Source organism: Stieleria varia, assembly GCF_038443385.1.
Lineage (GTDB): Bacteria > Planctomycetota > Planctomycetia > Pirellulales > Pirellulaceae > Stieleria > Stieleria varia.
On the sequence record NZ_CP151726.1, the window covers coordinates 6,804,926 to 6,920,268 of the forward strand.

Annotated in this window: 99 protein-coding genes and 1 tRNA gene (2 of these 100 running past the window's edge); 44 read left to right on the forward strand and 56 right to left on the reverse strand. The window is 56.0% G+C overall.

The window, feature by feature from the left end; all coding sequences use genetic code 11:
* A protein-coding gene (locus tag Pla52nx_RS22710) for a sodium:calcium antiporter (protein ID WP_146523684.1) crosses the window boundary here: on the forward strand, nt 1–827 show its 3' portion. 229 nt of this gene lie to the left of the window's left edge; only the last 827 of its 1,056 coding nucleotides appear in the window; its start codon lies beyond the left edge, outside the window; the stop codon is at nt 825–827.
* 37 nt (nt 828–864) lie between these two features.
* Here Pla52nx_RS22710 and Pla52nx_RS22715 read toward each other — a convergent pair whose 3' ends face one another.
* Nucleotides 865–3,033: a sulfatase-like hydrolase/transferase gene (locus Pla52nx_RS22715; RefSeq protein ID WP_197455149.1), complete on the reverse strand. Its 2,169-nt coding sequence runs from the start codon at nt 3,031–3,033 to the stop codon at nt 865–867.
* A gap of 49 nt (nt 3,034–3,082) precedes the next feature.
* Here Pla52nx_RS22715 and Pla52nx_RS22720 point away from each other — a divergent pair, with 49 nt between their 5' ends.
* Complete coding sequence (locus tag Pla52nx_RS22720; protein ID WP_146523682.1) at nt 3,083–3,793, forward strand: orotidine 5'-phosphate decarboxylase / HUMPS family protein; 711 nt, start codon at nt 3,083–3,085, stop codon at nt 3,791–3,793.
* Nucleotides 3,794–3,843: 50 nt separating this feature from the next.
* Nucleotides 3,844–4,872 (forward strand): zinc-binding dehydrogenase, encoded by a 1,029-nt coding sequence (locus tag Pla52nx_RS22725; RefSeq protein WP_146523681.1) that lies wholly within the window; start codon nt 3,844–3,846, stop codon nt 4,870–4,872.
* Between the two features lie 66 nt (nt 4,873–4,938).
* Here Pla52nx_RS22725 and glgC read toward each other — a convergent pair whose 3' ends face one another.
* Together glgC and Pla52nx_RS22735 are read right to left on the reverse strand one after the other, a co-directional pair.
* Nucleotides 4,939–6,309, reverse strand: coding sequence for a glucose-1-phosphate adenylyltransferase (glgC, locus tag Pla52nx_RS22730; RefSeq protein WP_197455148.1), 1,371 nt, complete (start codon nt 6,307–6,309; stop codon nt 4,939–4,941).
* Between the two features lie 36 nt (nt 6,310–6,345).
* Nucleotides 6,346–6,684, reverse strand: a complete 339-nt coding sequence (locus tag Pla52nx_RS22735; protein ID WP_146523680.1) for a TraR/DksA family transcriptional regulator — start codon at nt 6,682–6,684, stop codon at nt 6,346–6,348.
* A gap of 333 nt (nt 6,685–7,017) precedes the next feature.
* Here Pla52nx_RS22735 and Pla52nx_RS22740 point away from each other — a divergent pair, with 333 nt between their 5' ends.
* Nucleotides 7,018–7,638, forward strand: coding sequence for an Hsp20/alpha crystallin family protein (locus Pla52nx_RS22740; RefSeq protein ID WP_197455147.1), 621 nt, complete (start codon nt 7,018–7,020; stop codon nt 7,636–7,638).
* Between the two features lie 309 nt (nt 7,639–7,947).
* On the opposite strand, the gene Pla52nx_RS22745 is transcribed toward Pla52nx_RS22740, so the two are convergent.
* Complete coding sequence (locus Pla52nx_RS22745) at nt 7,948–10,446, reverse strand: sulfatase-like hydrolase/transferase (protein ID WP_231742851.1); 2,499 nt, start codon at nt 10,444–10,446, stop codon at nt 7,948–7,950.
* A gap of 408 nt (nt 10,447–10,854) precedes the next feature.
* On the opposite strand from Pla52nx_RS22745, the gene Pla52nx_RS22750 reads away from it, so the two are divergent.
* Nucleotides 10,855–12,489: a TolC family protein gene (locus tag Pla52nx_RS22750; RefSeq protein ID WP_231742849.1), complete on the forward strand. Its 1,635-nt coding sequence runs from the start codon at nt 10,855–10,857 to the stop codon at nt 12,487–12,489.
* Nucleotides 12,490–13,276: 787 nt separating this feature from the next.
* Here Pla52nx_RS22750 and Pla52nx_RS22755 read toward each other — a convergent pair.
* Nucleotides 13,277–14,335, reverse strand: a complete 1,059-nt coding sequence (locus Pla52nx_RS22755; protein ID WP_231742847.1) for a DnaJ C-terminal domain-containing protein — start codon at nt 14,333–14,335, stop codon at nt 13,277–13,279.
* A 150-nt stretch (nt 14,336–14,485) separates the two neighbouring features.
* Between Pla52nx_RS22755 and Pla52nx_RS22760 the strand changes: the two genes are divergently transcribed.
* The 6 genes from Pla52nx_RS22760 to Pla52nx_RS22785 all read left to right on the forward strand — a co-directional run bounded on the left by Pla52nx_RS22760 (nt 14,486) and on the right by Pla52nx_RS22785 (nt 25,023).
* Nucleotides 14,486–16,156, forward strand: a complete 1,671-nt coding sequence (locus Pla52nx_RS22760; protein WP_342190218.1) for a hypothetical protein — start codon at nt 14,486–14,488, stop codon at nt 16,154–16,156.
* Between the two features lie 126 nt (nt 16,157–16,282).
* Nucleotides 16,283–18,523: an NADP-dependent isocitrate dehydrogenase gene (locus tag Pla52nx_RS22765; protein WP_146523676.1), complete on the forward strand. Its 2,241-nt coding sequence runs from the start codon at nt 16,283–16,285 to the stop codon at nt 18,521–18,523.
* Nucleotides 18,524–18,682: 159 nt separating this feature from the next.
* Nucleotides 18,683–20,260 (forward strand): ISKra4 family transposase, encoded by a 1,578-nt coding sequence (locus Pla52nx_RS22770; RefSeq protein WP_197455184.1) that lies wholly within the window; start codon nt 18,683–18,685, stop codon nt 20,258–20,260.
* Nucleotides 20,261–21,742: 1,482 nt separating this feature from the next.
* Nucleotides 21,743–21,913 (forward strand): hypothetical protein, encoded by a 171-nt coding sequence (locus Pla52nx_RS22775; RefSeq protein WP_197454191.1) that lies wholly within the window; start codon nt 21,743–21,745, stop codon nt 21,911–21,913.
* Between the two features lie 125 nt (nt 21,914–22,038).
* On the forward strand, nt 22,039–23,298 hold the full coding sequence (locus tag Pla52nx_RS22780) for a DUF1559 domain-containing protein (protein ID WP_146517956.1): 1,260 nt from the start codon (nt 22,039–22,041) through the stop codon (nt 23,296–23,298).
* Nucleotides 23,299–23,592: 294 nt separating this feature from the next.
* Nucleotides 23,593–25,023: a glycerate kinase type-2 family protein gene (locus tag Pla52nx_RS22785; RefSeq protein WP_146517955.1), complete on the forward strand. Its 1,431-nt coding sequence runs from the start codon at nt 23,593–23,595 to the stop codon at nt 25,021–25,023.
* 85 nt (nt 25,024–25,108) lie between these two features.
* Here Pla52nx_RS22785 and Pla52nx_RS22790 read toward each other — a convergent pair whose 3' ends face one another.
* Together Pla52nx_RS22790 and Pla52nx_RS22795 are read right to left on the reverse strand one after the other, a co-directional pair.
* A complete protein-coding gene (locus Pla52nx_RS22790; protein ID WP_146517954.1) occupies nt 25,109–25,435 on the reverse strand; it encodes a DUF6793 family protein in 327 nt (108 codons plus the stop codon).
* A 419-nt stretch (nt 25,436–25,854) separates the two neighbouring features.
* The gene (locus Pla52nx_RS22795; protein ID WP_146517953.1) at nt 25,855–26,037 is read right to left on the reverse strand and encodes a hypothetical protein; all 183 of its coding nucleotides are present in this window, start codon (nt 26,035–26,037) and stop codon (nt 25,855–25,857) included.
* A 344-nt stretch (nt 26,038–26,381) separates the two neighbouring features.
* Here Pla52nx_RS22795 and Pla52nx_RS22800 point away from each other — a divergent pair.
* Nucleotides 26,382–26,455: transfer RNA gene (locus Pla52nx_RS22800), tRNA-Asp, on the forward strand.
* A gap of 382 nt (nt 26,456–26,837) precedes the next feature.
* On the forward strand, nt 26,838–27,251 hold the full coding sequence (locus tag Pla52nx_RS22805) for a hypothetical protein (protein WP_146517952.1): 414 nt from the start codon (nt 26,838–26,840) through the stop codon (nt 27,249–27,251).
* A 520-nt stretch (nt 27,252–27,771) separates the two neighbouring features.
* Here the strand turns inward: Pla52nx_RS22805 and Pla52nx_RS22810 are convergent.
* The 4 genes from Pla52nx_RS22810 to Pla52nx_RS22825 form a co-directional block, all read right to left on the reverse strand.
* The gene (locus Pla52nx_RS22810; RefSeq protein WP_146517951.1) at nt 27,772–28,764 is read right to left on the reverse strand and encodes a nitrilase family protein; all 993 of its coding nucleotides are present in this window, start codon (nt 28,762–28,764) and stop codon (nt 27,772–27,774) included.
* Between the two features lie 76 nt (nt 28,765–28,840).
* Nucleotides 28,841–29,575, reverse strand: a complete 735-nt coding sequence (locus Pla52nx_RS22815; protein ID WP_146517950.1) for a hypothetical protein — start codon at nt 29,573–29,575, stop codon at nt 28,841–28,843.
* 806 nt (nt 29,576–30,381) lie between these two features.
* On the reverse strand, nt 30,382–31,032 hold the full coding sequence (locus tag Pla52nx_RS22820) for a DUF4272 domain-containing protein (protein WP_146517949.1): 651 nt from the start codon (nt 31,030–31,032) through the stop codon (nt 30,382–30,384).
* 86 nt (nt 31,033–31,118) lie between these two features.
* A complete protein-coding gene (locus Pla52nx_RS22825) occupies nt 31,119–31,586 on the reverse strand; it encodes a hypothetical protein (protein WP_146517948.1) in 468 nt (155 codons plus the stop codon).
* Between the two features lie 806 nt (nt 31,587–32,392).
* Between Pla52nx_RS22825 and Pla52nx_RS22830 the strand changes: the two genes are divergently transcribed.
* Complete coding sequence (locus Pla52nx_RS22830) at nt 32,393–32,605, forward strand: hypothetical protein (protein ID WP_146517946.1); 213 nt, start codon at nt 32,393–32,395, stop codon at nt 32,603–32,605.
* 31 nt (nt 32,606–32,636) lie between these two features.
* On the opposite strand, the gene Pla52nx_RS22835 is transcribed toward Pla52nx_RS22830, so the two are convergent.
* The 5 genes from Pla52nx_RS22835 to Pla52nx_RS22855 all read right to left on the reverse strand — a co-directional run bounded on the left by Pla52nx_RS22835 (nt 32,637) and on the right by Pla52nx_RS22855 (nt 36,597).
* Nucleotides 32,637–33,299 carry an SMI1/KNR4 family protein gene (locus Pla52nx_RS22835; protein WP_146517945.1) on the reverse strand — a complete coding sequence of 221 codons (663 nt, stop codon included), beginning with the start codon at nt 33,297–33,299 and terminating at the stop codon, nt 32,637–32,639.
* Nucleotides 33,300–33,396: 97 nt separating this feature from the next.
* A complete protein-coding gene (locus tag Pla52nx_RS22840; RefSeq protein ID WP_146517944.1) occupies nt 33,397–33,825 on the reverse strand; it encodes a hypothetical protein in 429 nt (142 codons plus the stop codon).
* Nucleotides 33,826–33,959: 134 nt separating this feature from the next.
* Complete coding sequence (locus Pla52nx_RS22845; RefSeq protein WP_146517943.1) at nt 33,960–34,277, reverse strand: hypothetical protein; 318 nt, start codon at nt 34,275–34,277, stop codon at nt 33,960–33,962.
* Between the two features lie 1,105 nt (nt 34,278–35,382).
* Nucleotides 35,383–35,799 (reverse strand): hypothetical protein, encoded by a 417-nt coding sequence (locus tag Pla52nx_RS22850; protein WP_231741613.1) that lies wholly within the window; start codon nt 35,797–35,799, stop codon nt 35,383–35,385.
* Nucleotides 35,800–35,907: 108 nt separating this feature from the next.
* Entirely contained in the window at nt 35,908–36,597 is a 690-nt protein-coding gene (locus tag Pla52nx_RS22855) for an acyl carrier protein (protein WP_146517941.1), read from the reverse strand.
* Nucleotides 36,598–37,934: 1,337 nt separating this feature from the next.
* Between Pla52nx_RS22855 and Pla52nx_RS22860 the strand changes: the two genes are divergently transcribed.
* Nucleotides 37,935–38,150: a hypothetical protein gene (locus Pla52nx_RS22860; protein WP_231741611.1), complete on the forward strand. Its 216-nt coding sequence runs from the start codon at nt 37,935–37,937 to the stop codon at nt 38,148–38,150.
* Nucleotides 38,113–38,559 (forward strand): reverse transcriptase domain-containing protein, encoded by a 447-nt coding sequence (locus Pla52nx_RS22865; RefSeq protein WP_261344229.1) that lies wholly within the window; start codon nt 38,113–38,115, stop codon nt 38,557–38,559. Before Pla52nx_RS22860 ends, Pla52nx_RS22865 begins: the two co-directional genes overlap by 38 nt.
* 136 nt (nt 38,560–38,695) lie before the next feature.
* On the opposite strand, the gene Pla52nx_RS22870 is transcribed toward Pla52nx_RS22865, so the two are convergent.
* Complete coding sequence (locus Pla52nx_RS22870; protein WP_146517940.1) at nt 38,696–39,352, reverse strand: hypothetical protein; 657 nt, start codon at nt 39,350–39,352, stop codon at nt 38,696–38,698.
* A 324-nt stretch (nt 39,353–39,676) separates the two neighbouring features.
* On the opposite strand from Pla52nx_RS22870, the gene Pla52nx_RS22875 reads away from it, so the two are divergent.
* Nucleotides 39,677–40,024 carry a hypothetical protein gene (locus Pla52nx_RS22875; RefSeq protein WP_146517939.1) on the forward strand — a complete coding sequence of 116 codons (348 nt, stop codon included), beginning with the start codon at nt 39,677–39,679 and terminating at the stop codon, nt 40,022–40,024.
* Nucleotides 40,025–40,057: 33 nt separating this feature from the next.
* Here the strand turns inward: Pla52nx_RS22875 and Pla52nx_RS22880 are convergent, their stop codons facing one another.
* The 12 genes from Pla52nx_RS22880 to Pla52nx_RS22935 form a co-directional block, all read right to left on the reverse strand.
* Entirely contained in the window at nt 40,058–40,597 is a 540-nt protein-coding gene (locus tag Pla52nx_RS22880; RefSeq protein WP_146517938.1) for a hypothetical protein, read from the reverse strand.
* A 100-nt stretch (nt 40,598–40,697) separates the two neighbouring features.
* A complete protein-coding gene (locus Pla52nx_RS22885; RefSeq protein WP_146517937.1) occupies nt 40,698–41,519 on the reverse strand; it encodes a DUF2310 family Zn-ribbon-containing protein in 822 nt (273 codons plus the stop codon).
* A 143-nt stretch (nt 41,520–41,662) separates the two neighbouring features.
* A complete protein-coding gene (locus tag Pla52nx_RS22890; RefSeq protein WP_425289834.1) occupies nt 41,663–43,060 on the reverse strand; it encodes an IS91 family transposase in 1,398 nt (465 codons plus the stop codon).
* Between the two features lie 14 nt (nt 43,061–43,074).
* Entirely contained in the window at nt 43,075–44,028 is a 954-nt protein-coding gene (locus tag Pla52nx_RS22895) for a site-specific integrase (RefSeq protein WP_342190220.1), read from the reverse strand.
* Between the two features lie 606 nt (nt 44,029–44,634).
* On the reverse strand, nt 44,635–45,384 hold the full coding sequence (locus Pla52nx_RS22900) for a hypothetical protein (protein ID WP_342190221.1): 750 nt from the start codon (nt 45,382–45,384) through the stop codon (nt 44,635–44,637).
* 28 nt (nt 45,385–45,412) lie between these two features.
* Nucleotides 45,413–45,670: a hypothetical protein gene (locus Pla52nx_RS22905; protein ID WP_342190222.1), complete on the reverse strand. Its 258-nt coding sequence runs from the start codon at nt 45,668–45,670 to the stop codon at nt 45,413–45,415.
* A gap of 759 nt (nt 45,671–46,429) precedes the next feature.
* The gene (locus Pla52nx_RS22910; protein ID WP_197454920.1) at nt 46,430–46,597 is read right to left on the reverse strand and encodes a hypothetical protein; all 168 of its coding nucleotides are present in this window, start codon (nt 46,595–46,597) and stop codon (nt 46,430–46,432) included.
* 367 nt (nt 46,598–46,964) lie between these two features.
* Entirely contained in the window at nt 46,965–47,408 is a 444-nt protein-coding gene (locus tag Pla52nx_RS22915) for a hypothetical protein (protein WP_146522265.1), read from the reverse strand.
* 66 nt (nt 47,409–47,474) lie between these two features.
* A complete protein-coding gene (locus Pla52nx_RS22920; protein ID WP_342190223.1) occupies nt 47,475–48,530 on the reverse strand; it encodes a hypothetical protein in 1,056 nt (351 codons plus the stop codon).
* Between the two features lie 354 nt (nt 48,531–48,884).
* Entirely contained in the window at nt 48,885–49,298 is a 414-nt protein-coding gene (locus Pla52nx_RS22925) for a hypothetical protein (protein WP_146521561.1), read from the reverse strand.
* Between the two features lie 131 nt (nt 49,299–49,429).
* A complete protein-coding gene (locus Pla52nx_RS22930; protein WP_146523846.1) occupies nt 49,430–50,338 on the reverse strand; it encodes an STM4504/CBY_0614 family protein in 909 nt (302 codons plus the stop codon).
* 312 nt (nt 50,339–50,650) lie between these two features.
* Nucleotides 50,651–50,935, reverse strand: coding sequence for a hypothetical protein (locus Pla52nx_RS22935; RefSeq protein ID WP_342190224.1), 285 nt, complete (start codon nt 50,933–50,935; stop codon nt 50,651–50,653).
* Nucleotides 50,936–51,040: 105 nt separating this feature from the next.
* On the opposite strand from Pla52nx_RS22935, the gene Pla52nx_RS22940 reads away from it, so the two are divergent.
* Nucleotides 51,041–51,208, forward strand: coding sequence for a hypothetical protein (locus Pla52nx_RS22940; protein ID WP_342190225.1), 168 nt, complete (start codon nt 51,041–51,043; stop codon nt 51,206–51,208).
* A gap of 105 nt (nt 51,209–51,313) precedes the next feature.
* Here the strand turns inward: Pla52nx_RS22940 and Pla52nx_RS22945 are convergent, their stop codons facing one another.
* The 3 genes from Pla52nx_RS22945 to Pla52nx_RS22955 form a co-directional block, all read right to left on the reverse strand.
* Nucleotides 51,314–51,778, reverse strand: coding sequence for a hypothetical protein (locus Pla52nx_RS22945; RefSeq protein WP_146523844.1), 465 nt, complete (start codon nt 51,776–51,778; stop codon nt 51,314–51,316).
* 25 nt (nt 51,779–51,803) lie between these two features.
* Nucleotides 51,804–52,274 (reverse strand): hypothetical protein, encoded by a 471-nt coding sequence (locus Pla52nx_RS22950; protein ID WP_146523843.1) that lies wholly within the window; start codon nt 52,272–52,274, stop codon nt 51,804–51,806.
* Between the two features lie 144 nt (nt 52,275–52,418).
* Nucleotides 52,419–53,003 carry a DUF6985 domain-containing protein gene (locus Pla52nx_RS22955; RefSeq protein ID WP_146523842.1) on the reverse strand — a complete coding sequence of 195 codons (585 nt, stop codon included), beginning with the start codon at nt 53,001–53,003 and terminating at the stop codon, nt 52,419–52,421.
* Between the two features lie 639 nt (nt 53,004–53,642).
* Here Pla52nx_RS22955 and Pla52nx_RS22960 point away from each other — a divergent pair.
* A complete protein-coding gene (locus Pla52nx_RS22960) occupies nt 53,643–55,370 on the forward strand; it encodes an integron integrase (RefSeq protein WP_342190226.1) in 1,728 nt (575 codons plus the stop codon).
* 389 nt (nt 55,371–55,759) lie between these two features.
* Complete coding sequence (locus tag Pla52nx_RS22965; RefSeq protein WP_146517923.1) at nt 55,760–56,059, forward strand: hypothetical protein; 300 nt, start codon at nt 55,760–55,762, stop codon at nt 56,057–56,059.
* A 654-nt stretch (nt 56,060–56,713) separates the two neighbouring features.
* On the opposite strand, the gene Pla52nx_RS22970 is transcribed toward Pla52nx_RS22965, so the two are convergent.
* The gene (locus Pla52nx_RS22970) at nt 56,714–59,866 is read right to left on the reverse strand and encodes a caspase family protein (protein ID WP_146523320.1); all 3,153 of its coding nucleotides are present in this window, start codon (nt 59,864–59,866) and stop codon (nt 56,714–56,716) included.
* 115 nt (nt 59,867–59,981) lie between these two features.
* On the reverse strand, nt 59,982–60,401 hold the full coding sequence (locus Pla52nx_RS22975) for an acyl-CoA thioesterase (protein WP_146523319.1): 420 nt from the start codon (nt 60,399–60,401) through the stop codon (nt 59,982–59,984).
* 394 nt (nt 60,402–60,795) lie between these two features.
* Between Pla52nx_RS22975 and Pla52nx_RS22980 the strand changes: the two genes are divergently transcribed.
* The gene (locus Pla52nx_RS22980) at nt 60,796–61,314 is read left to right on the forward strand and encodes an acetolactate synthase (RefSeq protein ID WP_146523318.1); all 519 of its coding nucleotides are present in this window, start codon (nt 60,796–60,798) and stop codon (nt 61,312–61,314) included.
* A gap of 35 nt (nt 61,315–61,349) precedes the next feature.
* Here Pla52nx_RS22980 and csrA read toward each other — a convergent pair whose 3' ends face one another.
* Nucleotides 61,350–61,577 carry a carbon storage regulator CsrA gene (csrA, locus tag Pla52nx_RS22985; protein ID WP_146523317.1) on the reverse strand — a complete coding sequence of 76 codons (228 nt, stop codon included), beginning with the start codon at nt 61,575–61,577 and terminating at the stop codon, nt 61,350–61,352.
* A gap of 291 nt (nt 61,578–61,868) precedes the next feature.
* On the opposite strand from csrA, the gene Pla52nx_RS22990 reads away from it, so the two are divergent.
* The gene (locus Pla52nx_RS22990; protein ID WP_146523316.1) at nt 61,869–62,087 is read left to right on the forward strand and encodes a hypothetical protein; all 219 of its coding nucleotides are present in this window, start codon (nt 61,869–61,871) and stop codon (nt 62,085–62,087) included.
* Between the two features lie 731 nt (nt 62,088–62,818).
* Here the strand turns inward: Pla52nx_RS22990 and fliW are convergent.
* Entirely contained in the window at nt 62,819–63,307 is a 489-nt protein-coding gene (gene fliW, locus Pla52nx_RS22995; RefSeq protein ID WP_146523315.1) for a flagellar assembly protein FliW, read from the reverse strand.
* Nucleotides 63,308–63,448: 141 nt separating this feature from the next.
* Here fliW and Pla52nx_RS23000 point away from each other — a divergent pair, with 141 nt between their 5' ends.
* The 3 genes from Pla52nx_RS23000 (at nt 63,449) to Pla52nx_RS23010 (ending at nt 65,619) form a co-directional block, all read left to right on the forward strand.
* Entirely contained in the window at nt 63,449–64,066 is a 618-nt protein-coding gene (locus Pla52nx_RS23000) for a TerB family tellurite resistance protein (protein WP_146523314.1), read from the forward strand.
* A complete protein-coding gene (locus Pla52nx_RS23005; RefSeq protein ID WP_146523313.1) occupies nt 64,063–64,833 on the forward strand; it encodes a methyltransferase in 771 nt (256 codons plus the stop codon). Before Pla52nx_RS23000 ends, Pla52nx_RS23005 begins: the two co-directional genes overlap by 4 nt.
* 483 nt (nt 64,834–65,316) lie before the next feature.
* On the forward strand, nt 65,317–65,619 hold the full coding sequence (locus Pla52nx_RS23010; protein ID WP_146523312.1) for a hypothetical protein: 303 nt from the start codon (nt 65,317–65,319) through the stop codon (nt 65,617–65,619).
* An 18-nt stretch (nt 65,620–65,637) separates the two neighbouring features.
* Here the strand turns inward: Pla52nx_RS23010 and Pla52nx_RS23015 are convergent, their stop codons facing one another.
* The 5 genes from Pla52nx_RS23015 to Pla52nx_RS23035 all read right to left on the reverse strand — a co-directional run bounded on the left by Pla52nx_RS23015 (nt 65,638) and on the right by Pla52nx_RS23035 (nt 70,942).
* A complete protein-coding gene (locus tag Pla52nx_RS23015; RefSeq protein WP_146523311.1) occupies nt 65,638–66,732 on the reverse strand; it encodes a hypothetical protein in 1,095 nt (364 codons plus the stop codon).
* A gap of 395 nt (nt 66,733–67,127) precedes the next feature.
* The gene (locus tag Pla52nx_RS23020; RefSeq protein ID WP_146523310.1) at nt 67,128–67,709 is read right to left on the reverse strand and encodes a tRNA-(ms[2]io[6]A)-hydroxylase; all 582 of its coding nucleotides are present in this window, start codon (nt 67,707–67,709) and stop codon (nt 67,128–67,130) included.
* A 162-nt stretch (nt 67,710–67,871) separates the two neighbouring features.
* Complete coding sequence (locus tag Pla52nx_RS23025) at nt 67,872–69,206, reverse strand: porin (RefSeq protein WP_231742763.1); 1,335 nt, start codon at nt 69,204–69,206, stop codon at nt 67,872–67,874.
* Nucleotides 69,207–69,296: 90 nt separating this feature from the next.
* Entirely contained in the window at nt 69,297–69,503 is a 207-nt protein-coding gene (locus Pla52nx_RS23030; RefSeq protein ID WP_342190227.1) for a hypothetical protein, read from the reverse strand.
* A gap of 140 nt (nt 69,504–69,643) precedes the next feature.
* Entirely contained in the window at nt 69,644–70,942 is a 1,299-nt protein-coding gene (locus tag Pla52nx_RS23035) for a porin (RefSeq protein WP_146523308.1), read from the reverse strand.
* Between the two features lie 531 nt (nt 70,943–71,473).
* On the opposite strand from Pla52nx_RS23035, the gene ftsY reads away from it, so the two are divergent.
* Together ftsY and Pla52nx_RS23045 are read left to right on the forward strand one after the other, a co-directional pair.
* Entirely contained in the window at nt 71,474–72,478 is a 1,005-nt protein-coding gene (gene ftsY, locus Pla52nx_RS23040) for a signal recognition particle-docking protein FtsY (protein WP_146523307.1), read from the forward strand.
* 56 nt (nt 72,479–72,534) lie between these two features.
* Nucleotides 72,535–74,382: an amidohydrolase family protein gene (locus Pla52nx_RS23045; protein WP_197455082.1), complete on the forward strand. Its 1,848-nt coding sequence runs from the start codon at nt 72,535–72,537 to the stop codon at nt 74,380–74,382.
* A 150-nt stretch (nt 74,383–74,532) separates the two neighbouring features.
* Here Pla52nx_RS23045 and Pla52nx_RS23050 read toward each other — a convergent pair whose 3' ends face one another.
* The 3 genes from Pla52nx_RS23050 to Pla52nx_RS23060 are packed head-to-tail and all read right to left on the reverse strand — an operon-like array spanning nt 74,533 to nt 76,591.
* On the reverse strand, nt 74,533–74,973 hold the full coding sequence (locus Pla52nx_RS23050; protein WP_146523305.1) for a TadE/TadG family type IV pilus assembly protein: 441 nt from the start codon (nt 74,971–74,973) through the stop codon (nt 74,533–74,535).
* Nucleotides 74,974–74,979: 6 nt separating this feature from the next.
* Nucleotides 74,980–76,119 (reverse strand): vWA domain-containing protein, encoded by a 1,140-nt coding sequence (locus Pla52nx_RS23055; protein WP_146523304.1) that lies wholly within the window; start codon nt 76,117–76,119, stop codon nt 74,980–74,982.
* Between the two features lie 49 nt (nt 76,120–76,168).
* The gene (locus Pla52nx_RS23060) at nt 76,169–76,591 is read right to left on the reverse strand and encodes a TadE/TadG family type IV pilus assembly protein (RefSeq protein WP_146523303.1); all 423 of its coding nucleotides are present in this window, start codon (nt 76,589–76,591) and stop codon (nt 76,169–76,171) included.
* 249 nt (nt 76,592–76,840) lie between these two features.
* Here Pla52nx_RS23060 and Pla52nx_RS23065 point away from each other — a divergent pair, with 249 nt between their 5' ends.
* On the forward strand, nt 76,841–78,370 hold the full coding sequence (locus Pla52nx_RS23065) for a Gfo/Idh/MocA family protein (protein WP_146523302.1): 1,530 nt from the start codon (nt 76,841–76,843) through the stop codon (nt 78,368–78,370).
* A gap of 350 nt (nt 78,371–78,720) precedes the next feature.
* Here the strand turns inward: Pla52nx_RS23065 and Pla52nx_RS23070 are convergent, their stop codons facing one another.
* From Pla52nx_RS23070 to Pla52nx_RS23085, 4 genes are all read right to left on the reverse strand, one after another.
* Entirely contained in the window at nt 78,721–79,587 is an 867-nt protein-coding gene (locus Pla52nx_RS23070; RefSeq protein WP_146523301.1) for a dihydroorotate dehydrogenase electron transfer subunit, read from the reverse strand.
* Between the two features lie 48 nt (nt 79,588–79,635).
* Entirely contained in the window at nt 79,636–81,033 is a 1,398-nt protein-coding gene (locus tag Pla52nx_RS23075; RefSeq protein ID WP_146523300.1) for a pseudouridine synthase, read from the reverse strand.
* Between the two features lie 262 nt (nt 81,034–81,295).
* The gene (locus Pla52nx_RS23080) at nt 81,296–83,686 is read right to left on the reverse strand and encodes a CehA/McbA family metallohydrolase (protein WP_197455081.1); all 2,391 of its coding nucleotides are present in this window, start codon (nt 83,684–83,686) and stop codon (nt 81,296–81,298) included.
* A gap of 62 nt (nt 83,687–83,748) precedes the next feature.
* Nucleotides 83,749–84,456: a hypothetical protein gene (locus tag Pla52nx_RS23085; RefSeq protein WP_146523299.1), complete on the reverse strand. Its 708-nt coding sequence runs from the start codon at nt 84,454–84,456 to the stop codon at nt 83,749–83,751.
* A gap of 834 nt (nt 84,457–85,290) precedes the next feature.
* Here Pla52nx_RS23085 and Pla52nx_RS23090 point away from each other — a divergent pair.
* The 3 genes from Pla52nx_RS23090 to Pla52nx_RS23100 are packed head-to-tail and all read left to right on the forward strand — an operon-like array spanning nt 85,291 to nt 89,021.
* The gene (locus Pla52nx_RS23090; protein ID WP_231742762.1) at nt 85,291–86,064 is read left to right on the forward strand and encodes a methionine-R-sulfoxide reductase; all 774 of its coding nucleotides are present in this window, start codon (nt 85,291–85,293) and stop codon (nt 86,062–86,064) included.
* A gap of 45 nt (nt 86,065–86,109) precedes the next feature.
* Nucleotides 86,110–88,626 carry a dockerin type I domain-containing protein gene (locus Pla52nx_RS23095; RefSeq protein WP_146523298.1) on the forward strand — a complete coding sequence of 839 codons (2,517 nt, stop codon included), beginning with the start codon at nt 86,110–86,112 and terminating at the stop codon, nt 88,624–88,626.
* A 47-nt stretch (nt 88,627–88,673) separates the two neighbouring features.
* Nucleotides 88,674–89,021 (forward strand): translation initiation factor, encoded by a 348-nt coding sequence (locus Pla52nx_RS23100; protein WP_146523297.1) that lies wholly within the window; start codon nt 88,674–88,676, stop codon nt 89,019–89,021.
* A gap of 14 nt (nt 89,022–89,035) precedes the next feature.
* Here the strand turns inward: Pla52nx_RS23100 and Pla52nx_RS23105 are convergent, their stop codons facing one another.
* The 3 genes from Pla52nx_RS23105 to Pla52nx_RS23115 are packed head-to-tail and all read right to left on the reverse strand — an operon-like array spanning nt 89,036 to nt 91,852.
* Nucleotides 89,036–89,479, reverse strand: coding sequence for a hypothetical protein (locus Pla52nx_RS23105; protein WP_146523296.1), 444 nt, complete (start codon nt 89,477–89,479; stop codon nt 89,036–89,038).
* 43 nt (nt 89,480–89,522) lie between these two features.
* Nucleotides 89,523–90,317 (reverse strand): 4'-phosphopantetheinyl transferase family protein, encoded by a 795-nt coding sequence (locus Pla52nx_RS23110; protein ID WP_146523295.1) that lies wholly within the window; start codon nt 90,315–90,317, stop codon nt 89,523–89,525.
* Nucleotides 90,314–91,852 (reverse strand): bifunctional folylpolyglutamate synthase/dihydrofolate synthase, encoded by a 1,539-nt coding sequence (locus tag Pla52nx_RS23115; protein WP_146523294.1) that lies wholly within the window; start codon nt 91,850–91,852, stop codon nt 90,314–90,316. Before Pla52nx_RS23115 ends, Pla52nx_RS23110 begins: the two co-directional genes overlap by 4 nt.
* A 460-nt stretch (nt 91,853–92,312) precedes the next feature.
* On the opposite strand from Pla52nx_RS23115, the gene Pla52nx_RS23120 reads away from it, so the two are divergent.
* Genes Pla52nx_RS23120 through Pla52nx_RS23135 form a run of 4 tightly spaced genes read left to right on the forward strand, consistent with a single transcriptional unit; the run spans nt 92,313 to nt 97,682 of the window.
* Entirely contained in the window at nt 92,313–93,320 is a 1,008-nt protein-coding gene (locus Pla52nx_RS23120) for an ABC transporter ATP-binding protein (protein ID WP_146523293.1), read from the forward strand.
* Entirely contained in the window at nt 93,320–95,272 is a 1,953-nt protein-coding gene (locus tag Pla52nx_RS23125) for an ABC transporter permease (protein ID WP_146523292.1), read from the forward strand. The genes Pla52nx_RS23120 and Pla52nx_RS23125 overlap by 1 nt, the downstream gene beginning before the upstream one ends.
* Nucleotides 95,269–97,224 (forward strand): IRE (iron responsive element), encoded by a 1,956-nt coding sequence (locus Pla52nx_RS23130; RefSeq protein ID WP_231742760.1) that lies wholly within the window; start codon nt 95,269–95,271, stop codon nt 97,222–97,224. The genes Pla52nx_RS23125 and Pla52nx_RS23130 overlap by 4 nt, the downstream gene beginning before the upstream one ends.
* A gap of 47 nt (nt 97,225–97,271) precedes the next feature.
* A complete protein-coding gene (locus Pla52nx_RS23135) occupies nt 97,272–97,682 on the forward strand; it encodes a hypothetical protein (protein ID WP_146523291.1) in 411 nt (136 codons plus the stop codon).
* A gap of 508 nt (nt 97,683–98,190) precedes the next feature.
* Here Pla52nx_RS23135 and Pla52nx_RS23140 read toward each other — a convergent pair.
* The 3 genes from Pla52nx_RS23140 to Pla52nx_RS33010 form a co-directional block, all read right to left on the reverse strand.
* Nucleotides 98,191–99,642 (reverse strand): IS1380 family transposase, encoded by a 1,452-nt coding sequence (locus tag Pla52nx_RS23140; protein WP_342190172.1) that lies wholly within the window; start codon nt 99,640–99,642, stop codon nt 98,191–98,193.
* A gap of 283 nt (nt 99,643–99,925) precedes the next feature.
* Entirely contained in the window at nt 99,926–100,408 is a 483-nt protein-coding gene (locus Pla52nx_RS23145) for a YaiI/YqxD family protein (protein ID WP_146523273.1), read from the reverse strand.
* Nucleotides 100,409–100,450: 42 nt separating this feature from the next.
* Entirely contained in the window at nt 100,451–102,016 is a 1,566-nt protein-coding gene (locus tag Pla52nx_RS33010) for a trypsin-like peptidase domain-containing protein (protein WP_390620420.1), read from the reverse strand.
* Nucleotides 102,017–102,058: 42 nt separating this feature from the next.
* On the opposite strand from Pla52nx_RS33010, the gene Pla52nx_RS23150 reads away from it, so the two are divergent.
* The 6 genes from Pla52nx_RS23150 to Pla52nx_RS23175 all read left to right on the forward strand — a co-directional run bounded on the left by Pla52nx_RS23150 (nt 102,059) and on the right by Pla52nx_RS23175 (nt 108,918).
* The gene (locus Pla52nx_RS23150) at nt 102,059–102,241 is read left to right on the forward strand and encodes a hypothetical protein (RefSeq protein WP_197455077.1); all 183 of its coding nucleotides are present in this window, start codon (nt 102,059–102,061) and stop codon (nt 102,239–102,241) included.
* 564 nt (nt 102,242–102,805) lie between these two features.
* Entirely contained in the window at nt 102,806–104,092 is a 1,287-nt protein-coding gene (locus Pla52nx_RS23155) for a M48 family metalloprotease (RefSeq protein WP_146523275.1), read from the forward strand.
* Nucleotides 104,093–104,410: 318 nt separating this feature from the next.
* Nucleotides 104,411–104,911 carry a hypothetical protein gene (locus Pla52nx_RS23160; RefSeq protein ID WP_390620419.1) on the forward strand — a complete coding sequence of 167 codons (501 nt, stop codon included), beginning with the start codon at nt 104,411–104,413 and terminating at the stop codon, nt 104,909–104,911.
* Between the two features lie 167 nt (nt 104,912–105,078).
* Nucleotides 105,079–105,465, forward strand: a complete 387-nt coding sequence (locus Pla52nx_RS23165; RefSeq protein WP_146523276.1) for a hypothetical protein — start codon at nt 105,079–105,081, stop codon at nt 105,463–105,465.
* A gap of 160 nt (nt 105,466–105,625) precedes the next feature.
* The gene (locus tag Pla52nx_RS23170; RefSeq protein WP_146523277.1) at nt 105,626–106,357 is read left to right on the forward strand and encodes a hypothetical protein; all 732 of its coding nucleotides are present in this window, start codon (nt 105,626–105,628) and stop codon (nt 106,355–106,357) included.
* 512 nt (nt 106,358–106,869) lie between these two features.
* Nucleotides 106,870–108,918 carry a GxGYxYP domain-containing protein gene (locus Pla52nx_RS23175; protein ID WP_146523278.1) on the forward strand — a complete coding sequence of 683 codons (2,049 nt, stop codon included), beginning with the start codon at nt 106,870–106,872 and terminating at the stop codon, nt 108,916–108,918.
* Nucleotides 108,919–109,288: 370 nt separating this feature from the next.
* On the opposite strand, the gene Pla52nx_RS23180 is transcribed toward Pla52nx_RS23175, so the two are convergent.
* Complete coding sequence (locus tag Pla52nx_RS23180) at nt 109,289–110,455, reverse strand: BON domain-containing protein (RefSeq protein WP_146523279.1); 1,167 nt, start codon at nt 110,453–110,455, stop codon at nt 109,289–109,291.
* 334 nt (nt 110,456–110,789) lie between these two features.
* Nucleotides 110,790–112,874, reverse strand: coding sequence for an elongation factor G (gene fusA, locus Pla52nx_RS23185; RefSeq protein WP_146523280.1), 2,085 nt, complete (start codon nt 112,872–112,874; stop codon nt 110,790–110,792).
* Nucleotides 112,875–113,517: 643 nt separating this feature from the next.
* On the opposite strand from fusA, the gene rpsR reads away from it, so the two are divergent.
* The 3 genes from rpsR to Pla52nx_RS23200 all read left to right on the forward strand — a co-directional run.
* Nucleotides 113,518–113,796: a 30S ribosomal protein S18 gene (gene rpsR / locus Pla52nx_RS23190; protein WP_231742751.1), complete on the forward strand. Its 279-nt coding sequence runs from the start codon at nt 113,518–113,520 to the stop codon at nt 113,794–113,796.
* 224 nt (nt 113,797–114,020) lie between these two features.
* Nucleotides 114,021–114,434 carry an acyl-CoA thioesterase gene (locus tag Pla52nx_RS23195; RefSeq protein WP_146523281.1) on the forward strand — a complete coding sequence of 138 codons (414 nt, stop codon included), beginning with the start codon at nt 114,021–114,023 and terminating at the stop codon, nt 114,432–114,434.
* Between the two features lie 554 nt (nt 114,435–114,988).
* Nucleotides 114,989–115,343 carry the 5' portion of an ABC transporter permease gene (locus tag Pla52nx_RS23200; protein ID WP_231742754.1) on the forward strand. The gene runs 1,439 nt beyond the window's last position, so the window shows 355 of its 1,794 coding nt (coding positions 1–355); its start codon is at nt 114,989–114,991; its stop codon lies off the right edge, out of view.

Consider the following 115,343-nt stretch of genomic DNA (forward strand, 5'->3'; position numbering starts at 1 on the left):
CGACGAATTTGTTGGGCGGTGTCGTGATGCAGATTGCGGTTCTCGCTTTGATCGACGCCTTCGTATTGCGTGGCCGACCGTTGACTCTTTTCTCGCCCAAGTCTTCGCTGCTGATGGCGGGTATCATGCTGATCGGACTCATCGCCCTCGCCTCCGCTGCCGTCGCCAGTGGTGAACTGCTCGCTTGGTCAGGAGTTGGAATCTGGCCGGTCGCACTGTTCGCAGCCTACTTGCTTTCGATGGGAGTGATCTACCGATACGAAGGCGATCCACGATGGGAACCACGTGGCGAGATCGCTCAGCCACCTGAGTCGGCTCGGGACTTGAAAGACGCCCACAGACACGCCTTCCAGGAGACCTCCACTGCTCAGCTGGTTGGCTACTTTCTGGTGGCGTCCGTCGTGGTCTTGGTGGGAGGAGTCCTGGTCGCCAAGACCGGCGAAGCGATCGCTGAACAAACGGGCGTTGGCCAAAGTATCATTGGCGCGACCTTGGTTGCGTTCGCAACCAGCTTGCCGGAAGTCAGCACGACGTACTCGGCAGTGCGTTTCGGTGCATACAGCATGGCCGCGGCGAACATCTTGGGCACCAACAGCTTGGAGATCGCGCTCTTCCTGCCCGCAGAGCTCGCCTATCGAGGTGGAGCCATTTTCGATGCGATGCAGCCGTCTGCCTCATTCCTGGCTGCAATTGGAATCGTCGTGACAAGCCTCTATCTATGGGGAATCCTAGAGCGCCGAGACCGCACTGTGTTGGGCATGGGAGTAGACTCACTGGCTGTGTTGATAGTTTACATCGGTGGAATGGCGATCTATTGGATGCTGTGACTCAGGCATCCCATGCAATCCGCAAATGACAAGTGGCTCATGGTGTCACTCCCCAAGCCTCTTTCACAACCCTGGCACCCTCTGGGTCCGTTTCCAGCAATTCTGTTCGGTCAAAGGGAAAGAAATCGTTCTTCGAGAAATACGCTTCGCTCAACTCCGCAAAGTACTCTTTGTGATTGCTCAATGCGTACGCCCGATCGGGCCTGCGATTCCCGTTGGCATCCTGTCTCAACACGGATTCGTACTTGCCACTGGCCACCGCCCGGTCGAACACCTTGCGGATCTCGGCATGGTCAAACCCCAACACGCGATCATGAAAGGCATGGGCCAATTCGTGCAGCGCAAAGTTGGGCATGCGACGCGACTCTGCTTCAAAAATCTCGACGTTGGAAAACTCCACGCCCCGGGCCATGATTTCGCTACGTCCGTTCTCCCGCAGCCATTGAGGGCTCGGATGGTATTCCGCGCGTGCGCCGGTGTTGGGATACTTCGGCGAAAACCAAAGATCCACTTTCTGCAATTCTGCGACCGCGTCCTTGGGCAACTTCTGTTTGATCTCTTTCAGTTGAACCGTCAGCAATTCCATTGCACGCCCTAGCTTCTTTCGCGAAGCGTCGTCCTTTGTCAGTCTTGGGTTCACGTGCACACGCCACCCCACCACCTTGCGTTGAAGCCATTCGGGCTCCGCGGTGTCATTTGTCTTCGCGAGGACGACATGTTCGGATGCCGCTTCGCGTAGCTTGATCAGCTCTGAACGGTGTTTGGGAACAACTGCCAGATTGTGCCATTCATTGGGGTCAGCGATGACGTCATAAAGTTCCTCGTCACCGTTGTCGTATCGAATGTATCGCCAGCGATTGGTCCTCAAAGTAACGTTGCCTTCGTCGAACAGAGTAACAACGGCGCGATTCGTCTCAAGTCCTGGGTTCTTGAGCAGCGGCAGCAGCGACTGACCGTGCAAATCCTTGGGCGAATTGATACCACACGCATCCGTGAGCGTCGGAAACAGATCCAGCAAACTGACGGGTTGGTCGCATCGGCTGCCTGCTTCGGCAAACTGAGCGGCGATCGCCGATGGTGGCACGATGATCAGGGGCACACGCGTGGATCGTTCCCAAGGCGTCCATTTCCCCCAGTGTTCTTTCTCGCCAAGATGCCAACCGTGATCGGTCCACAACACGATCCAGGTGTTCTCGCTTTGCCGGGATCGTTTCAGAGAACTGACCAGTCGTCCGACCTGTTCATCGACGAAAGTCGTGCATGCCAAGTAGGACTTCACTGCCTGACGCCACTGATTGCTACGGACCACCGTCGCGTGGCTGCCTGCCGTGACGGCTTCGATTGCCCACCGACGCCCGGTCGGGCTCAAGTCATCAAGATCACCATCCAAGGTGGGAGGCAGTTGTATGTCGACGTTTTCGAATCGTTCAAAGTACTTTGCAGGTGCCCACAAGGGGATGTGGGGTCGATAGTAACCGACGCCCATGAAGAACGGCTTGTCATGCTGCTTGCTCAGTTGTTCGATGGCCCAGTCGGTGATCTTGACGTCACCCATTTCAGAATCGGCAACCGCCATCGGTCCCCAATCGAACGACTCTCCTTCTTTGGTATCCGGATTGCGATCCGATGGCACGCTATTGAGTGGCAGCGTGACGGTTCTGCCATCACTGAGAGTCGCAACATGCTTCGGCGCATCCGTTTTCTTTGTCGGCAACTCGTCGGCGGTGTACCGGACAGCTTCGCGCGTCAGAGGGCTCCAACGCTGTTCGGTGTTGTAGAACTTCTCGAACAGTTTTGCATTGTCCCCGGTGCCGTGATTGATCTTTCCGGTGCCCAGGGTCGCGTATCCGGCGTCGCGAAAAACGCCAGGCAGGTGATCGATCTGCGGTTTGGCTTGCAACAATCGGGGACTGTCGTTGGACCACACACCGGTGCTTGCAGGACGACGTCCGCTCAGCAAGGCGGCACGGGATGGATTGCATGCAGGGGAGACACAGTGGGCATTGGTGAACAGAATCCCGGCCTCTGCCAAAGCGTCGATGTTGGGAGTCAAGGCCTGAGGGTGCCCGTTCAAGCAGCCGATCCAATCGTTCAGGTCGTCAATCGCAATGAACAGAACGTTGGGTTTTTCTGCTGCCGATGAGGCAGCAGGCAAGCCAACGGGAAACAAAAGCAGTATGATCGCAGCCGCAATCCGAGACTTCATGGATAACTCACCGGGTTGATAGAAACCAAGAGACAGGAGCACCATTCTAGTGAAACCGATCGTACAGATCTCGTTGGACTTGACGAATATTGATGAAGCCTTGCAAACGGCTGAGATGGCACTGCGAGCCGGTGTCGATTGGCTCGAAGCGGGAACGCCCCTGATTTTGGCGGAAGGGCTACACGGAGTCCGGAAGCTCAGGGAAGCGTTTCCGACGACTCCCATCGTCGCTGACCTCAAGACCATGGACGGGGGCTATCTGGAAGCCGAGATGATGGCGGGCGCTGGTGCCACGCATGTGGTCGTCATGGCTGCGGCGCACGATGAAACGATCAAGTGTGTGGTCAAGGCGGGTAAGGATTTCGGCTGCCAAGTGATGGGCGACAACATGGTGTGCCCCGACATGGTCCAAGGGGCGCGACGCCTGGAGTCATTGGGATGCGATTTCATCATTCACCACATCGGATACGACGAACGTCGCGGCATCGCAGCGGCCGGATTGCGGATGCCAAGCCCGCTGGATCAACTACGTGATGTCGTCGCCGCCGTCTCGATTCCCGTCCAAGCCGTCGGCGGTCTGTCACTGGAACAGGCCATCGAGTGCCCCAGTCACGGCGCCCCGCTGGTTGTCTTGGGGGCCCCCCTGACGATCGACGCCGATGCATTCAAGACGGCCGACGGTGACCTGGAGTCATCACTACGCCTGATTTGCGACGCGGTGCATGCACAGCAAGTCGCTAAAATCGGTCGCCAAGATTGATCGACCTACGATTTGCTCCATCACCCTCCCACCTGAAATGATCTGTCGCCATGAAAACGCCCGCCGTTGTTAACTTTGCCCCCGAACCCCACAGCGTCGAACTACGCGAAATCGAGATTCCTGAAATCGGTGCCGACGATGTGCTGATCGAAGTCGCCAATGTTGGTGTGTGCGGCAGCGACCTGCACCAATGGACGGCAAACCATTCTTGGCCGGTCAACTATCCCGTGGTACTGGGGCATGAATTTGGCGGAACGATTACCCAATGCGGCGAGAACGTCACCCAATGGTCGGTCGGTAGCCGAGTGGTCAGCGAAACCGCCGCCATCATCAACCCCGATGATCCGATGACGCGTCGCGGCTTGTACAACTTGGACCGCTCTCGCAAAGGATTCGGGTACGGCACTGACGGCGCGATGACGCGGTATGTTCGCGTCCCGTCACGAATTTTGCATCACGTCCCCGACAACCTGCCGATGCATCATGCCTGTCTGACCGAACCCTGTTGCGTCGCGTATAACGCCGTCGTCAAGAATGGCGGGATCGAACCTGGAGATCGCATCCTGGTACTCGGCCCCGGCACGATCGGTATCCTCTGTGCCGCCATGGCCAAACTATGCGGAGCACAGGTCGCCATTGTGGGCTTACCCAACGACAAGCCACGTCTGGACATCGCAAAGCAATATGGATGCGAGACGATCGTCGGCAATCCGGTGGATTGGGCGTGCCAGCGTGACGGCCTGGGCTGCGATGGCGTCGTCGACGCCGCCGGCAGTAGTGCCACGCTCCGCATCGCCATCGACTGTGTTCGTCCCGCGGGCTGGATCAGCAAAGTCGGCTGGGGGCCCGAGCCGCTCGGGTTCAGCATCGATCCGCTGGTCCAAAAAAATGTTCGTTTGCAAGGTAGCTTCAGCCACAACTGGCCGATCTGGGAGCGCGTGATCGAACTGCTCAGCAGCGGACAACTCGACGTCGAACCGATCGTGGGCGGCGTTTGGCCCATCGAACAATGGCAGACCGCGTTCGAGAAAATGCACCACGGCGAGATCGTCAAAGCCGTCTTGCAACCATCTGTTTGAACGGAGATTTGCTCGGCCTACGTTGAGTCGTGTCCTGGATTGTTCATCAGCCGCTGCCGCAAACGGTTATTGAGTTTCAGAATCAACCACCACCGGTTTGAGCTTCAAATGGCTTTGACCAATTGCCCGCGAAGTACTGTGAACATATCGCCGCGCGGTCCCGACCGAATTGGTCATACGCTCCGCAAAGACATAGCCACTGGGAACAACGACAATCCCCGCAGGTGAGACATAAAACCTCCTGGCGTCACGATCGGGATCAACGCCGATGGTTTCCCCAGCGGGGATCTGAACGCGTTTGTCCACGATACAGTTCCTCAAGATCGCGTTCTGGCCCACCGTGACATCGTGAAATAAGACGGAGTCGTGAACGTTTGCCCCGCGTTCGAATTGGACGTTGGGCGAGATCACACAGTGCTCGACGTTCGCGCCACAGACTCGCACACCATTGCTCAGCAACGTCTGGCTCACGACACCGGGTCTACCCGATGGATCGTCACAGATCATGGCGGGCGGGGCAGCGACATCGTATTTTCGAACCGGCCAATCTTGGCAGTAGAGATCCAGTGGCGGATGCGTCTTCAACAAATCCATGTTGGCGATGTAGTACGAGTCGATCGTGCCGACATCACGCCAGTAGGGCTGCACAGTACTCTGACAGGCATCGCTCTGACAGGCATCTTGGCCGTGACAAGCATCTTGCATTGGATGGCCGATGACACGGTAGTTGTCGATCATCCGAGGGATCAGGTCCTTTCCAAAATCATGGGAGGAACTCGCGTCGGCGTGATCACGGATCAACTCCCGAAAAAGTGTCTCCGCACTGAAGACGTAAACTCCCATCGACACCAACGCTTGATCAGGTCTGTCGACGGATGGTTGCGGTTCCGTCGGCTTTTCGTTGAACTCGTAGACTCGATGATGTCGATCGATCGACATCACACCGAATGCACGAGCATCATCAATGCCGACCTCCATGCACGCGATTGTCACATCAGCACCTCTTGAGAGATGTTCATGGATCATCTGCGTGTAATCCATGCGGTAAATATGGTCACCCGACAGGACGACGACCATCTTGGCTCCGCTGTTTCGGATCAAGTCATGGTTCTGATAGATCGCATCGGCCGTTCCCGCGTACCAGGAATCTCCGGTTCGCATCTGCGGTGGGACATCCATGATGTACTCCCCCAGGTCAGGATTGTAGATTCCCCAGCCATCACGCAAGTGTTTCTGCATCGACAGCGATTTGTACTGAGTCAGCACCAGGACTTGACGCAAACCCGAATGCAAACAATTGCTGAGTGTGAAATCGATGATGCGATACTGGCCGCCGAAAGGAACCGCCGGCTTGGCCCGGTGCATCGTCAATGGCGCAAGCCGCGAGCCCACGCCACCCGCCATGATGAAGGTGAGCGTGTTGGAAAGCACAGTCATGGTCAGTCGCTCCGGTAGCGAGTTTCATTTGCCAAGTCAAGCTTGCGAACATCGCATGCAGGATGTTGCGTAGGGCAATAACTCCAGCCGACCGGGATCGATCTCCGCGTTGCAATGTGTACAGATGCCGTATGTCCCCAATTCGATTTGACGCAGCGCGCGATGAATTTGCTGGATCTCGGCCAAGTTCGCGTTGCCGATCGACGATAAGACTTCGTCGTCCTCCAACTCCACGGCGCGTTCCTCCCAATCGTCGTTGGTCTTGCGGGAGAGATCCGAATCGATTCTCTCTGTTCGCGCCACCAGCTCCTGAAGCTTGGACTCCAATTGCTGCCGGGTTCTGTCGAGCGATGCAGCGTCAGCTTGAGTTTTCATGGATCATTTTTGGGGTTGGAGAGAGAGGCAAAGTCTATAAGCCGGTGATAGGCGTGTGGGCAATTCTTATGCCGTGCCTTCATGATTCAGGAAAACGGCTGATTCACTCATCTCCCTCGGAGTTTTTCACATCACCCACGTGCCATCGCGTACCAAGACGTGCCATGACGCACAGTGCGTACCAATGTGAGACCGAGAGTGCGCTTGGGTGTCATGGCCGCAAACACTGCAACATGACACACAGTCTGCCATGCAGTGCAAAAAAACGCATGGTTTCGCGGCGTCTCAGTGACGCGGCGCTCCGCAATGATCATCCGCCTTGATCCGGTCCTCATGTCAAAGAAGGATTGGCACGACGATTGCGGCGTCTGGACCACGACGATTGCGGCGTCTGGACGACGAATGGTTGATGACGCCTTGGGGCAGGATCATGGAGCTTCAAGCGGTCCACCGAAAACTTCGTTTCGTATTCACGTTAAGGGAAAAAAGATGGGCATGCTCTCACGTCAGCTTCACTCCGCTCCCAGTGCCATTGATCGTATGCGTGAGGAGTTCGATCGGGCGCTTCAGAATCTCTGGAACGGCAACGGAGAGTGGGAAGGAGCAACAAGCGTCGGCAAATGGGAACCGAGTGTCGACATTTCAGAAACCGACTCGACACTGGAGGTCAAAGTGGACTTGCCGGGTATCAAACCGGAGGACATCGACATCAGTGTCACCGACGACATGTTGACGATCAAAGGACAGCGACAAGAAGAAAAGAAGACGGAAGACAAGGAACGCAAGGTCCACCGGGTAGAACGTCACTACGGATCGTTCTATCGCAGCATTCCACTACCACCGGGCACCAAGCCCGACGATGTGGTAGCGGAATCAGATCACGGAGTGGTCACGATCACGTTGCCAAAGACGGAGCCGACCAAGGCCAAAAAGGTGTCGGTAAAACCCAAATAGACGCGAGCGTCGTTGTTCAAGCGGGGCTCCCCAAACCGTTGGCTGCGTATCAAGGAGCCCCGCTTGCACGGTTTAGCCGTAGTGGATCTTGTTAAAGATCCCACCGCTACAGGATCTTCAACTACCCTAAAGATAAGCGGGACACTATCGCGTGGCGGCTGATACGCGAATCCTGTTTTCGCACGCACCCCAGCGTTTCTTTCACTCGCGTCGAACCTGAATCTCTAAACGCATCGTCAAGACAGTTGAGAAAAGCTGGCTTGATTCTCAAACAATTCGTTGACGCAGGTGCTTGCTGACGTCAACCCCTTACTGCGTCAAACTTTGAAACGCACTGAAATACCTTCGCCCAAACTCCTTGAGTGATGCGGTATTGAAGTGCACCAAATCGGAGTTGGCGGTGAGGCCGTCCGAGGGGACGTAACCGGTATGGGGCATCTCCTGAGCCAACTCACGGTGGGCTGCGTCGATCTTCTTGCGTGCTTCATTCCATGGTCGCTCGGCAAACTGCCCCAGTCCTCCAATCAAGATCGGAACGTCGCCACCGGACAGTGTTCGTAAACGCTCCAGAGTGTCTTGCAGCTTTGGCTTGTAGATCTTTGCCGCATCGTCGTTGGAATCGGATTCACCCTGATGCCACAGGATTCCTTTAACGGCCCCCGATTGCTTAGCCAACTCAATGCGTTTCGCCGCGTCGTCGTAAGGATGCGTTTTGGTGCTGGAGTGGTATCCGCCTGGTTGCCAAGCGGAGATCGGAGAACCGCCCACGGCACAAGGAATCAACCCGACCGTGACATCCGGGTTCGCCTTGGCGTACTGGATGGCAAAGGTGCGTCCCAAACCGACGCCGGCAACGGACTTGTCAAAGTGGACCGGGGCGATCGCGGGCACCCACTGGCCTGCCTTATTGAGCATCATGACGTTGGGAAACGGCTGGCGGTCTTCGTCACCCATTTTCCCTCGTCCAGCCATGTTGGACTGACCGGCCAGCACAAACAGATGCATGGGTTTGGCGGACTCCGATTCCGTGCGGACCAAGGTCACGCCGCCGAGATCGAGGTGAAACGTCGACTCGGCATCCGCCGTCAGCTTCAGCGTCTTGACCTGTGATGTGTCGGCGACTTCGATCGTCCCCAAGGACTTGCGGTCAAACTCCATCATCAGCCGAGGCTGGGAATCGGTATCCAAGTCCGGCCGAACGACGCGTTGGTGAGAAGTCAGAGCAAGTGCACCCGTTGTGGATCGATCGTCGATCGACGCCGTGACCTGAGTCCCTGCGACGCTTGCATTGGCGTGCACGATGATTTCGTAGTTTCCCGGTTGATGGAATTGCACGTCAAAGGAAACTGAGTCGGTCGGCCGAGTCCAGTTGCTGAGCCAATCGTGCGCCCATCCGTTGCCGTTGGCAAAGCCGATTTCGCCAGATGAGTGTGCTTCGACCGCCGGCAGAAACACACTCGGTACTTCCTCGTATCCCACCGGGATCGGACGCGGAGCGGTGATGATGGGCTGAACTTGCCGGTGGTGCCGATCGATGGCTGCAGAGAGTCGGTCCACGATCTCGGGGTGCTGTTTCGAAATGTCAGTCGCTTGCCCAGGGTCGGTTTGCATGTCAAACAGTTGCGTTTTGCCCTTTTCGATTGTCAATCGAAACCGCTGGTCGCGCGCGGCGGCGCGTCCAAGTTGATCGAGGTTCGCTTTGTCGGGGCGAGAAGTGATCAGCACGCGATCGGCAAAACTCTCGTCGCTGCCGTCTTTCAACAGTCGCACCAAACTACGGCCATCCAAGGGGTGGGCCGGTTTCCAATCGATCCCGGCGAGTTCGGCAAGCGTTGGCAGCAAGTCGATGTGAGCAGCGATCTGCTGGCAGTCCTTTGCCTGAAGCTGCCCCGGCCATCGGATGAAACACGGCACGCGAACCCCGCCTTCGTGGACACTTCCTTTGGCGCCCCTCATCCCGCCGTTGTAACGCGGTCCGTTCGGGCCGTTGTCGGTCAAGAAAACGACGATCGTGTCGTCACTGAGTTGCCGCTGTTGCAACTTGCTGAGCAAACGACCAATGTTGGCATCGATGTTTTCGACCATCGCATACACGGCAGCCGTTTTTGCGGACAGTATTCCGTCGCTGTATTTGCTGAACCACTGCTGAGAGATTTGAAAAGGTCCGTGCGGTGCGTTGTACGGGACGTAACACAGAAAAGGTCGCTCGCCTGCTTCGTCGATGAAACTCAACGCAGCGTCGGTGATCAAGTCCGTGATGTATCCCTTTGTTTCAATGGCCTTGCCGTTGAACTCCAAAATCGGATCGTCGTAAAGATTCCAGTGACCACCGCAGAATCCATAAAACTCCTCGAAGCCTTGACCGAGTGGATGGTTGGGATACTGGGCACCGTTATGCCACTTTCCAAAACAGCCCGTGCGATAGCCTGCGTTGGCGAAAACCTCCGCCATGGTTTCTTCGTCGCCTCGCATCACCTCCAATCTTTCCGAGACACCCGCCACGCCACAACGTCCTGGATAGCGCCCCGTCAAGAGAGCGGCACGGGTCGGTGCACAGACAGGAGAAACAAAGAAACGCTGCAAACGAACGCTTTCGTGACTCAACTGATCCAAGACGGGTGTGTTGATCGAGTCGTTCGCATGGCAATGCAAATCACCCCATCCTTGATCGTCCGTCATGATCAAGAGCACGTTCGGAGGCTTGCTGGCATTGGAGGAATCGGCTGCCACGAGGGAAAACGGCAGGATCGCGGAAACCAATCCAAGCAGCATGCCGAGTCGTCCGGCAAGAATGAGCGTTGATGTCATGTTGAGTTCTTTCTCTGGCGAATCCCGCTACGGGGCGCTAAGTACGTCAGTCTTTCCAGACTGACATTCAGGGGAGTACGTCAGTCTTTCCAGACTGACATTCAGGGGTACGTCAGCCTGGAAAGGCTGACGTACTTGTTACGGGGTGCGGATAAGTTTAACGGTTGTATCAGAAGTGAACTGAGGAATGTTTCGATTCGACCAGCCGAGCCGATCGAGTCGATCCTCACTGCACAAGGCATTCACACACCGCCAAACACCGCACGGACGCGAGCTTTGGCGCCCCCCCCATTGTATCTGGACAAACACGTTGAATGAGCCGCGTTTGCGGTGAGACGATTCGCGTGAAATATCCAGAATCTGGGTGCTGTCCAATACTTCATGAAACTCTCGCTGCGCATGGATGCCATGAGAATCAAACGTAAACGCCTGTCTCTATCGTGTTTCATCGCCTCCGGTCTGCTGGTTGCGGGTGGATGCACGAGTGTTGGTCAATATTCTCACGGCCATGCCAAGACGGCGGCGGTAAGCCCACCTGCTGGATCCCTAGCGGTCGCTTCCTCCGAATCGACGGAGACATCGGATTCCTCATCGGATCTCGACTCGTCCTTGATCAACACTGTTGCGTACCATCTTGATGGTGACGGCGACTCGACGAAAGGCACCGCCAGTGATTCCATTCCCTCAGTTTCAGATTCTGGGGTGGAGAAACTACCGAAAGCGGTTGCTGCAGGACAAGAAGCAGCGAGAGGCAGCCTTTCCTTGGATTTCTCAACCGAATCCGAAATGAACCTTGGGTCGTTGATCCCGATCCGCATCGCGCCGGACGTCAGCTACACGCTTGCAGACTTGGAGCAACTGGCGCTCAACAACAATCCATCGCTCACCGCGGCATCGTCGTTGACGAACAAGTCCGCGGGACTTCGTCAACAAGTCGGAGTGCGTCCCAACCCGACCCTGGGTTACTTTGGTCAACAGATTGCCGATCGCAACACCGATCAGCACGGCGTGTTCGTGGAACAGGAATTCGTCCGCGGAAATAAACTCGCACTGAATCGACAAGTGCTCGCGCACACCACGAGTGCACAACGTTGGGAGATGCAGTCACAGCGATATCGCGTACTGACGGACGTCCGCACGCGGTTCTATGAAGCCGTTGCGGCACAGCGACAATTCGAGGCCACGGTGGAGTTCAGCCAAGTGGCTCGACGGGGCGTACAAGTCGCCGAGGATCGTCGCGAAGCTGAGGAAGGAAGCTTGGTGGAATTGCTGCAGTCGCAAACGTTGTTGAGCGAGATCACGCTGGCCGCAGAGCAGGCCGAAGTGGCGTATCGCGGTGCTTGGCAAGATTTGGCTGCCATCGCCGGATTGGATGATCCGATGCCGGCAAACCTTGTCACCGAGTTGCCATCGACCTCGATCACACCGAGCTGGGACGATCGTTACGCCCAGATCCTGGCTGAGAGCCCAGAGCTTTCTGTGGCCAATGCACTCGTCTGCGAAAAGCGAGCGTTGCTGAGTCGCCAGCAAGTGCAAATGGTCCCCAATGTGACGGCACAGTTGGGCGCTGGCTACGACCGCGGTACGGACAACGGCATGCTCAACGTGCAAGTCTCCGCACCGATTCCGGTTTGGAACAAGAATTCGGGAAACATTTCCGCCGCTTACGCGGATTATGTCCAAGCGATCGAGAACGTCAAGCGAATCGAACAAGCCATCAAGTCGCGATTGGCAAGAGCTGCGCAAGACTACGACTCGGCATTGGCCGCGGTCCGCAAGTACGAGCAAGAAATCATTCCACAAGCAAAGAAGAGTCTTGAGCTGAGCGAAGAAGCGTACCGTGCCGGAGAACTGGAGTTCCTGCAAGTCCTGATCGTCCGCCGCAGTTTCTACGAGTCGACGATCCGGCAAATCGCCGCACAGGGTCAGCTGGCCCAAGCCGGAGCGAGGGTGGACGGTTTGCTGCTGACCGGCGGATTGGACTCGCCAACGGACTATACCGACGGCGACGGAATCCGCGGTGCGTCCTTCGGCGGACAGTAAAAAAGTTTTAGTCGCAACACCGTTCAATGAGTTGCGTATTCCAATTAGTCGCAGGCCTGTCCGCGCAAGTCAACGATTGGAAGTGGCATAACGCTTGGCGGGGCACGCTATCGACTTGGAAAGTCGAGCGACGATTGTCGTTCGACTTTCCAAGTCGAAAACGAACACCAACAGACGGCCAAACAAAAATCATACGCGATCCAGTTGCGTTTGACCCGTAGCCGAAGGCGTAGGCGGAAGCGGCGTCTGAGTTTGCGGTGCAATCCGGTTGGTTGCGGCGATGACGCCTGCGGCTAGTCGTTAAACGACGTCCACTGACACCTCCCCCAAGGAACGAGACTGCTGATTTAGTGAGCCGCAAGGCGCTAGCCGCGGGCCTAATGGTGTTGACGGAACCCTTCGAAGCCCGTGGCTAGCGCCATCGGCTCACAGACACAATGCAACACGATTAAATCAGCAGTCTCGGAACATGGGGGAGGTCGAGCAGAGCCGTCCAGGCGAATGCGAGGGAGGGGGCAATGCGCACCGTTTGGGCATTTGAACTCGTTTTTCCCAGCGTAGGCCCCCTCCCGGATCTTGCTTCGCTCGATCCGACCTCCACCAGCTGCGCCGGGAGAGGTGACAGAAACTTGCGCAAGCGTCACAGTGCCACAACGCCAAATTTTGAACAGCCCAGCACTCGCCTAGCCCGGATTATGAAAAACAATCTGCATTTCCCAACGATGTCACAACTCATTGTCAAGAATCTGTTTGCGCTAAAATCTAACATCCTCATGAATAATCCGGCCTAGAAATGCAGGCCTTCACGAAGCGCCACCTGGTTGGCTTCGTCAAACTGCTTGATCAACTCGGCGGATGCTTCGTCGATCGAATCGGGCAGTTGGATTTGTAGCGTGACGATCAGGTCGCCGGCGGTGCCGTCTGACTGTTTGACACCCTGACCCTTCAATCGCAATTTCTTTCCGCTGCTGGATGCCGCCGGTATGTTCAGTGTGACGGTCCCCGAAGGCGTGGGAACGTCGATCGACGCACCCAAGACGGCTTCGGCAACCGAGATCGGCAACGTCAGTTCGAGATTCTTGCCGATACGACGGAAATGCGGATGCGGCGAGACTTTGATCAAGAGAATCAAGTCGCCCGCCTCGCCGCCGTTGAGCGACGGTCCGCCTTGATTGCGAAGTCGAATCTTGGCACCGTTCTCGATTCCCGGCGGGATCGTCACAGCGATCTTTTCTTGACTGCCGCTACCGCGACTGATGTAGAACTCCGTCTTGCCGCCTCGAACGGCCGTCTCCAGAGGCAGCTCCAGTTCGTGCCTCAAGTTGCCGCCTTTGGCCGGTGGTGCGGGGCGTCGAGCTCTGCCCGCGCCTGCTCCACCGCGTTGTTGTCCCAGAATCTGTTCAAAGAAATCGCTGAATCCGCCTTCGAATCCTCCGCCAGCTCCGCCGCCTGAGCGACCACCGAAAATCTGCTCCAGGTCCAAACCGTCAAAACTTGCCCCACCAGCACCGGGATGAAATCCGCCCCCGCGAATCTTTTCAAAATCGGCACCGTAACGATCATAGGCGGCGCGTTTTTCCTCGTCACTCAGGACATCGTAGGCTTCCTGAATCCGCTTGAATTTGTCGTGCGCTTTATCATTCGGGTTCTTGTCTGGGTGATACTTGATCGCCAGCTTGCGATGAGCCTTTTTGATTTCGTCCAGCGTTGCGTCTCGGCCCACGCCAAGGGTTTGATACAGGTCTTCAGCCACGGAGTCGTCTGCTATGGGATGTTCTTGAGTCAAAAAGCCTTGAGCCGAGTACTCGGCATCTTTCGTCGGCACATACGGAGTGCGAATTGCCAAATTGGCATATCGGTGATTGTCACGCCATGGGTAGCAAATGTCGATCCAACTGGCAATATTCTAATGTTCATCGGCAAAACCCTGTGAACAATGCTGCCGAGCGCCCGATTCAGCGAACGAATCAATGTCCCACGATCGAGGAAGTGGTCGATGCGGAAACTTATGTTTTGCGAAGAATTTGACTCGAATCCGTCCCTCGCTGCTCCAGCATCTGCGTCGATGAAGTCGGCTGGAAGACCGTGGTTTAGCTTGGTTGCCAAAGCCTGGAGTGGCGTCGCGTGCCGGTGCGGCGTCGTTTGCCTCGTCGCGACGACATGGGTAAGTTCCGCCTGTGGCGCCAATGGAACGCTGACGTTCACGGCGGACGACAAAGCCACCGGGGCATCGACCATCACGCGGATGGAGCTTTGGCGGGGCACACCGACCGGCAAGACCACTCCGGTGCGTCGCACCGTGCCGGCCGGCATTGGAGTCGTCTTGGATCGTAGCGTTGAATTGACGATGCCAGACGGCCCGTACCATTTTCGACTCATCCGCGGCCCCGAGTATCGTATCGTCACCGGCACGTTCACGTTGGAACCGACGAGCTTGGATGAAAAGAACGTACAACTGCCACGCATGGTCGACATGTTGTCCGAGGGCTGGACAAGTGGCGACTGCATGGTGGTGGCCTCGGAGAACAGTTTGCCGCTGCGGATGGCTTCGGAGGACTTGCACGTTGCTTCGGTGATGGGGCATCAAGACGCCAAACCGATCCCCTATCGCGACGCGGACTATGACATCGGTGGCGAACCGAAGTGGATCCGCGAGGACGTGTCGCACCACGACGGACTCGCGTTTTATGGCCTCGGTCCCGAGACCTGGAATTCCATCAGTGCCGCTGACACGATCAGCACACGACGACTTGTGATCGCATCGGAACGTAGCAATGAGGAGAACACTATTCAGATCGGCGTCGAGAATCCCTTTGCTTGGGAGCTACCCGTCTGGCTTGCCAGTTCACGTATCAACGGTTTCTTTCTGATGGGTGACTGGTTGCGATTGGATCGAAAAATCCTCAAAGTCGCTGAAGGTCGCGGGCCGCAAAACGTTGGGTTCGGTGATGGTCAGCAGTTGGGACGCTATGCCGAAGAAATCTATCGCAACATCTTGGATGCAGGTATCCGAATGCCTCCTTTGGCCGGTGGCGGTTCCGCATCCAACGGCACACCGGTCGGCTACAACCGTTTGTACGTGACCTTGCCGAGCGACGCACCGAGCGATCATGACGTCAGTGATCCCTTGGCGGTCACCGACGCACAGCAATGGTGGTCAGGCGTCTGGCGAGGCAACAGCGTCGCTACGAATGGCCCGATGCTGCGTCCAAAACTCGCCGGCAAGCTGCCCGGCCATGTGTTCACCGGCTCTGCCGGCACCACTTTGCAGCTACAGCCGGAACTGGAGCTGGCGGTTCGTGACCCGGTCGAGTATTTGGAGGTGATTCATAACGGACGTGTTCATTACAGCGCACGCCTGAAAGAGTTTGCCGAAGCCGGCGGACGCATTCCGATGATCGAGACCGATCAGAGCGGGTGGGTGTTCATCCGCGTCGTGACGTTGCACGAAGACCATTATCGCGCGGCCGTCAGCGCCCCGTGGTACGTCGAGATCAACGGCCGCCCACGTGTTTCCAAACGGAGCGTGGAGTTCTTTCAAAAATGGCTGGCCGATTACGAAGCCAAGTTGGTTGCCCTGCCACCTGAACGTTTGGCCGAGCACGCACCCTTTATTCGGGCTGCACGGACTTTCTGGCAAGCCAAAGCGGAAGTCGCAGTGGAGTGACGCCGGATGCCTCCCGGTGACAGACGCGGTGGATCTTGGTAACGTTTTGGCTGTATTTTCGCCGCGTTGACACGGTGCCAGCATAGTGCCAGCACGGTCGGCCTCTCCAGCAAAGCGTTGCCACTGATGACCAAGAACGAATCCGCCCCCGGCATTGTTTACACCCACACAGATGAAGCCCCCGCATTGGCGACTTATTCATGGTTGCCGATCGTGGAAGCCTTTCTGAGCACGGCCGGCGTTTGCGTTCAAACCAAAGACATTTCGCTTGCCAGTCGCATCCTGGCCAGCTTCCCAGAGGTCCTAGCGGAAAACCAGCGTCGTGAAGACGCCTTGGCACAACTGGGCGAGCTAGCGAACACTCCGGCCGCGAACATCATCAAACTGCCGAACATCAGCGCGTCGATTCCACAGTTGACCGAAGCCATCGCGGAATTGCAGGCCGATGGATTCCCCGTGCCTGATTTTCCGGCGGACCCAAAGACTGATGCAGAGAAAGCGGTTCGGGCCAAGTACGCCAAAGTGCTCGGCAGTGCGGTCAACCCTGTCCTGCGTGAAGGCAACTCGGATCGCCGCGTCGCCGCACCGGTCAAGAACTACGCCAAGGCTCACCCGCACTCGATGGGCGTGTGGTCCGCGGACTCTCCATCGCATGTCGCCAGCATGACCGAAGGAGACTTCTATGGCAGCGAGAAGTCCGCGATCCTGGACGATGCAGGTTCCTTGACGATCACGCTCAACGCTGCCGACGGGTCCACGACCGTGCTGCGTGAATCGGTGCCGGTGGAAAGGGGGGATGTTGTCGACGCATCAGTCATGAGCGTTCAATCGCTGCGAGCTTATCTAAAAAAAGAAATCGAAGACGCGCGGCAGTCGGGCATCTTGTTATCACTGCACCTCAAAGCCACCATGATGAAGGTGTCCGATCCGATTCTGTTCGGTCACGCCGTCAGCGTTTACTTCGCCGACCTGTTTGAGAAACATGCCGACACGTTTGCTTCACTGGGCGTGAATCCGAACAACGGCTTGGGCGGCTTGGAAGCAAAACTGGAAAGCCTGCCGAGCGACAAAGCTGCCGAGATCCGAGCAGAGATCCAAGCCACCTACGATGCCGGGCCCAAACTAGCGATGGTCGACTCCGATCGCGGCATCACGAATCTGCACGTCCCCAGTGACGTCATCATCGACGCCTCCATGCCCGCTGCCATTCGCAGTTCCGGAATGATGTGGGGACCAGACGGAAAACTTCATCCCACCAAAGCACTGATCCCCGACCGATGCTACGCCGGTGTCTACCAAGCGACCATTGATTTCTGTAAAGAACACGGTGCCTTTGACGTCACGACGATGGGCAGCGTCAGCAATGTCGGCTTGATGGCAAAGAAAGCGGAAGAATACGGATCGCACGACAAAACGTTCCAGATCCCGGCCGACGGAACGGTCACGGTAACCGACAACACGGGCAAAGTCATCTTTGAGCATCCTGTGGCGTCAGGCGATGTTTGGCGGATGTGCCAGACAAAGGACATCGCGATTCGCGACTGGGTGCGTCTTGGCGTCCAGCGCGCCCGACTGACCGGCGCGGCCGCCGTGTTTTGGCTCGACGAAAACCGTGCCCACGACGCAAACCTGATCGGCAAGGTCAACGAGTACCTCCAGGATCACGACACGTCTGGTTTGGAAATCCAAGTGCTCGCGCCCGTCGATGCCACATTGCATGCTTGCGGTCGTGCTCGTGACGGCATGGACACCATTTCGATCACCGGCAATGTCTTGCGAGACTACCTGACTGACTTGTTCCCCATCTTGGAACTCGGCACCAGCGCCAAAATGCTCTCGATCGTTCCCCTGCTCGCCGGTGGCGGAATGTTCGAAACCGGTGCCGGTGGCTCAGCGCCCAAACACGTCCAACAGTTTGTCGCCGAAGGACACTTGCGTTGGGACTCCCTGGGCGAGTTCCTTGCCCTGGCGGTCTCCTTGGAAGACCTCGGTCGCAAGAGTGAAAGTGCTGATATCACCGTGATGGCAAACACACTCGATTCGGCAACGGAAGTCTTTTTGCAAAACGACAAGTCTCCGAAACGGGGTGTCGGTGATCTGGATACCCGCGGCAGCCACTTTTACATGGCGATGTATTGGGCGCAAGCGTTGGCGGAGCAAACCGAGTCCCCCGAGCTGGCGGCAAAGTTTGCACCGGTCGCCGATGCGATGAAACAAAACGAAGCCACCATTGTGGGTGAGCTCGCCAGCGCGCAAGGCAGCCCGGTCGACCTCGGCGGCTACTATTCCCCCGACTGCGCCAAAGCAGCCTCAGCACTGCGTCCCAGCAGCACGCTCAACGGGATTGTTGAATCGATCGCTGAGTAGTCGACGCTTTGACGGAGCACCTGGGCTGTTCAAAATGAGTGTGACCGGCAACCCGCGAGGCTTCTGCGGAGCATTGCGGAATCTGGGTAAACAAAAAGCGGCCAACCTGCCATGATTTGGGTTCTAACTTCCAGGTATCAAAGGCAGGAGGCCGCTGAAATGAGCGTCGAACATTCAAGCGATATTGACAACCCCACTTCGTCTTCTTTTCCGCAGTCGCCCGAGCAAATCGCCGAGAAACTGCAGCAGTGCGGCGACACCATCCGAGAACACGTCGTCAATGCTTCTAAATGCGGCCAGTCTTTCGATGAAACCGAGCGTGCCGTGTGGAATCTTGTCTTGAAAACCGGCTTTCTGGCGATGGAGCTCTTCACCAAACTCCAAGGCAAGGGGGACCTTGGTGATCAAGCGGTCAGCGAATCAGGCAAAACACTGCGACGCAGCGAGAAACCGACCGACACGGTGGTTCGGTCGATTTTCGGTGAACACGCCTTTCAACAGTACACCTACAGCCCGGGAAAGAACAAGAGAATCGAACTGCATCCGATCAGCGCCCGCATGCAACTGCCGGAGCACCGCTGGTCGTACCTGCTCCAAGAGTTCTCCCAAATGTTCTGCGTCGAATCCGCATTCAACCAGGCCGCTGATAATCTCGAACTCGTTTTCGGAGCGAAATTCTCGATCGACACGCTCGAACAGACCAGCCAGAGAATGGGGGTCCAGGCCGATGCCTTTCTGGACGACTTGCCCACGCCCAAAAAGAAGGATGAAGCCGAGCTTCTCGTCGCTTCGGCCGACTGCAAGGGCGTTCCCTTGATCAAAGACGATGCCGCCAAAGTGGCTGCTTTTGAGACAGCAAAGAAACGGCCCGGAAACCGTCGCATGGCAACGGTCACGAGTGCTTACACCGTCGATCCCTATGTTCGCACAGCCGAGCAAATTGTCGCTGCCTTGTTCCGTGATGACAAAGAACCCGGCACGCAATCACGCAAGAGCAAAAAGAAACGACCGCGGCCAAAGCACAAGCATACATCGGCTCACTTTCCCGCGACCTTCGTGGACGACGATACGGAGGTTCCCATCAGCGGTATCCACGAGGGGATCGCATGGCTCGCAGATCAAGTCAGTGTCCGCCGAAAGAAACTCCAAGTGATCATTCTGTTAATGGACGGTCAGCAGAGCCTCTGGGAAGTCGCGCAGTTACACTTAGGCGACGATCCATTAGTGGTGCCAATCTTGGACATCATTCACGTAGCGACTTACGTGTGGGAGGCTTCGTCATTGTTCGAGAAATCCAGCGAAAAGCGAGCAGCGTTTACGCGGGAGCGATTGCTGAAAATCCTGCGTGGTGAGGTCAACGGGGTGATCCGAGGGCTACGTCGAATGGGTTCGCTTGGGAAACTCAAGGGCGATAAACTCAAAGACCTTCGACGCATCTGTGGTTACTTCGAGAAACACAAGGATCGGATGCGTTACGACGAATATCTTGCTGCAGGCTACCCGATTGCCTCGGGTGTGATCGAAGGCGCGTGCGGGCACTTGGTAAAGGACCGCATGGAACGAAGCGGGATGCGTTGGACGCTGGAAGCTGCACGGAGCATGCTCAACGTGCGGGCGGTATTTCAGAGTGACTACTGGGATAAATTCTGCAAACAGCGAGTCACGGAGTTGAGCGAGAGCACCCATCCAAACCGTAACATGGTCTGCCACTACACTCCGCTTACCATGGCATGTTAACCGGCGGGTTGCCGGTCACACTCGTTCAAAATATGGGGTTGACATTGTTTTTTCAGTCCATGTTTTTGTCCCATGCATCGCAATCAGAGTGAGCCTCAGGCGCTAGCCGTGGGCCGGCACCACAATCCGCCTCAGGCCCACGGCTAGCGCCTGAGGCTCACTGGGGGCCACCAGCTGGACTGCTCAAAGCTTGGGGTAGACATTGTTTTTTCAGTCCATGTTTTTGTCCCATGCATCGCAATCAGAGTGAGCCTCAGGCGCTAGCCGTGGGCCGGCACCACAATCCGCCTCAGGCCCACGGCTAGCGCCTGAGGCTCACTGGGGGCCACCAGCTGGACTGCTCAAAGCTTGGGGTTGACATTGTTGTTTCAGTCCATGTTTTTGTCCCATGCATCGCAATCAGAGTGAGCCTCAGGCGCTAGCCGTGGGCCGGCACCACAATCCGCCTCACGCCCACGGCTAGCGCCTGAGGCTCACTGGGGCTACCGGCTGCGCCGGGAGAGCCTCAGGCGCTAGCCGTGGGCCAGCACCACAATCCGCCTCAGGCCCACGGCTAGCGCCTGAGGCTCACTGGGGGCCACCAGCTGGACTGCTCAAAGCTTGGGGTTGACATTGTTGTTTCAGTCCATGTTTTTGTCCCATGCATCGCAATCAAAGTGAGCCTCAGGCGCTAGCCGTGGGCCGGCACCACAATCCGCCTCAGGCCCACGGCTAGCGCCTGAGGCTCACTGGGGGCCACCAGCTGGACTGCTCAAAGCTTGGGGTTGACATTGTTGTTTCAGTCCATGTTTTTGTCCCATGCATCGCAATCAGAGTGAGCCTCAGGCGCTAGCCGTGGGCTGGCACCACAATCCGCCTCAGGCCCACGGCTAGCGCCTGAGGCTCACTGGGGGCCACCAGCTGCGCCGGGAGAGGTGACAGAAACTTGCGGAACGCCACAGTGCCACAACGCCCAATTTTGAACAGCCAAATTATGATGAGACATCCGATTGTCCCGAATCGGCTTCTCCGGCGACTCCCATTGAGGGGCCCAGGGACTACACAACGCGTCCGCCGCTTCGCTAAGAATATTTTAAATTGATTGCGCGGAACATCGCTGTTTGATGAGCGTTTAATCTCACGTGGATTCCGTAGCTTCCGTGGACCGGCTTGTCCTCGCCGCCGTGGAACCAACCCGCCTGATTCCACTCTCAACCCTTCACCCCGAGTGCCCGCGTGTTGGCACCGAGTTGCATCAAAGGAACCGCCTCGACTGATCGAACCGCTATTCGATTTTGGCAATCGGCAACCGATGCCCTGAGCTGACGTTGACGCGTTGATGTTCCTGTCTTGATGCCTCCACTTTGAGTGAATCGTCACTCACTGCCGGGATGAAGTTGTGCGCCCGCAGCAGTCCCGCAGTGCGATGGCCTCAGAATCTGATCGCTTATTTACGTCCCAACGACCGCTTTTTGTTTCCCATCTGCTACCAGGTAATTTCTCGTGACCTTTCGATCTCTGATCCCTCTGCTGTTGTTTGTGTTGGTGCTGGCTGGTTGTGGTGGAGCAGAGCTGAAAAGCCCTAGCCAAGACCAGTTGCAGCAATATGTTTCCGAAAACCCCAGCGAGCTTTCAAGCGACGCGGATGTTGACGGAGGGCAGACGGCAAATTGACTGATCCGCTTTGATGGATAACCACTCCTGGATGCGATCGCATTCAGGTAACCCGCTCTCTACGTGTCCATGTCATCGCGACTGGATTTCTTTCGATTCATGTTCTCTTTTCAGTAGGCATTTCAGTGAAAAACCCAAAACACCCCGCGGGGTTCACGCTTGTGGAATTGCTGGTGGTGATCGCCATCATCGGCATCTTGGTCGGCCTGCTCCTGCCAGCCGTACAAGCGGCTCGTGAAGCCGCGCGACGCATGAGCTGCAGCAACAACTTCAAACAAGTCGGCTTGGCCATCCAAAACTACCATTCGACTTACAAACGTCTGCCTGCGCACTCAAAAGGCACGACCAACAAAGTCAACTCGGGGACTCCCAACCCATCGCTTCGGATCGGTGCACACAATCGAAACGAATTGAGCTGGTTGCCCGGACTGACTCCCTTCATGGAGCAACAAGCTCTTTGGGAACAAATCAGCAACCCGATGGACTCTGACGGCGATGGAACGATCGACTTTCAAAGCATGGGCCCTGACCCACGCATGAACTTGGCGGACCACGCGGCAGCCGGCAACGAGTACAGACCATGGCTGACCGACATCCCAACGCTTCGCTGCCCCAGTGATCCCGGACAAGGTTTGCCGGCACAAGGACGCACCAACTACGGCGCCTGCTTGGGTGACTCGCCTCACCACATGCACGTCGGACAAGAAGACGACCGCGGTGTGATGCCCAACACGAACTGGGCGCTTGCAGAACAAGCCGCTTGCCGAGGCTTCTTTGTCGCAAGTCGAGCGACACGTTTCCGCGACATTTTGGATGGATTGTCCAACACCATCGCCGCCGGAGAAATCGTCACAGACTTGGGCGACCGGGATGTGCGCACAGAACCCGCTGATGGCATCACCAGCATCATGGCGAGCTCGGGAAACCCCAGCGGACCCGACAATGCACTGGCTTGCCGCGGAATGCTGGATCCACTTCGTCCCACGCACTGGGTGGTCGGTGCGCCGTTCGTTGCTGCCGCAGCCGCAACCGGCCCTGCCGCTGAGATGACACGTGGCTCCAAATGGGCGTACGGACGTCCTCTGTTTTCCGCCGTGAATACCATTCTGCCCCCGAACGCGGAAATCTGTATGGAATCCAACCGGCATAACGAAGGCATCCTGCCTCCCGGCAGCCGTCACCAAGGTGGTGCACACATCCTGATGGGCGATGGTGCCGTGATCTTCATCTCAGATTCCATCGAAGCCGGCAACTCTTATGCTCCTCCCGTCCGCTGGGACACCTGGGCCATCAACACAGCAGGCTCGCAGAGCCCCTACGGTGTTTGGGGAGCAATGGGAACGCGTGCCGCGAGCGAAGTGATTCAAGAACAATTGAATCAGTAGCTTAAGTCTGCGGCTCGCATCAAAGCGGTGCCGCCAACGCATCCTTGATTCGGAGGATTGCAGGCAAGACGCCTCACTCCTCCGAACAAGATGCCTTCTTCGACGTCGCTGACAATTGGGATTCTCTCGTTGCGAATCATGTCATCCCGGATCTTCCATCAGCCGGAGTGCGTTTGCAGCGTGGTGAATCATCCAGCACTAGGATTTCGTGTTAGGATGTCCAACGGATGAAACGCGTCGGCGTTCTTCTAAATGACAACCTCTTGCTCGAAAACCTCCTGCCAGACCAACTCGATGGACGCTACTCAGCCAGATCAATATCCATCGTCGGACGTTCACCCTGCGATTCGGATTTGGAACACTGGCGTTCTGGCCGTGAATCCGCGAACACAAGTAATGAATGCGTGTCAAATTGACCCGTCCTCCATCAACATCGCGGGCCACGAATTCTCACGCGAACAAATCAAACGTGTCATCGTCGTGGGCGGCGGCAAAGCAACGGCGGCAATGACCCAGGGCTTCGTTGACGCGGTCCAGGGACAGATCCCGACTTGCGGTTGGGTCAATGTTCCTCAAGACAAACCAGAACGCTCAATTGGAAAAACCGACTCGGCAGAATACTTGAGCGGCATCCGCGTGTTCCCGGCGCGCCCCATGGGCTTGAACGAACCAACGGCTGCTGCGGTCCAGGGTACACTCGAGATCATTCGGTTGACCCAACAAGCCGATGCTTCCGATCTCTGCGTCGCGTTGATTTCGGGAGGTGGCAGTGCACTGCTGACACTGCCCGCGGATGGCATCACATTGCAAGACAAGCTGCAAGTCATCCGGCGGCTCAGCGAGAGCGGTGCTGACATCGTACAGCTAAATACCGTGCGCAAGCATCTCAGCGAGGTCAAAGGCGGCGGGCTATTGGCCGCCTGCAACGGACCACTTGTGACGCTCGTGCTGTCCGACGTGCTGGGTGATCCGCTCGATCTGATCGCATCGGGACCAACGGTTCCCGATACGTCGTTGCCAAGCGACGCGATGAACATTTTGCAACATTTTGATCCACAACGTTCGCTGCCCGCAAACGTCTATCGAGTGCTGGAGCGTGCGGTCGCATCTACCAATGACGAAACTCAGAACCGCTTGCAAGATTTCACTCCACCGGTTGTGATCGGAAACAATGAGACCGCAGTGAATGCATCGGCTGAACTTGCCAGAGAACTGATGTTTGAAACGGAATCCAAGTCGGCTCAGACTTGTGAGGGGTGCGCCGAAACGATCGGGATCCAGATCGCCCAGTGGATTTTGACACGCTTGGATCAGTCCGTTGCAACGTGTCTCGTCTGGGGTGGTGAACCGACGGTTTCTCTCGCGCCGCCGGACCTACGCGGACTGGGCGGACGCAACCAACAACTCGTATTGGCTGCCTATCAACGACTGCTCCAAGCGAACCTGAGCGACGAAGAGTGGTCTCGCATCAGCTTGGTATCAGGAGGAACTGACGGAGAAGACGGTCCGACGGATGCAGCCGGCGCGGTGCTGACCGGCTCCGTTCATCAAAAGGCGCAACAACTCGACTTGGACGTCGAAAGCTCGCTAAGCCGAAACGATGCCTACCACTTCTTTCAGCAATGTGGCGGGTTGTTGAAGTCCGGCCCGACTGGAACCAACGTGTGTGATGTCCGTGTCGCAATCGTCACGGGACGCCAGCATCCAGCAGGAAATGCTCCGTAATTGGATTCGCCAGAATTCCCCATGCCCCGCACTGGGATTCGCCATCACTTCCACCCAACGCCAGCCCCAAAACTCCGGCAGCCTGCTACCAGCCCATCACCATGTTGGACTCGATCACTTTTCGAGCCTGTTCCAGATCGCTGCCGGTCTCCATTCGGTACAACCGGATCGCATTGACCTTGTCTCCCGCCGATCGGCTCAAACAGTCCCGAGCGATGTGGCAGGGGTCGAATGTTCGGTTGGTCAAGCCCAATGCACCTTTGCTGATCACCCAAGTGTCCCGAGGACGCTTGGTCAGCCGGGCGACGGTATCTGTTGGAAATGCATCGGCTACCAATTCGCGCGCCGCATCGTCGTTCTCCGCCCAAGTGATGATGATGTGGGAATCGGTTTCGATTTCAAATAGCGGCATGGATAAATCCTCGGTGAGGGCGACTCGAACGCATGAGAAAGATAGGAAAAACTGGCGTATCGCCCAAGGTGTATTTGTGGGGCAACGACTCAAACCATCCCGAATTCGACCGTTTTTGGGTGCGTTGACCTAGCCCGAATTATTCATGCGGATGATTGATTTTAGCGCAAGCAGATTCTCGACAATGAGTTACGTCACCGCTGGGAAATGCAGATTGCTTTTCATAACCCGTGCTAGTGCATCATCCGGTCTTGATTTTGGGGTTAGCCGTTTTGGCGTTAGCCACGGTTGTGTCACGAAAACCGTGGCTAACGCCAAAACGGCTCATCTACCGAACCCACGTTCTAAGACTGGACGATTCAGTAGTACTGTACGCAACTGCATGCCCGTTGGGTTCGGAGTAGTTGATCATTCGCCCCTTAACGGTTGATGTTGGAGCCTTTAAGGCACAGGAACCCAAAAACCACAGCGGCTGAGGCAATCACCGCCCAGTGGGTGGTGCTCATTTTGTTGAAGTACGACGTCATTTCACGTCCCACCTCGTACAGCCACATCGTCACCGAGTTGGCCAAAATCATCGCATTGGTCGTCGTACTGATCATGGCGAATTTCCTCGTTTCATTGACTCAACAGAGTTTTTCTACCTGCCCCCGGAAAAGCGATCGCCGTCGGGGGTGCCCGACCGAGCAGACGGGCTGGTCGAACGGAATTTTTCCAAGGAAAGTTAGGTCTTGGCTTACAGAAAAGAGCCAAATTCGTACTCTTCGCCCCCTGAACTGGCCGCTCCCGAGCCTGCGAAACGACTAATCCGCACAAAAGATTCAACCGGCGAAACAAAATTGCCGATCGGGAGGAAGCAAAGACTTCAACGGACTTGCAGGCGGATCTTCTGTCGATATAATCTGCCACTCACGTCAGGTGAAACGACTTCAGTGTCGTCGATCCAGGCGCGGTAGCTCAATTGGTTAGAGCCCCGGACTGTCGATCCGGAGGTTGCGGGTTCGAGTCCCGTCCGCGTCGCTCCCCACAAACCTCGTTGCACAAATTGCGACGAGGTTTTTTTGTGCTTGAGGCCAAGCAAGAAAGAGCAAGAATACGGAAGCTGGCTGATCCCGCTGGCGCCGACTGCATTGCGACTCGTCGCCGAGGACATGCTCGCCCCCCTCCACTGGCCGCTGGTCGGATTCAAAGCACCGTGCCCTGGGTGTCGGTCTACCATCCAGACGATGCAACCACTCACGGCTAGCCCGGATATTGCATCAGCCGGAGTGCGCTAGCCCGGATGATTCATGCGGATGATTGATTGTTTTTCATAACCCATGCAATCTCCGGGCTAGTGCAAATTCCTCGGAGAGAGGGGAAACGTCGGTTCTGCCACTCGCGCTGTAGGATGAGATCTGCCATGAAACAACTTGACGACTTTCGAAGTTATCTGATGGACAATGGCGTCACGCTGCTGGAGCTTTCACGCAAAGAATCATTCGCGATCGCAAAACGCTGGACGTCAGTATTCGCAGTGCGATCAAGCCGTCTACGAGAAACGGTGGGACTCAAAGCGATCGACAAATGGATGTGCACGACCGATGACCAATTGATCTTGCTCTTTCTATCGGCGCGAGTGACTGCATTCCCGATCTCTGACAACAGCAGACCATGTACCGCAAACCGATACATCGGGCCAATCATTGACCTTTCAGCGTACAACGAACTCGAGTTCGCCGTGTTTCCAGAGTCATACGAATGGACGTTGGTTCATACGCACGAGGATGGCGCATTGGGTGGCCCATACTTCATCCGCAATGACGGTCCCCAGTAGAGACTTTAGGAAGTCCTCCAGCAAAGCACCACGAGTCTCTTGGCTCCCTTTCGGCCTCGTGCCACGGGAAAGATGGAATCTGGATCAAACGCAAGACTCGCCAGGGTCGGCCTGCCCCCGACGACAGCCCTACCCGTCATTGCGGCAAACGGACCTGCCCCCAAAATCCCCTTTGAGATTTGGTAAAAGATTGTCAGCAGAGACTGCACCACAAAATCGCTTTCTTCAAAATCTTCTACCCGAAATCTTCTGCTGAAGTGGACCCTGTCGAGGACTGCAGTGACGTGCTCACTGAGGACAGCACAGACGGGGTTGATGCTCCAAGAGGTTTCGTCGCAGTACACGACGGCAGAATTGGCCAGGGATCTTACGCAGCGATTCGTGTTCGGTTTCCCACGCTTTGGAATGCTGGTTGAGCACCCGTTGCATCGACATTCATTGGCCAACCATTCTATTGCCCTTCCCTCACACCTGATTCGTTTCAGGCCAGCACGCCACAAACACTGGGCTTTTGTGTGCGTTAGGTTGCCTTGCCGCGGGATGCTGTTTCAGCCTCGACCTTTTCGAATCGGACGATGCGGGTGTCGCGTTCGATTCCAGTGGGCTTTGTCAACATCTCATACAGTTCAGGCCGACGGGATTGCAGCCATCGTCGACCGGTGCTGGATGCTTGCAGGCTTGGGTCGAGATGGGCAACGACAATCTCGTCTCGGGCTTTCCAAGTCTCCGCGAGCGTCGCACCGTACGGATCGAGTACCATTGAGTTACCCGTACGGACTTCGTTATCGTCGATTCCGACTCCGTTGCTGAAAACCAGGAATAATCCGTTATCGTGGGCTCGAGCCGGCAGCCATCGCATCAACCACTCCCGCCCTTTGGGGCCACGAAACTCCGCTTCGATTGCCTCAGGATTTTCGTCCCTTTGCTCCCACAATCTCGGTTCGATCACGCCCATGCATCGGGGGCTCGGAGAATTGCATCCGCCGGTTTGGTGAGGCGCCAGTAGAACCTCCGCCCCCATCAAGGCGTTCATGCGGACGTTTTCGCCGATATTGTTGTCATAGCAAATCAGCACGCCGACCCGGGCACCCTGAGGAATATCGAACACGGTGTACGTATCCCCCGAAGACATGTGAGGGCTGATGAAGCAATGCAGCTTGCGATGGACGGCGTGACGACCATCGGGCATCGCAACGACGTAGCTGTTGTAAAGCCGTCCATCGGCGGCGGACTCGATCAGCCCGGCGCCGATGGTCATGTCGTTCTTACGCGCGATCTCCAACAAGGCTCCCGTCAGGAACCCACCTTCAATCGGTTCAGCAAGCTCCCTGACCTGTTCTTCATCCAAATGGCGAACGTGCCAGTAACCCGTCAAGCACATCTCTGGAAAAGCCGCCAATTGAACGCCGCGTTCGGCCGCCTCGGCTGACAATGCTTGGACGCGTCCCAAGTTGAAGTGCTTTGCCCCAGGACGATGGTTGAACTGTATGGCCGCGACTGTGATCGGATTCATGACTTGATTCTCAGGGGAACACTTTCAAGGGAGCCGGACATCGCTTTCAGTTTATAGCCCGAAATGGTGCGATAGATCAGTCATTCGGTGTCTTATCGACTTGGGTGACCGATGCAGGCGAATTTGCCCTAGTCGCCGGATCTCGGACATGTGATTGTTCGACACGGAGCCCCTTGGCATACAGTCGCACTTGACTGGGGCAGGCGGCACGATCGACATCGTCATAGAAAAAACCGTTCGATGTTTCGGTTTCGCGTTCGACCTTCCAGACGCTCGTATTGGTCAGATAATCAGGCTTTTCCTTCCATGGGGTGACGAAGGCTGGACAAAACCACTGAATCCGGTTGTTCGGTTGAGCCGCAAAATTTCCGTCATCCAGTGCAATCACGTGCGCACACTTGTGTCCGCCATCACCAGCCTCCTCAGAATCCTCATTGCCGAACCAGTCCAGCGTAAACATGTATTGCCCGCCTTCGGACGAACCATCGCGGAAGCGAATTCGGACACGGCTATTTGCAAGTCGATCAAACGCGATGCACGACACTTCGTATGAAAAGCAATCCCAGAACTGAAGCCAATCCAACGGCCGTGCGGGCGCATCCTCTCGATGGCAGAGCGAGTGGATAGGCAGTCGCCAGATGACGGCACCGTTTTCCGTCAGGACATGAAATCCTAATGCTCGACCGTAAACGGATGCTGCGCCGAAGACGCACACTTTAACAAACTCGCCATGGTGGGCCGTGCCGTCATAAAGAAACTCCTTCCGAAGCAAGCAATAGAATCGCGGAATGTCGACGTTCAACGTTGCCAATTCTTGAATCTCTCATGTGTGGCCGGACGAAATGCGATCAATGGAGGCACAGGACGTGCATGCATCCATCGTGCGTTCAACTTTGTCAGAGCTTGGCAGGCCAGATTGACTTGGCCCGCAGGACTTGGATCGGAGCCTCCCATCCGCCCCGAAAAGATTCTATCCCAAACGACCCTCCAAGTGTCGAACGCGACCGGTACAGCATCCCGTAGTGGACGAAGTCATGAGTTCCAACTCAACGGACTCCTGACATCGTCCCCTACAGATTGCGCCCTTGAGCTTCGTCTTCTGAACAGACTCCATCCGCCCTTGAGGTTTGTGCAGGGGGCGAATCGACTGACCGGCTACCACGTAGGAGCGTCTCTCCGAGACGCTAACCAGGCGAGCGTAAGCGAGGAGTCACTTTACTCTTGCTGAGCGCCAATACCGTTCAACGAAGCATCCCGCTGAGGCGTGCCCGCTTAGCCGGTAGCCGCAGGCGACGCTACCATTTCTCCCGACCGCGAAGCCGGCCACAGAAGCAATCGTAGGTCATGCCGTGCATCACGAAATCCGGTACGCCCCGCCAAACGCTTGGCCGCCCGGATTCGGGATAACTCCCGCTGAGCTCCAGCACGACCGCGTTGCAGTAGACGGATGGTGTCATGTCCAGCATGACCCACCCAAACCTCTCTGTGGCAAGGAGCGGTGGTATGCATTGCCATAGCGGACACTGTCGGGTAACGGTGGTCGACACCGAGGACAGTGATTTTCCACTTCACAAACCGCGCAAGCCGTCTTTTGGTGCACGGCATGGTTATCGCAACTCAAGTGTTCATCGATACGGAGCCCCAAGTCAAGCCCGGCGACAGTAGCCACTCAAGCGCCCTTCGACGTTCGATGAATCGCGACAGGTCGAATGTTCCACGCTCGTCACGCAGTTGATTCTGAAAGGCATACCAATGCAATCGATAATGCAGGTCGAGTGATCGGTAAATCTCGTCAAATGATCGAATTGCCATTCTGTCCGCGAATTTTGTGGGGCCATCGTCATCACGAACATGCGGACACATCTCGTACATTTCATCAGGAATCGGCCGAGTGAAGTCCAGATGTTCGAACAAATTACCTGCCCACATCAATGCCCAAAGCGCGTCAAGTGACCACGCAAGATTGTTTCTGTCTTGCTCGTTGATGCGCTCTGGTCCGCGATCCAAGAGCGAAACCTCGTGGTCGGTCAAGTATGTAGCGACGCCATGCTGTTCGAGCCATCGCCTGACAACGACATCAGGCACATTGAAGTTCAGGTCAATAATTGCGTTTAACGCTAAGGATCGGCCTATCAAATCCGATTCAGGTCGAATGCCCGCTCTATCGAGAAATGGAAGCGAGGCGAGAACGCTTCCTCCGTGTGAGATGATTGTCGCTTCAGATTCAGCAGCGACTTCGAGTGCGTATTCGACGGTAACACGATCCATGGCTCTCGAATATGATAACGGTGGCCGTCACCAAAGACGGACGATTGATTAAACCTCGCAAACCGGCGTTCGCGTGCACGGCACGGTTACTCCGAATCCTTGATCACTATCGAACGCGGTGGAAGCTCCCTCGCGATTGCTATTCGTGCGTGTAGTGTGTCCGCACGAGCAACAAGCAAGTCGGCCTCAGAACCTGTTGCTTGATCAAAGGCGGTAGCTCGATATTCCTCAATGCGATTTCGATTCTTGAAGATACGCCCAAGCAACTCTCTCCGTTCGGACTGGGTCACACAGCATTGTAGCTGTGCGTTCAGGAAGTCGTACTCGGCGTTCAGCAAGGCATCCAGTGACGTATCGCCGTGTCTGTGGCTGTCCGTAAGAACCTCGAACCGCCTTTTGAGTACTTCACTCCTCTCAGACTGAAGTTCGCATTTATACGCCTCGACTTTCACTTTCGTGGGTTGATTGGTTGCATCGTCAGCTAACAGAGCGATTGTGGTGGAAACGGTGAAGAATGAGAGCAAAGCTACAGTCAGTTTTTGTCGCGATGCCATTTTGCATGTCCAGTGAGAGGGGCAATTTGCAGGAGCAACGGATTGTCGTTGTGAGCAATTCAGTCGGGTAACGGCACGGAACGCCCGGTCGCCGCGAGCGATCCTCCACTTCAGAAACCACGACTTGGCGACTCGTCGTGCATCCGATCGTTCCTCGCATTCTATCACTATCAATCGATCTTGATGCCTCGCACCCAGGGAAACAGAGCAAATCGGACAGCCGCGAGCATTAGGAATACGATCGCAGTCGTCACAAAACCGAATACAGTCGTCGCACTACTGCGTGACAGCGTTAGATATGATCCAGTCCACAATGGCCACGGAGCACGGTAGCGTCTGCGGTATTTACGTCGCTCATCCTCCGGGAGGTCGAGGTACCAGTTTGTCCAGTCAGTCAGGTGTGATTCGGGAATTCCCATCCGCCAACTGATGCTGAATCGTGGGAGTTTAGGAAAAGCACGCCAAGGAGGAAGCAAGTCGCCATACTCGTCGCGCAGTTCAACCGTCTCACGCTTATCATTCATGGCGACGTCAATTAAAGCGGCAGGTTGCGATCGGTTTGTCGGGGAACGACCGCGATGCGCGGGCGCCGGGCTTCCATGTCTAATTGCTGACCACCGACGCTCCGTACCATCGCATGATTCTGGCGTCTTCCGTCGCGGAACCAATCCGCAGGAATCGACACCGGATTGTATCGTCCGCTGAGACCTTGGTGCAAATCGAGTCGTGGATTCCGCTCCTGATCTTGTCCCGTCGACGATCTGGCCGAAGTCGAATGCCGAAGCCGGACCGTCACACGCGATCCAATGGCAACAAATGGTTGGAACATGGAATCGATCACGCACGTTTCGCCACCCGTCCTATCAGCAACAGATCAGATTGTCATCATCAACATCCTGCTGTCGGACTCAACATCATCCGACGCATGCGTTTTGTCGATCACAACATCGCGACCGAACCATCGTGCACTGCGACGCCAGTACAACCGCGGCAACCGGGCCGCCGCCGAGGCACTATGATCTCAAAAAACGCGAGTTCGGCGGATCCGGTTCACCGCTTGGTTCTGTCCGTCTTCGCTCTGGGAAGTTTGGCGACTGCTTGTTGTAGCCAGTCATTGTACCATTTGAAGAAAGTGACTCGCGTCTTGCGTTTCAGTTGTGTGGGTTTGAGTCCCTCTTGATCGGTCCGTAGGTCTTCCCAAATGTGTCCGGCCTCGGGGCCCGTAACAATCAGCCAGTTGCGGTAGGCACAACCTTGGTGGCAAATCGGTATTGCGCCGTTCACGTTCTCGGTGTTCCAGTAAATCTCGTAAAAACGTTCCATTTCAGCATCGTAAAGCGATTCATCATCCTGTTCTTCGGGAAATGGCGGTACATCATTCCATGCCCTTGTGTGCGGGAACGGTTTGCTTAGTGTTCCTACGAAGCCATCGTTTTCCTTCCAGCGTTGGAACGAATGGCAGTCATCCATCTCCCGAAACTTGAAAACTCCGTAATACGGTCCGGCACCTCCGTTTCCAAGCTCAGTGATGAAGCGACGATAGTCTTCCGGGAGCTTGATTCCGTGCCTTGCTTCAAATTTGACTACGACCGATTTCCGAACCACTGGATTTAGCTTGAAGCCATGTGCTTCGGCGCCAAAGACTTTGAGCGGCCGCTTGGCAGTTCGGCACCGTTCAAGATCTTCGCGAATCGATTCAATGATTGCGGCCATCAGGTTACATGCCAGAACGTTACGCGTCACCGGGAACGCGAGGAAAGGTTTCTAACGGCCAAGACGCTCGGCTCGCGTTCTCCGGTGCACGCGATGGTTACCCGCCGTTTGGGAATACAGAGCAGCGTCGGAATAGATAGACTCCGAGTTCTGTGAAGCACCCAGCGAGAAATCCCACTATAGCAGCGCCACCACCGTACATGACAGTGAAAATGACGACGGCCGTCGGAGTGTCAATGTATACCTCATCGGGATCGGGCCACGTATCGGTCACCGAAGTGTATGCGTAGCCGACGGCGATTGTCGCTCCGCCAAAGATCATCATCCAAATGAACGACACTGCTGCTCCCATCCAGATCAATCGTCCATCACGAGTTGTATCCCGCATCAGACGTTGAGCAAGAGTGAACGTCAGCATCAGGAATGTAGCAAGCGAAAGCGCCCAGACGGGGTGTGTCCGAATCAGCGACATTTGAATTGCCGACGCGGTCAGCACAGCAATCGCGAAGGGAAGGCCGAATCGCATGCAAACGCTTCAATCGGGTAACGAATAACGAATTGCGATCTATGCAGGCACAGGACGTGCATGCATAGATAGTGCGTTGAGCTTTGTCGGAGGTTGACGTCCCGCAGGACTTGGATCGGAGCGTCCAATCCGCCTCAAAAAGATTCTATCTCAAACGACACTCCTGGTGTCAAACCGAAGAGGTACATCTGGATCGCTTTTGCCGGTTCCGGCCCCATTTCCTTTGCGACTTCTACCTGCGTTTCCAGGTACCAGTCGTAATCATCCGAAAAGTAGTGTGCCGTCCAGAACTCGCGGTGCGACTCCCGCTGACGCTCCGCGTACCACTCCGGACACGTCTCACTCTCCCGCCAAAACAACTCCTTCCATGTCGGTTTGGGCGTCTCACACACCAAGCTTAGCTCGATGCTGCCGCAGTGCGCACACTCGGGCAACGATGGAGCAAACTCCATCCGGCCTTGTGCCGGTGGTGAATCGACTGACCGGCTACCACGTAGCAGCGTCTCTCCGAGACGCTACCCCAACGAGCGCAGCGAGCAGTCACGCCGCCATACACAATCTCGTTTAACGCCAAGCCGCAGGCGTAATCGAATCCGCCGACACAACCAAAAACCATCGCCCAACCCACCAACCTCGTTTAACGCCGAGCCGCAGGCGCAATCGAATCCGCCGACAAAACCGAACCCCATCGCCCATACCACCAATCTCGTTTAACGCACAGCCGCAGGCGTAGGCGAATCCGCCGACACAACCGAAAACCATCGCCCAACCCACCAATCTCGTTTAACGCACAGCCGCAGGCGCAATCGAATCCGCCGACAAAACCGAACCCCATCGCCCAACCCACCAACCTCGTTTAACGCCAATACCGTTCAATGTTCGTAGGAGACACGTGGGGCAGGTTTGCAACCTGCCGACGCTCCAGGAACGAATGCCCGCATTTTCATAGTTTCTGCTGCACCTTCGGCAGGTTACAAACCTGCCCCACTTGGAACATTGAACGGTATTGCGTTTAACGCACAGCCGCAGGCGCAATCGAATCCGCCGACACAACCGAGCCCCATCGCCCAAACCACCAATCTCGTTTAACGCACAGCCGCAGGCGTAGGCGAATCCGCCGACACAACCGAAAACCATCGCCCAACCCATCAGCATCAGCACAGCAAAGTCGCCGTTCATGCAACACGACGCCCTAGACCGCGAAGTCGGTCACAGCAGGCAGCCACCGATTGCGCCCAAGCGGCGGGCGAAAGAAGGTGCGGTGTGCGAATGCAAGAAGAAGCACAATCAACGCTTGAAGTTGGTTGGCAAGGATGCCAATGCCTCCTTCCCCGCAAGGATGCGTACTCCTGACTTGCCCCAACGGACGATCAGTAACCCGCTGCCAGACTCTTCACGAATTCAACCAACAGAGACCCGATTAAGTTCAACGGTTGCGATGACCGGGCGGCGGCGATCGATCATCCACTTCAAAAAACACGACTCCGCGGCTCCGTGTCCATCGCGTGGCTCCCCGCATTCGCCAAGCGACGCTTACCAGTGGCAAGGTCTGTCGCTTCATTTTATCATCACAATGTCCACGTCGCTTGCCCAGTATGCGTCAAGCAAATTGGGGTGCAGCAACGAGAGGTCACTCTTGATCTCAACGCGATCGCCAACCGAGATCGAAGACAATTCGTCGCAGTTCGGCTCCGAGCCATCCAGCGCGATGCGAATGGCTGAATGGCCGTTAGTCAATTCTATTCCGTCGTACCAAACATCGTACATCCCATCCTCGCCGTCCGTGTACATGATGTTGCCCAAGTTGACGGCCGTTTCCTGCACGGTGTAGATGCTCTCCGAGGTTCGCGAGCATCCCGCAAGTGAAAACAACAAGAGGATCGGGACGGATAGGACCACGCAAATGACGCAAGACCGCGAAGCTAGAAAGGTATGTTTCGCGTCGGATTCGACTTTGCACGTGCGAGGGGGCATGACTCTGTCAGTCGGGGAGCGGCACGCGTCACCGGGTACGTGCGAAAGATTCTCAATTCCAAAACCGGCCGACTCGCGGACTCCGGTGCACGCGATGGTTCCCCGCAGTCACCCCATGCCGAGGTCTTCGATAAACCTTGCCGTCAGGACAACCTCGGAACCGTCTACACCAAGTGTGTCCACGACAATGGGGCGCAGTTCGTCGAGTATCGCATGATCCGAATCAAGATGCAATTGTTTTGTCGCCGCAGTGATGCCTGTCATGCGTCTGGCGACTGCACCAAAGGTCGTGAGCGTGTCTGGCGGATAGGTGCGAAAACGCACGGTAGCGAGATGTAGTATCAACGTCGCGACCGCCGCAAGAACAAGTGTGAGCGGTAGTATTTCGATGTCAACTGCGGCGGCAACGGTCACCGCCAACACGATCGCGGTACAAACGAGGACGACGAGCACCTTTCGTAGTGTTGGATGACGGCGTAGCGATGGCGGAGCAGAGCCCAGAATATCGGTCAAACGCTTCCAAAGGCGTCGACGCTGTGTTGGATTCAGCACATCAACGACGCGTGTTCGACTGCGTATGCGAAGGGTTTGGTTTGTTGCGAGTTCGCGAACGCAGGATCGAAGCTGCAGGAAAGACTTCAAAGTCGGGCACGACGCAAGGTGAGCGGCCTGAATCCGAGATCGAATTAACGAAACCAGATCGCCAACGGTGCGAACATGCTCCGCTTCCGTGTTTTGGATCGCAATGCCGAAGTGGTCTTCGACATCCATTACGAGTTCAACAGCGTCGAGTCCCATGATTCAATCGAGGAACGCCTGCCGTAACCGGGCACAAACGGAAGGCTTTGTTTTCAGTTGCCGCTTGAATGAGTGCTCCGGTTCACGGCTTCGTTATGTGCCCCTGCGCCGAGAATCGACGCCAACGCGGTTAGTGAAGTTCGAGGTTTGTAATTACGGACTCACTGTAGGACGCAATCACGCCTATGTCCAGTGCCGTGACGTCTTGGTCCCGAAAGCCATCGGAATCGCCAACGGCCACGGTTTTGCTGCCGAGTAACCTTAGTTATTCAGCTAGCTGCTCTGGTGCGAGAGTGTTAACGTGAATGGTGTCGAGCGTGATCTGAAGGGAGTCAGGATCGGCAGTTACGGAAATGAGACCAAGTTCAGGAGTTATCAATAGCTCGTAGTCAGCGTACTCAAGAATCTGGCGGGATACCGGGTGCGTTGGTGTGTCACCGATCGTGGACTCGCGGGTGGGTCTACCGAGCGCCGCCACAATGTCATCTTTCGATGTGCCAAATGGAAGGCGGGGGAGTCCTTTGTTGATGATGAGGTCTATAGTCGGCATACGCGAAACATTGGCGGAGAGAGTCTGCGCCCGGAGCCTTGGCACATAACGACAGCCGTCACCGAGCCGCCGGAGAAACGCTCTCCATTGGCAAACCGCGCGATCGGCGGCTTCGTGTGCAGTACGCCCAACATGGGCGTGATCTTGTGGGGTGAAAGTCCCCTGTACTGAGTTCCGGTAACTTCCAGTAGGAGACAGGATACCAAATGTAAATCCGAAAGAAGAGAGTACGAGGCCCTGTCTCCAAGATGCCCGGCAACTGCGCACAAGGTGACAAACCGTGGGGAGGAAGCCTGCGGATGTGCTCTTAAAGATGGCTCTGACCTGAGGAACGTGCGGTTCGACGAGAACTGAATCGGACAGAATTCCCACGGCTACTCGTGCCGTCCACATCCACGCCAAGACCCGTCAGGTTCGCGCGCAGCATGCAGCAACGTGGTACAGAAATCACATTGAGGCCGATGACCCTAGGTGAGCTGGCTGCTGACAGCGAAACCGAACCGGAAAAGCAGGGCACAGGTAGATGTGGCCCAACAAGCAATGAATACAGTGACGGAAACAGATCACGTGTCCGTGAAAAACCGATGCCCCCCATCGACCAAACGGACGTCCCTTATTTGGGGAGGGCTTCATCCTGTGCCCGCTAGTAGAGCTTGCTCCAACGCGGGGTGGGCCGTGGTAACACGAACCCAAGATCGAAGTCGGCAGCAGAAGGCATAGGAGTGATCCGCCGAGTCCAACGGCGACACAAAGGCCTGAACGTCACAAGACAAGGAACGAACCACCGATGAACTCTGATGTTTCCTCGCTCTCCATCCGGGCTTGGCCCGGTGGAAGCAAGACTGATGAGCTACAAAGAAGCGGTCGATTCTCTTGGCTCCCCTCCGGCCTCGTGCCGGTGGAAGCAAGCACGATCACTGGGCATCTCAAGTCGCGTTGGCCCCTTTGCCACTGGCACGAGGCCAGTGGGGAGATGGGGTTCGATTGGCCTGCGGTGCCGTAGCCAGTCAGTCGGATTCACCACCGGCACGAGGCCGGTTGGAGTCTGGTCAAATCGAACGAATGGTAACAGCTATGCAGACGACTTCGTGATTTTCACGAAGACGGAAGCGGCGGCGCAACGTGTGTACGCGAGCACCGAACGCTTCTTGACCGACCGATTGAAGTTGACCGTCAACCACGACAAGAGCAACATCCGCAAAACGGATGGGCTTGACTACGTGGGCTACGAGTTTCGTGGTTTTGGCGGCCAAACTCGCGTGAGCGAGAAGAAGCTCTTGGCATTCAAGAAACGTGTCTGCGGAATGCAACAAAGCCCCCCTTCCCTTTTTCTCGTCCGATCTCACGCACAACAGTTCGGCGAGAGGACGCATTGCCGAAGTCAACAACATGCTGTCGGCCCCAAAATCTGAAAACTCATTCGATTAGTCGATCGCTACATCGACACGCAACAATCCAGCACTGTGACGACAGAACGTCAGACATCACGGGGCACGGAGAGTAAACTATCCATTGCAAGAAACGCCGCAAGCCGTCCTCCCGTGCATGTCATTGTTCTGCCTCGCGTTCAAGGACGTTGATCTTCTGTCCGCACCTAGTGTGCATCCCATCGACGAAGGAAAACAGATCTGCCGGTGAAAATCGGTTGCCGCAATTTGGGCACTGGATAAAGCCACCCTTGTTCTTGCGTGCGTCAAGTACGGGTATGGAATCATCAATGCGTTGCAACCACGCAGCTTCCGCGTCGAAGCAACCTTTGCATGATATCAGAATGGTCTCTGTGGCAGGAATGCCTGACCAGGGAAATGAGACTCGTGATTCATGGAGCCATGCGTCAACGTCACGGTCGCGATATGCATCGAACATAGAATGGCGTTTGCGGTCGTGTTCGGCGACCGGAACGTCATGTAGCACGCAATGCGCCGGATAGGGAGATAGCGCAAGATCAGAGTTGTTAATCCGAAACGGGAAGTGAAGCCAAGGAAGAACTCGTACTCCGTCATCAGAGACACTCCACTGTGCTTCAAGATACCGAACCGGTGCTCGAACGATGGCCGACCATGTGACAGAAGGAAACGTGAGTACGTCCCCGTGTTCAGGGTCAACCGCAGCAAAACATTCGAGCTTGGGAATCCAGCAGAACAAGCCTTCAGGGTCGTAGTCAGAGGATTCAGCAACCAGATCAACGACGTCGATGTGGTACATGCCGTCAAACAGCTGAAACGGGTCGTCAAGAATGGATTGGCAGCCAGGAAACGTCGTAATAGTCGTCAGCGCAAGTTGGCCAGCCGTTTTGAGCGTGATCTTACCGATCGAAGATCGACGCAGTCGCCAAAACGAGAACTGGAATCCACTGCGGAGTGCGTCCAGGCAATCTTGAGGAACGTTTTCCATGCGTTGACGATCGAACTCACATCAGTGGCAGAACGCTAGTGATCACGGGGCCGGAACCAGTGATCTAACCATTTCGAAACGCACGCAAGTCCGGCTCCCGTGCATCACCTTGTTCTACGCTTCCGAGGTTCGAGGATGTGCGATTGCTATTGGGACAACCCGCCGACGTTTTACGAGTGCCGAACGGTCAAAGGCCGCAAGGAACACAAGTGCAGCGAGTGTCTGCGTGTGATTGAAAAAGGCGAGCATCACGAATATGCAAAGGGACTGTGGGAAGGCGACTTCTCGGATTTCAGGACGTGTAAAACGTGTTGCGATATGCGAGACGAGATCAAGTTGACGTGCTACTGTCACGGACAAATGATGGATGAACTGGACGAACGAGACTATCCAGGCGTGGTATCGGTTGCGGCGTTTTTGGAGCGTCGGCGTCAAAACTGGGATCGGTTGTACGGCAAGAATCGCCAATTGGCGAATGCGTAGAACGACAGCGATCACCTAGTCGCCGCGAAAAATCTATGATTCAAATTCGCGGCCGACCGGCGACTTAGGTGCATCGCTTGGTTCGTCCAATTCGTCGCCCTCCGGTGTGAAATCAGCAGACCAACGCTCCGCATCTGCCCAACCTGCACTGACCTCGTTCACAAGTTCGCCCGTTTTAGGATGCCGAAACTCCTTGCCACCAGACAGAGCAACGATACCAAAACTGCCACATTCTAAGCAGCGTGGCGGATTCGATCTAGTGTTTCTCCACTCGATTCTTTTTTCAATCTCAGCAATTCTAATCGCAATGGGTTGGCCATTTGAGACGAAATTCCAAATCTGAATCGTCTCTGAGTCACCGGATTTCGTTTTCTCTAGCTCGCTTCTCAACGAAGCGATTGAAGGTATTTCTTCTGCAACAACAAACCTGTCGCATTTGTGGCACCAAGCTGCAACTTGCAGGATATGCAGTTTGCTACCATCAGCAAAACGGTAGTCAATGAAGGCGGAAAACAGCACCCATTCTTCGCGTCCGGACACCTGAAGCTTGTATTGAGTGTATCCACGTCCCATCAAGCAATTCTCATGGACGAACGGCAGCGGTAACGGGGCCGCCGCCAAAAGACCATGATTTCAAAACCCGCGTCATCGGCGGCTCCCGTTCACCGCATGGTTATTTTGCTTTCTTGAATTCACCGATTCGTGCGTGCCGTTGGTCATCATATGAGTCACCGCAGTGGGAGACAAGACGACAACGTTTGCAGCGAAAATGAAAAACATGGAACGGATGCCGATCGGTCGAAGTATCGGACAAGTGCCATTTGCCACCGCAAACAGGACAGGGGCGCAGCGCCTCGCCATCGGTGCGCCCCCAGTAACGATGTACGAAATAATATGTTGGTGTTTTGGTGGCGAGTTCGATGCCCGCGCACAGTCGACGACCGGTCACTGACAAGTCACTTGTAGGATCGGCGAGTTGTTTGTACGCAGGGATTTCAAGGGCCGCGGAACCCAACCAGATGTTGTCGTGATAGTTGTACGAGCGAGACCAAAAGTAGATATCTTCGCGGATTTGTTGCGGGAGCGGAAAGAGATACAGCGGAATCGGGCGGCCAGTATCGCCACAGCAAATCGGCGACACGTCATCAAATGCATGCGTGAAGAGATAGAAGGAAGTTGACCGCTTCCATGATGGGAATCGCTTGGGGACATCATCATCAATGATTTCGCACTGCGGCGGTTGCCCAAACCCCTCGACGACAGAGTCGAGCGCCGATCTGGCCCATTCGGAATGGTGACGTGCGGCGAGGGCATCAGGTCGCGCGACATGCGTGTATGCAACGAGTGTCGCGTCGCACCACGCGAACAGATACTCGCCGTAGATTTGTCCGTTCTTGAGTAGCGCAGCGAGATACCATTCGGCAGCGTCCTTCAACGCGTCGCGTCCGCGCGGCTTATCACCGTCGAAGCCAAATGTGAGTCGAGCGAGAAACATTGCATATCACGTGGTGACGCGAGTGGCAAAATAAAACGAATTGCGATCTATGCAGGCACAGGACGTGCATGCATAGATCGGGCGTTGAGCTTTGTCGGAGGTTGACGTCCCGTAGGACTTGGATCGGAGCGTCCAATCCACCCTCAAAAAGATTCTATCTCGAACGACACTCCCGGTGTCAAACCAGGCAGGTACATCTGGATCGCTTTTGCCGGTTCCGGCCCCATTTCCTTTGCGACTTCTACCTGCGTTTCCAGGTACCAGTCGTAATAATCCGAACCGTAGTGGGCCGTCCAGAACTCGCGGTGCGACTCCCGCTGGCGCTCCGCGTACCACTCCGGACACGTCTCACTCTCTCGCCAGAACAACTCCTTCCACGTCGGCTTGGGCGTTTCACACACCAAACTTAGCTCGATGCTCCCGCAGTGCGCACACTCGGGCAACGATGGAGGCTCCCACTGCGAGTCCATCGAATCGACCGCTTCGGTCGGCGTTTCCGAGACATCCGGCTCTGTCCCCAGCAACTCCTGACAACGAGCCATGTAGCTTGCCAGTCGGTTGTTGCTCCAACCGCCGAAGTACCGTGACTTGGTCAACTGGTCCGGTTGGATGTGCAGACACCAGCGGCGGGTGAACTCGAGCACTGATAGCTTGATCGGGACTTGTTCCCGCTCACCGCCCACACGTTTTCCTTCACGGGCCATGAAGACCACCTCGTCGCTGTCCGCAGCAGTGATGCGGTGGTTGCTGATCGGACCGCCGGTCAAGTAACGCGTCAGGTAGTTGACCACTTCGCCGCCACCGCTGGTCTCTTTGGGCGGCGGTTGGATGTAGGCAACCCATTGGGTCGACTCAAGATTCTTGACGAACACCTCCCAGTTCTCATCGCTTTGCAGGTACTCGAACTTTCCGCCCAGCTTCAGTTTGCCGTCGCGTCGCAAGCGACGAAGCTTCGCGATCGCCCGCTTACGGAAGTCTTCCTTCAACTTCTCGGAGTCGACCAGATAGTAACCATCCGAATTGCGAACCCCCGGCGGCGTCTTGGCTTCTTTCCAGTCATCGCCACTCAAGCTCGGCCCGGCACCGGGCACCAGCATGTGAACATGCCAGTGCGCCTCCAGTTTTTGGTTCCAAGTGTGCAATACGCTGATCGCTGCCGGATCGTAGTCTTGCTCGGACTTGATGTTCTTGGAAAGGCTCTTCCAACCCGTACTGACCAACAAGTCCGCCAGCTCGTTTCGGTTGGCCAGTGCCAACTCGGAGAGATCGCTCGGCAGAGTGAAGACGACTTGATAGTACGCCACGCCGGAGAGGATCAGCTTGGACGCCTTGTCATTGAAGTCCACTCGCTTGCTGCCACTGCATTGGGGACAGTGGCGGTCGCCGCACAAGTTGTACCGTGAGCTGCTCTTACCGCAGTCGTTGCACAGATACTCGCGACCGCCAAGCACATGCGTGCGGCAAAGCGACAGCTTCGCCAGCACGCTCTGGACTTGGCCGCAAGTCGATGCGTCGACCATCGACGCCGCACCGACCCGCAAAATCTCCGCGACGGTTAGCTTTTCTTGTTCGGCTGCGAATCGTCGTCTTTCTTTGGTTTCCCGTTCTCCTCCGGCGGCCCTTCTTCGGGTATTACGTACGTCGGCAGTTGTTTCACTGGCAGCCAGTCCAGCGGGCTCGGTGCGCTGCTGAGGTGCTCGCGACGACAGTGCAGATAAATCATCGTCGTCAGGAAACTCGCGTGACCCAGCAGCCGACTGATGGTCAGAATGTCCACTCCGGCTTCCAAAAGTCCGGTCGCGTAGCTGTGACGCAGAGCGTGCGGAAAGATCCTCTTTTTGATCCCCGCTCGCTTGCCTGCTTCCTTCATCGCCTTGCGGATTGTCGTGTCGGCGTAGGTCTTGTTGGCCGAGTTGCCCGGGAACAGCAGGCCCTCCGGACGATACTTCAGCCAGTAGATTCTGAGCTCTTTCAAGAGCCTCGGTGAAAGCGGAACGCTTCTCTCCTTGCGTCCTTTGCCGCAGGCGATCTTGACCATCATCCGGTCCGAGTCGATGTCCGCGATGGTCAAGTTGGCGGCTTCTGAGTACCTCATCCCGCAAGCGTAGAGGGTCATCAGGAAGGTTCGATGTTTCAGATTGGGAGTGCACTGGAGCAGCCTGTCGACTTCGTTCCGGCTCAGCACGGTGGGCAGTTTCTTTTCACGTCTGCCGAAGGGCAGCATGGTGACTGGCCAGGAAACGGGGATGGAATGTTTGTAGAGGAACCGTAAGGCGCAGACTGCTTGGTTGAAGCTGCTGTAGGAACCCTTTACCTCTTCGATCAGATAAAGCTGGAACAATCGAACGTCTTCCGGGGTTACGCGGTCTAAAGGCTTTTTAATGAAGTCGGCGAACCGCTTGGTGTGGTAGGTGTACGCGTCGATGGTGGCCTGAGCGTAATTGCGAATCTTCAAGTCTTCCGCGAGACGTTTGGTGAGTTCGCAGGAACGTTTTTGATAGGGAGTCATGTTGTGAATCCTGAGTGGAAAGGGAAACAAAAAAGGTTGTCCAACCTACGAATGAGATTGGTGTTTCCGAGGCTGCTTACGGTTAGCAAAAGCGCAAGTAAAAACTGGAAATAAAGTCAAAAAGAATCAAAACGTTCAACGATTAACCCGGCTATTTACGGGTCGCATGCGAAGAAAAAAAGAATGAAAGAAAGACTGTCGCGAAGCGAATCAAAGACCTTTGAAAGACACGTCAGCATGCGTGTGCACTGGGGTCAGCCCAGCCCAAGCGGCGGGCGAAAGAAGGTGCGGTGTGCGAATGCAAGAAGAAGCACAATCAACGCTTGAAGTTGGTTGGCAAGGATGCCAACGCCTCCTTCCCCGCAAGGATGCGTACTCCTGACTTGCCCCAAAGAACGATCAGCAATCCACTGCCAGATTCTTCACAAACTCAACCAACAGAGACCCGATTAAGTTCAACGACTGCCGTAACCGGGCACGAACGGAAGGCTTTGATTTCAGTTGCCGCGTGAATGAGTGCTCCGGTTCACGGCTTTGTTATTTGGCTGTGCTGAGGGTGACGGCGATGGTGTTGCGCCGCTCAATAGTCATAGGACTTCGCGTGCCTCAGGGATATGCGATGTCGCGATTAACTGTGCAACTTGGCAGTGCTGACTGAATATCGGCAGCGCCCTTTGAGGTGATTGTCGTTCTTTTAAGGTGAAGATAACGCAATTGCGTCAATTTTGCAAAATGCGGTACGGCACCATCACTGATAGGAGTGCCATCGAGCGTGACGTGTGTCAGTGAAGGAAGCTTTGCCAGATGTCGAATCCCTTGATCCGTCACCTGAAGTCGCCCGAGATAAAGACCTTCGAGCTTACCAAGCTTGTGAAGGTGTGCGAGTCCGGAATCTGAAACGAGGGGGCTCGAAATTGAAAGCCTCTGCAACTGGGCAAAAACGGACAGAAACTCCAGATCACTATCGTCAATAGCGATATCCACGAGGTCGAGCATGCGTAGCTGACTCATGTCCGCGAGGCTGCGCAATCCATGGCCCGTGATCGCGGTCGAACTGATGTTCAGTCGTTCTATCTCGTTAAGGCCTTTGAGATGCTTTAGCCCTGCATCGGTAATTGCTGTTCCAGCAATGTCCAACCGCTCGAGTTCGGGAAAAGGTTCCAGCAATCGGAGGTCGGAGTCTATGAGTTTGCGTGGCGCAAATCCCCTGTCAGACAGCCCAACCGGATCGTAGAACGACACGCCAAAAAGGCGACCGGACGAGTCCATATCAACCAGTGCCAGGTCACGAACTGTACGGAGGCTGGTCTCGCGGGACAGTAGCGACGACGGGCGTTGCTTGGCAGTACGAGCCAATTCGGCGGTGGGTTGGAGACTGGCTGGTTCACGCGATCGGTGCCAGATGCTCGCGGCAAGCACAACGGCAGCGATTGGTGCCGCAACGAGAATCCAAATCGACCAAGGGCGGTTCATTTGTCGTCCGATCGAGCACGTTGCCAAATAACGGCGGCGTTGACCGAGCGACGCCATTGTGGTTTCCATGTTCATCCGCCCGATGCGTCGCTTCGGTCCAACGCATGGTTCTGTCGTCTTCCTTGGCGGCACTGTACCGCTCGGATGCGACCATTGGATTGTATCGCATGCTCGGACCGCACTGCAATTCGAGTCCTGGTTTCGTTTCTGAATATGTCCCGCCGACGATGTGGCCGAAGTCGAATGCTGAGGCCGGACCGTCACACGTGTTCCAATGGCAACAAGTGGTTCGAGCATCCGGTCGACCACACTCCATTTCACTCGCAACAGTTCGGCGAGAGGACGCATTGCCGAAGCCAACAACATGCTGTCGGCCCCAATATCTGCCAACTCATTCGACTGGTAGATCACTACATCGACACGCGACGCTCGAGCACCGTAACGACAGAACGGTAGACATCACGGGGGACGGACGAAAGACTTTCCACTCCAGAAACCGCGCAAGCCGTCCTCCCGTGCATGTCATGGTTCTCTCATAAAACGAACGGACCATACCGTTTCCAGCTCATCCAAGGAGGAGTCGTCGATGATCGCTTCATTGTACAGAAAAGAAGCAACATAAAAACCAAATCGTTCGCACTCCGACGGGGTTTCTACAGTAGCATCGTCGAAACGAACCACGACATCCAAGAATGGGACAGGCTCCAGCTTGCGGAAGCTCGTCGATTCGGAACTACCTAGCGTAGCTACAACGTTCGCACCAACGGCACACCTAGCGATCGCATCAAACCCGACGAGCGACTCGCAACCAATGACAGCGTTGATCGCATCTGAAGCATCAGATCGCCACAACCTGGCCTTCGCGACACCCGGCAACAATCGCAGAAGCTCACTTATGCGTTGGATGCTTTTGGGATCAGTCATTGCCTTACAGGCTTCTAGCCAAGACGTGAGAGAACGGCGGCGTTGACCGAGCGACGCCATTGTGGTTTCCATGTTCATCCGCCTGATGCGTCGCTTCGGTCCAACGCATGGTTCTGTCGTCTTCCCAGGCGGCACAGTACCGCTGGGATGCGACCATTGGATTGTATCGCATGCTCGGACCGTACTGCAATTCGAGCCCTGATATCGCTCCTGATTTTGTCCCGCCGTAGACGCGGCCGAAGTCGAATGCCCAGGCCGGACCGTCACACGTGTTCCAATGGCAACGAATGTTTCGAGCACTTGGTCGTCCGCGCACCGTTTCACGCGCACCATTTCACGCGCAACTGATTGGCGAGAGGACGCTTCACCGAAGTCATCCTACTGTTGTCGGCCCCAAGATCATCCAACTCTTTCGAGGCGTAGATCTCAACATTGCGACGCGACGATCGAGCGTTACGACGACAGAACGGTAGACATCACGGGGGACGGACGAAAGACTCTCCACTTCGAAAACCTCGCAAGCCGTCCTCCCGTGCATGTCATGGTTCGCTCACTTCTTCTGTTTCGGGCGACGTGTAGTCTACCATTTCGTGAGACCATCGCGGGTCACCATCTGAATGTTCGACAGGAGCGTCCGAGATTGAGTGGATGTATCGGTCTACGAGGACATCATAATCGTCGCGTGTTTCGTACGTCGGACGAAAATCGTCACGCAGTACCCGCAACTCGGTGAGGACGTCGTCGACCTTATCGTTCTCAAGTTCAATGATCGTGTTTTGAATCAGGTCTTTTGTTGCTTCGGAGAAGTAAATGTTGGATTGCATGCGATCAAGTGATCCGACGATCCACGCAACGCCGAACGACATCGCGATCGCACAAACGCCCAACGTGATTCGTGCCGCGCGGTTGTCGTAGAACTCAGCGATCAGCCACGCGATGGGAAATGCGACGACAAGCAGTAGTATCAATTCAAGCACAAGCATGCACCGACTTTGCAGTCACAATCTGGTTGGGCGAACGCCTGCGGTAACGGGGCCGCCGCCAAAATACTATGATTTCAAAACCCGCGTCACCGGCGGCTCCCGTTCACCGCATGGTTCTGCGACGTTTGACGCGCTCCGACCAACAGCGGAGCACACCAAGCCTACCAATGGCATTATGGCAAAGAGGACAATCGGATACCACAAGGTCACCATCAAAGTCCAAATTGTGGAATCGGACGATTTGAAGTACCGATAGTAAATGCCCCATGAATCGCCAAATGCCTCTTCGCGTTCAAGCGGCGGATAAACGTTTCCGTCTGCGTCAACCAGTCCGATGATGCTGCCACGATACGGACCGTATTCAGCGTCGTTAAAGAAGACGAGTCGAGAATCAAGTCCGCGCGTCCATACACCGACGTGGGAATCATCGCTGAACGAAAAATGGTAATCCCATGGGCTGACGATGTAACCCACGATAAACAGTAAGATTGATATCGCGAGCATCAATGTCGAAAACACGGTCGCGATCTTGAATGTTCGATGTGCCACTGGATCAGTCGCAGAACGGCGGCGTTGACCGAGCGACGCCATTGTGGTTTCCATGTTCATCCGCCCGATGCGTCGCTTCGGTCCAACGCATGGTTCTGTCGTCTTCCGAGGCGGCACCGTACCGCCGGGATGCGACCATTGGATTGTACCGCCTTTTTCGACCGCTCTGCAATTCGAGCTCTGGATTCGTTCCTGCTTTCGACCCGCCGACGATGTGGCCGAAGTCGAATGCCGAAACCGGACCGTCACACGTGTTCCAATGGCAACAGATGACTCAAGCATCCGGTCGACCGCACTCCATTTCGCGCGCAACAGTTCGGCGAGAGGACGCATTGCCGAAGCCAACAACATGCTGTCGGCCCCAAGATCCGCCAACTCATTCAACTGGTCGATCACTACATCGACACGCCACAATGGAGCACTGTAACGACAGAACGGCGGCGTTGACCGAGCGACGCCATTGTGGTTTCCATGTTCAACCGCCCGATGCGTCGCTTCGGTCCAACGCATGGTTCTGTCGTCTTCCGTGGCGGCACTGTACCGCTCGGATGCGACCATTGGATTGTATCGCATGCTCGGACCGCACTGCAATTCGAGTCCTGGTTTCGTTTCTGAATATGTCCCGCCGACGATGTGGCCGAAGTCGAATGCTGAGGCCGGACCGTCACACGTGTTCCAATGGCAACAAGTGGTTCGAGCATCCGGTCGACCGCACTCCATTTCGCGCGCAACAGTTCGGCGAGAGGACGCATTACCGAAGCCAACAACATGCTGTCGGCCCCAATATCTGCCAACTCATTCGACTGGTCGATCACTACATCGACACGCGACGATCGAGCACCGTAACGACCGGCATCACCGGGCGGGGAGAGTAAAGTTGTCCATTTCAAATTCGGCCGCAAGCCCCGCTCCGTGTGAATGCCATGGTTATGCACCGTTGTACTGCTTCAGGAACCATCTCTCAAGGAAGATGAATCCGTCAACAGTCATCAACGGATATTCGGCGGTATCTCTTTTCGTGGCATGTCGCACCAACTCGTCGCAGCGCCAGAGTTCGTTGGCGACAATGCGAAAAGTGAGATTGCCATCGTCAGAAGATGTTTCTCCAGCGGAAACTACATTCCAGCCTCTTTTCGCGAATCCAGTACATGCAGTCCATCGCGGGCGATGGATGCCAGTTGTAGGAGCAAGCTGTTCGTACGATGGTGCAAATCCGCGAAACTCCAATTGCATGACGTCACGAAAATGCTTGGAGACGTGAACGACTCGGACATAGGCAAAAGTATCGTCGACGGGAATCTGAATCACATCACCGTGTACTGCTTTTGAGCGTCGAATCATGAACAGTACCTGAGAGCCGATGGTGCATAACGACCGCCGTCACCGGGCACGGAGAGACGACTTTCCACTTGTGAAAACGCGCAAGCCGTGCTCCGTGTGCACGGCATTGTTATTTGCAAGAGATTGTAGAATCAAACGGACTCGACGAATAGCAAAATGTTTGCCGCGGTGGAATGGAGCGCAAAACGCGCTGTCGATTCCGATACAGTAGTTACAGTTGCGCCCTGTCCGTGTCCGCCAAGTTTGTTTCGTACGGTTGGAACGCCACTCTCTAGGATCGCCCGAAGGTTTCCAATGTGGGATTGCATAAACGTCGGAAAAAGCCCGTTTGTCATGCATGTATCAATCAGCGTTTTCGCCGTGTCACGTGGTTGATATTGCCAACCCTTTAGGTCGCAGATCGTCTTCATCGTACTCTCGAATGCCTTCAGGCATTCGGCTAGACATTCTTTATGACGGCCATGCCGGTAGTGTTCATGTGCCTTGAGGAATTCATCGTTAGCGCCTTTGTACTTCGGATCAGAAAGCAGCTTAAGTGCGGGTTTAACGACATCATCATGAATCAACTGGGAGTCGATTCGTATTACTTCTCCTGATACGTATTCAAAACCAACTCCGTGTTCTTTGAATCGAGAATTTGCTTCCGCGATCGTGGCATCTGGGCTTGAAGAACAGCCAATGTACTGCCAATTGCGTTCACGAATAACAGTATCAACGGCGCGCAGGCAGAGTTCAACAATGTCAATTATGTGTTCGACGTCGTCCGTTTGCAGTAGATAATTTGCAACCGACTCCCAATCTGATGAACGATGTTCTTTTGTTAACGAGAAAACACCATATTCACGACAAAGCGTCTTGTGAATGTGGGCGTAAAGCTGCAGAGGCACGTCCTGAAATTGCTCATCACGGCCAATTCCGTCTTGCAGTATCTGGACCAACTGAACGCGAAGTGGCGACGGGACGTCGTCGTACACGTAGACTTCGGGCACATCGCCGCGTAATCGTTTTTGGCGTTTAGAAAACAGGTCGAAAACGGCCATCCGTGATTTCTCTCAGTTGCAAATAACGGCGGCGTTGACCGAGCGACGCCATTGTGGTGTCCATGTTCATCCGGCCGATGCGTCGCTTCGGTCCAACGCATGGTTCTGTCGTCTTCCCAGGCGGCACTGTACCGCTCGGATGCGACCATTGGATTGTATCGCATGCTCGGACCGCACTGCAATTCGAGCCCTGGTTTCGCTCCTGATTTCGTCCCGCCGACGGTGTGGCCGAAGTCGAATGCCGAGGCCGGACCGTCACACGCGATCCAATGGCAACGAATGTTTCGAGCACTTGGTCGTCCGCGCACCGTTTCACGCGCACCATTTCACGCGCAACTGATTGGCGAGAGGACGCTTCACCGAAGTCATCCTACTGTTGTCGGCCCCAAGATCATCCAACTCTTTCGAGGCGTAGATCTCAACATTGCGACGCGACGATCGAGCGCTACGACGACAGAACGGCGGCGTTGACCGAGCGACGCCATTGTGGTTTCCATGTTCATCCGCCCGATGCGTCGCTTCGGTCCAACGCATGGCTCTGTCGTCTTCCGTGGCGGCACTGTACCGCTCGGATGCGACCATTGGATTGTATCGCATGCTCGGACCGCTCTGCAATTCGAGTCCTGGTTTCGTTTCTGAATATGTCCCGCCGACGATGTGGCCGAAGTCGAATGCCGAGGCCGGACCGTCACACGTGTCCCAATGGCAACAGATGACTCGAGCATCCGGTCGACCGCACTCCATTTCGCGCGCAACAGTTCGGCGAGAGGACGCATTGCCGAAGCCAACAACATGCTGTCGGCCCCAAGATCTGCCAACTCATTCGACTGGTCGATCACTACATCGAGACGCGACGATCGAGCACTGTAACGACAGAACGGTGACGATCAGCCGGCGGCGACGGAAGATCAACCATTTCAAAACGCCCGACTTCGCCGCTCGGTTGCATCGTTTGGTTCATCGCATCTCTGTTCATTAGCCGCCGCTAAGCGCCTTACGGTAACGAACAAGTAGAAGGACCCAAACGGTTATTGTAACCATCCCCATCGCGATGAGCATCCAGCCGAACCACTCGTCATTGGAAATCGGAACGCGCAACGCAGCGACCTGCACGTAGGAATGGTCATCCGAAAAACCGTTGATTTCACCGAAAACGAAACGATGCTGTACATGCACGTCATGTATGTGGCCTGTAGCATCGGATTCGGTGATCAGTTGCTTGTATCGGCTCGGAACCGCAGATTCTGCGAGAAGCCTTGCATTTACGATCGAGGCGGCACCTACGAACGAAAAGGACGCGATAACAAAGGCGACAACGATAATGATGATCCAAAAACGCGTCACGCGTTCACTTTGTCGATGAACGGCGGCGATCAGCGGGCCGGGAGAGTTGACTTTCCATCTGTGAAACCCTGCAAGCCCGGCTCCGTTGCATCGCATGGTTCGCCGCGACTGTCTGTTGCGTTCAGTCGCCGCCTTCAGCGTAGTAGCGTAGCTGTTTTGCGTATTCGCCGTCAAACGATCCGTGTGGTCGTTCGCCGTCACGGAAGTAGCGCTCGAGCGTCGTCTTGGGGTGAATCCAATGTTGTTCGATGCCTTGTATCGGTGTGATCACGTCGGCAGGCAAGTCCGGTATGTCCTCGTTTGCGAACGCCACGAGCGATTCAAAGTCAACGGAAATGTGTTGTGCCGCCGCGTCCATTGTCCTCGGATCGGGGAGGTACTTAGTGTGGTACTCGTAGCCAACTAAATCATCCCATTTAGCCGGAGGCGAACCGTCGTGGTCCTCGGCGTATGACGCGATGATGCAGGTAACGCCCCACTCGTAGTACGCCGACTTGATGCCGCGTTGAAGATTGATGGCAGTCCATCCAAGACACGCGACTATCAGAGTCGGCAGTGCGATCCAAAGCAGCGTTTTGGTGCGTTGTCGCATCGGCATACTTCAGTGCAAGGTGACAACGGATTGATGATAGCCATTTCCAGTCGGCGAACGACAGCCGTAACCGGGCGGCCGCCAAAAGACTCTGATTTCAATATCCGCGTTGTCGGCCGCTCCGGTTCACGGCATGGTTATGCCTCATTCTGCAATGTCGCTGCGCCACAGCGAAATGTCCAAGCCGTGTTCGGTGTCCCAACTGGAGTGAAAATGAAATCTTGCGATCGCGCAGTCATCACGCACTTCCGGACCCAGCGTAATTGATGTGAGTGTGTATAGTTTGTCAATTGCGGATTCTGATTCCCAGTCGACAAGATCTTGGACATCTTCCCAACCTTCGACATCGTCGTCTCTGTCTCGTTGGAATCCACTCCATCCTAGCTTGTGATGCCTCATTAGTTCAGCACGCAACACCTGCTCAATTCTTTCACGATTGGCAATTAGATGATCCCATGCAGCTTCATGATGCATGGACACGGCTCCATTTCCAAGCGATTGCACGAAGAGTTCAAAGGTAGATTCGCCGTCTTCCTCATCTTCTTCCCAGCAGCCGTAAACTGACAGGTCGAACCGTGCACGCGATTCTTGCAGAACTGGCCGTTCTGTGATGGAGCGCCAGTACCCGTGGGACTCCTGCTGAAAGCTGTCTGCGAATGTGCTCATACGGAATCCGAAGGCATAACGGCAGCGTTGACCGAGCGACGCCATTGTGGTTTCCATGTTCATCCGCCCGATGCGTCGCTTCGGTCCAACGCATGGTTCTGTCGTATTCCGTGGCGGCACTGTACCGCTCGGATGCGACCATTGGATTGTACCGCATGCTCGAACCGCACTGCAATTCGAGTCCTGGATTCCGCTCCTGATTTTGCCCCGCCGACGATGTGGCCGAAGTCGAATGCCGATGCCGGACCGTCACACGTGTGCCAATGGGAACAAGTGGTTCGAGCATCCGGTCGACCACACTCCATTTGACGCGCAACGGTTCAGCGAGAGAACTCGCGGCCGAAGCCGACGTGCTGCTGTCGGCCCCATGATCTGCCAACTCATTCGATTGGTCGATCGCTACATCGACACGCGACGATCGAGCACTGTAACGACAGAACTTGTAATTAAGGGGAGTCAGGACTTGGCGGTTGGTTATTTGACGCCTTATTGGCGGTTGGCCCTCGCGTTATCCCGGTCTTATTGGCAGTTGACTGATTTTGGCCAAGCTTTTCAGCAATTTGCCAATAAGAACGCCACGCATTATAGGCAGTTGCCGCTTTGCGTGCAATCCCAGGTGGGGTTGACACCGCCTGGCAGGGTCTGCATTTTGACGGCACGGACATTTTGTGCATTTGGATTTCCGATTTGAGGGGGCATGCAATGACAAGATCTGAGAGCAGGCGTGAGAGTGGGTACGGTGGGGGTCATGAGAGCGTTGTCGCTTCGGGAAAGCCGGATTGGCCAGCGATCTGGTATGCGAAGTTGCGACGGCATCACCAAATTGCCCAGCGTGAACGATGGCAGTTCGATGGCGAGCATGTTGTTGCCTATTTGATTCGCATCAAAGCCGACGGCATGCCCATTTGGAAACGCTTGAAAGTGGCAGAAGCGCTACTGGAGTTTCGCCGACGCAAACGATGGGAAGAGTGCCCGCGTTTGGATGAGGTGTGTGAGACGCTGCGCAATATGAAACGAGCCCAGCACCAACGTGAGCTTGGAAAGGAAGCGTTTGGGAGCAATCTCAGGACATCCGAATCGGACCTTGAGGAGCGTGGACACATTGACCCCAGAGAACCGATCGTGTTGCAAGAGTTTCGAAGTGTGATCCGAGCGAATCAACTTGCGTACAGCACTGAGGAAGCCTATGTCGCTCAGGTCAGAAAATTTCTCAGAGCAGTCAAACGCTTGGATGCGTTTGAACGCGTGGGGGCGGAAGATGGTTATGGGCTGAGTGACTTGACCGCCCGAGATGTGGAGTCCCATCTGACGAATTTAGCAGTGAAAGAGAACCTTGCTGAGAACTCTCAGGATCAGGCGTTCTATGCGATCCTTTATCTTTTCACTCACGTCTTGAAGAGAGAACTGAAAGAAGTCAACGCGATCCGGTCGACCAAGCCGAAGCGAGTTCCCGTGGTGATGAGTCGACCAGAGGTCCGGTCCGTGCTGTCGCACTTGAGCGGCGTCTACTTTTTGATGGCTCAGTTGATGTATGGAACGGGGATGCGTCTGGGGGAGTGTTTGCGTTTACGCGTGAAAGACATCGACTTTGACAACCGCATGATTTATGTGCGTCGTTCTAAGGGCAAGAAGGACCGTCGTGTTCCTTTGCCCGAGACGGTGGTTGAATCATTGCAAAAGAAGCTTCAGTGGCGCAGGAAGCTTCACGACCAAGATTTAGCCGAAGGCGTTGCTTCCGTGTTTCTGCCGAAAGCGTTGGATCGAAAATACCCCAATGCCCACCGGGAGTTTCGTTGGCAGTTCATTTTCGCGTCTCATCGTTTGTCACGAAATCCGCGAGACAGGCGGATGCATCGTCATCATTTGCACAAGAAAACGTTTCCTGATCATTTGAAGCGAGCGGTGGAGAAAGCAGGAATTGAGAAGCAGATCACGTCTCATGTTTTTCGCCACAGTTTTGCAACTCACTTACTGGCCAGCGGTACGGACATCCGGACAATCCAAGAGTTGTTGGGGCATGCGGATGTAAAGACGACCATGATTTACTTGCACTGTTTGAGCGATCCGTCGGAGACGGTTAAGAGTCCGCTGGATCGGTTGAACGAGGGCATTGTTGATCGAAACAATGCGTCGGAGCATGTCCGAGCACAGGCGAAGGAACTGGAGCTTCATGCCTCTGACGGTGGCGTGGCGAAGCCTAGGAACGGTGGCGAATCGGTGCAAGAAAGTTCGAGAATGCAAACGCATATTCCGGATCAACCGGTCATTGACCGTGGATGCGTTGAAAGCACCCCGCCATTACCTACTTCTGAAGGAGGTTCGTCGCGTGTCGGTTTGATGAGGGATGCGAGTCGACGGATTGGGACGTGGGTCGCGGTACACCTACGTGGATTTGGCAAAAGGCAGGATCGCGGGGTGGCGAGTGGGTAGTGTCGTATGGGAATGCTGATCGTGAGATGTTGCCGTGTGAGTCACTGAAGAAGCTGTGTTGTTTAGATGGTGGTTGCTCGAGAACATTCGGGTCTGTGATATCTTCCTGCATTCGGTTTTCTTCTCTGCAAATTCGAAACTTGGCGACGCGGCACGGTTGGTCACCTCGCTTCGCTCGCTGGGGTGAGCGTCTCGGAGAGACGCTTCTACGTGATGTGGTGTATTGGGATTTGTGCATGCTCATCCCCAAGCCTTTCTCCGCCAGATCCTGACTCGCTGGAAACTCGCCAGGATTCGGGGGAGAAGAAAGTGGTCAGTCCGCTGGATCGACTCAATGAGCGGAACGCGATGCAGAGTGAAGTCAAGCGAGTGTTCCGGAGCGGATGGTAATGCCGGAAGGCAATCTCAGGACATCCGAATCGGACTTGGAGGAGCGTGGACACATTGACCCCAAAGAACCGCTTGTGCTGCAAGAGTATCGAAGTGTGATCCGAGCGAATCAATTTGCGTACAGCACAGAGGAAGCCTATGTCGCTCAGGTCAGAAAGTTTCTCAGAGCAGTCAAACGCTTGGATGCGTTTGAACGCGTGGGGGCGGAAGATGGCTATGGGCTGAGTGACTTGACCGCCCGAGATGTGGAGTCCCATCCTACGAATTTAGCAGTATCTGTCGCTGCATCCGCAGCTTGATGGGGTGATTATCGGTTGGACGTGGGGCTGACGCCCCACGCTTTATGCTGTCGCTGCCTCCGCAGCTAGAAGCGGTCACACGCAGAAGATGTTTTCATGTTCCATGGCCAACATCCATCGACACGTTTGACCAACGCAGCAAAGTGCTGTGTCCCCCGGATCGTGTTCGTGTCCCCCGGATCGTGTCTGAAAGTCCAGGGCGGAACGCAGTACCGCCTTGAGTAATCGAACACCCGACTACTTTTACCTTGCCAGAAATGGCAAAACACCTTTGTCCATCCCGGACGTACCATTCGTTGAAATCATTATTGCGTCGAACAAAGAGTGTGACGCCCACTTCGGGGCTTTGTGGGAACGACGCACATCAACCCAGGGCGACGCTGCGCTCTGCCCTGGGCTATCTTGTCATGTCCCTTCAGGACGGTATCGATATCGTCCCTCTGAAACGAAAATAGCGTCTACCGTCCCGAGAGACGTTGCTATGTGGGGTGGCATATGGGTTTTCGTGCATCCCTCATCTTCAAGGCATTCTCCCACAGATCCGGCCTCGTCTGGGTTCGCTGGGATTTGAGGGAGATCGGGGCATTGGTTTGGGGGCGTGCAGTGCTGAGCGGCTGAAGCCTGGACACCAGCGCGGGCTGCTAGATGCGCTTGCTAGGGGGTGCTGATCGACAGGACGTTGAAGTCGCTGACGGTGGGTGGTTGCAGGATGACGGGATGCTGGGCGTCGTTGGTCAATTTCTTGACCCTGCGGCTGAGATTGAATTGAATCTCCGACAGGGTCAGCAGTCCGTCGCCCGGTTTGTCCAAATCGGAATCCCGGTCGGCAGCGGCATCCAAGATGGCTTTGGTGAATGCGCCGTGCCCCCAGTCGGGACGTTCCAGACTTTCCTCTCGAGGGAGCGAAGAGCAAAACACCACCGCACCGACTTCTTCTTGCGCCAGGCTTCGCAGTGGATCACGAATCGAGCCTTGCCCGCCGCTGACTCCGCCGCTGTGACAGGTATCCGCGAACAGTAGGAACTTGCATGGCAGGTCTTCGATCAACGCTTGGACTTCACTCCAACGCAACCCGGTGCTTCGCATCCGCTCAACGTCCAAGTCGTGAGGCGCGAAATAGTAGTTGTCGCGAGCATCACGCACGCCGTGGGAGGAAACGAACATGACAGCGACGTCAGTGGGTTGGCAATTCTCGACCAGCCAATCCATCGCGTCCAAAATGCCTTGGCGAGTGGCGTCTTGGTTGACCAGCAACTTGGACTGGACGTCACGATACAGACCAGACTGTCGCTCCGCGAAGAGCTTGGCAAACTCGGTTGCGTCGTTATCGGCAAAGTTCAAGTTGTATTCTTCATGCTGGAATTGCGAGACGCCCACCGAAAGCACAAAGAGTTTGGATTTGAGAATCGTCGGCTCAGGTACATTCTGCTCAAGCTCCACGATGACTTCGTTGGAAACGCTGCGAGCGGCTGGCGTCAGCGCGACGGCGGTCAAAACGTTCCTGCCAGGAGTCAACGTGACGGTTTGTTTCAAGGGAGCCTGTAGTGATTCTGCTGATGGAAGAATCGGTTTGCCCACGGCGATGCCATTGACCAGCACGCGGACTTCACGTATCGGCATGCCGGTGGATGCGCATTGGACTTCAACAATGACCGTTTCATCTTGGACGAGCGAACCTGTTTGAGGAGAAACGATCTGGATACTGGGTGGCTGAACTTCGTTCATTTGCTGTTTGTCCCGGAGGTCCATCGGTTTGGGCGGCCGGGCTTGTTGGGCATTGGCCGCCGCGATGGCTTCGCTGGTATTGCCAAGAACCAGGACTTGGTCAATGACATCAGGTCGATAGAAGTTTTCTTGAAACAGGCGTGCGGGATAATAGTCCGCTGCCTGATCCCATCCTCGATTGACGTGCCAGCCGATCAAGGAGTCGCCGCGTGGCGAGGCGTCGTAGTAGCCCTCGGGCGTCCACAATACCCATTCGTTGTCACGTGAAATAAACAGGCTCAACAGCAAGCGGGCGCGGAGCATGGGATCGCGGATCAGTTCGACATCGGCTTGGTAGTTCTCCTCTCCGCGTCGCAAGGTAAGAGTGACTTTGTCGCCCGGCATGTATGGAAAACGATTGTCGGCAGACAACTGGCCGATTTCCGAGACATCGACGTCACCAATCTTGAGCAGATAATCTCCCGGTTTCACACCTGCTTTTTCAGAAGCTCCGCCGGCAGCGACTTGGTGAATCAATCCGTTTTCAAACGAGATATCCAAGTCCACCGTTCCGGATTGCCCAAACCGTTCCAGGTTCCAAATCCGAATGGTGCCATCCATCCCGGAGGTCGCCAAGAAGCGTCCATCGCTAGATTCGCTCATCGCGGTCACGCTTTCCTCGTGCCCCATCATCATCGCATGGTTGACCAGAACCCCCTGAGTCGGAAAACCGAGAAAGACGATATTGCGATCCGCAAATGCAAAGGACCCCGGCTGAGCTTGGCCAAGTGACCGCAACAGGGAATACGTCCAGATGTAGCTGTCGTAGACTTTGCCCTTGGCGATCGGGCTGCTTGTTTGGTCCTGCATCTCCAGTTGGAAATTCAGCGTCTCAATCGTCTTGTCTTTGGTGGACTTGATCCAGCGCTGACCATCATTGATGAGTTCTTGGCGAAAAGTCTCTCCTGATGCGGGGACGATCCGCCGTTTGACAAGATCGAAGACTTGGTCCAGCTCGGACCAATGGTTCGTCCTCCACTCTTTGCCTTGATTGGGCCGAATGCCGAAGCCGATCTTGGTTCCGGTTTCATCGAACCCGACATCCCAGATCGGTCGCGTGCCGCTTTTGAATACGCGGACCGGGTTCCCCGTTGCTGCTTCCCACACATGAATTTCGCCCAGCGTGTCACCAGCCGCGATCAGCTTGCCGTCGGGACTGACAGCCGGCCGTGACGGCAGGTACCTGTGTTTTTCGTAGACACCGACCGGCTTGCCATCGCTCATGTTGCATGTCGCAACGATGTATTTGGGTGCACCGTTGGATTCTCCGATCGCGGAGACGACGATCATTTGCTGCTCTATCATCGGCTCAAAGAAAGCGGGTTTGGCTTCGTAGGGCAACGAATCGACAATCAGTCGATTGGCCGCTTGAATCGCCGGCAGATGGCCACCATTTTCAACGGTTTGACCAGTGACGGCATCAAAGGCAAAGGCACCTCGATCGGTAAAGCCGTAGAGATGCGAATCGCTCGTGGGAAAACCGAGGTAGGTGATGAATTCGCAATCAAGCCGAATCGTCATGCGGTTGGCTTGGGTATCGAATGAAAAGATACTTCGTTTGGGCTGGTCGCCTTTCAAGTCCACGCCGTGAAAAGCGATGTGTCGTCCATCGGCGGATCGAACCACACGATTGATGGCGACGTTCTTCATTCCCTGAGTTCGCAGGAACGTTGGAGGCAGTGTTTGATAGTCGTAGTCGCGAAAGGTTTCGCCCAGTCCCTGGATGCCGACAGTCAGCGTGTCGTTTGTTACACACAGATCGCCGACGTTGCCCAGTGAAGCCGTCCCCCGCTGACCGCGCAACGTCCACCTCAGGTCACCCGATGCGATGTCCCAACAGCGGACCAATTTTTCTCCGCCGACGATGATTTCGCGACCGTCCGGCGAAAACCGGAGCCCGTTGACTTCGCCGGAAAAGCCGCCGGCATCAAGCACCAACTGGGTCGAACCGTCTGAGCCTTGCAGGGCGGGGCGTTGTTGAGCTGACACCAAAGAAACAAATGTCAGTGCGCATCCAATCGTCATCGCTACACGGCTTTTCACTCAACTAGCTCCGATCTGAGGTCATGAAACGGTGACTTCGCCAGCGTACATGTTTCCGTGACGAGGTCGGTCGATGAGTCGCCAGGATAGCACGTCAACTGCGAGTCATCAGCCGTTAGCCAAGGAACTCTGGCGGCAGACGCGATGGGCGTCCTTGGCTGTCCAGACAAGCGATCGTCGACTCGGCTTCCACGATCAGTTCATCGCCACGCAGGATTCGGTAACGATGGCGGATTCGCACCTTCCGCACCTCGATGACTTCCGTGATCAAGTCCAGATGGTCGTCAAACTCGGCTGCGGCGTGGTAACGGACATTCATTTCGGTGACCACCAGAATCCGGCCAGCGTCTTCGACGGCTTTGTAGAGGATTCCGGCCGCTCGGAGCATTTCCACTCGTCCGCGTTCGAAATAGTTGAGATAGTTGGCGTGGTGGACTCGACGTTGCCCATCGGTTTCGTGATAGGCGACCCGAATCTGCGTGTGAAAAGGGGACAACGGAGACGAGGAGTCGGCAATCGGCTTAGACGTGGCCATGACGCGTCCGGCAGACGAGAATATGCGGCAAAACGAGAGAAATTCACGAACACTCGTATTTGGCGGGCTCTCCAATCGCCCGACGATGAGACCGTTTCAGTGGAACAAGCAGACTGTCGACTTAGTGAGCCGACGGCGCTAGCCACGGGCCTTATGGTAATGATCCAACCCTTCGAAGCCCGTGGCTCAACCCTTCGAAGCCCGTGGCTAGCGCCATCGGCTCAAGAGAATTGCGCGACGCACTGCATCAACAGCCCGCAGCGACGGGGTTTGAATTGACCGGTCGGAGCAAAAAAGCCTACACTTCCTGCTGTACGCCGGCTAGGGATTGTCGGATGGTTGCCACACCCTCAACAACACGAGCGAGCAGATGGGATCAGGTGATGGATCTGACATGGGGAATGGGTCAGATAGTGGTGGAGGCGGAGCAGGAACCCGATTTGAAACGCTCCGCGGCAAAGATTTCCCCGCGCTCCGACAGTTTACGATTTTTCTAGAGAATCGGGTCGGTCAGCTGCTGGAGGTCGTGCGACGGTTCGAGGGCACGGGAATTCGCATCTGCGCCCTGTCGATCAACGACGCGGCGGAATGCGCCTTTGTGCGTTTCCTGGTCAGTGACGCGGACCGTGGTCGTGAGATTCTGGAACGCAGTGGATTGGCATTGATCGAAACCGATTTGATCGGAGTTCAATTGCCCGATGGGCCACAACCGTTCTTGCGCGTCTGCACCGCCCTGCTGCAAGCCGAGCTGAACATCATTCAGACTTATCCACTCATTGTCCGTCCCTTGGGACGTCCTGCGGTCGCCATCATGGTCGAGAATATCGACACCGCCATGGAGACACTTCGCGAAAAAGGATTCACGATGATCACCGAGGGCGATTTGGACGATAATCCGACGATCGATCAGTAAGCCAGCGAGATTTCGCTGAGCCCACTGTCGGATCGCTATTTATCGCCAGGCGGTCGTACGTCTTTGGTCGCATTGGCACCCGTCTGCGTTGCGCGACGGTTTTCACGTTGGATCGCCTCGTAGACTTCTTGGCGATGGACCGGGATCGACTGCGGAGCTTCGATGCCTAATCGGACTTTATCACCACGGATATCTACGATCGTCACGACGACGTCGTCGCCGATCATGATGCTTTCGTCGCGGTGTCGGGATAGGACCAGCATTATGGCCTCAACATCATCTGAATGAGTGGGAATTGGGAGACTGCTAACGAGACCGTCGAACACACTGAGCGTCAAAGGGAGTGTTGCTCGGGCACGCATTCGGCGGCGTTGAGCGTGATTCGATTTTGAGCGAACCACCCTCGACACGGTTAGCATCGGCGCAACTGCAGAAGAATTTGATATCGTTCTTTGCAGATAGGGCCATGCCGATCATGCAGATTCATCTCGGCGATGCGGTTGTTGGGAAAGACGGCATGGCAACGCGTCTTGAGCCCCTACAACCGGTCGATCATGTGTCGCTCCTACATAGATTTTGGTTCGCGTGCCTCAGAGTCGCTGCGAGCCTCGCAATGGAACCGACCGTCCGAACAAGAAGTGGCGAAAGAGTTTGCCAGCGGTGGGGAGGTGGATCTCATGCTCGTTCTGGAAAACGAGACGCTCGCCAACGCGATGCGGCCAATGGATGCCCATGGGGCTAGCCCGGATGATTCATCAGCCGGCACGCGATAGCGTCCGGTTCCGGATTACAGGCGTGAGAACCGGACGCTATCGCGTGGCGGCTGATGGGAGCAGACTGTTTTCGCACCCGTCCGCGTAAGAGCCGCTTTGTGAAAGCGTATTGCGAAGCCTAGTGCATCGTCCAGACTTGATTTTGGGGTTAGCCGTTTTGACGATAGCCACGGTTGAGTCGCGAAAACCGTGGCTAACGCCAAAACGGCTCATTGATCGAACTCGCGTTCTAAGCGAAAACCGTGGCTAACGCCAAAACGGCTCATTGATCGAACCCGCGTTCTAAGCGAAAACCGTGGCTAACGCCAAAACGGCTCATTGATCGAATCCGCGTTCTAAGCGAAAACCGTGGCTAACGCCAAAACGGCTCATTGATCGAATCCGCGTTCTAAGCGAAAACCGTGGCTAACGCCAAAACGGCTCATTGATCGAACCCGCGTTCTAAGCGAAAACCGTGGCTAACGCCAAAACGGCTCATTGATCGAACCCGCGTTCTAAGCGAAAACCGTGGCTAACGCCAAAACGGCTCATTGATCGAACCCGCGTTCTAAGACTGGACGAAGCACTTGTGCCAAGATCGCGAGTTGAGCTTTGATACCAGCACGAAGCGCAAGCGAGTGATTCACGGCGTTTTATTCACTCGCTTGCGCTTCGTGCTGGTATTTGCTTCGTTTCCAATCAAGGTCAATTCAAAATCGCAGCACTAGAGAGAGTCGCGTGAATGATCCGAGCTAGGCGGCTCGTCGGGCGGCGATTTTGGTCGCAACGCCAGTTGGTCGTGTATCAGACGCTGCGGTGTCGTTACGACGCGTGGGCAGTGCATACTGGATCGGGTAGGATTCTGCCGTAACAATTTGGCAGCCCAGTCGGCGACTCAAGTTCAGCAGGATCGGGGCCCTGAGATTCGTGGTCATGCGTCCGGAGTGCCCCGACAGCGTGGACAGCACGTACAATTCGGCTTCTGCGCTAAGGTGCAAACAGGCCAGATCACGCCGTGAAACTTCCACGCGATAGTCCGCGTAAAAGGCTCGCGGGCTGACCACTGCCAATGCCCGGTCCCCCCGAGCCGCCGATTGCAGCCATGCGACCGATGGATTACTGGGGTCCGGCAGCAGCGCCCATTGACGCAACATTTCCATCCCTACCAGGCCACTGGGGAACAAGAAAAGCTGGTCTTGTTCCAAGTGAATGGTGCCAAATCGTTGAGTATCTATCCGCATCGCACATGCCTGGTCATGAAGGCTGACGGTCCTGGCACGAGGGATCGACGTGATTGCCAGGATTCACATAGTGGTCTATCGGCAAAGTCGCCGGTACGAATCGACAAAATCGTTTAAGAACGCCAAAGCCCAACAACCGCGATGATCTTCATCGGCACCACCAATCTGACTCGGACGCGAGATCGTGGTCAGTTCTATTGCCCGAACTGCCGGTGTGACCAGCCATATTGCTTGCGCTCTCGCCGGCCATTCCTGACGGTTTACTTCATCCCGACCGTGCCCATCGGCGACGCGCAACGCTACATTCAGTGCGACGAATGCGGCCAACGCTGGGATCAGTCGGTGATGCACTTTCGCACACCTGGGCAACCCACCATCGACCGGGAGAGTTTTGAATATCAAGCCTTTCACGCTGCGATTCTGGTGGTGCTGATTGACGAGACGATCGACGAAGTAGAAATCGCGGTGCTACACGACATTGCGATTCGGCTGTCGGGCGAACCGGTGGACCGTGAAACGTTGGGACGTTGGTGTTCGATCGCTCAAGAAAACCGGATCAGCGCTGTCAACTATGCCTGGACCTTGTCTCGCCGATGGGACACCCAGCAGCGTGCGGAAGCCTTGGGGGTGATGTTTCTGGCCGCCACCGCCCACGGCGAAATGAACACGCTGCAGTCTGACACGCTGGCTCGCATGCGTGATATCTTTGATTTCAGTGACGACCAATATCGACGTGCGATCGAGTCAGCATTCCAATGAAATTTCCAATGTTCCATCGCCTGCCAATCACGATGCTCGTGCTGGTCTCTATGGCATGTGTGTCGGCTTGCGGTAGGAAGGTCCGCGAGGATCTGGACTACGACTATGACGTGATCCAAACGTGGGAATTGCCAGAGCTTCAATACGGCGAGATCGTTCAGTTTGAAAGTGTGTTTTGGGAACCTGACGACACGGGTTCGTTGAGAAAGTTGATTTGCGAAGACCAGATCGTCAGCGGACGTACCGTTTTGGAAATCGGTACAGGGTCCGGCTTGTTGGCAATCCTGTGCGCTCAGAACAATGCCGACAAAGTTGTCGCCACCGACATCAACCCGGCGGCTGTCGCCAATGCACGGTACAACGCGGCGATGCTGCAAGTCGATCCGCTGATCGATTTTCGAAAGGTGGACAAAGCATCGCCCGGCGGTTTTTCGGTGATCAAACCTGGCGAACGTTTTGACCTGATCCTCTCCAATCCACCTTGGGAAGACGGCAGCGTGGCTCGTCCGGCCGACCACGCCTTTTATGATCCGGGTTTTGCCTTGATGGATTCGATCTTGGACGGTTTGCCAAAGCATCTCAATCCCGGCGGAAGGTGTCTCCTGGCATACGGCCATCGTCCCGCCATCGAACGCCTGCTGGTCGAAGCGAAAAAGCGAGGCTATCCGCTCAAGATCCTGGACGATCGCAAGCTCGGGGATCTGCAGAAAGATTTCCTGCCGGGAATGTTAGTGGAAGTTCGTTTGCCTCAGGACCAAGATTTCTGACCAATTCAGAACCGTAAACCTAACTTTGCGGCCTGACATCTAACGCCCAGATTTCCAGCGTCTTGGTGACTGGTCTTTCATCCAACACCGTTCCATTTCGTTTAACCCTCGCCCGAAGGGTAGGTCGTACTGCGTTGAGCGTCGCCTACGGCTACCGGTTAAACGAAAACGCCACCGCCGGGTGCTTCGTTCAACGGTATTGGTCTTTCATCCGGAAAACCTACAGTGCGGTTCCTCACGCCATCTCTCGCGTTGTTCCAGGGTCGGCAACCTATTTGTTGACGGCCCTAAGACGCCCCGCAGTCGCTGTCAAGTGAAAAAACATTGCTGAAATTGCGCGATTGTTTTCGCTTGCGACTGCTTGCCTGGCGTCAGTAACATAGAACTTAATCGCGGTGACTTCATTCATTGATTATCACGATCGTGCTCGGGCCGATCACGTCGCCACGAACTCCTCCATTCAGTAGCGGGATAGTTCACAGGATGATCCACTACACCTGCGATCGATGCAAACAGAAGATCGATCCGAATACTCAAGTGCGTTACGTCGTGACGATCGACGTACAAACCGCCGATGACGCGATGGGCGTGTACGACGAAGAAGTCGATCAATTAGCCGAGTTGCATTTGGAGTTGGAAAGTTTGAACGAGGCCATCGATATCGATGATTCCGTCGAGACGGTGGACAGGGAACAATACGATTTGTGCGAAGACTGTCACCGACAGTTTCTCAAGAATCCCCTGGGACGCGACCCTCTGTTGGCGATCGGATTTAGCAACAATTGAATCCGCTGAACAACGGAATCAGTTTGCCGTACTGACCAACTTTTCATCGGATACGCCCGATTCGCCTTGGATGGATTGTTCTGCACCGAGTTCACGAAACGCTTTGCGGGTGTCGTCGTACTCCAAAACGGCGACCCGCACGGGCATCTGCAAGCGACTGATGGTTTTGTCGATCATTGGATCAGCCGCACCGGCGAGCAAACGGTCCAGCCAGTTCGAGTGTTCCATACCGTCCGAGTCGTTCCACGGTGTCAGCGACTCCAAAGCCTGTTTCCAGGGTGGTGTCCGCGGAGTTGACTTGGACGCCAATTCACGCAAGCGTCGTTCGTTGCGAGCGAGTTGTTCGGCAAGCTCACGTGCTTGAACATCACCGGCACAGTAGACCGCGACGACGAAGTGATTCATTTGCACGGTCTCGGCTTTGACATCACCTGCGAATGTCATCGTGTCCTGTTGAGCATGCACGGTGACGTCGAGCAAGTCGCCTCGCCAACCATCGGGGATCGCGAATGTCACATGGAAACGTTTTTCGCCCTCCAAGACCAATGTCGGCGTCTCACGAAGTTTAAAAAACACGCCGTGACCTCGATTGATCGTTCCCGATGCCATCACGGTATGTAGAGGGGCGACGCGATCGTATTGCTGTGAGTTGATCCGTTTCTGTTGGTCGTCCATACCGACATGACCGCGGGCCAGATGGCTGTAGTTGATGTCCGCGGCGATACCGAATGAATCGACGTCCTCACGCGTCTGGGTCACTTTGATCGGTCCCTCGACGCCACTGTGCAGTTCCGTCTTGGGGTCGTAGTCCAACACCGTGATACGACTTTGCGGCGTGCATCGAATGATCCATTGATCCACTTTTGACCCAGATCCCCCTGAGACCAGTGACGAGAGCCGCAGTTCCACCTGAACTTGTCGGCCGCCATCGGGGCGATCACTGCAAACTCCTGCGACAACCTGTGGCATGTCGAACTCGATCGACGAGCCGGCTGCCCACGCGGAGGGAGAAACGATTCCACTGGACAAGTCGACCAGCGCGACCAGCGCAAACGTGGTGCAGAACCGAAGCAGAACTCGTGCTGGTGTTTGTGTAGCGTGTGATTGGTACATCCGTATTGACTCCGTGAAGTCGACTCAACTGAGTCGCTCAAGACAGCGAGATTGCCTTGCCGGATCCATCCGAATGAAACGTCGTGTACGCACTGGGCGACCACGACGGCGGTCACCTTGACAGCGGGCACCTTGAAAGCGGGCACACTGACGGCGGGCACACTGACGGCGGGCACATTGACGGCGGGCACTTTCCTGTCGCCCGCAATGATTTGGCCATTTGGCTGACACAACGGTACGCACCGAAGTCACGGGCGGTCAAGCAAACACGGCGTTGACCAGAGGCAGCGACCAGCGACATGGATTGCCGGTTTTTCAAGTTGCACAGCGTGAAACAATGCCTCTGGTTCTGCGATGCATTGGGAGACCGAGGTAAACTGCGAGTGTGAAACTCGCTAGCTGTGCATTCGCGCCAAGCCGCTGCCTTTGGCGATGATTTCAGATTCGCACTGCGACAGTTGGTCCAGTCTCTGTCGCACCGTTTCGCGATCGGCAAACTGTTCTGCAAGCTGGACATACGTGGTGTGATGCCTTGCTTCGCTCTCGAACAGACCGGCATAGAAATCTGCGAGCTCAGGTTCGCGAGGGCGAATGTGCTCGGCGAGCAATCGAAATCGCTCACAACTGCGGGCTTCGATCAACGACGCGACGAGCAAACGATCGACTGCTCTGTCTGGTTCCTGACTGCGAGTCAACGCGTTGAGCTCGCGTCCATAGTGACCGCTCGCCAATCGACGAAAGACGATCCCTCGCTTGTCCAGTATCTCTAGGACCATATGAAAATGCTCCAACTCCTCCTCCACGATCCGAGTCATCTCGCGGCAGAGTTCGCGATGCTCCGTGTAGGAATTCATCAAATTCATTGCCGTGGACGCCGCCTTGCGTTCGCAGTGTGCGTGATCGATCAGGACTTCGTCCAGGTTCGAGTCAACTTGATCCAGCCAACGTCGGGTCGATGCGGATTGCAGATGTAGCACGATGTATTTAAGCAGCAGATGGTTCGATGATGGGGCCGACGGTCGTCAACGAAATCGTAACCGACACCTTGCCTGGCGACCATGATGGCACAAAAAAACAACCGACGTGGTCTGTTGCAGAGCACGCCGGTTGAGCGGGAATCGTTGATTGATGCCTGTTTCTTAGAACAGCAGGATCGTATCGATGCCGAAAGTCGTTTGGTCAGAGCCTTCCTCCAGACCGGCGACTTCATCGCTGTCCCAATCGAATCTGACTTCGGGGCGAATCAGCACGTTGGCGTGCGGTTTGATGTTCGTACCCAATGTCAGAGCGTAGATGTCCGACTCATCATTGATGGGAGTATACACGCCTGATTCGTTGTACCACTCAAAGCGAGCACCGGCGGCCAAGCAGTCGTTGATCGTGTAGATCGCGTACTGGTTGATGTCAAAGGTGTTGCGAACGGTCGCTCCATTTGCGTCGGTCGAATCCAGGTAGTCGGTTTGGAAGACGTACTGCAGGTTGTCCGTAACAGCAACGTCCAATACCAACGACTGCATGTAGCCTCGCTCGCCGGGTTCCTTGTTGAACCGGCCGCCGATCGCCGCATAGGTCAAGCTGACGTCGTCAGTCAGAGACAATGACAATCCACCGAGGAACGAGTCCCCGTTGTCTTCGAATCCGCTGTCCCAACCAAGTGTATAACCGCCCCACACGGTGACGTCATCGCTCGCGTTGTACGTCCCCAGCACGCCGGTGTGAGTGAAAGGCTCGCTGTTGTACATCGTGTACGCGTGGCTGTAGAAAAAGTTGTCCGGGGCCGTGACGACTTCGTAACCGATCAAGGTGTAGAAGTGACCGACTTTGAACGACAGGTCACCATATCCGGCTTCCAGATACAACTGCGGGATCGCGTGACCATAGTCGTTGCCGTTGGTCCAACTGCTGTCCCAATGTCCATTGGAAAGGCCGAACGCCTGGGTGTCTGGTCCGTCGGTACCGTAGACGTAGTCGATCCGTCCACCGACATCAAAGCCGCACGAGGTGTCGATCGACTTTTCGGCGTACAGCCACATTTGATGCAGTTGAACGTTGTCCGGTCGGCTGTTGAACAGTGGCAATGCGTCGGTGTGATACCCCAGCTGCACCCAGCCACCTGCGGACCAAGCTCCGGCCTCGCCGAACAGGGAGAACGGATCTCCTAGATCGCAGTCGCCGCCGAAGATGGACATCGGACAACCGCCGCCGCAACCTCCGTCACATCCGCCATCGCAACCGGGGGCCTCGCATCCGCAATCAGCCGGCTCCAATCCACATCCTGGTTCCACGCCGCATCCGGGATCACAGTCGCACGGCACTTCACAGCCGCAGCCGGCGTCATGATCACAATGGCTGACTTGAGCGACCTGCTCGCCCATGCCCATTCCAGGTTGATAGTAAGCGTGGTTCGCGTCCGCGGCCGACACGGCAGCACCGCTGCACATCATGATCAGGGCGGCCAATAGTTTGCGTTTCATTATTCTTGTTCCCGTTGGGCAAGAGACCGGCTCGCCACCACGCTCTGGGTACCCCGTCGCGTGCGTCTTGTGCCAAAGTTTCGTTGGTGTTCAAAGTCGTGAGGAGATCACCGATCCGGGCAACGTTCCTTCGACGTCGACCATTTGGCCGTCGTCATCGGGATCCGCCGCATTGCCCAATTCGGTCGCCCTGTCGCTGACAGAGCCTCCGTGCTGGTCGTATCGGGACGAACAATCGGAAAAATCCACACGAACCGAAAAACCCAGTCCACCAACTCGCCCTATTTTCACACGCAATGTTAAGCCGTGACGGTCACGCGGGATTTGCAGTGCGATCGCGACAGAAAGCGGCGTCTGCGCGCAAAAAAAGGCCGGCCGTCGCTTGGAAGCGACGGTCGGCCCATCATGCCCTGACAAAGCAGATTTCAGTGAGATGCTTAGAACAGGAAGATCGTGTCGAAACCGAAGGTCGTTTGGTCGGTTCCGTCTTCCAGGCCGGCGACTTGGTCGTCATCCCAGTCGAAGCGAACTTCGGGGCGAACGATGACGTTGGCGTGCGGCTTGTAGTTCACGCCCAAGGTCAGAGCGTAAATGTCGGCCGAGGTTCCAACTGGTGAGAAAACGCCTTCTTCGTTGTACCACTCGAAGCGAGCTCCGTAGCCCAAGCAATCGTTGACCGAGTAGAGCAGGTACTGGTTGATATCAAACGTTTCGCGAACGGTTGCACCGGTGTTGTCTTCGGTATCCAAGTAGTCTGTTTGGAAGACGTAGTTCAGCTTGTCAGACAGTGCGAAGTCAGCGACGATCGACTGCATGTAGCCTTTCTCAACACCTTGGAAACGAGCTTCGCCGAAACGTCCGATGGTGGTGGCGTAGGTCAGCGTCAAGCTGTCGCTTACCGAAGCCGAGAAACCACCGAGGAAGTTGTCGCCGTTGTCGTCGAAACCGCTGTCCCAACCGAGGGTGTATCCACCCCAAACGGTCAAGTCATCGCTAGCGTTGTACGTGCCCAAAACACCGGTGTGGGTGAAAGGCTCGCTGTTGTACATCGTGTAAGCGTGGCTGTAGAAGAAGTTATCGGGGGCGGTAACCACTTCGTACCCGATCAGGGTGTAGAAGTGACCGACCTTGACCGACATGTCTCCGTAACCGGCTTCCATGTACAACTGAGGGATGGCGTGACCGTAGTCGTTGCCGTGATCCCAGGAGTTGTCCCATCCACGATTTCCCGTGCCGAAGGCTTGGGTGTCCGGTCCGTCGGTACCGTAAACGTAGTCGATACGTCCACCGATATCGAAACCGCACGAGGTGTCAATGGCTCGTTCGGCGTACAACCAAGCTTGGTGAAGCTGGAAGTTGTCCGGACGGCTGTTGAACAAAGGAACGGCTTTGGAGTGGTATCCCATTTGGATCCAACCGCCGACCGAGTAGGCTCCTTCGGTGCCGAAGAGCGACCAGGGGTCACCCAAGCAGCAGTCGCCACCGGTCAGGCAATCGCCAATACCGAGTCCGCATCCGCTGTCACAGCCACCGTCACAGCCGCTGTCGCAGCATGCGGAGTCCGTGTCACAGCAGCCGAGGTCTGCTGCTTCGCAACCGCAGGCGGGTTCGCCACAGTCACATGCAGCAGCACAATGTGAAACAAGTTGAATTGTATCGTTTCCGCCAGCCGTGGCGTTACCTGCGTACGATGCGCACGCGATGGCAGCTAGCATGGCAAGTTTGCTGAGCTTCATAGCTTTGAAATCTCCCGAATTTCCATATTGGGTTTTTGTGCAGGGCAACCACATCAGTTGCTAGGCGACTGCCCAGTAGATGATTGGGAAATTCCAACCATCCACTAGAAAAATTTGAGTGATCGCTCCCGCCCCGGCCAAAGTCGGCCGAATCAGGGCACTCACACTTTTTGACTTCCTGACGAGCCGCCTCTGTCGTCAAGCATGGTATCGGTGAGCTGTCAAACGTTTTGCCTGTTTACTGCCCCGACAGCGTGCCAATTTGACGAGAGCCGCGCCTGCTGGCATTGTTGTGCCGCATCTCCCGCTAAGGCAAAGACGAATTGTCGTGCCGATTGTTCCGTTTGTCCGGAATTGAGGACCAATCGGTGGCGTCAAACCGTCAAAAACACCGTGAATCGGGGGCTCTAAAGAAGGGGAAGCTCGCCAGCCGGCAATCGCTTACTCTTAACCGCCTACCCGATCCGCATGACTTGGCGCAAAATCCCCTTGCCAGTCCGTCTCTCTCCCACACAGAAAACGATTACTCTGATGGCATTTTGGCGATCTAAGAAAGAATCAACGCAGCCGGAAAACTCAGCCGAACCGTCAACCACGCCGCAAAAACCACCCGCGGCCAAGCCGACCGGCATCCTGGCGAGGATGAAGGCCGGGTTGTCCAAAACACGCCGCGCCTTGAACACCGACATCCGCGACCTGTTCAAGAGCGAAGGGCGGCTCGTGGACGAAGAGTTTCTGGAACAGCTTTTTGCACGACTGATCCGCACCGACATGGGCAACGGCCCGGCCGAAGAAATCCGTGATGAAATCGCGACCCGTTTTCGCGGTCGCGTCGTCCATTTTGAAGAAGTCTTGGATTCGATCACCCAGCAAGTCCAGACGATGCTGGAACAGCAAGCCGCTCCGCTGAACCTGAGCGGTAAACCGACGGTGATCTTGGTGGTGGGCGTCAACGGCAGCGGCAAGACCACTTCGATCGGCAAGCTCGCGTACTTCCTGCACAACTCAGGCAAAAAAGTGATGCTCGGCGCAGGAGACACGTTCCGCGCCGCGGCCGTTCAACAATTGACCATCTGGTCCGAGCGAATCGGATGCGACATCGTCACCGGTGCCAGCGGCGCCGACCCCGCCAGCGTGGCGTTTCAGACGATCGAAAAAGCCATCGAGATGCAATCCGATGTGGCGATCATCGATACCGCGGGCCGCCTGCAGACGCAAACAAAGTTGATGCAGGAACTCGACAAAATCCGTCGCGTCGTGGGAAAGAAGATTGAGGACGCCCCACACGAGGTGCTGCTGGTGCTGGACTCGACCGCCGGGCAAAACGCTTTGTCGCAAGCTAAGGGGTTCAGTGAAGTCGCCGGTTGCACAGGCATCGTGCTGGCAAAATTGGACGGTTCGGCCCGAGGCGGGGTTATCCTGCCGATTCGTAAACAGTTCCAATTGCCCGTCAAGTTCGTCGGACTCGGCGAAGGCATCGAGGACATCGCCGAATTTGACGCCAAATCGTTTGCCCACGCACTGTTTGCCGACTGATGCCCCGAAACGCTGCAACGGTGAGACTCCACATGAAGACAAGAATGAGCATGCGAATGAAAAAGTCTGCCTTCCGTCTTGGCAACGTCCTGCTTGATTTGCTGGCTGATTTACGGCCTGCTGTGATCACTGCCGCAGTTACCACTGTGACCATGATTGGCTGTCTCTCTGCAGCACACGGTCAAGACCCTGGCGTCGCCAGGCCAGCGGCCACCCATCCGAACGTGACGACCAATGATCCAAGTGCCTGGCGCGCGGAGCGGCGGATTGTGGACGTTCACACCCACGTCAGCCCAACGGCGGATCGATACACCCGCGCGGTTCGCATACTGGATGAAGTCGGTGTTGGTATCGCTATCGAACTGGGCAGCGGAACGGTGACTCCGCCACAGAATGACCCCAACGGACGATCCGCCCTGGAACGGGCAATGAGTCTGTCCGAAGAAATCGCGCCAGGACGATTCATGCACCACATGCTGATCGACTACAGCGGATGGGACTCACCGGATTGGAGCGTCCGAGCAGCCGCACAAGTGCAACGTGGACACGAATTGGGTGCCGCGGGACTGAAGGAGTTCAAGCGTCTGGGGCTGTTCCTACGCGATGGCAACGGCGAATTGATTCGTGTCGATGATCCCAAACTCGATGCGGTCTGGGCCAAATGTGGTGAACTCAAGATGCCCGTTTCGATTCATGTCGCCGACCCCAAAGCCTTCTGGCTGCCACGCGACGAGACGAATGAGCGATGGGCCGAGCTTCGCGATCATCCGAACTGGTGGTTCGGCGATCCAAAACGATACCCCAAACGAGAGGAGCTGCTTGAGCAATTGAGCCGTGTGATGGAGCGACATCCCGAAACCACCTTCATCGCCGTTCACTTTGCAAATAACGCCGAAGAGATTGACTGGGTGGATGAGCAGCTTGATCGTCATCCGAATCTTTTCGCGGACATTGCGGCACGTATCCCGGAAATCGGGCGACATCCCCCGGAGAAGCTGCGAGCTCTTTTCATCAAACATCAAGACCGATTGTTGTTCGGCACTGATTTTCAAACCCATCAGCGTTTGATTCTTGGCTCGGCCGGCGATGACGAGCGGCCGAGCGATTATGACGCGGTGGTCTTTTACGAAAAGTCGTGGCGATTCTTTGAGACGGCCGACCGCAACTGGCCCCACATGACGCCCATCCAAGGCGATTGGACGATCAGCAGCATTAATCTGCCAACAGACGTGCTCCGCAAAGTCTACTTCGACAACGCGCGTCGATTGTTTGTCCGCCGCTTTCCTCTGCCGACTCTGCGAGCCAAGTTGATCGAATCAGATTTTGTGCCCGATGGAAAACTCGACGACGAAGTTTGGCAGACGACACAACCAGCGCGGATCGAATACACGATTGATCGCGCGACACCGATGCCGAATATCAGCACCCAAGTGCGTGTGTTGTGCAGTCCCAAATATCTCTACTTGGGCTTTGTCGCCCCCTACACCCAATTGCAAATGGGGCCAGATGACGCAACAGGTGAACGCTTTGGACTGTGGGAGGACGACGTCGTCGAAGCGTTCATTGCCCCAGATCCCTCCACTATCAATCACTATACCGAGTACGAGTGGGCACCCAACGGCGAGACGCTGGACTTGAAACTGAAGCTCCCGGAAAAAGATTTCCAATGGAGCAGCGAAATGCAATCGGCGGTGAAGCTGGACAACGAGCAAAAGATTTGGACGACCGAGGTCCGCATCCCGATCGAGAAGATCACGTCGAAAGTGCCGACCGCCGGCGATCGGTGGCGAGTCAACTTCTACCGTCACGACAACGCCGCCAACGCGTTCCTGGGATGGAGCCCAACTGCAACGCGAACCGCTCACGAACCCCAGAAGTTCGGCTGGCTTGAGTTCACAAAGTGAGTCTAAGTACTCATTAACTCAAGGGTAGTGGATCTTGTTAAAGATCCTGCAGCGGCTCAAGGTTAGTGGATCTTGTTAAAGATCCTGCAGCGGCGGGATCTTTGACAAGATCCACTACGGCCAACCCTAACTCTTCGCCGTCCCAGAACACTAGGGACCCGACGCGGCTCCCACGGCGTTGGCCATGTCGGCGGCCACGCGTTCGGAATACATCCGAGTGCGACCAGAGATGTCACCTGTGAAGTAAACGGGCGAAACCCACGAGTTTCCACTCACTGGCAACGTCACCTGCACGTCCACCATTTGTGTGTCATCGTCGAGTTTTCCAGGCGAAACGACGACGGTCGCTCCGGTCAGATTCAGATCATTCAAATGATCCTTTGCGACCTGCTCGGCATCGCTGGAGCTTGCACCCACGATCACGGCGCGGCGAGCTGCGAGATAGGAAGCATGCTCGACAGAATGCTTTAGCAAATTGAGTCGACCAAACTCAATCGATGCAAACACAATCATCAAGAGCACGGTGATCGCGACGGCAAACTCTACCGCTGCGGCACCGGTGCGTGTCTGTATTCTTGTTCGGGACATCATGTGGTTTTACTCAGTCAACATGCTGGGAAGTCGGCGGGCGATCTTGCGAAACGCCTCAGCGAGCTCCAAAGACGTATTTGCGTGATAGTGCTTTCCACCGGTTCTGTCTGCGATCTCCCGCATCAAGAGCTGATCGGCTTCGTTGCTGAAACTGACAGTGTAGATCGGGATCTGACGGTCGATTGCTCCTTGGATGGCCACCAACGGATCCGTGCCGGTGTTGTGAATCCCATCACTCATCAGAACCAACGCGTTACTCGCCCAGGGGCGAGCAAGAGACGGGTGCGTCACCGCGGCAATCCCTTCCACGATTCCATCGCCGACACTCGTCGCGCCACCGTTGAACGACTGGCTGATCGCGCTGAGTGCCGCATTGATTCCGGTGTAGTCGTCGGTCAAGTCGACTTCTCTTGTCACATCGCTGGCATAGCTGACCAGACCGACCTTTTCGATTTTTCCAGTCGCGTCCAGCTCCTCGCAGAACGCCGTAACAGAGAATGCCAAATCCAACCAGCGACTGTTGGGCGGTGCCGGATCGCCCCAAGACCAGCCCGCCGGCTGGGAGGCTGGAGTTCCAGAACCGCTCGACTCGTTCGCCGCAAACTTCATCGAACCGCTGCGGTCGACAATCACCGACACGTCCAAAGTGGTCTGTGTGTTCGTGGCGGTGCACCTGGGACGAATTTCAAAATTGGCACCAAAGGCACTGAAGAACGGAGTCAAAGCGTCGCCCGCGCCGTCGGCAAAAGCGGCCGTGGTCACTCGAACCGAGTTTCCGTTGGGGGCATTGGAAAACGTGTAAGCTTTGTTCTTTGCGTTTCGCGAACTGATGCCAAATTCCAAGTCACCCTCGGCGAACGTCAACTCGCTGGACTGGATCGGATTGAGCTCTGCCATGGTTTGAGCGGCCGCCAACGCGGCGGACTCGCTACCGGTCTCCACAAAAGCACGTCCCGCCGCGCGTGCGGCGATGTCCGTCACAATTTGAGCTTTGCCGCTGATCATCTGAATGTACGAAAGATTGATCACCATCGCAGCGAGAATGAACAACAACGGCAGCAGTGCAACGACAGCCACCATGGTGGCCGCTTGTCGCCGGCGTGACAAACGTTTTCGTGAAGGGCTCAATGCAACTGTTCGAGTCATGGAGTCACTTTGGAAAGAAATGGATGAAACACACCACCGCCGCTGTGAATTACTCAGCACGCATCACGATCGTGTCGGTGACCGTCGTATTGGTAAATGCCGCGTTGCCGAACAGAGAGTTGTCGGCGAAGGGTACGCTGACGGTCACGGAGAAGTTGTCTCCGATCTCTAGCGTGGACGGATCAGAGGGATTCAGTGTGATCTGATAGTTTCGAATATCGCGATCATCCAACAACATCGTGCATTGGGATTGAACAATGCTGGCGCTGACGCCAGGCACGATCCCGATACGTGCTCCCTCATAGGCCGTCATCGTGACGTTCTGCTTTAACTGCAGCATCCGGCAAGTCTCGACCGTGGCAAAGAACAGAAATGCCAGCACCGGCAGACAAACAGCCAACTCAGCGACGGCCACTCCGATGCGATTGTTCGCTGATTTGCGTTGTTTTCGCAAGGCTCTATGAGTGTTCATCAGGGCGGGAGGGGCGGGAGAGGAGTGAGCAATGGTGCGGGTAGCAGAATATCCAGTTGAAACCTAGGTCGCCGCATTTGCCGGTCGGATCGCCGACATCCCAATGTGGTGGAATTCCAGACCGTCAGACGACTTCAAGATCAATCGAACGGATTGTGGCAATCGTGACGTTCGCACCATCGCATCGTGAAATGGACTAAACTGGCCGTTCGGTTTTGTTCCGTTCCCATACTCCGAACTTGATCTCCCATGCCCACCGACGACACCTCCTCCCGCCAAGAAAGCGTCTTGAACCAAGTCAAGCACACCGAAAACCGCAGGGTCTTTTTGAAAGCCGGTGCCGGTGGCGTTACCGCCGCAGCACTCATCGCCCCCGGACGCTCCCAAGCTGCCGCAGCAGCGAACGAGCGACTGCGGGTGGGATTCATCGGCCCTGGCGGACGTGGATTCGGCGCACACGTCAAATCAATGTGCGAGCTGTTCAAAGACGGCCGCAAGATCGACTTGGTCGGAGTCGCGGAGGTCTACCAGACTCAACGTGACATGGTCGCTGACTACATCCGCGACAAAACCGGCACGGACCCTGGACGTTTCGTGGACTATCGCGACATGATCGAGAAACAAAACCTCGACGCCGTTTGCATCGCAACCCCCGACCACTGGCACCACAAACAAGTCATCGATTCGCTCGATGCCGGACTCCACGTCTACTGCGAAAAACCGATGACCAAAACGGTCGAGGAAGCGTTTGACATCGAGGACAAATGGCGTAAGACGGGCAAGGTCATGCAAGTCGGTGTTCAATCGACGAGCCTCAAAGTCTGGGATGAAGTCCGAGCCCTGTTGCAAGACGGTAAACTCGGCAAGGTTCTCGGCTTCCAGACCGAGTACTTTCGCAACAGCGGCATCGGTCAATGGCGAAACTACAAACTCGTCAAAGACATGGCGCCCAGTACGATCGATTGGAATCGTTGGCTGGGAATCGAAGAAGGGCTTGCGCCCGAAATGCCGTTTGACCGAGCGGTCTACAAACAGTGGCGTCGATTCTGGCCCTTCGGCAGCGGCATGTTCACCGACTTGTTCGTGCACCGCACCACGGCAATGCTCAAAGCCACCGGCCTGCGGATCCCCGGTCGCGTCGTCGGTGCCGGCGGTATCTATCTCGAGTACGACGGACGCGACGTTCCTGATGTCGCCACCGTTGTTGCTGACTTTCACGAAGGCGTCCAAGGCATAGTCACGGCGACGATGTGCAACGAAGAGTCACGCGTCAATCAACTGATCCGTGGCCATTACGGCACGTTCACCTTCGGCAATGGCGAAAAATTTGATGGGTTTGATTTCACACCAGAACGCCGGCAAGTCACAGCAGAGGGTGACAAAGAAAAACGCTCCTTTGAACCTGAACGCATCGCGACCGAAGCCGTTCCCAACACCACCAAAGCCCACTTCGCGAACTTCATCGACTCCTGCGAAGCCGGTGACCCGATGATGTGCAACAACCCGCCAGACCTAGGCGCCGCCGCGATGGCCGTGGTCAACCTGGGTGCCCAGAGCTACCGCAAGGGACAAGTATTCTTTGTCGACCCCGAGTCCCGCGAGATCTCCAACACCGATCCCGGTTGGGCGGCCAAATGGGAGAAACTCTCCGCCGCGCGTGCGACGCCCAATCACATCCCTGGTTGGAAAGCAGGTGACTTTGGCAGCAAGCTCGACGAACCAGACTGGATGAAGAACGCCGGCCCTTGGGTCGACGGCAAAGATCCCGCCACGAGCTAGACGCGGATGATTCATGAGCCGCAGTGTGACAGCCCGGATATTGCATCAGCCGGAGTGCGCTAGAGAGCGTCCCGCTTAGAAAGTTGATCGCACCAGCCATTTTTCTCGTCTTTACTAGCACGACGCGCAAGCGAGTGAATCGTCTTTTTGTGCTTCGATTCACTCGCTTGCGCGTCGTGCTGGTATTTTGCTTGAAATTCAACGTGAAACCATGCGTTCTAAGCGGGACGCTCTCGCTAGCACCCGGTTCTCGCATTTTGCCGGGTGAACCGGACGCTATCGCGTGGCGGCTGATCAGGGCAGACCGTTTGCGTGCCAACCCATGTCAGCCGTTTCGTGCAAACGATCCATCACCAAACGATTTCGTCTGCGTTGAAGATCGGTCCTTCGACGCACGTGCGTTTGTAGTCCCATTGCTCGGGGCCGTCCTGACGCACTTTGGCGACACAGGAGAAACAAATCCCGATGCCGCATGCCATCGGCGTTTCCATCGAGACCTGGCAGTCAACGCCAGCGGACAAACAAGCTTGAGCGACCTTTTCCATCATGATCTCAGGGCCGCAGGTCACCACGCGGATCGTTTCACCTGGGCGAGCTTCGCCCAATCGCTTGGCCAGGACGTCGGGCACACGAGCCTGCATGCCGACCGAACCGTCATCGGTGCACAGCGTGATGTCAAACCCGGCACTGCGAAAGTCATCGACTCCGGCAAGCAACTCACCGGTTCGCGCACCGTAAATCAGCTCCACCCGTTTGGCCCAAGCATTCTCGCGTCCGAACGATTGCTCCCCGAGTGCTTCGCGACCAAGCACCAGCATGGGTGTTTGACCGATTCCACCGGCGGCCATGATCAAGGTGTCGCAGGGGCGATTGGAAAAACCGTTTCCCAGCGGCCCCCACAATGTGACTTTGGTGCCGAGCGCACTTTCCGCACATGCGGTGGTGAAGGTGCCCTTTTTGAGATAGACCAAGTCGATGGCTGAGGGTCCATCGTCATCGTGAATCACATCGTATACCGCCAAGGCACGACCGATCAGCGGTGAATCGACACCACTGAGTCGAATCATCACGAATTGACCGGGGATCACTCGCGCGGCGAGCGGGGCGTTGGCGACTCGCAGTCGATAAGTAGATCGAGCGACGAGTTCGTGCTCCAGAATCGGCGACTCTGCTTGGATCAAATCGTCGGCGTAGTATTCGGCGTGCAGCTTGGACATGAGTGCAATGGATGATTGAATCGTCAAGTGGTCGTGTGGTTCGGCCCGCTAACCTCGTTTGCGTCCCGGTTTCTTCTTGCCTCGCTGAGCTGCCGGCGCGTCACCGCGGGAGGAACGTCCACCGGTAGATTTCGAGCGACCGAATCCGCTGGGTTTGTTACTGGGTTTGCCGCTGGGTTTGCCACCCGCTTTCTTCGTCGATCGAGTTCGAGACGCACCGCCTTTCTTGGCTCCGCGTGTCTTGGGACCACCAGAGCCCGTCGTGCGATTGGATCGAGCGACAGATTTTCGACGCGATGTCTTGGGACGATCCGTTGATTCAACCGAGTCACCTTCGCCGCCGATGACCGACCCGCGGGTCTTGGCCTCGGTCGGCAGAAACTCGCTGGCGGAATCCGACTCCAATCGGCGTCCCCCTTTTCCGGCTCCCTTTCGTGGGCCTTTGTTGAATCCTTTACTGGTTCCTTTGCCGAATCCTTTACTGTCGTTTCCGGACGATCTGGCTGACGCCGAGCCGTAAGCTTTGCCCGCCTTCTTTTTGGTGCTTCGTTTCTTTCCGCCGCGATCTTTCTCTGCTTGCTCGGCTTCGGCCAACGCTTCCGCTTTGCTGCGTTGGACAGCCAAGTGCAGTTTTTGAACTTCGTCACGTCCTAGCAGACGATGCGCACCCGGAGGCAAATCGCCCAAACGCAGTGGTCCGATGGCGATTCGAGTCAGCGATTGAACCTTGTGGCCCAAGCGAGCCAAGATCCGCCGGATTTCGCGATTCTTTCCTTCGCGGAGAACGATCTCCATCTCCGTGGCCCGGGCGCGTGACTTGAGTACCTTTGCACCTTCGACTTGCACAAATCCGTCGGAGATGTACATCCCTTGGCGCATCGTCCGCATCGTCTCGTTCTCGACTTTGCCCGCCACCGTAACGCGATAGACCTTTCGGACACCGTACTTGGGATGCGTCAGTTGCTGCGCAAGTTCACCGTCGTTGGTCAGCAGCATCAGCCCTGTGCTGCTACGGTCCAGTCGTCCCACGGGAAAGACGCGTTCGCTCTTGGGGACCAAGTCAACCACGCGAGGTCGGCCTTGCGGATCGCGGTTGGTGCTCAAGACGCCGTCGGGTTTATTGACCGCGTAGTACACCAGCTTTTGTTTACGCAGCAGCACGCCATCGACGTGCACCTTTTGCGTCTCAGGGTCAACGGTCGTCCCCATTTGAGTGACGACAGCGCCGTCGATGTCGACGCGCCCCTCTTCGATCAACTCCTCACACTGGCGTCGGCTGCCGTAGCCGGCAGATGCCAGCAGTCGTTGCAGACGCAGCGGACCGCTCTGTTTTGCTGCCGCTGCATGGGTGGCTTTCGCAGCGGCGGCTTTGCGTCGGTTGGGGGCTGCTGGACGGTTTTGATCGGGACGGTTTTGAGGGTCAGGAGCCGATGAATCGCGGGGCATGGGGAAATAGTAGGGTGGCTAGCATCGCAGGCGGAAGATCGTCGCCGAGCGATGCCCCGGCAGGCGGATTGAAGGCACAGATCGCCTTGATCCACCAGCCTACCAAATCTGGGGCGTTTTGTGATGGGCTGATTTTGGCAAAGAATTGGCCTCGTCGCTCACAGATTGCCCAGGCGCGGATTATTCATGCGGATGATTGATTTTAGCGCAAACAGATTCTTGACAATGAGTTGTGACATCGTCGGGTTATGAATCATCCGGGCTAGTTTACAGTTTCTGACAAAATCTGTTGATACAGCTTTTCTGCCCGATCATAGGCAGCCTTGGCATCGTCGCGTTCGGAATCGCGAATCATCGGTTGCTTGGACTGCCAGCAGGTCTTCACAGCGTCGATGCACCACTGGGCACTGCTGCGACTGGCGCGAATGGGTTTGTCACCGACGTGCACAAAAATGGGATTGGTGTGAACCGACGGCAAGATCCGAACGGCGACCCAAGACGACTGGGTGATCTCCACCGGGATTTCCATCGATTGCAAGTCACCATCGGCGACCAAGGCTTTCGTGGCCACGACGTTGCCGTTGACGATGACCTGCACTGGTACTGTGCGCGTGTCACCGATCCGGCATCGCTCGATATGCCAATAGGGCTTCTCGTCCAAACGCAGCTTGGCGATTCGGTTGGTTTGGTCGGTGGGCGTTTCTTGCAAAAGTGCAGCGGCGTCGAATCGAACCGTCACGGTCTTGGGCTCGAGTAGATCCAAACGGCTTGCAGGCGCATCCGCCGTCTGCTTTTGTCCGACACCGAAATCATCTACGGAGAAATCGATGATGTGGCTCAATCCGTCACCGCAATAGCTGCGTCCATCGCAAAGTCCCGCGATCCAGTTTTCATAGTTGAGCGGTTGGTCCTCGGGTAACTGAACGTACACGCGTCCCAGCCCCACGCGATCGCCGTAGATGCATGGAAAATCGGTCTCACCGCTGATGCGACTGGTCATCCCACAGTTGAGCGTGTGATACCAGATATTCAGTTCCCAGATCGCGGGCGTATCGACCGCCGAAATGAAATCACAAACGCCTTCTGTTGTGGCGACGATGTACTCGTTCGCTCCGATCCCGTCAAACTTTGGCATCGCCAGATCGGGCAACTCATTGGCCGCCGTGCCCGCCCAATCATTGGGAGCGCCGCCCCACGGTCGGTCCACCCAGTGTCTGGAACCGTCCGGCATGCGATCGGGCAGTGCCAGTCCCCAACCGCTGTGACTGTAGCCCACGACACCGCCCTGCTGTTTGCCCCAACGCAGAACCGGCAGTGTCCAACTGGGCCATTGCTCGATGACCTTGGTCCCCGGATAGTCGTCTTCGGACAAGTTCAGCAGACACAGGTGCCCGGCATGAGAACTAGGGAAGCCGCTGACCTCGACGTCGTATCGCATCAGATGGCGATCGGTCGACAGCTCGGACGTCTGACCGTTAAAAAATTCTTTCTGTGTGTACCAGCACGGTCCCCAACTGAGAACACAGCCGACGTTCACGTCTTCGCCGAGCAAGTGTCGCATCATGTCTGCCGGGCCGACACCCTCGGTGGGGCTGTCGTAATGAGCGCATCCGGCGGCGTGCACATGATGGTCACCAGAGAACCAATTACGTTTGGCAACATGAATCCAGCGTTCCAGTTGGAACACTTCCTCGTGCCGGGCTTCTTCTGGCACGACAATCCTTCGTTGCAACACGCGATACTCGGGACCGCGTGTCACCGAAACATCGTAGGATCCCGGCGGCAGCCAAAGGTGTTCGCCGTCACTACGGTAGACTTGCTGATGAAAAAAGAAATCTGGTGCCAAACGCCGCGACGGGTTGGGATACACGCGACCTTGTTCATCACGAACGACAAAGGATGCGGTGGTGGGGCGTCCGTCAATATCCTTGACCCGCAGGATCACTTGAGTGGCAGGCAGGCAATCGAACAAGATCGCCGCGGCTGAGCGAAACCCGATGTCCTGGGTTCCTTGCCCGATATGAAACGAAAGACTGGCTTCGCGTTTTCCCGCGTCTCGGCTGTTGAGCAAGACGACGCGATACTCCAACTCCAAACCACTGAGTCGGGGTTTCATCGGTGGACGATTGAGCAGAGAAACATCCAGCCAGCGATCGTCCACTTCGCGTGGCTCCACCAAACGTTCGTCGCTGCCGGGACGCTGCCGGGCACCCTTGCCCTTCAAATAGACCGGCGCAGCATTGGGGCTTTCCACGACAAGCTCTGGATTGATCCCCGCTTGGTTGTGGATCTTGACCAAGAACGCCCGCCAGTCCTGCTGCATCAACTGCTTCTCGACGGGGCCCTCGGCCACTTTCACTCGACTCTCGGCGTTGATCGTGATCTCGGCCAAACAAAGCGGATCGAGTGCTCGTTGGATTGCGATCACCGCGTCCACGTCCCGCTCCATCTGGCCGGCTGTCCGAATGGACTCCACCACATTGGCGGGCAACGGTGAACCCGAAAACTGCATCGTTTCGATCAAACGATTCGTTGCGGCGAGCAACGGCTGCTTGGCCACTGTGGTGACCAGTTCCAGATGATCTGCGTGACCCTGACGCGTAGAAACGGCGCACATCACGACGGCGACGAGCAGTGCAATGGTTCGGTTCATGGCTTTGTCCTGAGCTACTTTGTCCTGAGCTACTTTGTCCTGAGCTACTACTTGGTCCTGAGCTACTTTCCGAACGTACTTTGAATCAGCACAAGCATCTTGCCTTCGTTGTCGGTCGGATCCAGATCGTACATTCGCAGGAACAATTGACCGGACTTGTCGGCGGTGAACTCGGTGTTGTTCTCGACCACGAATGGTTTCTCCTTTTCCAAATCGCCCGGTGATGTCGCGATCACGCCGATCAAGGTTCCAAACTTGATTCGACCATCGCGTGGGCGGGCTTCCTCGGGCACGACGACGCCTTCGGGACCGGTCTGCAAAACAACCTTCCAAACCCCTTTGACTTCCACGTGTACCGGCATGCCTTGCTGCAACGTTGCTCCGGAGTCCTGCCATCCCTGATCGGCGAGTACCTCCGTCAGCTTTCGGTCCTTCATCAGTTGCGACCGCAGAATGCGTTCCAAGCCGAGTTCGGCCGGCTGATACTTGGGCACCAATCGGACCATCGCCTCGTAGACTTCGCGGGCACGCTCAAGCTCTTTCTTGCGTTCGTACTCGCCGGCGAGCTTCTCCGCTTTGGTAATGAACTCCTTGTGAAGTGATAGCAATTGTGGGTCGGCCGGCAATTGAGGCTGATTCTCTGCCACCGTTTTCATTTGTTGCTGAATTCGCTTTTGCATCTCCTGTTGCTGTCGCTGCAATCGTTTCTCGATGGTGTTCTGAGCCTCGGCGGTGGACGGGAGCAGAGCCCACGCAGTCCAAAGAAGCACGGCGAATGACAAGGATGGAAGAGTTGATGGTTTGCTGGTCACGACGAGGTCCGCAGGTTCGGAGGGGATTGAAGCGGGCGGGGATTGCAGTGGGCGGGGATTGAAGTGCTGCTGCCCGAGCAGCATCAAGCCTTTGACGGGCACGCAATAGTTTATTCGAATCACTGATCATCGAGCTCGGTCGCCAAAGCTCACCAAGTGGGAACGGTGTCGTTCCCCATGATGTCTCAAAATGATTCGCAGAAATCGCACATTTTTGGAAAACTGGCGGTTAATCGTCAAACTGGAGTCGGTATCCTGTGCCAATCCACCGCAGTGATGACTTCATCACCGAGTGAAGGGTCGACGCCTGTGGAAGGATGAGGGGCGAAAATCCCCCTGCATCTACATCGAGGAGCTTGGTTGCGACGGTAATTGCTCAACTATGTGCGATGACGGGCGATCGGAAACGCGGTCGATCAAACGTCCAGAGGGGCAGTGGACTAGTAGATTGATCTGTTTCCGACGCTCAGAACTGTAGAACGGAGCCGATGGATAGCTGCGGGGATGACATTTTGCTCCTGCAGGAAATTCTGATACGCTGATTTCTAAGATCAGAGTGGCTCGTCAGGCGTTGATTGTATGGCAAGCTGTTCAGCACATCGGTGACTTGACTGTAGCAGATTGACCGTAACAGATTGACTGCAGCGAAGGCATGCACTTTGACGCGACATCACCCGCACCTCCGTGTACCAGGGTGTGCTACACGAGCTGGTTGTTAGCGGATTTGCATTGGCTGTTTATTACTTCCTCACACTCCTTGGTGGCAGACACTTGGCAACAAACTATCTTTCCATGGACTCCATGAGAATCAGCGTCGTGAGTGTCTCTCGGTCCACTCGCTCCTCTGTATCGATGCTCGGTCTGCTGGTGATCGCGTTGAGTATCGGGTGCGACGAGACATCCACTCAGGTCATTGACGCACAGGATCCGACACAGGCATCAGCAACCGAGGCATCAGCAACCGAAACCGCAGCGTCCCAGACGCACGAGTCGAATTCGATCGCGGCCCCCACAACGGGAGCCGCGGCCTCGGATCTCGAAACCACAGACAGCACACCGCAGGCGGAAACCAACATCAAAGATCCGATCATGAGTGAAAAACAAGACGCCATCCAAGAATCGGGCGGCGAAGGAATCACCGATACCGGCGCAGGTCAATCAAGAGTGGTTGGCGAGTACAACATCCTGAATCCTGATGAGGCCTACGTGATTCTGAGGAAAGGTACCGAGCCGAGATCTCTGGGCGGGTACACGATGACCAAGGATCCGGGGACGTACATTTGCCGACAATGTAATGCACAATTGTACCGGTCAGACGATAAGTTCGAGAGCCATTGTGGATGGCCGAGTTTTGATGATGAGATCAAAGGAGCCGTCAAACGTGTGCCTGATGCCGATGGCGAACGCACCGAGATCGTTTGCGCGAATTGCAAGGGGCACCTCGGGCATGTTTTCGAAGGCGAGCGGATGACCGAGAAAAACACGCGTCACTGCGTCAATTCGATCTCGATGAAATTCGTTCCCAAAGGTGAGCCGCTACCTGATAAGATCGTCCAGAAAGACTAAGATCGGGGCTTGTAATTTCACCCTTCTTCGCCACGGGTGCATCGCATGCCTCGACTGAGTCCATTCCTTGCTCGCACCATATCGAACGTTCCCCAGCGTCATCGGCGAAGACGACTAGGGATCGAGAGTCTGGAAAATCGCCGGTTGCTCGTCGGCGAAGGTGCGACGTTCACATTGCCCACTCAGGTGATCGAACCGGTCGGGCTTGCGGGAGATTTTGCCGCAGAGATCGACTGGGGAGACGGCACCACGACCACCGTCGACGTGGCGGATTTCAGCGGACGGACCGATGTTCGAATCCGGTTCGACTACAGCCTCGACACGAGTAACTACTTCAACGCGACTCGACGTGCCATTCTGCAGGATGTCGCCGATTCGATCACTCAGTATTTCAGTGATCAGCTCTCGGCCATCACGCCGTCAGGGTCCAACACTTGGAATCCCCAGGTGTGCCACCCTTCATCGGGTTCGCCCAGTCAATTGTGCTCATCTTTTGTCAGCGTCGCCAATCGAGTGTCGAGTGTTGCCGCAGGTGAGATCATTATTTTTGCCGGTGCTCGTGACTTGGCTGGCTCGACCCGAGCCGTCGCCGGCCCCGGTGCATTCTCCTACTCGGGCTCGGCGGCTTGGGAAGCGACGTTGCTGGGGCGAGGGCAGGCAGGTGCGACGACCAACCCGCGAACCGACTTTGCGACCTGGGGCGGCTCCTTGACGGTCGACAACAACGGAACGGACTGGTATTTCGGTCGGGACGCCAATGGAATCCAAAGCGGCCAAACGGACTTTGCCACCATCATGGCACACGAACTGTTGCACGTTTTTGGGTTCGGTTTCGAGCCCACCGATCGCACTTCATCGTGGGAACGGTTGACGTCCGGCACGAGATTCGTCGGAACCCAGGCCACCGCCGCGTATCCCCTGGCGGGCAATCCGCCTCTGCAAGCCGTGGGTGCGACGCGCCAGCACTGGGACGCGTCGTTGGAGAACGCGGGCATCCTGACGTTGATGCGATCGAATTTGAAGAACGGCGAACGCCAACTGATGACGCGACTCGATCTGGCCGCGTTGGACGACATCGGCTGGCAAGTCACTTATCCTGCGGTCTCTCGCATCAACGCCAGCCACGTCTATCCCGACAACGGGACGTACGATGTCAATGTGTATTTCCGAGGCAGCGAAGCTGGACAAATCAATCGCTCTGTCACCGCCGACATCACCAATGTCGCGCCGACCCTGACCGCACCAGCAAACCAGTTCGTGGTGGTCGGACAACGCCTGAGCCTACCCGCCGATGCATTCACCATCAGCGATCCAGGGTTTCGAAACAATTCCGCCTCACCGGCGACGAACGAAACATTCACGTATTCCATCGACTGGGGCGACCTTTCGACCCCGACCACCGGCTCTGCGACCCAAACCCAAGCCGGCTCGGCCACGTTGCCAACGCTGGCGAGATTCAGCGGTTCGCACACCTACACGGCGACGGGAAACTACACGGTCAGTGCAACCGTCATGGATGACGATGGCGGGACGGTGACGAAAACATTTCGCGTCACCGCAGGTCCGCCACCGGAGCTTTCACTCAACCTGTCGGCCTCCAACATCTCCGAGGACGCCGGCGGTGCGGCCACATCGCTGACGATCAGTCGCAGCGGATCGATCACCGATGACTTGGTCGTCACACTGATGTCGTCCGATACATCCGAAGCCACCATCGCTACGTCGGTGACCATTCCCGCCAATCAAAGTTCTGTCAGCGTTCCCGTGGCTGCGGTCGACGACACCCTGCTCGACGGAGCCGTCATCGTGACGCTCAGTGCGACGGCACCCGGACTGACCCGTCAAGACATTGCACTGACGGTCCAAGACGCCGAGTCACTGATCATCACGCCACTGCGGTTCAGCCTCCGCGAAAACGCCGCCCCCGAAATCGTTGCCAGGGTGGCTCGATCCAATACGGATCGCAGCCAGCCATTGCAGATCAACGTGTCTAGCAGTGACCCCACGCAAGCCACGGTGGAGGTGCAAGGCATCGATGCCAATCAAGCCGATGCGGCGGTGCGACTGACACCAATCAATGACAGCGCTGCGGAAAACCTCCGCACCCTGACCTACACCTTCGACGCGGCCGGATACACTGGCGCCACCTTTGTGATCGAGTTCTTGGACGACGAGCGACCCTATTTCCAAAACCAAGTCGATCGGTTCGATGTGGACACATTGGGCACCGTGACCGCGTTGGATGCCCTCTTGGTCGTCAACGAATTAGGTCGATTCAGCGGGCCGTCCAACTTGCCTCCGTTCGGCAGCCCCTTTGCCAGCGCCCAACGCGGCCCGTACCGATACGACGTCAACGGTGATTACTTGGTCACCGCGCTGGATGCTCTGCAGGTGATCAACGAAATCGCACGCCGTCGCGCCGAGGCATCACGCAGCAATGAAGGAATCGCTGCAACCCCGATTGCAAGTCCTACTGTGACCAGCAAGCTGGACGAGACAAGTAAACTGGACGAAGAAGCCCAGTGGCTGCAATGGTTGGCGGCTGATCCAGGTCGGTTTTGATGTTTCTCTCTGTGGTCTCTCGGCCCGTTTACTCTCACACAATATCCATGTCGCGTCTCTTTGCAGGAACACCGTTCGATATCCCGCCGACCTGTGATCGGTGCGAAAAACTGGAATCCGAATGCCAGTGTGAACCGATCGAGCCGGCGAAAGAGTACGCCGATCCATCCAAGCAATCCGCTCGGGTGCGTGTGGATCAACGAAAGCACAAACGCAAGGTCACCGTGGTGGCCGGGTTATCGCCGGAGAAATCTGACCTGGCCGATCTGTTGTCCAAGCTCAAGTCGGCGTGCGGAGCGGGCGGAACCATCGTCGAGGATCAGTTGGAGTTACAAGGCGACCACTTGCAACGCGTCAAAGACGAAATGCTCAAAATCGGCTACCGCGTACGCTAGGTGCGACCGATCGCTCAGCGAGATTCCAGCCGGCCGACCTTTTGCTTCAACACGTCGACTTCTTCGGCCAGACGTATCACGATCTGCTGCAGTTCTTCATTGGACAACGGTTCGCGTTTGCGGGGCAAAACACCTTCTTTGGCCGGCTCGTTTGCCCAGTCCCTCAGTTGCACTCGAATTTCGGCGATCTGGCGTTGAACATCGGGCAACGACGGATGCTTGCTGCCCATACGGGACTCCGAATCTCGCAGCATTCTCAATCTTGCTGCCAATTGCATTCCTTTATCGGTCAGCAAGGCGGCTCTGGGGATGTCCGCATCAAGGTCAGCGTCGAGGCCGGCTGAGCCTCGGCCCGATGGCACCGGGCCGAATCCCGAGCGATCTTGCGCCCAGGCAAAAGCGGTTAGCAGGCAGCCGGTCATGATGACGCCGGCAAGGCTGAAACGTTTGAGATTCATTCTCGGTCTCCATGATGGGGTGGAAATGTTTTGGGCAGGTCTGTCAGCTTATCGTGACCATGTCATCAAAGCAGCGCAGACTGACGTCCAAGTTGGCGGGAGGCACCTGCATGGCAACGGCAATCGCCCCAACATAACCGGGACGTGGCGAAACGGAAAAGAATTGCCAGTAATGGGGCGAGCGTAACGCCGGGCTGAGCATCTCGATGACCGGTCGACCCGAATCGATTTCACGGAAAGCGAAATCGGCCAGCGGTGTCTGCAGACCAGTCCCGATCGCCTTGATGAAAGATTCCTTGAGCGTCCAGACTTTCAAGAATGCCTCGCGTTGCTCCTCGGTCGGCTTGCTGCGAACATAGCGAACTTCGGGCTCCGAAAAATACCGTTCGGCCAACTCGGTGCTTGTCCGTCGCGAAAGCCGCTCGACATCGACGCCAACCAGATCGATCGGGGCATTGCCCAATCCGCAAACCACCAGCCCATCCGTGTGCGCGATGTTGAAAGGTTGTTTGGCGGCATCGGGGGCGACCACGTATGGCTTTCCATTGGTGCCTTGATCGAATTCGATCTGCTCAGGGGCAACGTTCACGTCACCGAGCAACCTCCGGGCCATGCCTCGTCCCACGACGTGTTGGTTGCGGTTGGTCAAGCGACGAAACTGATTGGCGCGTTCGATCTCCGACGGTGCCAGCCACTGCGCACAGCATTGCTCGATCGCCCCCGGGGCCTGCGTCGAAGTGGTGGCATGGTACAGGTGGACCACGCATCGGTCGGCAGGATCGACGGTGTGCTGGACATTGTCTTGATCGGCATTGTCTTGATCGGCGTCAGAGATCACGGCGAGTCTCCCACGCGTTGTTGTAGCCAAGGCCTCAGCTCGCCGGCCAAAAAGAAGGAACCACAGATCACGATCATGGATGGGGCTGCCGGACGTGGTTTCATCGTTTCTTTGCACGCGGTCAACGCGTCCTCGACGACCGTGACTTGACCGGCGAAGTTTTCGGGGACATACGCTCGCAGCTCGCCGGCGGGTGTGAACCGAGGGTTGCCGCAAAACTGAGTGAGAACGACCTCGTCTGCAATCTCGGCAATCCGCCGCAGCATCGGCTCGGCGGATTTGTCACGGCTGGTGCCGAAAACAAAGGCAATCCGCCGTTGGCCGCGCCGTTGCGAAATGCATCGACACAACGCATCGACGGAGTCTTCGTTGTGAGCCGCATCGAGAATCACGAGCGTCCCGTCGCCGAGGACAAACGGCTCCACTCTGGCCGAGCAGTCTACCGCGGCAATTCCGCGGGCAATGGATTCGTCGGTCACACGCCAAGGCAAGTCGACACCGGCGGGATGCAACGTCGAATCCGCCAGAATACTCGCCACCGCGATGGCGAGTGCCCCGTTGTTTGCCTGATGAATCCCCTCCAGCGGCAGCTCGCACTGCAATCGTCGCGGCATCGGATCGGTACTGCCATGGAAAGTCAGTCGGCTGCCCCAAGTCTTGCAGGGCTGATGGTCGATTGTAAAGTCGACGTTGCGTTGAAAGGTCGGCACGCCCACGACAGCGGCTCGGGCGCCGATCACGTCCGCTGATTCTTTGGCCGTCACCCCGCTGACCAAAGGGACTCCGTGCTTGATGATGCCGGCTTTCTCTGCAGCGATCTCGCCGATCGTATTTCCCAAAACGTATTGATGATCCAGTCCGATGGACGTGATCGCGGTCACGCTGCTGGCGCAAACATTGGTGCTGTCCAGTCGTCCGCCCAGCCCAGTCTCGATCACCATGGCGTCGCAGTCGGAGGCATCAAAGTGCATGAGCGCCATCGCCGTCGTGATCTCAAAAAACGAGGGCGGCGGATTGCCTGATTCGATCAACGCAGCGACCACGGGTTTGATTCGGTCCACCAAGCCGACCAACTCATCGGCGTGGCAGGGACGACCGTCGATGCGAAAGCGTTCTTCGATTCGATGCAGGTGCGGCGACGTGTACAAGCCTACTTTGGCACCCGACGCGGTCAGGATGCTGGCGATCATGGCCGCCGTGGAGCCTTTGCCCTTGGTTCCCGCGATGTGGATCAGCGGCACCTTGGGAACCGCGCGGGGGCCGCGGCAATAAAGTTCGCCGTCCGAATCGTCGACCGCCTGCTGCATGGCGGATTCACACCGCCACGGCGTAGCCAAATAGTCTCGCAAGCCAAGCCGGTCGAGCAGTTGGGCCGTCCGATGCAGGCGAAAAGGATACCGAGCCGAGCCGCTGGCCAGTCGCTCGTAGTTCAATCGGTCGTACAAATACGACAACGCCTCGAGATACTCCGGCGAATCCGGTTTGGGCTGATCAGGATCGGCGGGCGTGCCCCCCTGCGTGTGGTCAGCAGACACAGTTCGGCTGGGATGGGAGAAATGGGTCACGCGGCGAACTCGCGACTGCGATGGGAGAATTCTCGGAGATCGATGGATTCCACGGCGGCATCTTTGTCCCCTCCCGTTTATTTTCCCCTCATTCGAAATGGCCGCAAGCGTGGTAGCGGCTCAGGAAATGGGAATCCCGCACAGAACCATTGTTTCGAACCATCGTCTCGTACTCTACCTAGTGCATCGTCCAGTCTTGATTTTGGGGTTAGCCGTTTTGGCGTTAGCCACGGTTGTGTCACGAAAACCGTGGCTAACGCCAAAACGGCTCATCTACCGAACCCACGTTCTAAGACTGGACGATGCACTAGTCAGGGAAACGCCACGAAAACTTTGAACCGAAGCCGTTGAGATCGCGTAGCGTAACCATCCCGTGAGGTTTGCTCACACTTTTGCCCTTTTTTGACCTTTTCTACGGAAGCGTCTGTTCGTGGATACTGATGCAACAGCGGTCGCCGAAGCCGGTGACAAGACTTCAAACCAAACCAATGCCAACCTGGGAACCGATTCCGGTGTGGTCATTGAAACCCGTAACCTGAGCAAGATTTATCGCGATTTCTGGGGCCGAAAGAAGGTCCACGCGGTCAAATCGCTGGACATCGAGGTTCGAAAGGGCGAAATCTTTGGTCTGCTGGGCCCCAACGGCTCGGGCAAGTCGACGACGATCAAACTGATCCTGGGGCTGTTGTTCCCCACCAGCGGTCGCGTGCTGGTGTTCGACAAGGACGCCACGGAGACCAAAAAGAACGAGCGGATCGGGTACCTGCCTGAGGAATCGTATCTGTACAAATTCTTGACCGCCGAGGAGACGCTCGATTTTTACGGGCGTCTGTTCGACATGTCCGGTGCGGATCGCAAACGTCGCGTGGATGAATTGATCCAACTGGTCGGATTGCAGGGGGCCCGCCACCGTCAATTGCGTGAATATTCCAAGGGGATGACCCGACGGGTCGGTCTCGCCCAAGCTCTGATCAACGATCCCGATTTGATCATGCTGGACGAACCCACGACCGGCCTGGACCCGATCGGTACCCGAGAAATGAAGGACCTGATCCTCAGCCTGCGAGAACAGGGCAAGACGATTTTGCTGTGCAGCCATCAACTGGCCGACGTCCAGGATGTCTGTGACCGGGTCGCGATCTTGCACCAGGGCGAGCTCAAGGAACTCGGTCGCGTCTCGGACCTGCTGAAGGTCCAAGATGTGACGGAAGTCCACGCCAGTGGCTTGACCGAAGACGCCAAGAAAGAGATCGCCGAAGTCATCGCTCGCCACGGCGGAAATCTGCAATCGATCGACAACCCGACCGCGACCATGGAAGAACTGTTCTTGAACATCGTTCGTGAAAGCGAAGCACGCCCAGGAGCTCGCCGTGTCTCAGCCGATGCGGCGTCCAGCCCCGGTCCCGCTGAATCATCTCAGCAGGGAGATGCAAACTGATGATTCTGCAACCGGATGATTTTTGGAGTTTCTACGAGTGGCTGTTCCGGCCCGGGGCGTTTGTCGAAAGCGCGCTGCTGCAGGGTGCCGTACTGATCGTCTTGGCAATCATGCTGGGGCTGATGGTCGGCTACATCATCGCGGCCGCCCGGTACGGACCAGGCGAAGGCTTCTTTTCGATGGCCCGAGCGATCCGAGACCTGCTGTTCGTTGATTTGCCCGGCACGTCGCCACGTCGGATTTTCGCTTTGGCTCGCTTGGCGTTTAAGGAAGCGATTCGGCGCAAGGTGCTCTTCGTCGTCGGCCTGTTCGTGGTCATCTTGCTGCTGGCAGGCTGGTTCCTCAACACCGAAAGCAACGACCCGGCCCGCCTCTACATCAGCTTTGTCTTGACGGCCACTAACTACCTCGTACTGGCCTTGGCATTGTTCATCAGCGCGTTCTCTCTGCCGCAGGACATTCAAGCTCGTACGATCTACACGATCGTGACCAAGCCCGTCCGCGCGACAGAAATCGTGCTTGGTCGCATGCTCGGATTCATCGGTGTCGGCACCATGATGCTGATCCCGATGGGCTTGCTGAGTTATGTGTTCGTCACACGTGGATTGCGACACGATCACGTCGAAGTGGTCGAGGTCGCCGAAGTCGACGGCGGTCGACTGGAGGGAAAAACGGATTACGTCTCCGCTCACAACCACCGCTTCACCATCGAAGCCGGTGAGACTCAAGGCTTGACCGATTTCAACCGCGGACACCGTCACGTCGTCACGCGTGCTGATGACGGCAAGTTCACGATCGGAGCACCCACCGATGCGCTGCGTGCTCGAGTTCCCTCCTATGGTGCCATCACGTTCTACGATCGATCCGGTCAAGAGAAAGAGGAAGGCATCGACGTCGGAAACGAACGTCTGGCCGGTGGATACCGCAGCCAAGGTATCTCACGCGTGATCGGGATGTCCGGCGGCTCACGTCAAATCCAACACGGTTACATCGAAGGCGGCACGCTCGGCTCGGTTGTTTATAGCTTCGGCAACGTCACTCCTGATCGCTATCCCAACGGCCTGCAAGTCGACATGTCGATTCGTGCCTACCGTTCCTGGAAAGGAGATATCGAAGCCGGTATTCGCGGTTCGCTGGTATTGCGAAACCCCGACACCAAGGCTGAGTCGAATCCGCTCGCCTTCGTGATCAATGAGTATGTCGTCGATGAAAAGCTGTTGCCCCAAGTCTCCGACGGAACCAACGGCAGCGGAGAACCGGCACGGGTGGCCGCGTTCGAACAATGGTTCTCCCCCGAGGACAAAGAGAAAGCAGAAAAGGGCGAATTGAATCTCGCCGAATTGGTCACCCCCGACGGACGCGTCGACTTGGTCCTGCGTTGCCTGGACCGCTCGCAATACATCGGAGTCACCCAAAGCGGAATCTACCTTCGCCCGGCCGAAAGCACCTTTGCGTGGAACTTGGCCAAGGCCTACGGATCGATCTGGCTGCAGATGACCATGATCATCGGCTTTGGCGTCATGTTCAGCACGTTCCTCAGTGGCCCCGTGGCAATGGTCGCCACGACGGTGTGCATCCTGCTGGGATTTTTTGCCGAGGGGATTTACGACACACGCCACTACATGGACTCCAACATCAATCGTGGTGGGGGCCCGGTCGAATCCTTGATCCGTTTGGTCAAGCAAGACGCGATGACGACGGAGCTCGACGTCGAAGGCGCGGCTTATTCTCTCATCAAGGTGACCGATGCGATCATCGTGTATGCGATGGACGCGTTAGCCACCGCCATGCCAAACTTGCCCAAAATGGTGGGCACCGCAGAATACGCTGCGAGCGGTTTTGATATTTTTGGCGCACTGCTCGCGCGTCACGGCGTGGCCACACTGGGCTATGTCATCCTAGCATTCCTTATCAGTTACTTCTTCTTGAAATCGCGTGAGATCGCGGCATGAACCAATCCACTGCTTTCGGTCGCAAGATCCTTTATCTCGTGGTCCTGGTGGCCATGCTGATCCCGTTGTACCTGTTCGGTCAGCCGTCAAACGGCAGCTCCGGATCGGGCGGGCAGTTGGCTACCATGCGAGAAGACTTTAACATCGCGGAGAGCGATCTCGGCGAAATCAGCCCCACCAGCGAAACCATGAAACTGGTCTCCCTGGGGATGCGCGGGGTCGCCGCAACCCAGTTGTGGCAAAAAGCGCACGAGTACCGTGTGCAACACGAATGGGACCGTCTCAAAGCGGCGCTCAACAACATTGCGTTGCTGCAACCTCACTACGACAAAGTCTGGGAGCACCAAGCTCACAACTTGGCCTACAACGTCTCGCCGCAGTTTGACGACTACCGTCAACGCTATGAGATGGTCCGCGAAGGCACCGAGTTCCTGACGCGAGGAGTTCGTCAAAACCTCAAAGCACCCCGGTTGATCTGGTACACCGGCTGGTTCTATGGAAACAAAATGGGCATGTCGGACGAGAAACGTCAGTTTCGTCGCCTGTTTGCCGACGACACCGTGCTCCACGAATCACTCGTCAATCAGAACATCCCCGTTTCCGAAGCTCTCGGGCCACTGGGAAAACCAGACAACTGGCTGGTCGGTCAAAAATGGCTCGAACACGGTTACGACCTAGTGGACTCGGGAACCAAAATCCGTCGACAAACCCCGCTCAACTTTTTTGAAACCGGCCCCAAGTGGGCAATCAAACACGCCGAAGCCATCGAGTCCGAGGGAATCCTCGATACGGAAAACGCTCAGCGTGCTTGGACCAAAGCCAACGAAGACTGGGTGGAATTGGGACGACGCAGCATTGAGACCACCGCTGACTTTACCATCAAACTCGGATCTCTGGACGAGATGCGGGAACAGCGAAAAGTACTGCTGGAAGAAATTCGAGCCGAAGCCGGTGATGTCTACGATCAAATGAAAGCCGAGCTGGTCGACTCCCTGCAACAGGACATGAAACGCGTTTACTTTCAAAAACCAGAAGAACGCAGCCCGGCCGGCAAAGAGCTGATGGAAAACACCATCGAAAAGTATCTCACGCCCAACCTGCAGGAACTCGCCAAACGCGCCAATCCAGAGAATCGACTGAACATCGTGATGAAAATCGCGCAGTTGCAGGACCTGGGCGAGCGGATGAATAAGACCGAAGGCTACCGAAACCAAATCAACTATCCCTACTGGGAAAGCTTGACCCTGGCCGAACAAGAAGAGCGTACGATTCGTGCCCGTCGATTGGTCTATGAAGCAGAAAAGGCAAACGCCGACGCTGAACTGGATCGCGCGATCAAACTCTATGACCAAGCGTTTGAGATTTGGTCTGAAGTCTTTGACGACTATCCCGTCCTGATCCTGGACGACGCCGCGGACGATTTGATGGAATCCGTCCGTCGATACATGATCGCGATCGACTCCCAAGAACTGCCCGAGAATTTCCCGCTGAAACTGCTTGTGGAAATGAAGATGGCTCCGGACGGCGGAACGCCGTCCGCAGAAGCGTACGCAGAAATCCGCGCCGAGCAAAAAGAGAAGACGGCTCAGCGAAAGAAGGAGCTTGAGGAGCAGGAACGCAAGCTCCTGGAGGAAGCCGAGAAGGCAGAATCTGAGAAGGCGAAGGCTGAAAAAATGAAGGCAGAAAAAGCCGAAACCGACACAGCTGAAACCGACACAGCTGAAGAAAAGACTGGCGATGAAAAACCGGCCAAAGAGACAACTGGCGAGCAAAAGCCTGCAAGTGAGCCAGATGCGGCAGAGGCGACCGAAGAAAAAACGGAGCCCGTGAAGCAAGATGATGCATCCGAAGGCGAATCAAAGCCTGAGGAAAAACCTGCTGACGAGCCAGCCGCTGACGAGCCAGCCGCTGAAGAGCCAGCCGCTGAAGTGCCAGCCGAAGCGGGTGAGTAGACCCGATCCATCGCCACCTCGTCGGCGAACAGACCTGCGAATGAAGCATGAATGAGTTTACCGATGCCGAGCTGATCGCGTTTCTCGACGAAGCGTTGTTGCCCGAGCGGGCGTCTGAGTTGGAGTCTCTGCTGCGGAGTGATTCGTCGTTGCGATCCCGATTGATCGAAGTCCGCGGGCGCGAAAACGCCGGTCTTCACACCATCGGTGCGATTTGGAGACGGTCTCGGTTGTCATGCCCCTCACGGGATGAACTGGGACAGTACCTGCTGGGGACTTTGGACGATGAGCCGGCCGAGTACATCGAGTTTCATTTGCACCAAATCGGCTGCCGATACTGCAGCGCCAACCTGGACGACTTGCGAAGCGATCAAGACGCCGCCGCTGCGGCCAGCACCCGACGCCGTCGCTACTTCCAAACCAGCGCCGGATATCTCCAAGGACGCCCCGACGCATGAGCCCGCATTGGGCTAGCCCGGATTATTCATCAGCCGCAGCGCGATAGCGTCCGGTTCCCGAGTATAGGTGCAAGAACCGGACGCTATCGCGTGGCGGCCGATGTGCGCAGACTGTTTTCGTGCCGATCCACGCAAGCCGTTTCACGCAAACGTGTTGCGATGACCGTATTGAGTCGCGTGAATAATCCAGGCTAGTGGTCTGGGACAGCTAGAAGTCAGGGTTTGCCGTAGTGGATCTTACTGCCGGCGCAGCTGGTGGCCCCAGTGAGCCTCAGGCGCTAGCCGTGGGCCTGAGGCTGCCGGCGCAGCTGGTGGCCCCAGTGAGCCTCAGGCGCTAGCCCGGATATTGCATCCATCGGTTATTGACGCGGGGTTGCGAGTTCGATACGTCCGCTTTTGGGAAATGATTTGATTTTGATGGGGGCTTTCGCAGCGCCGCGCAGAAGGCCCCCCTCCCCCAAGCGAATGATTCGCTTCGTGGTTGCGTTTTCCTCGAGGGTTGCCGCCCTTAGTCGCTTCGGCAAAGACGCGCCATGACTTCGTTAAAGAGACTCGCGCTAGGGCAGTGAGTCGGAAGGTGAAAAATCACTCGCCGACAAGTCACGCGTACTCGCGCGGCAATCTTGAACAGACGCAAGCGGATCGTATCCACACGCATCCGAGCATGTGTAGTGCCCTGAAGTGCCAACCGGCGGATTCCGTCGACCAACACATACGCCAACGACGACAGAATCAAACGAAACTGATTGGCCATGAAGTCTGTGCAGCTGGTTCGATCGGCAAACAAACACATCTGTTGTTCCTTGATCCGATTCTCCATTTCACAACGCTGACAATAACGTTCTCGATAGAAATCCTTCGGGTTCCAAGCAACACTGCAGATCGTTCCAGGATCGAGGATTTGTCGAACCTGTTTGCCGTCCACGCGAGGGCGATGATAAGTCGGCTCGACGATCCCTTGGGCACTGGGCAGGTTTGTCACGACGAAACGCGGGTTGGCTCCCTTGTCGCCGTGCTCCGCCTTGCCGAGAACCCAGCGATGACGGTCCCATGTTTCCTGAGTGCGATAACGGAACCACTTGAAAAGCGTTCGCGTGGATTTAAATTTCAAATGCTCAAGTCGAGCACGGGTCATTTCGCAGGCAATATTGCGGATCAAGACGTTGTTCTTGGGCAATCCGAAGACATAGTAGACGTCGTTTTTATCGCACCAACGCATGAGTCTTTCATCAGAATATCCGCCATCGCCACGTAAAATGATTTTCGTCTCCGGCCATCGCGAACGAATCTTTTGAACCAGCAGTTTGGTCACCGCGCGAGCGTGATGGGCTGCGCCAAAACTGCTGGGACGTAGGTAGGCGACGAGCAACTGATAGCCACAGAACACGTACAGCGGCAGAAAACAGTGGCCGTCGTAGAATCCATTGAAGTAGTTTTTGTCTTGATTGCCGTGCGTCGGATCATCTGTGGCATCATAGTCCAAGGTGATTTCTTCGGGCGGTTTCTCGTAGCTGTCCAGAAAGGTGTTTACGATTTCTTCGTGGATAGCCAGCATCGCTTTGCGATCGACACGATTTTCGAAACGTGAATGCGTTGACGGACTGGCCAAAGGAACGTGTTCGTCGCTGTCATAGTCATTCTGTGCAGGCGTGCGTCCGGCAGCGACTTGAAAGGCTGCATCATGCCGCAAGTGGGCGTGATCGTTGCCGTCCTCGTAGCCTGCCGCAATTCCAAAGATACGACTGGTCAGGATCTCGGCCTGCGGATGTGCGGTGTAGATAGGATCGCGTGGATCGGCAATACAAGCGTCGACTCGGCGGATCAGGCCGAGTCGTTGATCGACTTCGCGAAGCAGTAGCAATCCGGCGTCGGACGTGAGCGTTCCGCCATCAAAATCAAACTCGACAGCTTGGCGACGGAGGCGTTTCAGTGCAGCTCGTTTTCGATTACGCTTTGTCATTGCCGAGAGCCTTGGGCTTGGGATGTGTGAAGTGTTGTAACTCCAATGCATACCAGGACTAAGGCTCTTGCGCTATAGGGGGAAACAAATTTTCGGATGCAATATCCGGGCTAGCCGTGAGCCTGAGGCGGATTGTGGTGCCGGCCCACGGCTAGCGCCTGAGGCTCACTTTGATTGCGATGCATGGAACGAAAACATGGACTGAAAAAACAATGTCAACGCCAAACTTTGAGCAGTCCGCGCTAGCGTCCTTGGCTCACGTTGATCAATGGAATCAGCTCGCCTAAGAACGCTTGTGCTCGCGGACCATCTTACTTAGCAAGCGATCAAACGTCGCGGCGAACGCTTTCTTATCGCCATCGCCATAGGGCTTGCTGCCTCCGGTCACCACGCCCGTTCCCCGCAGTGAGTCCATGAAATCCCGCATGGACAACCGCGATGCGATATTGGCTGGGGAATATTCGTCACCACGCGGGTCGATGACGTGAACGCCTTTCTCGACCAGCATTCCCGCCAAAGGAATATCGGCCGTGATGGCCAACTCGCCCGCCAGTGCATGTTTGGCAATGTACCGATCGGCTTCATCGGCCCCTTCGCTGACACGCACCGATTGAACGTTCACCAACCCGGGAGGCGTAGCCAGAGACCGATTGGCCACCAAAATCGTGATGACCCCCAGCCCCTTGACCTCCAGTCGCTTGGACGCCCGAAAAACGATCTCCTTGACCTCCGTCGGAGCAGCGTCCGCATCCACCCAAATCTTCAATTCAATCTCCAGTTTGATCCGACGTTACCAAATAGAACTGTCCTAGAGCCGCCCACCTTTACAATGTGGGCAAGGTTCTATGCCGCGTCCCCGACATGTTGGACAAACTTCTCGCGTCACCGTCGAACCTCGAATCGGGGTCCCGTCTACGGTGGTTCCTAACTGACGACTGGCTCGCCCGGCTACAGCACCTTTGTTACATAGTTTGTTTGGACAATCAAAGAACCCAGTGCCATCACAGGCGACACACCACCCGTCGCGGATGTAGACACTTCCATTCAATCGACTCGAATCAGTCAGTCTACTAAAGACCTGTTGCGACGATGGACCTCGCAAACCCCAGCAAAAGACAGGTATCGTTGCTGATCTCAAGGCAGCATCGCGTTCAGCGGGCGACTTCTGAGGATCAGGATCTAGTATCGAAGCAGTTTGGACATTCTTGTAAAACCAGCGTCGGAGCTCAGACGCACCGAAAAACCATCCTGCAGCGTTCGTTCCTCCCGCTGGTGTGTCAAATGCGATACCGACAACATTATTGTCCTTATCCGTTATCGGAGCGCCTCGGTTTCCTCCCATCACACGTGCCGTAGTCTGCATCACTCGTGAATTACCGAACGAGGATGTGAGCGGGGACAACGAACTTACGCTCGTCGTGGAGTTTCCAACAACGACACCACGTTCCACCTGCAAACCAGAGGTGATCGCGTCTTTCCCTCGACCATAACCAACAATCTGCAAATCAGATCCGCTTACCGGACTTGACTTCGCAATCTCAAGCGGTGAAACATTCAAATTTGGAACAACCAGTGCTGCAAGTTCCGCATCAGAGTGGCCGCTGGCGAGTGGAATGTACACATAGTTTGTGAAATACGCCGTGCTTCCGGAATTGTACGACGCGATCGTAGCTGATGTTGCATATCGTTTTACCCCATGAATCTTAACCGACTCGACCAACTCGCTTCTCCAAGTACTGGCAGATGGATTGGTAACAATCGTTAACAATTTGGGTCCGTTATAGTTGGTCGTTTCAACAACTTGCCTGCTGGTGAGGACCAAACCTGGAGCAACAACAAACCCAGTGCCTTGTGCAAGGAGCATCAAGTCCGAGCGTGGGGAATCAATTCCCGAAATCTTTTGAGCGCCGTTAAACGATTCTGGTAGGTCAAAGTCAAGGGAATAATGGAGACCCTGCATTTCGGTACCGCTCCCTGGTGAATTTGCAGTCGCCAAGGCCCTCAATAGCTTGGTCCGACCGTTCGGCGAAAATACGACAGGTGAAAGTCCGGACGTTGCTTCGTTGAGCAAATGCGCGTTGGATCGCACCACCGCTGGGACTTGAGGACATGACTCGATTGCTTCCACCAATTTCGCCGCCGCAGAATCACCCCGCTTCGACTTGATGAGGCAAACGGCAAGGTTATTGTTGGCTGATGCAAGTGTCATTCGATGGCGTTCTGGATCAATCTCCCTTTGCTTTTCGATACGTTGCACAACCGATTTTAAGATGACACTCGCTCGAACGTGTTCGTTGCTACCGTGACTCAACGCAACTGCTGCCCATAGCCCAGCATAGGGGCTCTCGGGAATCGCGTTGTGCATCTCGATCATCAATCGCTCAACCGTCTTTGGCCGTTCCCCAATGGATCGTAGATGCTCGACTACTTGCTGATACTGCTGCTGGTCCTGTTGATCAAACCACAGCGATTGTGCGTGTTTGCGATCAGCTTCAATCAGTTTGTCGATAGGCACAACAATTGGAGGACGACCAGAAATCTGCAAGCTGACCGAATCTGCGGTCTGAGATACGAGCGTTGCGACGACCGAAGTGCCTGACGTCGATGTCCACTTTCGTGTCTGTGCCGAAACAACGGACGTCAGAAAGACGCAAAATATGGCAAACAACGGTCGAAAACTCATCTCGAATACCCCTTGAAATGCAGTTGATCGCCGAATCAATCGCGATTCGCAATCGAAGGATTGAACTCATCGAACTTGCTGCACTGTACCGACCTAACCGCAAATCATCCAGCAGAGGGGGGCGTTTTAAGGCTATTGGTACAGATGTCACCAGCGACACAACTGCTAGCAGAAAATCAGTTATTTCATGACCATTAGAAAAAAACGGCATACTGTGTTTAGAAGTTGATTTTTGTAATCACACTGCCCGCTTTGCTGAAGATTTGGAAAGAAAGACAGACACAACCTCAGCGTACCGGTAGCGGACGAAAGACTTTCTCCACACCAAGCTATTGAAACTGCAGTCGGTATTGAAAGGATTCGAGACAAAACCATGGCCTTGCGGACAATGCCACAACATAGCCAGATCGCAAAGCGAACCGGTCCTTTCTACGGACCTCGCTCCAATGCGGTCGGAATTCCTCACCTCGTGAACTCCACATGCAGCTCTTTTATTTCTTGCTGGTGATGCTTTCACTCTCATGCGGGTCGCTGCCTCCGTCGGAGCATGAGCTGCTTTGGTCTGCAGGGTTCACGGCTCTGATGGTGCTCGCTTGGTGGACGCTTTGCCATCTCGCTTCGCGGATGGTTTCCCAGCAAGTCAGCAAGAACTCGGTGGACGCGATGGACGGCGCAAGAATCATCGAGGTCCAACTGGGGATGTTTCGCTGGCTCTCGCTTGCGCTCGTCGTTTTGTGCTTGGCCGGCTTTGGACTGGCCAGAAACTTGGCGGAAACCGCCGTCCTTGGCGAGTCGCGTGCTTTGCAGTCGGTCGTGTTGCTGACCCCAGGTTATTTGCTGGTCTTGGGGATCTGGTCGGCGGATTTCTCCTACGGCGTGCGACTGGGGTACGTTACCGGCGGATGGCGAAACCGATTGCGAGACCTCTGGCAAACCTTTCGCAGTACGCTCAGTTGGTTGACCTTTCCGATCTTGGGTGTCTTGGCAGTTGTCGATCTCTGGGAACACACGCCGTGGGGCAAAAGTGATACAGCTGGACCGCTGGCCGAACTGGCGTTCTTTGTCCTGATCATCGCGATCGTGATGTTCGGATTGCCGATCATCATCCGCAGACTCTTTCCGACCATGCCGTTGGACGAGGACACCGGGCGTTGGGCTGGAGCATTGCTGCAGAGTGCTGGCGTGCGTCACGCGAGATCGCTCGTCTGGAATACGGGCGGGCAGTCGCACAATGCGATGGTCGCCGGGTTCATCGGACAATTTCGAACCTTGTTGATCACGGATCGATTGTTGCGAGAACTACCGCGAGATCAGATTGCGATGGTGATCCTGCACGAAGCCGCTCACCTGCGTCGGTACCACATGCCGCTGCGAATCGCCGTCCTGATGCCCGCCTGGGCGATCGGATTGGCCATCACTCATGTCACCGCCGAAAGCACATGGCCTTGGCTGCAAACTTGGTCTGGACTGCTGGGTTCCGTCGCAACCATCGCCGCGACATTGCTGGCCCTGCGTTGGTCCTCTTACCGAGCCGAGTTCGACGCGGATGCCCACGCGTGCCGTCTGTCCGTGGTGGCGTCCGAATCGGTGGAGCACGTTCCAAACACATTGGACTTGGCGGCTGAAACACTGAGCACCGCTTTATTGCGAGTCACAGCCGGCCAGCCAGAATCTCAAGCCGCATCGTGGCTGCACCCCAGCGTCGCGGACCGAGTCACGCGTCTGCGCAACATCGCCGTGCAAACGCCTGCTGCAGCAACCGTATGAAAGTCCGCTCTCGAGACCGCGCAAAAGACCGCCTGTTGGACATCCATTGCGGCACGTCAGCCATCGCTGCGTCGGCACAACCGGTACAGTCGGTCTCCTTCGCCAGCCCGCACAGCTTTCCTAGTAGGAATACTAGCCCTGATCACGAGCCTCTAGCTAACCGGCGTGCTAGCTTTTAGTGGCCCAGCGTTCAACACCATTCAAGTCAGAATCATCCCCAAAGTTTTCGCAGTCGGCAAAGTTTGCCAGCCTGGAGAACGGGAACAGACGCAAGCACGGGGCCGGATGATTCAATAGACATGACCTGGAGTTCATCGCATGCCAAGCTCGAAATCTGCCGAAATGTTGACATCTGACGTGACCACGGAGCAAACCGGATTGGACGATTGCTCGTCAACGACGCAGGAGGCAGCGACTGAAAAAACAGGTTCATTGCCAAGCGACGTGATCACGCTGGATCGTCGTCAAGAAGAACGACGCGGCGGAAATCCTGACGCGACCGACGTGGGTGTGATGAAATCGCCACGACGCAAGAAACAGCGTCGCCGCCACATCGACCCCACGACCTGCGAGCGTGACTACTCGGACCAAGAAGTCGAATTCATGCGGGCGATGGACGATTACAAACGGCAGTCCGGTCGCATGTTCCCAACCTGCAGCGAAGTCTTGGAAGTCGTTCGTGCCCTCGGATACGTCCAACTGGATGACGAACAACGTGACATCCTGGGGCTGGATGACTCGGCCGATGAATTGGATTGCGAAGCCGAAGCCGCTTCGGACGAAGACGAGAGCTGGGAAAACGACGAAATCGAAATTTGATTCGCTCAGATCTCCACCCGCGCAACAGCTGGGCTTGGTGACTCGCGTCTGCAAGACCGGTCATCGGGCCTTGTTGTATTTGGGGGCACCCGTGCAAGACATCGACTTAGCAGGATCGCTATCATGATCTGCTGGTCATCCCTCGCACCCGAACGAAAAGACTCTCCGTGCGTCTGCTGGTTTACCTTTGGTCGCTCCCCAACACGTTGTTGGCCATCACCATTGGCCTGTTGTTGATGGGGCGGTTTCAACTGGTCGATGGCGTTGTTGAGATCCATGGCCGTAGAGTGGCCGCGGTTCTGCGGAGACTGCCTGTTCCCGCATCCGCGATGACACTCGGTCACGCGGTGTTCGGCCAGACACTCGATACGCTACAAATCACTCGCCGGCACGAACGAGTGCACGTCCGACAGTACGAGCGTTGGGGGCCATTCTTTGTTCCCGCTTACGTGCTGATCTCGCTGATCCTGTACGCCCGTGGCAGAGACGGATACCGCGAGAACCCGTTTGAAATCGAAGCCTATGCGGTGGACGATCCGAGTCAGCGCGTTTGACGAAGTCGAATGAAATCAATCGTGGCGGTTCTACCGATTGCCAAAACCTCGATGAAGGGGGACAGACAGTAACGCAAAGGGATTCTCTGATTGCGGCGGCCTACATTTCCATGACGCCCCTCTCGCTTTTCCGAATCAGCCTCCCCAGTGAGACCCTCACGTGAATCACACGCTTGCCACTCGATCTTCGCTTGCTTTCGTCGCCATCCTGATCTGCTGTTGCAGCATCGGTTGTGATTCACTGATCAATCCGCCGGAACCGGTTGTCCAGCGTTTGGACGTTCGTGACGTCTTTCTGCAAGCGAACCTGACGTGTCCGATTCGATTGGATGCGTTTGTAACGTTGGAGGAAGTCAACATGGTGGATGACAACAAGGTGGAATTCTTGTACCTCGTCAACAGAACAGGAACTCCCATCTTTCGAGTGATGGACCCCGAAGTCATGAAGGCGGGGATCCTGAAGCGAGTCCAGGGAGGGCCGATGGCCAAAGCGGTGATTCAATACGATTTGACGATGATCCACACTTACTTCGACGAAGACGGAGATACGATCAGCGAATACACCGTCGATCGATACGATCTGACAGAACTGACCCGTCCAGGCGAAGAAGCCTTACCTGCGCCTGAGACGCCTGAGACGCCTGAGCCCGCCGACGACCTCGATCCACTGTCCGACGAATTCTTTGTCACGCAGGAGCCGGAATCGGACTCCGAAGAAGCGGCATTGGACGCGGACGTTGATGAATCAATCGGCGAAGATTCCATGGACGTGGAGATCGTGGAACCACCAAGCGAACCGGCGCCGCCGGAGTTGCCACAAAAAGTTCCCGCAGCGGATTCGAGTCCAGACAACCCCGCCGCGATTCGCAGCAACCCGTTTTTTCAAGGCTAACAGCCAACAACACGTAGGAGCGTCTCTCCGAGACGCTCACCCCCGCGAGCAAAGCGAGCGGCCCAGATCGTAGGTCATGCTCCGCATGACAGATTACGGTACGTCCATCTTCACGCTCAGCCGCCAGGACCCAAGGAAAACTCCTACGGATTTCCGATGCGGCCGCATTGCGATGAACCTATGGCGTCATGCAGAGCATGACCTACCGGATGAACTGGGCTGTTCAAAACGTTGGTCTTGACATGCAACTTCAATTCGCCGGTGTTGTTCCTCCATTTGGAAGATACGCCTTCGGCGTAGGGAGAAAACTTGCGCATGGCAATCCCCGTACAACCCCAATCTTTTGAACAGCCCGGCACAAGGCCGGTTGGAGTCTGGCGATAAGGTGAAGCTCGACCTTCGTTAAACTTCTTGCTTGAACCTGATACAATCCACGGCGAATCGGGCGAGTTGAGAAGTGACGACCGATTGACGCCGGTGCCAAACGCGGACTTTCAGAGGTCTTGGATCAAGTGTTGTGTCGTTCATTTACTACTCTGGCTTTTTATCTCGCCCTGATCTTGCTATCGGCTTGCGTCCCGACCGTTTTGGCAGAGGATGTGAAAGGAATTCGTTGGCCTGAAGGGCAAGCGATTCCGAAATTCTCGCAGCCCGCCGAGACGCTTGACGCGATTGAATTGCAGTCGTTGTCCAGCGACGAGCAGATCACATTCTCGTCGCTGCAAGGTCAAGTCAACGCACAGCGGCCGCGGATCCTCTTGCTTGATGCACGCGCCGACGAAGGCCGCGACACCTGGGCCGAGACACCGACAGTCGCTTTGGGGGAACGCAAGATCTACGATCGCGACGAGCGGTTTGAATTGCTACGCAAGTACATCGGCGAATTCAAAGGCTACGTTCTCTATGATCCCAAAAAGAGTTCCCACTATCGCAACTTGGCGGGAACCATTGCGGGAATCGAACACTTGTTGCCCGTGTCGGTACGGTTGGCTGGCGAGCTGCAAAACGCTGGATTGAAGCTAGAGATCATCCACGACTTGACTACCCTGCCGATGACAACTGGTCCGGAAGTCTACAAGTACATGCACCAAGAGGTTTGGCCACGGTGCACGAAACGCTTGCTGGTCAGCGCGGACCCTGGTCGAAATGGAGATCACAGTCACACTCGAGACATCGCCGCGGCCGTGGGCGCTGCGGTGGTTTGGCTGGACAATCGCGATCCGGACGAAAGGGACTTGATGCGAAAGTTCTTTGCGGAGATGGCGGCTGGCGATGCCATTGTCTTGGGGTGGTATACGACGGAGCGATCTGGCATCACGACTGCGTCGGAGTTTGGCATTGGCACCGTGCCCGCCGATTTCTATGTCAGCGGCAGTGTTTACGGAAGCGGAGACGATGCCATCGAGATACCGCCCATTCCACCACGCGACTCGCTTGACAACAAAGCGTACCTGACAATCTTTATCAGTGATGGCGACAACGTGCAGTACAACCAACGTGCCATGCGAAAAGGCTGGGATCGCAACCGACGCGTTCGTGGAACGATTCCATTGAACTGGACGATTTCGCCAGCGCTCGTGGATATCGGCCCCGGTTTGATGAACTACTACTATCGGACAGCGACACCGATGGATTGCTTCGTCACGGGACCATCCGGCATGGGCTACATGATGCCCGTCAACACGCTGAACGAACCCGGCGCACCGGCCGGTGTGTACACGACAGAGCCCGCGATGATGAGAGGATACGCAAGGATGACGCAGCGGTATTTGCGTCGATCTGGTTTGCAAATCATCACGGTCTGGGACAACTTGACCCCGCAGCATCGAGAAATTTTCGCGAACGAGTGTGACGACTTGGAAGGCGTTACCGTGCAGAATTTCCGTGACGATCCGTCCGTCGAGTCGAGCGAGATCGACGATCGCCTTCGATTTGAACGATTGAAGATCCCGTACTGCACGACACCCGAGCATCTGGACCGTGACATCCGAGGGCGGCTTGCGCGATGGAACCAAAAGGAGCCACTCTTCCTCGCCTATCAAGTCAATGTCTGGCAAGAACTGTCACCTCGAAAGATCAAAGAACTTGCAGATCAATTGCGTCAGGAATTTGGTGACACGATCTGTTTTGTCAGGGCCGACCACTACTTTGATTTACGGAGGGAGGCCGATGGATTGCCGTACAACTTGACCAAGCTGTCATCGACAAGAAACCGCAGCGTTCCTGATTCGACCGCCGAGATCGATTGCCTAAGCGACGGAAGCATGGCAACGTCTATGGAAGTAACGTCGCCTCACACGATTGAGTTTGAATTTCAATCTCAGGTAACGGTGGACCGTTTTCGCTGTCTCTGTGAACGTCCACAAGACATCGTGGTCGACGTCCTGTTCTGTGCTGATGGGGACTTCGGCCAACTCACCAAGCGAAAAGATGACGCCCCCGTAAACCAGTGGCTGGACTTCGCAACTGATGCCACACGTTTTGTACGTTTCACCGTGCGGCCAAGAGAACCGAACCATTCGGTGACACTCAGTGAAATCGAGATCTTTGGCCGAGAGTGATTGCGAAAGTGCTTGATTGGTCGGCTTGCGATTTCTATCACGCTAGTGCATCGTCCAGTGTTGATTTTGGGGTTAGCCGTTTTGGCGATAGCCACGGTTGAGTCGCGAAAACCGTGGCTAACGCAGGGCTGTCAAAACGTTGGTCTTGACATGCAACTTCAATTGACCGGTTTTGTTTCTCATTTGGAAGCTACGCCTTCGGCGTAGTGGGAGAAAAGTTGCGCATGCCAATCCCCGTACAACCCCAACCTTTTGACAGCCCAGTGTGTAGGATCACGCTCTTGGATGTCCTCGCCTTACCAAAAAAAGCCGCGGGCGATGTGATCATCGTCCGCGGCTTCGTTTTCAGAACTGTTGATTGCCTGACCGATTACTTATCGGTGAAGTCCAGGAACCACCATCCGTCATCCCATTCCAGGGAGACCTTACGCCAGCCCATGGGAACTTGAGGATAGGGGTAGAACGGTCCGATGTATGGCCAAGCCGAGGGGCTGTACTGTTGCGGATAGCTCAGTGCAGCGTAGTTGGGGCTCGATGCGTAACCTGGCCAAGCGTAGTTGGGCAAGTTGGGTGCATCATAGCGAGGAGCACCGACGCCTCCGCCGTAGTTCATCGGCATTGGCTGCCCCATGGGAGCGCCCATCATCGGGGCACCTGCCATTTGCATTTGGTACTGAGCGGGCATGGCTGGCACGCCCATCGGAGCGGCTGCCATGGCAGCAGGGGTACCGTAGCTTTGCATCGGCTGGCTGACAGGATCTACCGCGACGGGTGTCATCCGGGTGCTGGCCATTTGAGCAGGAACCGCAGCGTGTTGCTGAGTGGGCTCGGGCAGACGTGGCAAGCTTGGGACGCTGATCGAATCGTTGACGGTGACGACGCCGGGGACTTGACCGGCAAGTTCAACGATCCGTTCGCGTTGTGCTTCGGAGCTGGCACGTCCACGAAGCTCGATGACTCCGTTGTTGCATTTGACGTCCACGCCGAATCCACGCAGTTGGCCGGCTTTTTGAGCCTTGCCTAGTTCGCTGACCACACCATTGATCAGAGCTTGATCGTTGTTGGTGGGCTGTGCGACTTCCATTGCAGCGGTGCGAAGCACTTCGCCCGGTGCTACTTCCTGCGGAAGGTTTTCCACGGGATTGTTTTTGTTCGCTTCTTGAGCCAATGCTTCTCGAAGCGAGAAACCTGGATCACTGCTAGCGACCTTGGCCGTCGGTTTTACGACCGCCGCCGCTTTGGGCTGAGCCTTGGCGTTGACGGTGACTTCGTCGACGACATTGCTGATGCCCTCGATACCTTTGGCGGCCGCCAAGACGAGTTCTTTCTGCTCGGCTTGACTAACGGCACCGCGGAACAGGACGACGCCTTGGTCGACCTTCATGTCCAAAGTGAAATCTTTCAAGGCTCCCGAATCACGGTTGCTCTTGAGCCGGGTCATGATCTGTTCGGCAATCTCTCGGTCACCTGCGTAGGCCTGCACAGACCCGAGCACGGTGATCGCGGCGATCGCCCATCCGAAATACTTACGACGCATTGAATTGCCTCCCTACAGTTCTGAAACGCTCCGGCTCGAAGCATGGATCTCCGAGAACCACCCGCATCATTGCGGGGACCTGGCCACGGGTGGCGATAAAGCCTACGGGTCATCCGTGCCTTGCCGGTGTTGTTGGTTGTTTCGGCGATTGGTGGAATCGGCAGGTAGGTTTTTTCTGATTTTGTGGCTGATTCAAGCCCCAAACACCGCAAAGTCACCCCAGATTACCGTCACGGCACAAAAAAACGCCGCCTTCGGGTGAAGGCGGCGTAAGCGGGTTTGTCATCAAGAGAATGCAAGCTATCCACGTGTTGAGCGCGGACCAGCGGCGAGCCTACTTTTTGGCTTCGCGTTCCTTGCGTTTCATCTCGACGATTTCTTCTTGGATGTTCGACGGTGTCTGGCGATAGGTCGCCAGTTCCATCGTGAAGGTTCCTTGGCCTTGCGTCATGCTTCGCAGGTCGGTTGCGTAGCCGAAGGTTTCGGCCAGTGGGACTTCCGCCTTGATCACGCAAGTTCCTTCGATGACGTCGTTGCTGTTCATCAGACCGCGGCGACGAATCACGTCACCGACCACGGTTCCTTGGAACGCCTCGGGGACTTCGATTTCCATGTTCATGATCGGCTCAAGTAGCTTTGGTGCGGCTTGCTTGAAGTACTCACGGAAGCAACCTTGGGCAGCGGTGTAGAAGGCCTTTTCCGAGGAGTCGACGTCGTGGTAACTGCCGTCTTCCAAGTCGATCTTGGTTCCCACCACGGGGTACTCAGCCAAGGGGCCTTTGCCCAAGATGTCTCGGAATCCTTTTTCGACCGCGGGGATGTATTGCTTGGGAATACGCCCTCCGACGACGTGGTCTTCGAACTCAAAGCTGTCTTCGCTGATCGATTCCAGCGGGCTGAGCTTGCCGACGATGTGGGCGTATTGACCAGAACCACCGGTTTGCTTCTTGTGCTTGTAGTTGAACGCGACTTCCTTGGTGGGGCTTTCGCGGTAGCTGACTTTTGGCGCACCGACTTCGATCTCGACGCCGTATTCTCGACGAATCCGTTCGATGTAGACTTCCAGGTGCAACTCGCCCATCCCGCTGATCAGGATCTCGTTGGTTTCGTCGTCGGTGAAAACACGAAACGTCGGGTCTTCCTTGCGGAATCGCTGCAGGGCCTTGCTCATTTTGTCGCCATCACCACGGACTTTGGGATTCACCGCGATCTTGATGACGGGATCCGGCACGAACATGGATTCCAGCGTGCATTGATCGCGGTCGAGGCAGTAGGTGTCGCCGCTGGCGGAGTCGATGCCCATCACCGCAACGATGTCACCGGCGCTGGCCTTATCGACTTCTTCACGTTTGTTGCTGTGCATCCGCACGATGCGGCTGAATCGCTCGCTCCTGCCGGTACGCTGATTGACGTAGGTGCCGCCCTTTTCGATCGTGCCTTGGTAGATACGCATGAAAGTCAATTGGCCGAAGGGATCGTCGACGATTTTGAACGCCATGCCGACGAATTTTTCCTTCGGGTCTGGCTTCAGTGCAATCTTGACGGTTTCGTCGCTGGGGTCGTTCCCGTGGATCTCGCGATCCAGCGGGCTGGGCAGGTAGCGATTGACAGCATCCAACAGAGGCTGGACTCCCTTGTTCTTGAAGGCCGAGCCCATGAACACTGGAGTTGCACCGGCGAGCACTGCATCGCGTGTGACTTTGTAGATCAGAGGGAGCGGTACTTCCTCTTCGCTGAGCAACAGCTCCATCATCTCGTCGCTGTACATGCTGAGGGCGTCAAGCATTTGCACGCGTGCCTCGGCGCACTCGTCGGCGATGTTCTCAGGGACTTCGCCGACGATGATGTCCTGGCCTTCGGTGCCAGAGAATCGATAGGACTTCATCTCGACCAAGTCCACGACGCCTTCGAAGTGGTCTTCGGCACCGATCGGGTACTGCATCGGAAACGCTTCGGCGCCGAGTTTTTCACGCAACTGTTGGGTGACTCGGAAGGGGTTGGCGCCGGTGCGGTCCATCTTGTTGATGAACGCGATGCGGGGCACTTGGTAGCGTTTCATCTGACGGTCGACGGTGATCGACTGACTTTGCACACCACCGACGGAGCAGAGGACGAGGACGGCACCATCGAGCACACGCAGCGACCGTTCGACTTCGACGGTGAAGTCGACGTGGCCGGGAGTGTCGATGAGGTTGATGTGGTGATCTTTCCATTGCAAGCTGGTTGCGGCACTGGTGATCGTGATCCCACGTTCCTTTTCCAGTTCCATGTGGTCCATCGTAGCGCCGTCACCGTCACCGCGGACGTCTTCGATTTTGTGAATTCGCCCAGCGTAGAACAGAATTCGTTCACTGAGCGTTGTCTTGCCCGAGTCGATGTGGGCACTGATACCGATGTTCCTGACTTTCTCCAGCTTCATAACTTTCACCTAAGCGAGGCACACGATACTTGTTGAGTTCTCGGGGACGCGGCAGACACTCGCGTCGACATTAATTGGTTAGGAAACCGAGAGAAAGAACGTGGCTTTTTATGTGGGGGTTGACCATGGAAATGGTTTCCCAGACCGGTCAGCGACGAGTGCACAGACAGCACTGGACGCATGGTGTCACGACGCCGCGAACAGGGAGCGGATCGAGCCGGGCTGGAAGGGGGGGGACGCAGGCCTGGCTGGCATCGGTGGCATCGAATCCCGGTGGCGGGAACACGCGAAGGACACCGTTGGCAGTGGCTAGTGAAATTGTCGATCGCCAGTGCGTCCGACAATTTGTGAGGAATATGGCAAAGGATTCGTCAGTTGGAAAGGGCAAATGCCGGGCCAACTCACCGGACCTCCTCACCGATCGGTCAGCCGATGGTTTGCGCAAAGGCAGGATTTCCCCTTGTCAGCCCGCCCGCGCCCCTGCATACTCCCCGGTTCGAAATATTGGCGAGTCGACGAGCGAGTGCACCTTGCGGGTGAAATTCGAGTCTTGTCGACCGCTTCGGGATACCAATCTCACGCTGTGAGTCTTTGTCTGTGGTGTCCCGTGATTGTCCGATCGCCTAAAGAGAAAGAACCCGCAATGCCTCCACGTCCCATGAGCACCCGTAGCCGGGCGAGAAAACGTTCTCGCGTCCGATCTCGTGCGAAAAAGAAAGATCCGATTTTCGTCGATGGCCAGCGTCCGCGGCCGATGTACGTCGACTACAAAGACGTCGAACTGCTCAAGAAGATGATCAATCGTCAGGGCAGAATCGTCGGCCGCCGCAAAAGCGGTTGTACTGCCGCCAGCCAGCACGCCGTGACCTCCGCGGTCAAACGTGCTCGGTACATGGCCCTGCTGCCGTTCGTTGGCGACTGATTTCGGGATAGTGTTCTTCCAAGACAGTAGTCTCAAGACCCGGGTCCGAGATGGCCGCCATTAATTTGCGGCCTGGGTAAGATCCGGGTTTTTTGATGCGCCCCGACCTGTTTATGGAACGGCAGCTCCATTTTCGTGTGTCCCCATTACATTGCCCCACTGTTGCCGACCTCGTCGGATTCGGTGACAAGGTTGCCTTCTCTACAGCACGAGTCCCCCTGCCCATGAGCTTTTTGACGCGACGACGAGTCGAATTTCGGGACACGGATGCGGCCGGGATCGTGCATTTTTCGGCATTTTTTCCGATGATGGAGGTCGCCGAGCATGAGATGCTCAGGTCTCTGGGAATCGCCATCTTGCCCGACCACGACTCGACCCCGAGGCTGACTTGGCCTCGAGTCTCTGCCCAATGCGACTATGTGTCCGCGGCCCGCTTTGAGGACGAACTGCAGATCGAGGTCAGGATCGGCAAAATCGGCAACTCGTCGGTTCGCTACGATTTTGCCTTTCGCAACGACGAAACGATGGTCGCGAAGGGCTCGATGACGGCCGTCTGCTGTGAGCTGTTGCCGGGCGGCGGGCTGGCCAAAGCGACGATTCCCACAGAGATTCGCGAGAAATTCGCTTCGGTGGGCTAGCCCTGGGCTGTTCAAAACATTGGTGTTGGCATTGTTTTTTCAGTCCATGTTTTTGCCCCATGCATCGCAATCAGAGTGAGCCTCAGGCGCTAGCCGTGGGCCGGCACCACAATCCGCCTCAGGCCCACGGCTAGCGTCTGAGGCTCACAGGGCGCCACCAGCTGCGCCGGGAGAGGTGACAGAAACTTGCGGAGCGACATAGTGCCACAACCCCAAATTATGAACAGCCCAGCGCTAGCCCGGATTATTCACGCGACTCACTACGGTCTTCGCAACACGTTTGCGTGAAACGGCTTGCGAGGGTTGGCATGAAATTAGTCTGCGCATATCAGCCGCCACGCGATAGCGTCCGGTTCTCACGCCTGTAATCGGGAACCGGACGCTATCGCGTGCCGGCTGATGAATATTCCGGGCTAGGGATTCGGGCATCTGCTGGCAATTGACCGCATTGGGAAAACCATTTGCGTGATCGCTGCGTACACTCCTTGCCGGGTCACCGGTGCGCACCCAATGCTCTGATCGAAACCTAATTTCCTTCGTTCTTTTCTGACCCCATGAACTCTGCCCTCCTGAGTCTCGATTCCGTCCTCGGCACTGCCGGGCTCGATTTTGCCTCCCCGGCTGCCTTTTTATCATCGCCCTCCATGATGGTTGGCCAGATGACACAGTGGTTGCCGATTTGGGCGACACCGCTCTATGCGATCGCGATCAGCCTGCTGTTGGGTGCAGTGATCAGCATTGTGTTCTACGCGATCTTGGCCGGACTTTCGTTCATCCCGCCACTTGGAAAACTGGCCGACTCGTCACAGCGGGGCGTGATCGCTTCGTTGGTTGTCGGCGGCGTGATCGCTGGATTTTTGTGTTGGCAGTACGTCCCCGGAGCAGGGCAGTATGCCGGGTCGTTGTATT

Excerpts from the sequence above, each read along its gene's own strand:
- Pla52nx_RS22715 (WP_197455149.1), bottom strand. The coding sequence starts at position 3,033 with ATGAAGTCTCGGATTGCGGCTGCGATCATACTGCTTTTGTTTCCCGTT.
- Pla52nx_RS22725 (WP_146523681.1), top strand. The coding sequence starts at position 3,844 with ATGAAAACGCCCGCCGTTGTTAACTTTGCCCCCGAACCCCACAGCGTC.
- glgC (WP_197455148.1), bottom strand. The coding sequence starts at position 6,309 with ATGACTGTGCTTTCCAACACGCTCACCTTCATCATGGCGGGTGGCGTG.
- Pla52nx_RS22735 (WP_146523680.1), bottom strand. The coding sequence starts at position 6,684 with ATGAAAACTCAAGCTGACGCTGCATCGCTCGACAGAACCCGGCAGCAA.
- Pla52nx_RS22740 (WP_197455147.1), top strand. The coding sequence starts at position 7,018 with ATGTCAAAGAAGGATTGGCACGACGATTGCGGCGTCTGGACCACGACG.
- Pla52nx_RS22745 (WP_231742851.1), bottom strand. The coding sequence starts at position 10,446 with ATGACATCAACGCTCATTCTTGCCGGACGACTCGGCATGCTGCTTGGA.
- Pla52nx_RS22750 (WP_231742849.1), top strand. The coding sequence starts at position 10,855 with ATGAGAATCAAACGTAAACGCCTGTCTCTATCGTGTTTCATCGCCTCC.
- Pla52nx_RS22760 (WP_342190218.1), top strand. The coding sequence starts at position 14,486 with ATGCGGAAACTTATGTTTTGCGAAGAATTTGACTCGAATCCGTCCCTC.
- Pla52nx_RS22765 (WP_146523676.1), top strand. The coding sequence starts at position 16,283 with ATGACCAAGAACGAATCCGCCCCCGGCATTGTTTACACCCACACAGAT.
- Pla52nx_RS22770 (WP_197455184.1), top strand. The coding sequence starts at position 18,683 with ATGAGCGTCGAACATTCAAGCGATATTGACAACCCCACTTCGTCTTCT.
- Pla52nx_RS22785 (WP_146517955.1), top strand. The coding sequence starts at position 23,593 with ATGGACGCTACTCAGCCAGATCAATATCCATCGTCGGACGTTCACCCT.
- Pla52nx_RS22790 (WP_146517954.1), bottom strand. The coding sequence starts at position 25,435 with ATGCCGCTATTTGAAATCGAAACCGATTCCCACATCATCATCACTTGG.
- Pla52nx_RS22795 (WP_146517953.1), bottom strand. The coding sequence starts at position 26,037 with ATGATCAGTACGACGACCAATGCGATGATTTTGGCCAACTCGGTGACG.
- Pla52nx_RS22805 (WP_146517952.1), top strand. The coding sequence starts at position 26,838 with ATGAAACAACTTGACGACTTTCGAAGTTATCTGATGGACAATGGCGTC.
- Pla52nx_RS22810 (WP_146517951.1), bottom strand. The coding sequence starts at position 28,764 with ATGAATCCGATCACAGTCGCGGCCATACAGTTCAACCATCGTCCTGGG.
- Pla52nx_RS22820 (WP_146517949.1), bottom strand. The coding sequence starts at position 31,032 with ATGGATCGTGTTACCGTCGAATACGCACTCGAAGTCGCTGCTGAATCT.
- Pla52nx_RS22825 (WP_146517948.1), bottom strand. The coding sequence starts at position 31,586 with ATGGCATCGCGACAAAAACTGACTGTAGCTTTGCTCTCATTCTTCACC.
- Pla52nx_RS22830 (WP_146517946.1), top strand. The coding sequence starts at position 32,393 with ATGGCAACAAATGGTTGGAACATGGAATCGATCACGCACGTTTCGCCA.
- Pla52nx_RS22835 (WP_146517945.1), bottom strand. The coding sequence starts at position 33,299 with ATGGCCGCAATCATTGAATCGATTCGCGAAGATCTTGAACGGTGCCGA.
- Pla52nx_RS22840 (WP_146517944.1), bottom strand. The coding sequence starts at position 33,825 with ATGCGATTCGGCCTTCCCTTCGCGATTGCTGTGCTGACCGCGTCGGCA.
- Pla52nx_RS22845 (WP_146517943.1), bottom strand. The coding sequence starts at position 34,277 with ATGGAGTTTGCTCCATCGTTGCCCGAGTGTGCGCACTGCGGCAGCATC.
- Pla52nx_RS22850 (WP_231741613.1), bottom strand. The coding sequence starts at position 35,799 with ATGCCCCCTCGCACGTGCAAAGTCGAATCCGACGCGAAACATACCTTT.
- Pla52nx_RS22855 (WP_146517941.1), bottom strand. The coding sequence starts at position 36,597 with ATGGGACTCGACGCTGTTGAACTCGTAATGGATGTCGAAGACCACTTC.
- Pla52nx_RS22860 (WP_231741611.1), top strand. The coding sequence starts at position 37,935 with ATGAACTCTGATGTTTCCTCGCTCTCCATCCGGGCTTGGCCCGGTGGA.
- Pla52nx_RS22870 (WP_146517940.1), bottom strand. The coding sequence starts at position 39,352 with ATGTACCACATCGACGTCGTTGATCTGGTTGCTGAATCCTCTGACTAC.
- Pla52nx_RS22875 (WP_146517939.1), top strand. The coding sequence starts at position 39,677 with ATGTGCGATTGCTATTGGGACAACCCGCCGACGTTTTACGAGTGCCGA.
- Pla52nx_RS22880 (WP_146517938.1), bottom strand. The coding sequence starts at position 40,597 with ATGGGACGTGGATACACTCAATACAAGCTTCAGGTGTCCGGACGCGAA.
- Pla52nx_RS22885 (WP_146517937.1), bottom strand. The coding sequence starts at position 41,519 with ATGTTTCTCGCTCGACTCACATTTGGCTTCGACGGTGATAAGCCGCGC.
- Pla52nx_RS22895 (WP_342190220.1), bottom strand. The coding sequence starts at position 44,028 with ATGACTCCCTATCAAAAACGTTCCTGCGAACTCACCAAACGTCTCGCG.
- Pla52nx_RS22905 (WP_342190222.1), bottom strand. The coding sequence starts at position 45,670 with ATGCGATACAATCCAATGGTCGCATCCGAGCGGTACAGTGCCGCCAAG.
- Pla52nx_RS22910 (WP_197454920.1), bottom strand. The coding sequence starts at position 46,597 with ATGCGATACAATCCAATGGTCGCATCCCAGCGGTACTGTGCCGCCTGG.
- Pla52nx_RS22915 (WP_146522265.1), bottom strand. The coding sequence starts at position 47,408 with ATGCTTGTGCTTGAATTGATACTACTGCTTGTCGTCGCATTTCCCATC.
- Pla52nx_RS22920 (WP_342190223.1), bottom strand. The coding sequence starts at position 48,530 with ATGCGATACAATCCAATGGTCGCATCCGAGCGGTACAGTGCCGCCACG.
- Pla52nx_RS22925 (WP_146521561.1), bottom strand. The coding sequence starts at position 49,298 with ATGATTCGACGCTCAAAAGCAGTACACGGTGATGTGATTCAGATTCCC.
- Pla52nx_RS22930 (WP_146523846.1), bottom strand. The coding sequence starts at position 50,338 with ATGGCCGTTTTCGACCTGTTTTCTAAACGCCAAAAACGATTACGCGGC.
- Pla52nx_RS22935 (WP_342190224.1), bottom strand. The coding sequence starts at position 50,935 with ATGCGATACAATCCAATGGTCGCATCCGAGCGGTACAGTGCCGCCACG.
- Pla52nx_RS22940 (WP_342190225.1), top strand. The coding sequence starts at position 51,041 with ATGGCAACAGATGACTCGAGCATCCGGTCGACCGCACTCCATTTCGCG.
- Pla52nx_RS22945 (WP_146523844.1), bottom strand. The coding sequence starts at position 51,778 with ATGCGATGCAACGGAGCCGGGCTTGCAGGGTTTCACAGATGGAAAGTC.
- Pla52nx_RS22950 (WP_146523843.1), bottom strand. The coding sequence starts at position 52,274 with ATGCGACAACGCACCAAAACGCTGCTTTGGATCGCACTGCCGACTCTG.
- Pla52nx_RS22955 (WP_146523842.1), bottom strand. The coding sequence starts at position 53,003 with ATGAACATGGAAACCACAATGGCGTCGCTCGGTCAACGCTGCCGTTAT.
- Pla52nx_RS22960 (WP_342190226.1), top strand. The coding sequence starts at position 53,643 with ATGACAAGATCTGAGAGCAGGCGTGAGAGTGGGTACGGTGGGGGTCAT.
- Pla52nx_RS22965 (WP_146517923.1), top strand. The coding sequence starts at position 55,760 with ATGCCGGAAGGCAATCTCAGGACATCCGAATCGGACTTGGAGGAGCGT.
- Pla52nx_RS22975 (WP_146523319.1), bottom strand. The coding sequence starts at position 60,401 with ATGGCCACGTCTAAGCCGATTGCCGACTCCTCGTCTCCGTTGTCCCCT.
- Pla52nx_RS22980 (WP_146523318.1), top strand. The coding sequence starts at position 60,796 with ATGGGGAATGGGTCAGATAGTGGTGGAGGCGGAGCAGGAACCCGATTT.
- csrA (WP_146523317.1), bottom strand. The coding sequence starts at position 61,577 with ATGCTGGTCCTATCCCGACACCGCGACGAAAGCATCATGATCGGCGAC.
- Pla52nx_RS22990 (WP_146523316.1), top strand. The coding sequence starts at position 61,869 with ATGTGTCGCTCCTACATAGATTTTGGTTCGCGTGCCTCAGAGTCGCTG.
- fliW (WP_146523315.1), bottom strand. The coding sequence starts at position 63,307 with ATGCGGATAGATACTCAACGATTTGGCACCATTCACTTGGAACAAGAC.
- Pla52nx_RS23000 (WP_146523314.1), top strand. The coding sequence starts at position 63,449 with ATGATCTTCATCGGCACCACCAATCTGACTCGGACGCGAGATCGTGGT.
- Pla52nx_RS23005 (WP_146523313.1), top strand. The coding sequence starts at position 64,063 with ATGAAATTTCCAATGTTCCATCGCCTGCCAATCACGATGCTCGTGCTG.
- Pla52nx_RS23010 (WP_146523312.1), top strand. The coding sequence starts at position 65,317 with ATGATCCACTACACCTGCGATCGATGCAAACAGAAGATCGATCCGAAT.
- Pla52nx_RS23015 (WP_146523311.1), bottom strand. The coding sequence starts at position 66,732 with ATGTACCAATCACACGCTACACAAACACCAGCACGAGTTCTGCTTCGG.
- Pla52nx_RS23025 (WP_231742763.1), bottom strand. The coding sequence starts at position 69,206 with ATGAAACGCAAACTATTGGCCGCCCTGATCATGATGTGCAGCGGTGCT.
- Pla52nx_RS23035 (WP_146523308.1), bottom strand. The coding sequence starts at position 70,942 with ATGAAGCTCAGCAAACTTGCCATGCTAGCTGCCATCGCGTGCGCATCG.
- ftsY (WP_146523307.1), top strand. The coding sequence starts at position 71,474 with ATGGCATTTTGGCGATCTAAGAAAGAATCAACGCAGCCGGAAAACTCA.
- Pla52nx_RS23045 (WP_197455082.1), top strand. The coding sequence starts at position 72,535 with ATGAAAAAGTCTGCCTTCCGTCTTGGCAACGTCCTGCTTGATTTGCTG.
- Pla52nx_RS23050 (WP_146523305.1), bottom strand. The coding sequence starts at position 74,973 with ATGATGTCCCGAACAAGAATACAGACACGCACCGGTGCCGCAGCGGTA.
- Pla52nx_RS23055 (WP_146523304.1), bottom strand. The coding sequence starts at position 76,119 with ATGACTCGAACAGTTGCATTGAGCCCTTCACGAAAACGTTTGTCACGC.
- Pla52nx_RS23060 (WP_146523303.1), bottom strand. The coding sequence starts at position 76,591 with ATGAACACTCATAGAGCCTTGCGAAAACAACGCAAATCAGCGAACAAT.
- Pla52nx_RS23065 (WP_146523302.1), top strand. The coding sequence starts at position 76,841 with ATGCCCACCGACGACACCTCCTCCCGCCAAGAAAGCGTCTTGAACCAA.
- Pla52nx_RS23070 (WP_146523301.1), bottom strand. The coding sequence starts at position 79,587 with ATGTCCAAGCTGCACGCCGAATACTACGCCGACGATTTGATCCAAGCA.
- Pla52nx_RS23075 (WP_146523300.1), bottom strand. The coding sequence starts at position 81,033 with ATGCCCCGCGATTCATCGGCTCCTGACCCTCAAAACCGTCCCGATCAA.
- Pla52nx_RS23080 (WP_197455081.1), bottom strand. The coding sequence starts at position 83,686 with ATGAACCGAACCATTGCACTGCTCGTCGCCGTCGTGATGTGCGCCGTT.
- Pla52nx_RS23090 (WP_231742762.1), top strand. The coding sequence starts at position 85,291 with ATGGACTCCATGAGAATCAGCGTCGTGAGTGTCTCTCGGTCCACTCGC.
- Pla52nx_RS23095 (WP_146523298.1), top strand. The coding sequence starts at position 86,110 with ATGCCTCGACTGAGTCCATTCCTTGCTCGCACCATATCGAACGTTCCC.
- Pla52nx_RS23100 (WP_146523297.1), top strand. The coding sequence starts at position 88,674 with ATGTCGCGTCTCTTTGCAGGAACACCGTTCGATATCCCGCCGACCTGT.
- Pla52nx_RS23105 (WP_146523296.1), bottom strand. The coding sequence starts at position 89,479 with ATGAATCTCAAACGTTTCAGCCTTGCCGGCGTCATCATGACCGGCTGC.
- Pla52nx_RS23125 (WP_146523292.1), top strand. The coding sequence starts at position 93,320 with ATGATTCTGCAACCGGATGATTTTTGGAGTTTCTACGAGTGGCTGTTC.
- Pla52nx_RS23130 (WP_231742760.1), top strand. The coding sequence starts at position 95,269 with ATGAACCAATCCACTGCTTTCGGTCGCAAGATCCTTTATCTCGTGGTC.
- Pla52nx_RS23135 (WP_146523291.1), top strand. The coding sequence starts at position 97,272 with ATGAATGAGTTTACCGATGCCGAGCTGATCGCGTTTCTCGACGAAGCG.
- Pla52nx_RS23140 (WP_342190172.1), bottom strand. The coding sequence starts at position 99,642 with ATGACAAAGCGTAATCGAAAACGAGCTGCACTGAAACGCCTCCGTCGC.
- Pla52nx_RS33010 (WP_390620420.1), bottom strand. The coding sequence starts at position 102,016 with ATGATCGAGATGCACAACGCGATTCCCGAGAGCCCCTATGCTGGGCTA.
- Pla52nx_RS23150 (WP_197455077.1), top strand. The coding sequence starts at position 102,059 with ATGCTCGACTACTTGCTGATACTGCTGCTGGTCCTGTTGATCAAACCA.
- Pla52nx_RS23155 (WP_146523275.1), top strand. The coding sequence starts at position 102,806 with ATGCAGCTCTTTTATTTCTTGCTGGTGATGCTTTCACTCTCATGCGGG.
- Pla52nx_RS23160 (WP_390620419.1), top strand. The coding sequence starts at position 104,411 with ATGCCAAGCTCGAAATCTGCCGAAATGTTGACATCTGACGTGACCACG.
- Pla52nx_RS23180 (WP_146523279.1), bottom strand. The coding sequence starts at position 110,455 with ATGCGTCGTAAGTATTTCGGATGGGCGATCGCCGCGATCACCGTGCTC.
- fusA (WP_146523280.1), bottom strand. The coding sequence starts at position 112,874 with ATGAAGCTGGAGAAAGTCAGGAACATCGGTATCAGTGCCCACATCGAC.
- rpsR (WP_231742751.1), top strand. The coding sequence starts at position 113,518 with ATGCCTCCACGTCCCATGAGCACCCGTAGCCGGGCGAGAAAACGTTCT.
- Pla52nx_RS23195 (WP_146523281.1), top strand. The coding sequence starts at position 114,021 with ATGAGCTTTTTGACGCGACGACGAGTCGAATTTCGGGACACGGATGCG.